The 112,778-nt window shown below is 61.8% G+C and carries 106 protein-coding genes (2 of these 106 only partly in view); 49 read left to right on the top strand and 57 right to left on the bottom strand.

Going from position 1 to position 112,778, the window contains the following annotated elements; genetic code table 11:
- The 4 genes from QRN46_RS24935 to QRN46_RS24920 form a co-directional block, all read right to left on the bottom strand.
- Positions 1-73 carry the beginning of a DUF2491 family protein gene (locus QRN46_RS24935; RefSeq protein ID WP_039771970.1) on the bottom strand. The gene continues 578 nt to the left of window position 1, outside the view, so only the first 73 of its 651 coding nucleotides appear in the window; its start codon is at positions 71-73; its stop codon lies off the left edge, out of view.
- A gap of 125 nt (positions 74-198) precedes the next feature.
- On the bottom strand, positions 199-897 hold the full coding sequence (locus tag QRN46_RS24930) for a PspA/IM30 family protein (protein WP_011336161.1): 699 nt from the start codon (positions 895-897) through the stop codon (positions 199-201).
- Positions 898-914: 17 nt separating this feature from the next.
- Positions 915-1,583 (bottom strand): YjfI family protein, encoded by a 669-nt coding sequence (locus QRN46_RS24925; RefSeq protein WP_064382238.1) that lies wholly within the window; start codon positions 1,581-1,583, stop codon positions 915-917.
- A gap of 152 nt (positions 1,584-1,735) precedes the next feature.
- Positions 1,736-2,290, bottom strand: coding sequence for a cysteine hydrolase family protein (locus tag QRN46_RS24920; protein ID WP_007955623.1), 555 nt, complete (start codon positions 2,288-2,290; stop codon positions 1,736-1,738).
- 101 nt (positions 2,291-2,391) lie between these two features.
- On the opposite strand from QRN46_RS24920, the gene QRN46_RS24915 reads away from it, so the two are divergent.
- From QRN46_RS24915 to QRN46_RS24905, 3 genes are all read left to right on the top strand, one after another.
- The gene (locus tag QRN46_RS24915; RefSeq protein ID WP_221615933.1) at positions 2,392-3,387 is read left to right on the top strand and encodes a GlxA family transcriptional regulator; all 996 of its coding nucleotides are present in this window, start codon (positions 2,392-2,394) and stop codon (positions 3,385-3,387) included.
- Positions 3,388-3,564: 177 nt separating this feature from the next.
- Positions 3,565-4,671: a DUF3182 family protein gene (locus QRN46_RS24910; RefSeq protein ID WP_285357937.1), complete on the top strand. Its 1,107-nt coding sequence runs from the start codon at positions 3,565-3,567 to the stop codon at positions 4,669-4,671.
- Complete coding sequence (locus QRN46_RS24905; protein ID WP_007955615.1) at positions 4,661-5,419, top strand: alpha/beta hydrolase family protein; 759 nt, start codon at positions 4,661-4,663, stop codon at positions 5,417-5,419. Before QRN46_RS24910 ends, QRN46_RS24905 begins: the two co-directional genes overlap by 11 nt.
- Here QRN46_RS24905 and QRN46_RS24900 read toward each other — a convergent pair.
- From QRN46_RS24900 to QRN46_RS24880, 5 genes are all read right to left on the bottom strand, one after another.
- Positions 5,407-6,408 (bottom strand): lysylphosphatidylglycerol synthase domain-containing protein, encoded by a 1,002-nt coding sequence (locus tag QRN46_RS24900; protein ID WP_285357936.1) that lies wholly within the window; start codon positions 6,406-6,408, stop codon positions 5,407-5,409. The two genes, QRN46_RS24905 and QRN46_RS24900, sit on opposite strands and share 13 nt — an antisense overlap.
- Positions 6,405-7,691, bottom strand: a complete 1,287-nt coding sequence (gene clsB / locus QRN46_RS24895; protein WP_285357933.1) for a cardiolipin synthase ClsB — start codon at positions 7,689-7,691, stop codon at positions 6,405-6,407. Before clsB ends, QRN46_RS24900 begins: the two co-directional genes overlap by 4 nt.
- Positions 7,688-8,485, bottom strand: a complete 798-nt coding sequence (locus QRN46_RS24890; protein ID WP_285357930.1) for an endonuclease/exonuclease/phosphatase family protein — start codon at positions 8,483-8,485, stop codon at positions 7,688-7,690. Before QRN46_RS24890 ends, clsB begins: the two co-directional genes overlap by 4 nt.
- Complete coding sequence (locus QRN46_RS24885) at positions 8,482-9,408, bottom strand: DUF72 domain-containing protein (protein WP_011336153.1); 927 nt, start codon at positions 9,406-9,408, stop codon at positions 8,482-8,484. The genes QRN46_RS24890 and QRN46_RS24885 overlap by 4 nt, the downstream gene beginning before the upstream one ends.
- 101 nt (positions 9,409-9,509) lie before the next feature.
- Positions 9,510-10,721 (bottom strand): MFS transporter, encoded by a 1,212-nt coding sequence (locus QRN46_RS24880; RefSeq protein WP_011336152.1) that lies wholly within the window; start codon positions 10,719-10,721, stop codon positions 9,510-9,512.
- A gap of 190 nt (positions 10,722-10,911) precedes the next feature.
- Here QRN46_RS24880 and QRN46_RS24875 point away from each other — a divergent pair, with 190 nt between their 5' ends.
- Positions 10,912-13,017, top strand: a complete 2,106-nt coding sequence (locus QRN46_RS24875) for a mechanosensitive ion channel family protein (RefSeq protein ID WP_285357926.1) — start codon at positions 10,912-10,914, stop codon at positions 13,015-13,017.
- Here QRN46_RS24875 and QRN46_RS24870 read toward each other — a convergent pair.
- Positions 13,011-17,306 (bottom strand): DEAD/DEAH box helicase, encoded by a 4,296-nt coding sequence (locus QRN46_RS24870; RefSeq protein WP_285357923.1) that lies wholly within the window; start codon positions 17,304-17,306, stop codon positions 13,011-13,013. The genes QRN46_RS24875 and QRN46_RS24870 overlap by 7 nt on opposite strands.
- Positions 17,307-17,484: 178 nt before the next feature.
- On the opposite strand from QRN46_RS24870, the gene QRN46_RS24865 reads away from it, so the two are divergent.
- Positions 17,485-18,369, top strand: coding sequence for a sugar nucleotide-binding protein (locus QRN46_RS24865; RefSeq protein ID WP_011336149.1), 885 nt, complete (start codon positions 17,485-17,487; stop codon positions 18,367-18,369).
- Positions 18,362-19,291 (top strand): UDP-N-acetylglucosamine epimerase PgnE, encoded by a 930-nt coding sequence (gene pgnE / locus QRN46_RS24860; protein ID WP_011336148.1) that lies wholly within the window; start codon positions 18,362-18,364, stop codon positions 19,289-19,291. Before QRN46_RS24865 ends, pgnE begins: the two co-directional genes overlap by 8 nt.
- Before the next feature lie 178 nt (positions 19,292-19,469).
- On the opposite strand, the gene QRN46_RS24855 is transcribed toward pgnE, so the two are convergent.
- The 5 genes from QRN46_RS24855 to QRN46_RS24835 all read right to left on the bottom strand — a co-directional run bounded on the left by QRN46_RS24855 (position 19,470) and on the right by QRN46_RS24835 (position 23,442).
- On the bottom strand, positions 19,470-20,168 hold the full coding sequence (locus QRN46_RS24855; RefSeq protein ID WP_201819873.1) for an OmpW/AlkL family protein: 699 nt from the start codon (positions 20,166-20,168) through the stop codon (positions 19,470-19,472).
- A 155-nt stretch (positions 20,169-20,323) separates the two neighbouring features.
- Entirely contained in the window at positions 20,324-20,842 is a 519-nt protein-coding gene (locus QRN46_RS24850; RefSeq protein ID WP_011336146.1) for a DUF3299 domain-containing protein, read from the bottom strand.
- Positions 20,843-20,853: 11 nt separating this feature from the next.
- Positions 20,854-22,119 (bottom strand): ABC transporter permease, encoded by a 1,266-nt coding sequence (locus QRN46_RS24845; protein ID WP_285357919.1) that lies wholly within the window; start codon positions 22,117-22,119, stop codon positions 20,854-20,856.
- A gap of 1 nt (position 22,120) precedes the next feature.
- On the bottom strand, positions 22,121-22,831 hold the full coding sequence (locus tag QRN46_RS24840) for an ABC transporter ATP-binding protein (protein ID WP_285357917.1): 711 nt from the start codon (positions 22,829-22,831) through the stop codon (positions 22,121-22,123).
- Between the two features lie 14 nt (positions 22,832-22,845).
- Positions 22,846-23,442: a DUF2796 domain-containing protein gene (locus QRN46_RS24835; protein WP_201819877.1), complete on the bottom strand. Its 597-nt coding sequence runs from the start codon at positions 23,440-23,442 to the stop codon at positions 22,846-22,848.
- Between the two features lie 134 nt (positions 23,443-23,576).
- Between QRN46_RS24835 and QRN46_RS24830 the strand changes: the two genes are divergently transcribed.
- Complete coding sequence (locus QRN46_RS24830) at positions 23,577-23,936, top strand: hypothetical protein (protein WP_011336142.1); 360 nt, start codon at positions 23,577-23,579, stop codon at positions 23,934-23,936.
- Between the two features lie 4 nt (positions 23,937-23,940).
- Here the strand turns inward: QRN46_RS24830 and trxA are convergent, their stop codons facing one another.
- From trxA to QRN46_RS24815, 3 genes are read right to left on the bottom strand one after another with little or no spacing between them, the layout of a single operon-like run.
- The gene (trxA, locus tag QRN46_RS24825) at positions 23,941-24,813 is read right to left on the bottom strand and encodes a thioredoxin (protein WP_011336141.1); all 873 of its coding nucleotides are present in this window, start codon (positions 24,811-24,813) and stop codon (positions 23,941-23,943) included.
- A gap of 39 nt (positions 24,814-24,852) precedes the next feature.
- Positions 24,853-25,509: a class I SAM-dependent methyltransferase gene (locus QRN46_RS24820; protein WP_011336140.1), complete on the bottom strand. Its 657-nt coding sequence runs from the start codon at positions 25,507-25,509 to the stop codon at positions 24,853-24,855.
- Entirely contained in the window at positions 25,506-25,970 is a 465-nt protein-coding gene (locus tag QRN46_RS24815) for a YbaY family lipoprotein (RefSeq protein WP_011336139.1), read from the bottom strand. The genes QRN46_RS24820 and QRN46_RS24815 overlap by 4 nt, the downstream gene beginning before the upstream one ends.
- Before the next feature lie 128 nt (positions 25,971-26,098).
- On the opposite strand from QRN46_RS24815, the gene nrdR reads away from it, so the two are divergent.
- The 12 genes from nrdR (at position 26,099) to QRN46_RS24755 (ending at position 34,785) form a co-directional block, all read left to right on the top strand.
- On the top strand, positions 26,099-26,563 hold the full coding sequence (gene nrdR, locus QRN46_RS24810) for a transcriptional regulator NrdR (RefSeq protein ID WP_003228656.1): 465 nt from the start codon (positions 26,099-26,101) through the stop codon (positions 26,561-26,563).
- Positions 26,560-27,690: a bifunctional diaminohydroxyphosphoribosylaminopyrimidine deaminase/5-amino-6-(5-phosphoribosylamino)uracil reductase RibD gene (gene ribD / locus QRN46_RS24805; protein ID WP_285357908.1), complete on the top strand. Its 1,131-nt coding sequence runs from the start codon at positions 26,560-26,562 to the stop codon at positions 27,688-27,690. The genes nrdR and ribD overlap by 4 nt, the downstream gene beginning before the upstream one ends.
- A gap of 47 nt (positions 27,691-27,737) precedes the next feature.
- Positions 27,738-28,400: a riboflavin synthase gene (locus tag QRN46_RS24800; RefSeq protein WP_285357906.1), complete on the top strand. Its 663-nt coding sequence runs from the start codon at positions 27,738-27,740 to the stop codon at positions 28,398-28,400.
- Between the two features lie 16 nt (positions 28,401-28,416).
- The gene (gene ribBA / locus QRN46_RS24795; protein ID WP_011336136.1) at positions 28,417-29,508 is read left to right on the top strand and encodes a bifunctional 3,4-dihydroxy-2-butanone-4-phosphate synthase/GTP cyclohydrolase II; all 1,092 of its coding nucleotides are present in this window, start codon (positions 28,417-28,419) and stop codon (positions 29,506-29,508) included.
- Between the two features lie 91 nt (positions 29,509-29,599).
- Entirely contained in the window at positions 29,600-30,076 is a 477-nt protein-coding gene (gene ribH, locus QRN46_RS24790; protein WP_003228649.1) for a 6,7-dimethyl-8-ribityllumazine synthase, read from the top strand.
- On the top strand, positions 30,073-30,573 hold the full coding sequence (gene nusB / locus QRN46_RS24785; RefSeq protein WP_007955566.1) for a transcription antitermination factor NusB: 501 nt from the start codon (positions 30,073-30,075) through the stop codon (positions 30,571-30,573). Before ribH ends, nusB begins: the two co-directional genes overlap by 4 nt.
- A 26-nt stretch (positions 30,574-30,599) precedes the next feature.
- Positions 30,600-31,565 (top strand): thiamine-phosphate kinase, encoded by a 966-nt coding sequence (thiL, locus tag QRN46_RS24780; RefSeq protein ID WP_201819881.1) that lies wholly within the window; start codon positions 30,600-30,602, stop codon positions 31,563-31,565.
- Positions 31,562-32,065: a phosphatidylglycerophosphatase A family protein gene (locus QRN46_RS24775; protein WP_011336134.1), complete on the top strand. Its 504-nt coding sequence runs from the start codon at positions 31,562-31,564 to the stop codon at positions 32,063-32,065. Before thiL ends, QRN46_RS24775 begins: the two co-directional genes overlap by 4 nt.
- Before the next feature lie 28 nt (positions 32,066-32,093).
- Positions 32,094-32,819 (top strand): substrate-binding periplasmic protein, encoded by a 726-nt coding sequence (locus tag QRN46_RS24770; RefSeq protein ID WP_285357892.1) that lies wholly within the window; start codon positions 32,094-32,096, stop codon positions 32,817-32,819.
- A 132-nt stretch (positions 32,820-32,951) separates the two neighbouring features.
- Positions 32,952-33,569: a GTP cyclohydrolase II gene (gene ribA, locus QRN46_RS24765; RefSeq protein WP_007955551.1), complete on the top strand. Its 618-nt coding sequence runs from the start codon at positions 32,952-32,954 to the stop codon at positions 33,567-33,569.
- Positions 33,566-33,985 (top strand): hypothetical protein, encoded by a 420-nt coding sequence (locus tag QRN46_RS24760; RefSeq protein WP_011336131.1) that lies wholly within the window; start codon positions 33,566-33,568, stop codon positions 33,983-33,985. The genes ribA and QRN46_RS24760 overlap by 4 nt, the downstream gene beginning before the upstream one ends.
- Positions 33,985-34,785: a cobalamin-binding protein gene (locus QRN46_RS24755; RefSeq protein WP_221615927.1), complete on the top strand. Its 801-nt coding sequence runs from the start codon at positions 33,985-33,987 to the stop codon at positions 34,783-34,785. Before QRN46_RS24760 ends, QRN46_RS24755 begins: the two co-directional genes overlap by 1 nt.
- On the opposite strand, the gene QRN46_RS24750 is transcribed toward QRN46_RS24755, so the two are convergent.
- From QRN46_RS24750 to QRN46_RS24720, 7 genes are all read right to left on the bottom strand, one after another.
- The gene (locus QRN46_RS24750) at positions 34,782-36,665 is read right to left on the bottom strand and encodes a TonB-dependent receptor domain-containing protein (RefSeq protein WP_285357887.1); all 1,884 of its coding nucleotides are present in this window, start codon (positions 36,663-36,665) and stop codon (positions 34,782-34,784) included. The genes QRN46_RS24755 and QRN46_RS24750 overlap by 4 nt on opposite strands.
- 153 nt (positions 36,666-36,818) lie before the next feature.
- A complete protein-coding gene (dxs, locus tag QRN46_RS24745; protein ID WP_064382210.1) occupies positions 36,819-38,717 on the bottom strand; it encodes a 1-deoxy-D-xylulose-5-phosphate synthase in 1,899 nt (632 codons plus the stop codon).
- 91 nt (positions 38,718-38,808) lie between these two features.
- Positions 38,809-39,696, bottom strand: coding sequence for a (2E,6E)-farnesyl diphosphate synthase (ispA, locus tag QRN46_RS24740; protein WP_201818776.1), 888 nt, complete (start codon positions 39,694-39,696; stop codon positions 38,809-38,811).
- Positions 39,693-39,935: an exodeoxyribonuclease VII small subunit gene (locus QRN46_RS24735; protein WP_007894317.1), complete on the bottom strand. Its 243-nt coding sequence runs from the start codon at positions 39,933-39,935 to the stop codon at positions 39,693-39,695. Before QRN46_RS24735 ends, ispA begins: the two co-directional genes overlap by 4 nt.
- A gap of 102 nt (positions 39,936-40,037) precedes the next feature.
- Positions 40,038-40,628 (bottom strand): retron system putative HNH endonuclease, encoded by a 591-nt coding sequence (locus QRN46_RS24730; RefSeq protein WP_084777013.1) that lies wholly within the window; start codon positions 40,626-40,628, stop codon positions 40,038-40,040.
- A complete protein-coding gene (locus QRN46_RS24725) occupies positions 40,621-41,928 on the bottom strand; it encodes an AAA family ATPase (RefSeq protein ID WP_064382206.1) in 1,308 nt (435 codons plus the stop codon). Before QRN46_RS24725 ends, QRN46_RS24730 begins: the two co-directional genes overlap by 8 nt.
- A 120-nt stretch (positions 41,929-42,048) precedes the next feature.
- Positions 42,049-43,182, bottom strand: coding sequence for a Fic family protein (locus QRN46_RS24720; protein WP_201818774.1), 1,134 nt, complete (start codon positions 43,180-43,182; stop codon positions 42,049-42,051).
- A 277-nt stretch (positions 43,183-43,459) separates the two neighbouring features.
- Between QRN46_RS24720 and QRN46_RS24715 the strand changes: the two genes are divergently transcribed.
- Genes QRN46_RS24715 through QRN46_RS24690 form a run of 6 tightly spaced genes read left to right on the top strand, consistent with a single transcriptional unit; the run spans position 43,460 to position 53,649 of the window.
- Positions 43,460-44,251, top strand: a complete 792-nt coding sequence (locus QRN46_RS24715; protein WP_064599718.1) for a YfaP family protein — start codon at positions 43,460-43,462, stop codon at positions 44,249-44,251.
- Positions 44,252-44,302: 51 nt separating this feature from the next.
- The gene (locus QRN46_RS24710) at positions 44,303-46,015 is read left to right on the top strand and encodes a DUF2138 domain-containing protein (protein WP_201818771.1); all 1,713 of its coding nucleotides are present in this window, start codon (positions 44,303-44,305) and stop codon (positions 46,013-46,015) included.
- Positions 45,985-46,650, top strand: coding sequence for a DUF1175 domain-containing protein (locus QRN46_RS24705; protein WP_285357871.1), 666 nt, complete (start codon positions 45,985-45,987; stop codon positions 46,648-46,650). Before QRN46_RS24710 ends, QRN46_RS24705 begins: the two co-directional genes overlap by 31 nt.
- Positions 46,647-51,212 (top strand): alpha-2-macroglobulin family protein, encoded by a 4,566-nt coding sequence (locus QRN46_RS24700; RefSeq protein ID WP_285357869.1) that lies wholly within the window; start codon positions 46,647-46,649, stop codon positions 51,210-51,212. Before QRN46_RS24705 ends, QRN46_RS24700 begins: the two co-directional genes overlap by 4 nt.
- 1 nt (position 51,213) lies before the next feature.
- The gene (locus QRN46_RS24695; protein WP_201818767.1) at positions 51,214-52,833 is read left to right on the top strand and encodes a DUF2300 domain-containing protein; all 1,620 of its coding nucleotides are present in this window, start codon (positions 51,214-51,216) and stop codon (positions 52,831-52,833) included.
- A gap of 3 nt (positions 52,834-52,836) precedes the next feature.
- Positions 52,837-53,649 carry a YfaP family protein gene (locus QRN46_RS24690; protein WP_201818764.1) on the top strand — a complete coding sequence of 271 codons (813 nt, stop codon included), beginning with the start codon at positions 52,837-52,839 and terminating at the stop codon, positions 53,647-53,649.
- Positions 53,650-53,708: 59 nt separating this feature from the next.
- On the opposite strand, the gene QRN46_RS24685 is transcribed toward QRN46_RS24690, so the two are convergent.
- The 11 genes from QRN46_RS24685 to exaC form a co-directional block, all read right to left on the bottom strand.
- Complete coding sequence (locus QRN46_RS24685; protein ID WP_169432089.1) at positions 53,709-54,005, bottom strand: type II toxin-antitoxin system RelE family toxin; 297 nt, start codon at positions 54,003-54,005, stop codon at positions 53,709-53,711.
- Positions 53,995-54,234, bottom strand: coding sequence for a type II toxin-antitoxin system RelB/DinJ family antitoxin (locus QRN46_RS24680; protein ID WP_285357863.1), 240 nt, complete (start codon positions 54,232-54,234; stop codon positions 53,995-53,997). The genes QRN46_RS24685 and QRN46_RS24680 overlap by 11 nt, the downstream gene beginning before the upstream one ends.
- Positions 54,235-54,676: 442 nt before the next feature.
- On the bottom strand, positions 54,677-55,417 hold the full coding sequence (locus QRN46_RS24675) for a S24 family peptidase (protein ID WP_011336120.1): 741 nt from the start codon (positions 55,415-55,417) through the stop codon (positions 54,677-54,679).
- 221 nt (positions 55,418-55,638) lie between these two features.
- Positions 55,639-56,166, bottom strand: coding sequence for an inorganic diphosphatase (gene ppa, locus QRN46_RS24670; RefSeq protein WP_007933577.1), 528 nt, complete (start codon positions 56,164-56,166; stop codon positions 55,639-55,641).
- A 114-nt stretch (positions 56,167-56,280) separates the two neighbouring features.
- Positions 56,281-57,093, bottom strand: a complete 813-nt coding sequence (locus QRN46_RS24665; RefSeq protein WP_285357853.1) for a M90 family metallopeptidase — start codon at positions 57,091-57,093, stop codon at positions 56,281-56,283.
- A gap of 4 nt (positions 57,094-57,097) precedes the next feature.
- Complete coding sequence (locus QRN46_RS24660; RefSeq protein WP_011336118.1) at positions 57,098-57,748, bottom strand: DedA family protein; 651 nt, start codon at positions 57,746-57,748, stop codon at positions 57,098-57,100.
- 227 nt (positions 57,749-57,975) lie between these two features.
- The gene (locus QRN46_RS24655) at positions 57,976-58,437 is read right to left on the bottom strand and encodes a GNAT family N-acetyltransferase (protein ID WP_042610602.1); all 462 of its coding nucleotides are present in this window, start codon (positions 58,435-58,437) and stop codon (positions 57,976-57,978) included.
- Between the two features lie 116 nt (positions 58,438-58,553).
- Positions 58,554-59,387, bottom strand: coding sequence for an ethanolamine ammonia-lyase subunit EutC (gene eutC, locus QRN46_RS24650; RefSeq protein ID WP_373423147.1), 834 nt, complete (start codon positions 59,385-59,387; stop codon positions 58,554-58,556).
- Positions 59,384-60,778 (bottom strand): ethanolamine ammonia-lyase subunit EutB, encoded by a 1,395-nt coding sequence (locus QRN46_RS24645; RefSeq protein WP_285357845.1) that lies wholly within the window; start codon positions 60,776-60,778, stop codon positions 59,384-59,386. The genes eutC and QRN46_RS24645 overlap by 4 nt, the downstream gene beginning before the upstream one ends.
- A gap of 79 nt (positions 60,779-60,857) precedes the next feature.
- Positions 60,858-62,228: an ethanolamine permease gene (eat, locus tag QRN46_RS24640; protein ID WP_085608773.1), complete on the bottom strand. Its 1,371-nt coding sequence runs from the start codon at positions 62,226-62,228 to the stop codon at positions 60,858-60,860.
- Positions 62,229-62,429: 201 nt separating this feature from the next.
- Positions 62,430-63,950 (bottom strand): acetaldehyde dehydrogenase ExaC, encoded by a 1,521-nt coding sequence (gene exaC, locus QRN46_RS24635; protein WP_201818758.1) that lies wholly within the window; start codon positions 63,948-63,950, stop codon positions 62,430-62,432.
- A gap of 299 nt (positions 63,951-64,249) precedes the next feature.
- Here exaC and QRN46_RS24630 point away from each other — a divergent pair, with 299 nt between their 5' ends.
- The 4 genes from QRN46_RS24630 (at position 64,250) to QRN46_RS24615 (ending at position 68,507) form a co-directional block, all read left to right on the top strand.
- Entirely contained in the window at positions 64,250-66,166 is a 1,917-nt protein-coding gene (locus QRN46_RS24630; RefSeq protein ID WP_011336113.1) for a sigma-54-dependent Fis family transcriptional regulator, read from the top strand.
- A gap of 70 nt (positions 66,167-66,236) precedes the next feature.
- Positions 66,237-67,586 carry a UDP-N-acetylmuramate:L-alanyl-gamma-D-glutamyl-meso-diaminopimelate ligase gene (gene mpl / locus QRN46_RS24625; RefSeq protein WP_285357839.1) on the top strand — a complete coding sequence of 450 codons (1,350 nt, stop codon included), beginning with the start codon at positions 66,237-66,239 and terminating at the stop codon, positions 67,584-67,586.
- Positions 67,583-68,218, top strand: a complete 636-nt coding sequence (gene ubiX, locus QRN46_RS24620; protein WP_285357837.1) for a flavin prenyltransferase UbiX — start codon at positions 67,583-67,585, stop codon at positions 68,216-68,218. Before mpl ends, ubiX begins: the two co-directional genes overlap by 4 nt.
- Positions 68,211-68,507, top strand: a complete 297-nt coding sequence (locus tag QRN46_RS24615; protein WP_011336111.1) for a YceK/YidQ family lipoprotein — start codon at positions 68,211-68,213, stop codon at positions 68,505-68,507. Before ubiX ends, QRN46_RS24615 begins: the two co-directional genes overlap by 8 nt.
- A gap of 34 nt (positions 68,508-68,541) precedes the next feature.
- On the opposite strand, the gene QRN46_RS24610 is transcribed toward QRN46_RS24615, so the two are convergent.
- From QRN46_RS24610 to QRN46_RS24600, 3 genes are all read right to left on the bottom strand, one after another.
- A complete protein-coding gene (locus tag QRN46_RS24610) occupies positions 68,542-69,183 on the bottom strand; it encodes an oxidoreductase (protein WP_011336110.1) in 642 nt (213 codons plus the stop codon).
- 27 nt (positions 69,184-69,210) lie between these two features.
- Positions 69,211-70,938, bottom strand: a complete 1,728-nt coding sequence (locus QRN46_RS24605; RefSeq protein ID WP_221615914.1) for a C13 family peptidase — start codon at positions 70,936-70,938, stop codon at positions 69,211-69,213.
- Positions 70,939-71,048: 110 nt separating this feature from the next.
- Positions 71,049-71,504, bottom strand: coding sequence for a MaoC family dehydratase (locus QRN46_RS24600; protein ID WP_007909575.1), 456 nt, complete (start codon positions 71,502-71,504; stop codon positions 71,049-71,051).
- A gap of 193 nt (positions 71,505-71,697) precedes the next feature.
- Here QRN46_RS24600 and QRN46_RS24595 point away from each other — a divergent pair, with 193 nt between their 5' ends.
- From QRN46_RS24595 to QRN46_RS24585, 3 genes are read left to right on the top strand one after another with little or no spacing between them, the layout of a single operon-like run.
- On the top strand, positions 71,698-72,060 hold the full coding sequence (locus QRN46_RS24595) for a CidA/LrgA family protein (RefSeq protein ID WP_085654991.1): 363 nt from the start codon (positions 71,698-71,700) through the stop codon (positions 72,058-72,060).
- Positions 72,060-72,776: an LrgB family protein gene (locus QRN46_RS24590; protein WP_007958637.1), complete on the top strand. Its 717-nt coding sequence runs from the start codon at positions 72,060-72,062 to the stop codon at positions 72,774-72,776. Before QRN46_RS24595 ends, QRN46_RS24590 begins: the two co-directional genes overlap by 1 nt.
- Positions 72,777-72,786: 10 nt before the next feature.
- Positions 72,787-73,377, top strand: coding sequence for an LON peptidase substrate-binding domain-containing protein (locus QRN46_RS24585; protein WP_007958639.1), 591 nt, complete (start codon positions 72,787-72,789; stop codon positions 73,375-73,377).
- Between the two features lie 11 nt (positions 73,378-73,388).
- Here the strand turns inward: QRN46_RS24585 and QRN46_RS24580 are convergent, their stop codons facing one another.
- The 4 genes from QRN46_RS24580 to QRN46_RS24565 all read right to left on the bottom strand — a co-directional run bounded on the left by QRN46_RS24580 (position 73,389) and on the right by QRN46_RS24565 (position 80,761).
- Positions 73,389-74,855 (bottom strand): hypothetical protein, encoded by a 1,467-nt coding sequence (locus tag QRN46_RS24580; RefSeq protein WP_238383043.1) that lies wholly within the window; start codon positions 74,853-74,855, stop codon positions 73,389-73,391.
- Positions 74,856-75,099: 244 nt separating this feature from the next.
- The gene (locus QRN46_RS24575) at positions 75,100-78,546 is read right to left on the bottom strand and encodes a calcium-binding protein (protein ID WP_285357828.1); all 3,447 of its coding nucleotides are present in this window, start codon (positions 78,544-78,546) and stop codon (positions 75,100-75,102) included.
- A 148-nt stretch (positions 78,547-78,694) separates the two neighbouring features.
- Positions 78,695-80,011, bottom strand: a complete 1,317-nt coding sequence (locus tag QRN46_RS24570) for a bifunctional DedA family/phosphatase PAP2 family protein (protein ID WP_285357826.1) — start codon at positions 80,009-80,011, stop codon at positions 78,695-78,697.
- Positions 80,012-80,065: 54 nt separating this feature from the next.
- A complete protein-coding gene (locus QRN46_RS24565; RefSeq protein WP_201818744.1) occupies positions 80,066-80,761 on the bottom strand; it encodes a DNA-3-methyladenine glycosylase in 696 nt (231 codons plus the stop codon).
- Positions 80,762-80,938: 177 nt separating this feature from the next.
- On the opposite strand from QRN46_RS24565, the gene QRN46_RS24560 reads away from it, so the two are divergent.
- The 13 genes from QRN46_RS24560 to QRN46_RS24500 all read left to right on the top strand — a co-directional run bounded on the left by QRN46_RS24560 (position 80,939) and on the right by QRN46_RS24500 (position 93,513).
- The gene (locus tag QRN46_RS24560) at positions 80,939-82,210 is read left to right on the top strand and encodes a glutamate-5-semialdehyde dehydrogenase (protein ID WP_011336103.1); all 1,272 of its coding nucleotides are present in this window, start codon (positions 80,939-80,941) and stop codon (positions 82,208-82,210) included.
- On the top strand, positions 82,179-82,901 hold the full coding sequence (gene nadD, locus QRN46_RS24555; protein ID WP_041475436.1) for a nicotinate-nucleotide adenylyltransferase: 723 nt from the start codon (positions 82,179-82,181) through the stop codon (positions 82,899-82,901). Before QRN46_RS24560 ends, nadD begins: the two co-directional genes overlap by 32 nt.
- A 72-nt stretch (positions 82,902-82,973) precedes the next feature.
- Positions 82,974-83,468 carry a ribosome silencing factor gene (gene rsfS / locus QRN46_RS24550; protein WP_011336101.1) on the top strand — a complete coding sequence of 165 codons (495 nt, stop codon included), beginning with the start codon at positions 82,974-82,976 and terminating at the stop codon, positions 83,466-83,468.
- A 9-nt stretch (positions 83,469-83,477) separates the two neighbouring features.
- A complete protein-coding gene (gene rlmH, locus QRN46_RS24545) occupies positions 83,478-83,945 on the top strand; it encodes a 23S rRNA (pseudouridine(1915)-N(3))-methyltransferase RlmH (protein ID WP_011336100.1) in 468 nt (155 codons plus the stop codon).
- A 9-nt stretch (positions 83,946-83,954) separates the two neighbouring features.
- The gene (mrdA, locus tag QRN46_RS24540) at positions 83,955-85,850 is read left to right on the top strand and encodes a penicillin-binding protein 2 (RefSeq protein WP_011336099.1); all 1,896 of its coding nucleotides are present in this window, start codon (positions 83,955-83,957) and stop codon (positions 85,848-85,850) included.
- Positions 85,851-85,881: 31 nt separating this feature from the next.
- The gene (rodA, locus tag QRN46_RS24535; RefSeq protein WP_050761190.1) at positions 85,882-86,985 is read left to right on the top strand and encodes a rod shape-determining protein RodA; all 1,104 of its coding nucleotides are present in this window, start codon (positions 85,882-85,884) and stop codon (positions 86,983-86,985) included.
- A 17-nt stretch (positions 86,986-87,002) separates the two neighbouring features.
- The gene (gene mltB, locus QRN46_RS24530; protein ID WP_285357790.1) at positions 87,003-88,013 is read left to right on the top strand and encodes a lytic murein transglycosylase B; all 1,011 of its coding nucleotides are present in this window, start codon (positions 87,003-87,005) and stop codon (positions 88,011-88,013) included.
- A complete protein-coding gene (locus QRN46_RS24525) occupies positions 88,013-89,020 on the top strand; it encodes a septal ring lytic transglycosylase RlpA family protein (protein ID WP_011336096.1) in 1,008 nt (335 codons plus the stop codon). The genes mltB and QRN46_RS24525 overlap by 1 nt, the downstream gene beginning before the upstream one ends.
- Before the next feature lie 183 nt (positions 89,021-89,203).
- A complete protein-coding gene (locus tag QRN46_RS24520; RefSeq protein WP_011336095.1) occupies positions 89,204-90,361 on the top strand; it encodes a D-alanyl-D-alanine carboxypeptidase family protein in 1,158 nt (385 codons plus the stop codon).
- Positions 90,362-90,445: 84 nt separating this feature from the next.
- A complete protein-coding gene (locus tag QRN46_RS24515) occupies positions 90,446-90,721 on the top strand; it encodes a DUF493 domain-containing protein (protein ID WP_011336094.1) in 276 nt (91 codons plus the stop codon).
- A complete protein-coding gene (lipB, locus tag QRN46_RS24510) occupies positions 90,721-91,368 on the top strand; it encodes a lipoyl(octanoyl) transferase LipB (RefSeq protein ID WP_039771855.1) in 648 nt (215 codons plus the stop codon). The genes QRN46_RS24515 and lipB overlap by 1 nt, the downstream gene beginning before the upstream one ends.
- A 25-nt stretch (positions 91,369-91,393) precedes the next feature.
- On the top strand, positions 91,394-92,392 hold the full coding sequence (gene lipA / locus QRN46_RS24505; protein WP_162130488.1) for a lipoyl synthase: 999 nt from the start codon (positions 91,394-91,396) through the stop codon (positions 92,390-92,392).
- A gap of 173 nt (positions 92,393-92,565) precedes the next feature.
- Positions 92,566-93,513 carry a S66 peptidase family protein gene (locus QRN46_RS24500; RefSeq protein ID WP_285357786.1) on the top strand — a complete coding sequence of 316 codons (948 nt, stop codon included), beginning with the start codon at positions 92,566-92,568 and terminating at the stop codon, positions 93,511-93,513.
- Between the two features lie 50 nt (positions 93,514-93,563).
- On the opposite strand, the gene QRN46_RS24495 is transcribed toward QRN46_RS24500, so the two are convergent.
- From QRN46_RS24495 to leuS, 5 genes are all read right to left on the bottom strand, one after another.
- Positions 93,564-94,886, bottom strand: coding sequence for a lytic murein transglycosylase (locus tag QRN46_RS24495; protein WP_011336091.1), 1,323 nt, complete (start codon positions 94,884-94,886; stop codon positions 93,564-93,566).
- Between the two features lie 61 nt (positions 94,887-94,947).
- A complete protein-coding gene (gene arfA / locus QRN46_RS24490; RefSeq protein ID WP_007958672.1) occupies positions 94,948-95,112 on the bottom strand; it encodes an alternative ribosome rescue factor ArfA in 165 nt (54 codons plus the stop codon).
- A gap of 140 nt (positions 95,113-95,252) precedes the next feature.
- The gene (gene holA / locus QRN46_RS24485) at positions 95,253-96,290 is read right to left on the bottom strand and encodes a DNA polymerase III subunit delta (protein WP_007958673.1); all 1,038 of its coding nucleotides are present in this window, start codon (positions 96,288-96,290) and stop codon (positions 95,253-95,255) included.
- Positions 96,291-96,329: 39 nt separating this feature from the next.
- Positions 96,330-96,935 (bottom strand): LPS-assembly lipoprotein LptE, encoded by a 606-nt coding sequence (locus tag QRN46_RS24480; protein WP_011336090.1) that lies wholly within the window; start codon positions 96,933-96,935, stop codon positions 96,330-96,332.
- Positions 96,936-97,022: 87 nt separating this feature from the next.
- On the bottom strand, positions 97,023-99,629 hold the full coding sequence (leuS, locus tag QRN46_RS24475; RefSeq protein WP_011336089.1) for a leucine--tRNA ligase: 2,607 nt from the start codon (positions 99,627-99,629) through the stop codon (positions 97,023-97,025).
- A 254-nt stretch (positions 99,630-99,883) separates the two neighbouring features.
- Here leuS and QRN46_RS24470 point away from each other — a divergent pair, with 254 nt between their 5' ends.
- Together QRN46_RS24470 and QRN46_RS24465 are read left to right on the top strand one after the other, a co-directional pair.
- A complete protein-coding gene (locus QRN46_RS24470; RefSeq protein WP_011336088.1) occupies positions 99,884-100,207 on the top strand; it encodes a hypothetical protein in 324 nt (107 codons plus the stop codon).
- 105 nt (positions 100,208-100,312) lie between these two features.
- Positions 100,313-101,092: a YdcF family protein gene (locus QRN46_RS24465; protein WP_011336087.1), complete on the top strand. Its 780-nt coding sequence runs from the start codon at positions 100,313-100,315 to the stop codon at positions 101,090-101,092.
- 35 nt (positions 101,093-101,127) lie between these two features.
- Here the strand turns inward: QRN46_RS24465 and lnt are convergent, their stop codons facing one another.
- From lnt to miaB, 5 genes are all read right to left on the bottom strand, one after another.
- Complete coding sequence (gene lnt / locus QRN46_RS24460; RefSeq protein WP_011336086.1) at positions 101,128-102,651, bottom strand: apolipoprotein N-acyltransferase; 1,524 nt, start codon at positions 102,649-102,651, stop codon at positions 101,128-101,130.
- A 17-nt stretch (positions 102,652-102,668) separates the two neighbouring features.
- Entirely contained in the window at positions 102,669-103,508 is an 840-nt protein-coding gene (locus QRN46_RS24455) for a CorC family transporter (RefSeq protein ID WP_007909641.1), read from the bottom strand.
- 5 nt (positions 103,509-103,513) lie between these two features.
- Positions 103,514-104,008, bottom strand: coding sequence for an rRNA maturation RNase YbeY (gene ybeY, locus QRN46_RS24450; RefSeq protein WP_011336085.1), 495 nt, complete (start codon positions 104,006-104,008; stop codon positions 103,514-103,516).
- A complete protein-coding gene (locus QRN46_RS24445; RefSeq protein WP_011336084.1) occupies positions 104,001-105,005 on the bottom strand; it encodes a PhoH family protein in 1,005 nt (334 codons plus the stop codon). Before QRN46_RS24445 ends, ybeY begins: the two co-directional genes overlap by 8 nt.
- A 123-nt stretch (positions 105,006-105,128) precedes the next feature.
- The gene (miaB, locus tag QRN46_RS24440; RefSeq protein WP_011336083.1) at positions 105,129-106,457 is read right to left on the bottom strand and encodes a tRNA (N6-isopentenyl adenosine(37)-C2)-methylthiotransferase MiaB; all 1,329 of its coding nucleotides are present in this window, start codon (positions 106,455-106,457) and stop codon (positions 105,129-105,131) included.
- 132 nt (positions 106,458-106,589) lie between these two features.
- Here miaB and QRN46_RS24435 point away from each other — a divergent pair, with 132 nt between their 5' ends.
- On the top strand, positions 106,590-106,919 hold the full coding sequence (locus QRN46_RS24435; RefSeq protein ID WP_007958692.1) for a DUF1820 family protein: 330 nt from the start codon (positions 106,590-106,592) through the stop codon (positions 106,917-106,919).
- A gap of 98 nt (positions 106,920-107,017) precedes the next feature.
- On the opposite strand, the gene QRN46_RS24430 is transcribed toward QRN46_RS24435, so the two are convergent.
- The 4 genes from QRN46_RS24430 to QRN46_RS24415 all read right to left on the bottom strand — a co-directional run bounded on the left by QRN46_RS24430 (position 107,018) and on the right by QRN46_RS24415 (position 110,538).
- Entirely contained in the window at positions 107,018-107,572 is a 555-nt protein-coding gene (locus QRN46_RS24430) for a tetratricopeptide repeat protein (protein WP_011336082.1), read from the bottom strand.
- Positions 107,573-107,798: 226 nt separating this feature from the next.
- Positions 107,799-109,082 (bottom strand): glutamate-1-semialdehyde 2,1-aminomutase, encoded by a 1,284-nt coding sequence (hemL, locus tag QRN46_RS24425; protein ID WP_201818739.1) that lies wholly within the window; start codon positions 109,080-109,082, stop codon positions 107,799-107,801.
- Positions 109,083-109,092: 10 nt separating this feature from the next.
- Positions 109,093-109,716, bottom strand: coding sequence for a thiamine phosphate synthase (thiE, locus tag QRN46_RS24420; protein ID WP_011336080.1), 624 nt, complete (start codon positions 109,714-109,716; stop codon positions 109,093-109,095).
- 24 nt (positions 109,717-109,740) lie between these two features.
- Positions 109,741-110,538 (bottom strand): hydroxymethylpyrimidine/phosphomethylpyrimidine kinase, encoded by a 798-nt coding sequence (locus tag QRN46_RS24415; protein ID WP_011336079.1) that lies wholly within the window; start codon positions 110,536-110,538, stop codon positions 109,741-109,743.
- Between the two features lie 304 nt (positions 110,539-110,842).
- On the opposite strand from QRN46_RS24415, the gene QRN46_RS24410 reads away from it, so the two are divergent.
- Positions 110,843-112,778: the 5' portion of a hybrid sensor histidine kinase/response regulator gene (locus tag QRN46_RS24410; protein WP_285357768.1), read on the top strand. 413 nt of this gene lie beyond the right edge of the window; only the first 1,936 of its 2,349 coding nucleotides appear in the window; the start codon lies at positions 110,843-110,845; the stop codon falls past the right edge of the window.

The following is a 112,778-nucleotide window of genomic DNA, read 5'->3' as shown; positions in this document are numbered from 1 at the left end:
CGCCGGCAGACTCGGACGCCGGCGCGGCCGACTGCCAGTTGCTGGTGCCGAGCAAATCTTTGAACCATCCCATGGGTACATTCCTTGAAGCGGGTATCGATATTCGTTGGCAAAACGCCGCTAGTGTACCGGGCCGCGCGGCGAACGAGCAGGCAAAAAAGAAGGGCACCCGGTGCCCTTCTGTTTTTCTCGCCGCCGTTACTGGGCGGACTTCTGCTTCAGACGCTCGAGGATGGCGTTGGCGCTGCCTTCGTTCGGCGTGATGCCGGCTTCGCGCAGCTTGCGATCCAGGTCGTTGCCGGTCGAAGCATCGGCCAGTTCGTCGGCAGCGCTCAGCTCGGCAGCGCGTTGCTGCTGCTTGGCTTGCAGACGGTTCAGAGTACCGACAGCGGTTTCCAGCTTGCCGTTGGCGCCGCCGCTGGCGATCGAGGCGCTGACCTGCGCTTTCTGCACGCTCTCACGGGCCTTGGCCATGTCCACTTGCTGGCGCAGGCTCTTGATCCGCGCTTCGGCCTTGTTGATGTCCTTGCGCATGTTGTCGGCGTAGGTGCCGAACTCGTCGGTCTGCTTTTTCTCGACGCCCAGGTCGTTGGTCAGGGTCGAAATCGCTTCGGCCACTTCCAGCGCCAGGTCTTCACGGCCGGCGTTCAGGGCGGAAACGGCCTTGGCTTCCAGGTCCCCGATCTTGGCTTCGTACTCGCTCACGCGGTCGGCGGAGAGTTTGTGCTTGGCCATGATGGTGACCAGTTCGCGACGGGCATTGGACAGCGCGCTGTCGGCGTCACGGATTTCCTGATCGAGTATGCGCAGGGCCTGTTGGTCGGCGATCGCTTCGCCGACTTCGTTGGCGCCGCCGCGCAGCGCGGTGAACAACTTGCTCCAGATGGACTGAGTCATTGGATATTCCCTGTTGATTACTTGAAGAAGTGTTCGAAGGCTTCGCTGGCGCGCTGCACGTTGTCGACCAGGGTTTTCACCTCGGTGACCACGTTGGTCAGGCTCGAATCGGCACTCAGTGCGCCGAACATGTTGTAGACGGTCTGGCCGTTGGGCATGGTCTCGATGCCGATCGACGACAGCGGGAACATTTCCCGGCTGCGCAGTACGGCGTCGTTGAAGGCGCGCACATCGGTGATCGAATCGATGTCCACCAGCACGGTGTCGACGATGATCTGCTGACCGGCGAGGGCGATGTGAATCGGCAGACCGCCGAATTCGTTCATTTCCAGCTTGAGGCTGGGTTCGGAGCTCTGGATCAGAGACAGCGTGATCTCTTGCGAAGCCACCTCGTCCAGCGCCTTGAAAGCGTTGTAGAGGCTATCGATGTTCCAGTTGTTGCCTGCGCTCATGTAATTCTCCGACATGAAAGAGCCAGCCAGAATCGGTTGGCGTAGCTGTTGCTCCATTTGCTTGAGCAAGCTTCGGTTTTCCGGAAGCACCCAAGTTTCGTGTTTCACATAACCGGCGGCAGCCAGGCCCGCGCGCATCTGCTTCATGTAGAAGCTCGACGGTTTTTTCGCGGACGGTGTCGAGCGCACTCCCTTCGGGCTCTCCGATTTTGTTGCTGGGGAGTTGCTTTTCATGGCGATGACTCCGTTATGAACATCTCACGCGTGAGCCACACTACAACCAAATCAAGATGCCATCAATGGCTCACGCGTGAGATTTTAATGACACGCGAAAAAACGCCCGCAACGAGGCGGGCGCAGATTTTCTGGTTGTATCAGAGCAGGGCTTAGCGGCTGGCAGCGAGGAACTCGTCGGTGGATACCACGCTGGCATAGGCAAACCCCAGCGCCGACATGAACGCCGCATGCACGTGGGCGGCGGGCACGGTCAGACCGTTGAATTCCAGGTCGCGGCTGGCGCAGGCATCATGGATCACTGTGACGGTGTAGCCAAGATCTGCCGCCGCACGGGTAATGCCGTCGACGCACATGTGGCTCATGCTGCCGACCACCACCAGCTCCTTGATGCCCTGTTCGTCGAGGATCGATTGCAGCTCGGTTTCGCGGAACGAGTTGACGAAGTGCTTGAGCACCACCGGCTCATCGGCGCGGTTGAGCACTTTCGGATGCAGTTTCGCGCCTTCGGAGCCCGGGGTGAAAAACGGTGCCTCGGGCGAAGTGAATTCGTGGCGGATGTGCACCACCGAATCGCCGGCCTCGCGGAATGCCGCGATCAACCGGGCAGCGTTATCCGCGGCGGCGTCGGCACCGGCCAGCGGCCACTTGCCTTGGGGGAAGTAGTCGTTCTGGATATCGACTACGATGAGCGCTTGCTTGGCCATGGGTGTGTCCTCGAAGTGAACGTTGGGTGTGGGTTCAGTATTGGCGCTGGCCACGGTTTCGAGGATTGGCCGCACCGACAATACACAGGGGAAAACTGACAATGGGTGCAGAAAGGACCGTCGCGGAACTGGGCGTGCTGATGTATCCCGGCGCGCAAATGGCGGCGGTGCATGGCCTGACCGACCTGTTCGGGGTCGCCAACCGGATCGCCGCCGAACACCAGGCCACGCAATTGCCGCTGCTACGGATCAGCCACTGGCAGGTCGATGACGACCACCCGCCCGTGCGGGTTTACGACAGTCATCCCGGAGCCGACAACGGTTTGCTGGCGGTGTTGATCCCGCCGTCCATTGCCGGTTTTTCCGCGGCACAGATGCCGGCCGGACTGCTGCCCTGGCTGCGTGAACAACATGCGCGTGGCGCGACGCTTGGCGGGGTGTGTGTCGGCTCGTGGCTGCTGGCGGAGAGCGGGTTGCTCGACGGTCGCAGCGCTACCACGCACTGGACCTCGGCCAAGGCTTTCGCCGAGTATTACCCGAAGATCAGGCTCAAGGCCGACACGCCGATTGTCGACGACGGTGACCTGATTACCACGGCGGGGCTGATGGCCTGGTCAGAGCTTGGTTTGCGACTGGTGGACCGATTGCTCGGACCGAGCATCGCCAGCAGCACCGCGCGGTTTCTGGTGGTGGAACACAGCGACAGCGCGAGTGCCTGCGGCAGCAATTTCGCCCCGATCCTCAATCACGGCGACACGGCGATTCTCAAGGTTCAGCACTGGCTGCAAGGCAACGGCGCGACCGATGTCTCGCTGACGGCGATGGCCGAACGTGCGGGCCTCGAAGAACGCACATTCCTGCGCCGTTTCCGCGCGGCGACCGGCCTCAAACCCACCGAATACTGCCAGCACCTGCGGGTCGGCAAGGCACGGGAGATGCTGGAGTTCACCAATGGCACCATCGACCACATCGCGTGGACGGTGGGTTATCAGGATCCGGGAGCCTTTCGCGCAACGTTCAAGAAAATCACCGGGCTGGCGCCGAGTGAATACCGCACGCGATTCGGCGTGAGTCCGCCGGCGGCCGTGGCGAAGTAAAACCCATCCGTCGTGCAGAATACCGGAGTCATCGAGCCGGTCGTGCAGATTGAAACAGGCGCGGTGCCAGCACGGTTTTTCAAGTGGCTGATTTTCAGCGTGTTTCACGCCAGCGCCGGTTGGCCTGATCTCTGCACCCTCTGACCTACATTCACCCAGCCATTGGAAGGGGGACGCATGACCCCGACATCCCGTAGGAAAGTGGTCGTCGCCCATTCGGTTCGGCCCGGCGCACCACGACATGAAGTGCAGACCAACAAGGCCCTCGCGCGATGGCTGGCGCAGATCCTCGGCCTCAAGTTCGGCGGCAGTTACGACGCCGAAAAGCATCGCGGCCGGGATATTTATCTGCTGCCGACCCAGACCCTCGTCGGCGCGGCGGCCCGCGAACTGGGGGTGAGCGGCCCGGACGATTTGTGGGGCGGTTTCGTCGAGCACGATTTCATCTGCACCAAAGCCATCAGCCACGGTTTGCGCAGCCATCAGGCCCATGCGCCGCAAGGCTGGTCGCCATTGTTCTCCGAGCGGGTGCGCACCGTGGTGCTGGACGGGCTGAGTGTTTTTGCGCTGGAGGATGCACGGCCCGCCGCCGAACATCTGTTGTACAGCGGGCCGATCCGGATCAAGCCGATTCACGCCTGTGCCGGGCGGGGGCAGGAAGTGATCAAGAGCCTCGATTCGTTCGACGAAATCCTCGCCCGACCCGAGGCTAGAGAATTGTTCAGCGATGGCGTGGTGCTGGAGCAGGATTTGAGTCAGGTAGTTACCCACAGCGTCGGCCAGTCGTTCATCGGCGGCAGGGTGCTGAGTTACTGCGGTGATCAATACTTGACCAAGGACGCCCACGGCGAAGAGGTGTACGGCGGCTCGAACCTGCTGGTGGTGCAGGGCGGTTACGAGGATCTGCTGGCGCTGGATCTGCCCGACGACGTGCGTCTGGCGATCCAGCAGGCGCAGGTGTTCGACCGGGCGGCGGACGAGGCCTATCCGCGTTTCTACGCCTCGCGGCGCAATTACGACATCGCCCAGGGCCTGGACAGCGAAGGCCGGCCGCGCAGTGGCGTGCTCGAACAGTCCTGGCGCATGGGCGGCGCCAGCAGCGCGGAAGTGGCGGCGCTGCAAAGTTTCGTCAACGATCCTTCGATGCGCGCGATCCGCGTGTCGTCGGTGGAAACCTATACCGATCAGGCCCTGCCGGCGGATGCCATCGAGGTGTATCGCGGGCCGGCCGAGAACAGCGACTTTCTCCTCAAATACGTAACGGTCAAATCCTATGACGGCTAGAAGCGAAAGCATTCAAATCGACATTGATGATGAACAGATGAGCGGGACGTTTCTCAGTCCCAAATCGAAAGTCCCCGGCGTGTTGTTCGTGCACGGCTGGGGCGGCAGTCAGGAGCGCGATCTGGAACGGGCCAAAGGCATCGCCGGCCTGGGTTGTGTGTGCCTGACGTTCGACCTGCGCGGGCACACCGGCGGCACCGGCATTCCGCTGAGCCGGGTCACCCGCGAAGACAACCTGCGTGACTTGCTGGCGGCCTACGATCGGCTGCTCGCCCATCCGGCACTGGACACTTCGGCCATTGCGGTGGTGGGCACCAGCTATGGCGGTTACCTCGCTTCGATTCTGACCTCGCTGCGCCCGGTGCGCTGGCTGGCGCTGCGGGTGCCGGCGCTGTACCGCGACGAGCAATGGCACACGCCCAAGCGCGATCTGGACAAGGCCGACCTGCGCGATTATCGCGGCACCCTGGTGCGCGCCGACAGCAACCGCGCCTTGCACGCCTGCTCGCAATTCACTGGCGACGTGCTGCTGGTGCAGTCGGAAACCGATGACTACGTGCCCCATGCGACGATCATGAGTTACCGCGCCGCATGCCAGCAGACCCATTCGCTGACCCACCGCATCATCGACGGCGCCGACCATGCCCTGAGCGATCCGACCTCGCAGCAGGCCTACACCTCGATCCTGGTCGACTGGATCACCGAGATGGTGGTGGGTGAGCGGTTGAGCATCATTCAGTCGCGCTGATCAGATTTGGGTTTCTTCTCGATCCGCAACGCCTTGGCCTTGGCTTCAACCACCAGGTACATCAGCACTGTGATCAGCAGCGGCAGCAGGAAATAGATTGCCCGATAGGCCAGCAATCCTGCCACCAGACTGCCGCGCGAAGCCTCGTGTTGCAGCAGCGCCACGAACACCGCTTCCAGCACGCCGAGCCCGGCGGGAATGTGGGTGATGACCCCGGCAATCGCGCTGATCAACAGCACTCCGAGCACCAGCGGATAGTCGAGTTTGCTCGGCAGCAAGGTGAAAATCACGGCTGCCATGAGCGACCAGTTCAATGCCCCGAGCAGCAATTGCAGGACCGCCATGCGCAGCGACGGCAGGTTGATTTCCACCCCGCGAATCGACCACTCGCGCCGCCGGGAAAACTGGCAGGCGACCAGATAGCCGACAGTGACCAACAGCAGCAACACGCCAATGCCCTGTAACGCACCGCTGCTGATTTTCCAGCCCGGTGGCATCCGCACCAGCCCGCTGGCGAACACCACGCCGGCGATGGTCATGTAGCCGAACCAGTTGGTCGCCAGGCTCAGGCCGAGGATCTTGGCGATGTTGCTTTTGCTCACCCCGAGCCGCGAATACAGGCGATAACGCATGGCGATCCCGCCGACCCATGCGCTGAGGTTAAGATTGAACGCATAGCTGATGACGCCCACTGGCAGGATCTGTTTCCAGGTCAGGTCCTGACGAATATAGGTGCGGCCGATCAGGTCGAAACTGGCGTACACCAGAAAGCTCAGCAAGGTCAGGCTGGAAGCGATGATCAGCGTGCGCACCTTGAAGTCGGCAAGGGTCTGCAGCACTTCGGCCCATTCGATGCGGCTGGCGAACATCGTCAGCAATACGATCAGCGCAAGAAAAAACAGCAGGGTCAGCGGACGTTTCCAGCGGCTCCAGCGGGACTTGCCCGCCGGTGTCGGATGCACCGCCGCGTGGGCTTCGGAATGGCTCATGACGGATCGCTCCCGGCGGCATGGGTAAAGGGTTTGAGCCGTGGCTTGTGCGCCGGCAGCCAGCCGGCCATCGCCGGGAAATGCCGCAGGAAGTGAAACACCAGAAAGCCCACGGTCATGTGCCAGATCCGCCCGCGCGGCGACTTCGCGGCGTCCATCGCCTTGCAGTGGTTGTGGCTGAGGTCTTCGAGGCGTTCGAACAGGTGGCGATTGAAGGCGCGGTCGCGGATCAGCACGTTGGCTTCCAGGTTCAGCGACAGGCTCAGCGGATCAAGATTGCTTGAGCCGACGGTGCTCCATTCCTCGTCCACCAGCGCCACTTTACCGTGCAACGGCCGCTCGCAATATTCGTGAATCTGCACCCCGGCCTTGAGCAGGTAGTCGTAGGTCATGCGCGCGGCGAGCTTGGCCACCAGCATGTCCGGCTGCCCCTGCAGAATCAGCCGCACCTCGACCCCGCGCCGGGCAGCGTTACGGATTTCGCGCAGCAGGCGATAGCCGGGAAAGAAGTAGGCGTTGGCGATCACCACCCGCCGTTGGGCGCGGCGCAGTACCTGCAAATAGACATCTTCGATATCGGTGGGGTGGCGATCGTTGTCGCGGAACACCAGACGTACCTGACCGTCGTGATCGTCAAACGCCATCTCGGCGCGACGCTGCCGGCGCCGTTGCCACCAGAACCTTGCGCGTCCCGGACGGCCGCTTTGCAGCAGGGCGAAATGATGAATGTCGGTCACCGCCGGGCCCTGAATCTCCACCGAGTAATCCTGCTTCGCTTCAGGACCGAAATCGGCCAGGTGATCGCCGGAAAAATTGATCCCGCCGATGAACGCAACCAGCCCGTCGACCACCACAATCTTGCGATGCAAACGGCGGAACCAGTTGGTGCGAATCCCCAGATGCTTGGGGGCCGGATCGAAGATTTGTAAATGCACGCCGGCTTCACTCAGCGCGGCGAGATAGCCGGTGCTCAACTCGCCGCAACCGAAGCCGTCGAGGCTGACGGTGGTGCGCACGCCACGCCGGGCGGCATCAATCAGAATCTCCTGCAATTCCTTGCCGACCTTGTCTTCGAACACGATGAAGGTCTCCAGCAGGATTTCGCTTTTCGCCGCGCGCATCGCTTCGAACACCCGGGGGAAATACTCTTCGCCGTTTTCCAGCAGCTCGATCCGGTTGTTGCCCTGCCATCGATACTCGACATCGACGGTGCCGGGCTCGCGCACGGGTGGGGTGATGCTGACCGGTTCTACGGCGGACTTCTCCAGCGGTGCACTGCTCATAGTTCAATCTCCACCGATAGCGGTGCATGGTCGGAAAGGTGTGACCAGGGACGGTTCGCCAGCACTTTGGGCTGACTGGCCTTGAGGTTGCGTACGTAGATCCGGTCCAGGCGCAGCAATGGCAGACGTGCGGGAAAACTGCGTGCCGACCGGCCGTGATGCGCCGCAAACACTTCACGCAGGCCACAGGGTTCAAGCAAGGCATCGGCGCGCTGGCGCCAGTCGTTGAAATCGCCGGCGACGATCACCGGCGCATCCTCGGGCAGTTCGGCCAGGCGCTTTTTCAGCAGAGCCAACTGAGCGTTGCGATGGCTTTCGCGCAGGCCCAGGTGGACGCAGATCGCATGCACTTCACGGTCGTCTCCCGGCAGGCGCAGCACACAGTGCAGCAGCCCCCGGTTTTCATGGCCGCTGATCGAAACGTCGAGGTTGTCATGGCGCACGATCTGGAATTTCGACAGCACTGCATTGCCATGATCGCCCTCCGGGTACACGGCGTTGCGCCCGTAGGCGAACTGCGGCCAGAGACTGTCGGCGAGAAATTCGTACTGCGGCATCGTCGGCCAATTGTTGTAGCGCTTGGGATGATGTTCGTGGGTGCCGTGGACTTCCTGAAGAAACACCACATCGGCGGACACGCTGCGCACCGCTTCGCGCAGTTCCGGCAGGATGAAACGCCGGTTCAGTGCGGTGAAACCCTTGTGGGTGTTGACCGTCAGCACGGTGAAACGGCGCACCGTGGTGATGACCGTGGACTGCTCGTCGGTGAAGCCGAGCGGCTCGGGAATGCTCATGCGAGTACTCCATCGGCGGGCAGTTCACCGGGCACGGTTTCGAGGTGTTTATCCAGATCGAAGCGCTGCAAAAGGCTGCGGGCATCGAAAGGCGCGCGAACCTTGATGTCGTTGTCGAAGTAGCAGAAAACCTCGCGGGATTTGCGGGCCCGAGGTTTCAGGCGCGGCGCGATCAAATGGGCATCGCGCGGTTGCCGGCCATGGTGCCAGGCATCGATCCGTTCGGCCCAGCGTTGCAGCGCTGCACGGGTGTAACCGCTGGCGTAGAGCTCTTCGGCACCGTGCAGGCGCAGGTAGACGAAATCGCTGGTCAGGTCTTCGCGGTACGGCCATTTCCCGGCGGTGTCGGCAATCACCAGCGCGGTGTTGTAGCGTTTGAGCAGGCGCACGAAGTCGGGGTCGATGAAACTGTCGTTGCGGATTTCCACGGCATGGCGCAGCGGTTTTTTGCCGTAGGCCTTCATGCTCGCATGGCCGTGCAGGTGTGAATCGTGCTGGCGGGCGAGGTCGGCGGCAGCCTGGGTGTCGTGGGGCAACTGGTCGAGAAAGGCTTCGAAACGTTCGGGGTCGAATGTGAAGTTGGGCGGGAACTGCCAGAGGATCGGGCCGAATTTTTCCTTCAATTCCAGCACCCCGGAGGCAAAGAAATTGGCCAGGGGTTTCTCGATATCGCGCAGGCGGCGGATGTGGGTGATGAAGCGGGGCGCCTTGATGCTGAACACGAAGTCATCCGGCGTTTCGGCGTACCACTGGGCGTAGCGTTCGGGCCGTTGCAGGGCGTAGAACGATCCGTTGATTTCGATGCTGTTGACCGCCCGTGAGGCGAACTGCAATTCGCGTTTCTGCGCCAGCCCCTTGGGGTAAAAGTCCCCGCGCCACGGGGCGTAACGCCAGCCTGAAATACCGATGTGAATCGTAGCCATGCCGCCTCCCGTCGAAAGTCCCCATACGGCCTCTGTCAGTGGATGACTGCGGGCGGTCGGGGAAAGTTTCGACGGGATTACGGACGGTCGGGCTGGCTTGATCAGTGCCCGGTGACGATCCGGGCCGAGCCTTCGGCGGGTTCGGCGTACACCGGGCCCAGGCGATCGAGGCGACCGCTCCAGGCGGTCAGGGCCAATGCCACCAGCACCACCAGACCGCCGATCCATGCGGTATGGATCAGGCCGATGTGCTCGACGATCAAACCGCCACCCCACGCGCCACCGGCAATACCGAGGTTGAACGCGGCAATGTTCAGCCCCGATGCGACGTCCACGGCGTGCGGTGTGTGGTGTTCAGCCTGACGCACCACATACACCTGCAAGCCCGGCACGTTGCCGAAGGCGACAGCGCCCCAGACCAGCACGGTGGCCAGTGCCAGCCACGGGTTGCCGGCGGTGAAAGTGAGTACGAACAGCACGGCGGCGAGCAGGGCGAAGATGATTTTCAGCGCACTGATCGGCCCGCGCTTGTCCGCCAGTTTGCCGCCCCAGAGGTTGCCGACTGCGACCGAAACGCCATACACCAGCAACACCAGGCTGACGGTGCCGGCGCTGAAACCGGAGATGTCCTGAAGGATCGGTGCCAGAAACGTGAAGGCGATGAACGAGCCGCCGTAACCGATGGCCGTCATGGCATAGACCAGCAACAGACGCGGTTGCTTGAGCACCTGCAATTGCTGCAACAGCGACGCCGGTTTGCTGTGGGCAATGTTGTTCGGCACATACAGCAGGCTGCCGATAAACGCGATCACGCCCAGTGCTGAAACGGCAAGGAAGGTTTCACGCCAGCCGAAATGCTGACCGATGAACGTGCCCAGCGGTACGCCGGTGACCAGCGCCACGGTCAGACCGGTGAACATGATCGCAATCGCACTGGCGGCTTTTTCCTTGGGCACCAGGCTGGTGGCGATGGTCGAGCCGATGGAGAAGAACACGCCATGGGCCAGACCCGTGACGATCCGCGCCACTACCAGCGATTCATAACTTGGCGCCAGCCAGGCCAGCAGGTTACCGAGGGTGAACAGCACCATCAGCGACAGCAGCAACAGTTTGCGCGGGACTTTACCGGTGAGGGCGGTCAGCACCGGCGCACCGATGGCTACGCCGAGGGCATACAGACTGACCAGCAGACCGGCGGACGGCAGGCTGACGCCGAGATCGGCGCCGATGGTGGGAAGCAGGCCAACGATGACGAACTCGGTCGTCCCGATGGCGAAGGCGCTGAGGGTCAGCGCGAGCAGGGCAATGGGCATCACGGCACTCCGGTGGGGGATTGAATGGAGCGCAGTGTCGGGGTTTGGTGGGGGTGGAAAAATACAGGGGTGGGCATTTGATATTTGATCTGGGCGCAAAGATCAAAGAGCGGCTCTCAAGGCGTTCTTGAACTTTGCCAAGCCAAAACCGATCAGTTCCTTACAGGTTCAACCAAGGGAGCTCTGCGTTTTGACCAGGTTCAGGATCGCGATTCTATTGGGGGCATTGCTGTTGTTCGGTGGCAATGCAGTGCAAGCCGCCAGCCTGCCGGGTGTTCCGGCGGCCAGTGAAGAGCCGGCCAAACCGGAACCGATCGTGCAGGGCGGACTGCTCGGCGCCATCAGTTCCGGCATCGACGACGTGCAGGACAAACTCGATCTCAACGAGCATCTGGTCGACGCCTGGCGCCTGCGCGCCGACCGGGCGGCGGATGAGGTCGACAGGCTGGTCAATCAACCTTCGAACCGCTCGGGCTGGAGCGTGGCGGGGGATTTCCTGATGCTTTCAGGCGTGTGGCTGGGCACGTTTGCCGTGTTGACGGTGCTCGGCAGTGTGCTGGGCAAGCGTCTGCGGGAAGGGCGCTGGTTGCGCACACGTCAGCGCAGCCAGGATTTGCTCGGTTACCTGTTGCCCTACACGCTGCCCGCACTCATCTGTCTGCCGCTGACCCTGTACGTCAGCCATTTTCTGTCGGCCTCGGTCGGTCGGGCGCTGGCGCTGTGTTTTGCCTACGCCACCAGCAGCGGGATATTTTCCACGTCGATGCTGTTGTGCGTGGTGGTGATGTTCAACGTCGGCCACAAGCGCCGCGCCGTGCAGATCATCCGCGACTACTGCCCGAAACCGCTGTTCCTGATCGGCTTTCTCGCCGCGTTGAGTGACGCCCTGACCAGCCCGCAGATCGCCCGGCAACTGGGCGGCAACATCACCAGCAGCATTGCGGTGTTCACCGGTCTGCTGGCGTCGATCATCTTCGGCCTGCTGGTGATTCGCCTGCGTCGTCCGGTGGCGCACCTCATCCGTAATCGCCCGCTGGCCCAGCGCCTGAAGCAACCGTCGCTGCAGGAATCGCTGCGGATTTTTTCCGGGCTCTGGTATTGGCCGATCGTGCTGATGGTGCTGGTCTCGGCGGTGAATCTGATAGGCATCGGCGAGGACAACCAGAAAGCCCTGCGCTGCGCGTTGCTCACCACGGTGCTATTGATCGGCGCGGTTTTTCTCAGCACCGTGCTGCAGCACCTGTTCAAGTCGCGCAGGGCCGAGGCGATTCAGCGCAGCAGTGCCTACAAGGAACGTTTCCTCAGCCTGTTGCACGCCTTGCTGCGGATCGTCATTGCAATTGCATTCATCGATATTCTCGGGCGGATCTGGGGCGTGTCGCTGCTCGACTTTGCCCAGAGCAGCACGGTCGGGCGGGCGATCAGCAATGCGCTGAGTAGCATCGGCCTGATCATTCTCGTGACGTGGCTGCTGTGGGTGGTGCTCGACACGGCGATTCAGGAGGCGCTGAAACCGCCAGTCAGCAAACGCTCGGCGCGCCAGCCCAGCACTCGGGTGAAAACCATCCTGCCGCTGCTGCGCAACGCGATCAAAATCATCCTGGTGGTGATCTGTGCGATCACCACCATGGCCAATCTCGGGATCAACGTCGCACCGCTGCTGGCCGGTGCCGGGGTGGTCGGCCTGGCCATCGGTTTCGGCTCGCAGCAATTGGTGCAGGACGTGATTACCGGGTTGTTCATCATCATCGAAGACACCCTGTCGATCGGCGACTGGGTGGTGCTCGATTCCGGGCACGCCGGCACGGTCGAAGGCCTGACCATTCGCACCCTGCGCCTGCGCGACGGCAAGGGCTTCGTGCACTCGGTGCCGTTCGGCCAGATCAAGGCCGTGACCAATCAATCGCGGCAGTTTGCGTTCGCGTTTTTCTCGGTGCAGTTCTCCTACGACACCGATGTCGACAAGGCCATCGAACTGATCCGCGAGGCGGGGGATTCGATTCGCGAAGACCCGTTCCTCAAGTACAACCTGCAAGGGCCGCTGGATGTGTTCGGTGTGGACAAGATGGACCTGAACGGTGTGGTGCTGACCGCGCAGTTCCGCACGGTCTCGGGCGGGCAATACGCGGTGAGCCGCGCGTTCAACCAGCGTTTGAAAAAGCTTGTGGATAACAGCCCGTGGGTGCATTTCGCCCAGACTTATCCACAGCAGGTTTTGTTGCCCAAGCGCCAGGAAGAAGAGGCGCCGCCGGCGCATTCGTCGGTGGTGTTGCCGGAGCAGGTGCGCACTCAGTGACGGGTCAGCCTGTTGCGGATTTCGATCATGGCGGCGGAGTCCAGCTCCACCCAGAATTGCGGCTTGCCCGCGACCTCGGCAGCGACCGGCAACCCGTCGCGATACACCAGCCGATTGCTCGCCAGCGCCGGCACTTTCGCCCCCGGCAGCAAGGTCCCGGCGAGGTTCAGCGGATCGACGCCGCACACCGCAATCAGGCTGCCGTCATGGGGGCGCCGGCGGACTTCGCGCAGCAGCGGAATTGCCTCGGGCAGGGCGAATTGCTCGCCGGCCAGACCGCTGACAAACCGCCCGCCACGAATCTCGCCGCGCGCCTCCAGTCGATGGAACGTGCGCAGCAGTTCGCGCCAGCTCGGCAGCCAGTCGGCCTCACGTTCCAGCAGGCGCCAGAACACCACGCCATAGCGGCGCAACAAGGTCATGGCGATGTGTTCTAGGGTTTCGGGCGACGCCGTTTGACGGCTTTCCACCACCGGCCCGCGACGCAAAAGCGCCCAGCGCCCGGCGTCGTCCATCCCACCGACAAACGCCCCGCGCCCGCGTCGACTGCTGCGCTGCTGGCGCTTGCTCGCCGGGGTGATCAGCGCCCGCAATCCGGCAAAGCTGTCGGCATTCACCAGCCCGGCGCCGACCAGTTCCTGCAAGGCGATTTCCAGCTCGGTGCGCAGCAGGTGCGCTTCATGTATCAGCTCATCGAAAAACAGCGCGCCGTGCTGGTTCAGCGCGTCGAAAACCTTGCGGGTCTTGGGCGACAGTTCGCTGACCGGCGTCTGCTCGGCCAGTGCACTCCACAAGCCGACCTGACTGCGTGGCAGCAACACGATCGGTGTACTGCGCAACGCCGTGCCGCTGATGTTTTGCCGGGCGCTGAGGCGCGTCCACACCAGTTTGCCGCTGCGGCACAGATCGTCCAGCCAGCTCGGTGAATAGTCCTTGAGCCGCGCGGGAAGGAGGTCGCTGTCCCAGGCTGAAGCAGCGGCCGGGTAGCCCTCGAACTGAGCGACAATCGCCGGCAATACGGCGTTGCCCTGACCACGGGTGGACGGGGACACGTGCTGCCAGTCGAACAGAAACCGCATGAAATCCTGCAACGCCACCGGCTCGATTTCCCGGCGCAGACGCTTGACCGTGTAGCGGTGAATGCGCGCCAGCAGATGGCGTTCGCACCATTCCTCAACGGTCGATCCAGGCGTGAACTGGCCGCGTAGTACGTAACCTTCGCGCTCCAGATGAGCGAGGGCTTGATGAACAGAGGCCGGCATCAACGCCAGCGGAACGGCAATCGCCGCCAGCGGTAGCGGTCCGAATGCGCCGAGCCGCGCGCGGATCACTTCGATCAGTGCGTCATCGGCCGTCCATGCTTCGTCGAAACCGGGCAGCGCGGGCAGTGCCGACTGCGCCTGTGGATAAAGCGCTTGCAGACAGGTCAGGCGTTCTCTTGCCAGCCACAGTGAATGCTCGGGACCGATCTGCAATCGGCAGGCTCGCCCGGTATCGGCCAGGTCATTCAGCCAGTCGTGCCACTGCGGATTTGCCTCGACTTCGCGGTCGCTGATGCAGGCCAGGCTCATCAATGCTTCGTGCATTTCATCGGCGCTGTTCGGCGTCGGCCAGGCTTCTTCGCGCACGGCGTTGATCGCGTCGGCGTCCAGCGCGCCGAGGTCATCGGCGGATTGCGGATCACTCCAGCGGCGGTTGAGCACTGCCTGGGTGCGACGCTCTTCCAGCGGCGCATCGTCGAGAAAGGTGTAAGGGCGGGCACTGAGGATTTCCGCCGCCAACGGCGAGGGCGCCGGCAGGTCACGGGCGATCAGGCGCACTTCGCCGCGCTCCATGCGCCGCAGCAGTTCGAGCCAGCCTTCGCTGTCCATCGCTTCGTGCAGGCAATCGTCGAGGGTCTGTTCCACCAGCGGATGCTGGGGAATTTCCCGTTCACCGGCGAGGTTTTCCAGGCAGGCGATCTGATCGGGAAACACGCTGGCGATCAGGTCTTCGCTTTTCATCCGCTGCAATTGCGGCGCGACCTTGCGCCCGCCGGTAAACCGCGGCAGGGCCAGCGCCACCCCGGCATTCCAGCGCCAGCGCACGCCGAACAGCGGCGCATCCAGCACCGCTTGAATCAGAATGTGCTCGGCGCTGTTGCTGTGCAGGTAACGCCAGACTTCATCGAGTTCGAAACTGTGGCTGGTGGACAGCGACAGCACGATCGCGTCTTCGCTGGCGGCTGCCTGCAATTCGAAGTTGAAAGTGCGGCAGAAACGCTTGCGCAGGGCCAGGCCCCAGGCGCGGTTGATGCGGCTGCCGAACGGCGAATGGATGATCAGTTGGGTGCCGCCGGACTCGTCGAAAAAACGCTCCATCAGCAGCGTGTCCTTCGACGGCAGGGCGCCGAGGGCGAGGCGGGCGCGGGCCAGGTAATCCACCAGTTGTTCGGCGCTGGCCAGGTTCAGGCCGAGGGTGTCGGTCAGCCAGTCGAGGGCCGGTTGCAGGTTGCCGGGGCTGGCGCTGAGCAATTGATCGAGCTGCGCGTGCAGGCGCGCCACGGCCGCCGACAATTCGTCGCTGCGCCCCGGCGCCTCGCCGAGCCAGAACGGAATGGTCGGTGGCTGGCCTTGAGCGTCCTCGACCCGCACCTTGCCGGCCTCCACCCGCAGGATCCGATAAGAAGCGTTGCCGAGCTGGAACACATCGCCGGCGATGCTTTCCACGGCGAAGTCTTCGTTGACGCTGCCGATGTTCAGGCCCTGAGGTTCGAGCAAAACGCTGTAGTCGGCGTTGTCGGGGATAGTGCCGCCGCTGGTGACTGCCGTCAGCCTTGCACCGCGTCGTCCGCGCAGGGTTCGGCTGACGGCGTCGCGGTGCAGGTAGGCGCTGCGGATGCCCTGACGGCCGTTGTAGCCCTCGGCGAGCATGCCCAGCAGTGCCTGAAAGTGTTTTTCGTCGAGGCGGGCGTAGGGCTCGGCTCGGCGCAGCAGCGCGAGCAAATCGTCCTCGGCCCACTCCTGGCAACTGACCTCGGCGATGATCTGCTGCGCCAGCACATCCAGCGGCGCTTCGGGGATGTGCAGCGTATCGAGTTCACCCCGGCGCACGCAGTCGAGCAGCGCGGCGCATTCGATCAGGTCGTCGCGGGTGGTGGCGAACAGGCGCCCCTTGGGTGTGCCGCCGACCTGGTGCCCGGAGCGGCCGACCCGTTGCAGAAAACCGGCAATCGAGCGCGGTGAAGCGATCTGGCAGACGAGGTCGACTTCGCCGATGTCGATCCCCAGTTCCAGCGACGCGGTGGCGATCAGCACTTGCAACTCGCCGCGCTTGAGCCGCTGTTCCGCATCGAGTCGAAACTCTTTGGCCAGACTGCCGTGGTGCGCCGCCACCGCCTGTTTGCCGAGGCGTTCGCTCAGGTGTCGGCTCAAGCGTTCGGCCAGACGTCGGGTGTTGACGAAAATCAGCGTGGTGCGGTGTTCACGAGCCAGTGTGGCGAGGCGGTCATAAACCAGTTCCCAGACGTCATTGGCCATCACGGCCGACAATGGCACCGGCGGCACTTCGATGCCCAGATCCCGTGGGCGCGCGTGGCCGATATCGATGATTTCGCACGGGCGGTCATGGCCGACCAGAAACCGCGCGACCGCATCGATCGGTTTTTGCGTGGCCGACAGGCCGACGCGGGTCAGTGGTTCGGCGCACAGCGCCTGCAAGCGTTCGAGACTCAAGGCCAGGTGACTGCCGCGTTTGCCGGCGGCGATGGCGTGGATTTCATCGACGATCACCGTGCGCGTGGTACCGAGCATTTTGCGGCCGGACTCGGAGCCGAGCAGCACGTAGAGCGATTCCGGGGTGGTCACCAATATGTGCGGCGCGCTCTTGCGCATGGCGGCGCGGTCTTTCTGCGGGGTGTCGCCGGTGCGCACGGCGGTGGTGATTTCCAGCGCTGGCAGGTCCATTTGGCGTAACTGGTCGGTAATCCCGGCCAGAGGGTTCTGCAGATTGATGCGGATGTCGTTGGACAGCGCTTTGAGCGGAGAAATGTAGACCACCAGCGTCTCGTCCGGCAGACCGTCCGGGGTTTCCAGGCCACGGTGGACCAGATCGTCGAGCACCGCGAGGAACGCGGTGAGGGTCTTGCCGGAACCGGTGGGCGCGGCGATCAGCGTCGAGCGGCGCTGGCGGATCAATGGCCATGCGCGGGCCTGGGCGGCCGTCACCGTCGGGAAGGTGCTGCTGAACCAGGCGCTGACGGCGGGGTGGAAGCCTGCCAGGGCCGCGTCCTTGGGGAGGGGCAGATTCATGGCTTCAGTTATGCGGGCGGGCGGACGAAGTTGCAAGTACCGCTCGGGATCTACACTTTACGGGTGACGGTTGCGCACTAAACCCGCAAAATGCAACGATTCCGGCAATTATCGACGACGCTGCAACGAGCATCGTCGCCAAAGCCATCGTTCCAATCAGACTGGGCCTGCTGACTCTATGCGAATGCGCCTTATGTTACTGGGCGGCGGAAATGCCCTTGGGCAGGCGCTGATTCGCCTCGGTGCAGAGGAAGACATCGGTTTCCTCGCCCCCCGCCCGCCCGAAGACGGCTGGGATGCCGCGAGCCTGACCCAATTGCTCGACGACACCCGTCCCGATGCATTGATCAACCTTGCCTACTATTTCGACTGGTTCCAGGCCGAGGCCGTCAGCGAAAGCCGTCTGGCCGGACAGGAACGCGCGATCGAGCGTCTGGCCGAACTGTGCCAGCACCACAACATCGTGCTGGTGCAGCCGTCCAGTTATCGGGTGTTCGACGGTTCCCGCGCCACTGCCTACAGCGAAAAGGACGAGCCAGTGCCGCTGGGCCTGCGCGGCCAGGCGCTGTGGCGGATCGAGCAGAGCGTACGCGCCACCTGTCCGCAACATGTGCTGCTGCGTTTCGGCTGGCTGCTCGACGACAGCCCGGAAGGAATACTCGGACGCTTCCTGGCCCGTGCCGAACAACCGGAAGAATTGCTGCTGGCCGATGACCGCCGTGGCAATCCAACCCCGGTCGACGATGCGGCACGGGTGATCATTTCGGTGCTCAAGCAACTCGATTGCGCCGCGCCGCTGTGGGGCACATACCACTACGCCGGCCACGAGGCGACCACGCCGCTGGCGCTGGGCCAGGCGATTCTCTCCGAAGCGCGCAGCCTGCACCCGCTGGCCATCGAAGCCCCGACCGCCCAGGCCCACGCCGCGCGCCCGGATGCCGCCGAAGAACCGCAACACGCGGTGCTCGCCTGCAAGAAAATTCTGCACACCTTCGGGATCAAACCGCGCGCCTGGCGTGCCGCGCTCCCGGGCTTACTGGATAGGTTTTATCGTCATGGCTGAAGGCCCTGTTCTCATCACCGGCGGCGCCGGTTTCATCGGCTCGCACCTGACTGACGCACTGCTTGCAAAGGGCCATTCGGTGCGGATTCTCGATGATCTGTCGACCGGCAAGCGCAGCAACCTGCCGCTGGATAATCCCAAGGTCGAACTGATCGTCGGCGATGTGGCCGATGCTGCTCTGGTCGCACAAGCGATGCAGGGTTGCAGCGCGGTCGCCCATCTGGCCGCCGTCGCTTCGGTGCAGGCGTCGGTGGACGATCCGGTGAAAACCCACCAGAGCAATTTCATCGGCACGCTGAACGTCTGCGAAGCCATGCGCGAGGCCGGCGTGAAGCGTGTGTTGTACGCCTCCAGCGCAGCGGTCTACGGCAACAATGGCGAAGGCGAGTCGATTGACGAAGACACGCCCAAGGCACCGCTGACGCCTTACGCGTCGGACAAACTGGCCGGCGAGCAGTACTTCGATTTCTACCGCCGCCAGCACGGTCTGGAACCGGCGATCTTCCGTTTCTTCAACATCTTCGGACCGCGCCAGGATCCGTCCTCGCCGTACTCCGGGGTGATCAGCATTTTCAGCGAACGCGCGCAGAAAGGCCTGCCGATCACCGTGTTCGGCGATGGCGAGCAGACCCGGGATTTCATGTACGTCGAAGACCTGGTCGATGTCCTGGTGCAGGCGCTCGAAAAGCCGCAAGTGGATGTCGGTGCGGTGAACGTCGGCTGGAATCAGGCGACCAACCTCAAGCAGATGCTGGCCGCGCTCGAAGCGGTGGTCGGCGAGTTGCCGCCCGTCAGCTACGGCCCGGCGCGCTCCGGTGACATCCGTCATTCGCGGGCGAACAACCGCCGGTTGCTTGAGCGATTCAAGTGCCCCACGCCAACGCCGATGAACGTCGGCCTGGCCCGTCTGCTCGGCCGCTGAGCTTCTTGCGGACATGAAAAAGGCGCCTTTTGACAGGCGCCTTTTTCACGGCCGGAATTCGGCTTTCAAACCGGTTTCCTGTAGCGAGGGAGCTTGCTCCCCGGTCGATGGCGTAACATCGCCGCCAGTTCTGAGCCTGCTCGTCACCAAGCCTCATTCACCACCACGTGAACGTTCTTTAGAACTTGTAGCCTAGACCAACCATGTAGATGAAGGGATCAACGTCCACATTCACCCGTGCACGGGTGCCCGGGGCTACGGCGTTGTTCTCGACGGTGGCGCGGGTGTCGATATCGATGTAGCGCACCTGGGCGTTGAGCATGATGTTGTCGGTCAGCATGTAGTCGGCGCCAACCTGCCAGGCCAGGCCCCAGGAGTTTTTCGCCTTGAAGTTGCTGAAGCCGTTGGACTGGGCTTCGCTGCCGACGTGCTCGTCGTAGATCCAGGTGTAGTTGATGCCGCCGCCGATGTACGGCTGGAACGGCGACTTCGCGTCCAGCGGGTAGTAGACGACGCTCAGGGTCGGCGGCAGGTGTTTGAGGGTGCCGAGTTTGCCGTTGGCGGCGGGCAGGGCGGTGCCCTTGATCTTCACGTCATGCTCGAAGGGCGAGGCGGCCAACAGCTCGATACCGATGTTGTTGGTCAGCATGTAGGCGAAGTTCAGACCCAGTTGGGTGTCGCTGCTCATGGTCGCCTTGCCGCCCAGGTTGGTGCCGCTCAACGGACCCTGATCGACCTTGACGCTGGAGCTGTCGGCCTTCGGGTTGACGGTGATCGCACCGGCACGAACGATGATGTCGCCGGCTTCGTGGGCGTGGGCGAGCGGGGCTGCGAGCGCGAGGGCAAACAGCGAGGCGCTGAGCAAGGACTTGTTCATGGAAGCTCCCAAAGGACGTTAAAAATGTTTGATGTCCTATGGTACGAATCCGTCTGATACGGTCTTTTGACTCAGCTCAATGAAACAGTGATGCCCCGGTTTTTTGTGGAACTTTCATGGCCTCATCGCTGGCAAGCAATAAAGAACCCGCAGGTTTACTCCGGTAGCTCGTACACATAAATCTTGTCCGCTTCCATCTGATACCCGGCATCGGCCAGTTCGCTGGTGGACTGCTTGACCTGCAACGGCCCCTCGACCCAGTACGGCTGATACAGCTCGTCGAGCTTCACGCCGAGTTCGCTTTTCACGTGCACGATCTGGTTCGAGGGTGGCGGCGGCACGTGGATGCAGGCGCCGAAATACGGCACCAGCAGGAAGTCCGTGGTGCGACCTTCTTCGCTGACTTCCAGCGGTACGATGTAGCCCGGCAGGCGGATGTTCTGGCCGTCGAGGCTTTGCACCACGGGGGCGTTGGGCATGTCCTGCTTGGCCGCTGGCGCAGACTCGGCGGACAGCGCATCGCTCATCTTCGACAGGTCATGCAGCGGCGTCATGTTCGGCACTTCGGGCGCTGCGTCCGGCGGGATCATCTCCGACCAGGTCAGGTCTTTCGGCGCCGCCGCCCACACGGGCAGGGCGACCAGCAACAGCAGCGCAAGGGCAGCGCGGGGCATGGTGAACATCCTCATAAACGGATCGACAGGCCATCGGCCAGGGATTGGCGATACGCGCGCCAGGCCGGCACGCTGCCCATCAGCAGCGCGGCAGCCAGAATGCCACCGAGCAGCGTCCATTCATACTCGCTTGGCCACGCCAGCGGCAGATACAGCCCGTAATTGGCCTGCACATAACCTTGTGCCGCAGCGATGCCGAGGTACAGCAACGCCAGCCCGGCGATCACCCCGGTCAGTGCCAGAGCAAACGCCTCCAGCACCAGCAGGCTTGCGATGTGCCACGGTCGCGCGCCCACCGAACGCAGGATCGCCATTTCGCGGCGACGCTCGTTGAGGCTGGTGAGAATCGCGGTGAGCATGCCGATCAGCCCGGTCAGCACCACGAACAGCGAGACCACGAACAGTGCTTTTTCGGCGGTACTCATCAGGCTCCACAACTCCTGCAAGGCCACGCCCGGCAGGATCGCCAGCATCGGCTCGCCACGGAATTCGTTGATTTCCCGTTGCAGGGCAAAGGTCGAGATCTTGCTGTTGAGGCCGAGCATGAACGCGGTGATCGCTTGCGGCGTCAGGTCCATGTTGCGTGCCTGATCGGCACTGATCCGCCCGTTGCCACGGGCCGGTACGCCGTTGTGCCAGTCGATGTGGATCGCCTCCATGCCGCCGAGGCTGATGTGCAACGTACGATCCACCGGGGTGCCGGTGCGCTTGAGAATCCCGACCACGGTGAACGGCTTGTCATCGTGCTTGACCAGACTGATCGCCGCCACGCCGTGGGCCAGTACCAGTTTGTCGCCGAGCTTGTAATGCAGCGCCTCGGCCACTTCGGCACCGAGCACCACTTCGAACGGATCGGTGGCGAAGGCGCGGCCGTCCGCCAGTTGCAGATGCTGCTGGCGACCGTACTGGTAATGCTCGAAATACGCTTCGGTGGTGCCCATCACCCGGTAGCCGCGATGGGAATCGCCGAGGGACATCGGAATTGCCCACTTCACCTTCGGATTGCTGGCGAAGTGTTCGAAGCTGTCCCAGCGGATGTTGTTGGTGGCGTTGCCGATGCGAAACACCGAATACAGCAGCAGGTTCACCGAACCGGAACGGGCGCCGACGATCAGGTCAGTGCCGCTGATGGTGCTGGCGAAACTGGCCTTGGCTTCGGTGCGCACCCGCTCCACCGCCAGCAGCAGGCAGACGGAGAGGGCGATGGCGAATGCGGTAAGCAGGGCAGTGAAACGCCGGTTGGCGAGGCTGGCGATGGCCAGACGGAACAGATACATCTCAGACCTCGGCAGACGTGGCGGCGCGATTGAGTTCGGCCAGGGACAGGTGACGGTCGAACAGCGGCGCCAGGCTCTGGTCGTGGCTGACGAACAACAGGCTCGAGCCGGCCTCGCGGCACTCGGCGAACAGCAGGCGAATGAAGTTTTCCCGGGCGTCGTAATCCAGTGCCGAGGTCGGTTCGTCGGCGATCACCAGTTCTGGCTGACCGATCAACGCACGGGCAGCGGCGACCCGCTGTTGCTGACCGATCGACAGCGAATCGGCGCGGCGACTCAGGATGCTTTCGTCCTTCAAGCCCAAGTGGGCGAGCAGGGTGGCGGCGGCCTGATCGACGCTGCCGTGGCGCTGTTTCGCACGCTCGGCCCGCAGCTTCGAAAAGTGGCACGGCAGCTCGACGTTCTCGCGTACCGAGAGAAACGGCAGCAGGTTGAACTGCTGGAAAATGTAGCCGGTGTGATCGACCCGAAAGCGATCACGGGCGCCGGCACCCAGTTCGGTCAGCTCCTGGCCGAGCAGGCGAATGCTGCCGCGACCGGGTTTCTGCACCCCGCCCAGCAGGCCGAGCAGGGTGGTCTTGCCGCTGCCGCTGGGGCCCTTGAGGAACAGGGTTTCGCCGGCTTCCAGACGAAACGTCGGGATGTCCAGCAGCGGCGGGTGACCGGGCCAGTTGAAGCCCAGGTCGGACAGTTCGATGAGTGCTTGGGTCATGGCGCCGTTTCGTGTCAGAACTTCAGGGCGGCGGCCTTGGCCGTTACTTCCGTGCCTTGCTGGCCGCTCGGGCCGATCAGTTGTACCTGAATTTTCTGGGTGGCCGGGAAGGTATTGAACAGGTTCGCCAGATCCAGGGTTTTCAACGCACCCGGCGCCGCACAGCTGAACTGGTAGTGGGCGTGGATTTCGCTGTGGTCGTGATGATGCTCATGACCATCCTTGCCGGCTTCTTCTTCTTCGTCGTGGTCGTCGGCATCCGGCTTGTCGCCGAACAGCGGGCTTTCCAGTTCCTGACGGGTGACTTTGCAACCGGCGGCGGCCGGCAGACTGAACAGCGCCAGCGGTTTTTCCAGCTGAGCACGCGCGGCTGCGACCTTGGCCTTATCGGCATCGCTGGTGGCGACGTGCTCAAAACCCACGAGGTTCATCGCCGGGCTTTCCAGCTCCAGTTCCAGAGTCTGCCCGTCGAGGGCAGCGTTCAGGCGACCGACGCCATGTTCGTGGGCACCGAGGCTGCCGTGCTCATGGTCGTGATCATGTTCATCGGCAGCCTGGGCGATGGCCAGCGGCAACAGGGCAAACGGCAAAGCGAGGAGCAGACGACGCATGGCGGTCTCCGGAAAGTAAAGTGAAGAGTTTGTTATGTAATCTTATAACGAAAGTGCGCAGAGTTTGCCCGCCCGCTTGGCGTTACACAAGTCCCATGGGAGCATGCAGGTCAGAAAAGTGCGGGAGCAAAGTTATGTTGCGGATACGCGGAACCGTCGGCGAGTTGCCGGTGGATTTGACCCTGGAACTGGATGAAAGCGACTGGGCGCGGCTCGGTGCGCAGTTTGGCGTGCAGGTGCAGACGGCCCAGCCGCAAGCAGCAGCGGCGGCGCCGGTGGCGAAACCGGTGAATCAGGATGACGCGTTGTGGCAGGTCGCCAGGGATTTGCTGCGCAAGGCCGGGCAGCTCAGCGGCCCGGATCTGCTGGATCAGCTCGAAGGACTGACCGGCAGCGCGGCGGCGGGCAAGCGATTGCTGGTGCGCCTGCGCCATTCATCCGATGTGAAAGTGCTGAGCGGCGGGGATACGCCGCTCTACAGCTGGATCGAGTAAGCAATTAGTACAGCGCCGCAAACACCTTGCGCCGGTAAGCGGTCACCAGCGGGTGATCGTTGCCCAGCAGTTCGAACACTTGCAGCAAGGTCTTGTGCGGCAGGCCTTCGCCGTAGCTGCGGTTGCGGATGAACAGCTTGAGCAATGCGTCCAGCGCCGCTTCGTATTGCTGACGGGCCAGTTGCTGGATCGCCAGTTGATACACCGCTTCATCGTCCTGCGGGTTTTGCGCCAGACGGCTCTTCAGGTCGGCGGCGTCCGGCAGGTCACGGGCCAGGCCGAGGAACTTGATCTGCGCCTTGGCACCGGCGAGTGCAGCCTTGTGTTCGTCGCTCTTGACCGCGTCGAGCACGGTTTGCGCTTCGCCCAGCTCACCGCGTTCGGTCAGGCAACGAGCGTAAAGAATCAGCGCCTTGGCGTTGGTATTGTCCTCGCCCAACAGCACGACCAGCTTTGCTTCCGCGTCGGCGTAACGGCCCTCGTCGAACAGTGCCTGAGCCTGTTCGAACGGATCGGCGGCGGACGGCGCCGGCATCTGCACATGGGGTTCGAGCAGGGCGCGTACGGCGGACTCCGGTTGTGCACCGGCAAAGCCATCCACCGGTTGACCGTCCTTGAACAGCACCACGGTCGGCAGACTACGGATGCCGAAGCGGGCGACGATGTCCTGCTCGATATCGCAATTGACCTTGGCCAGCAGCAACTCACCCTGATAGCTTTCGGCGATGCCTTGCAGCATCGGCATCAGCGCCTTGCACGGCGCACACCATTCGGCCCAGAAATCCACCAGCACCGGTTTTTGAAAGGAAGCCTCGATCACCGACTGGTCGAAGTCGGCCGTCGTGGCGTCGAAGATGTACGGCGTTTGCTGACTCATGGGGTCTCTCGTAAAAGCGTGAATGGGGCAACTATACGGTCAGGCGCGGGCCGCATGGTAGAGGCTGACATGGCGAAACTCTTCGGGCTCGGCCAGATCCGGCAGGGTCATGGCCTCGAGCATTTCGATGCGCCGGTACAGCGGATGACGGAAGTCCCGAACCCGCGAATCCGCCACCAGCGCCTCGCGGCCACGGCTCAGGAAGGCGTCGAGCAGCGGCAGGTTTTCCCGGTCGTAGAGAACGTCGGCTACCAGGATCAGATCGAAGCGATCGGCCTCGGCGAAGAAGTCCGTGGAATAGCTCATTTGCACATCATTGAGTTCGGCATTCGCCCGACAGGCGGCAATCGCCAGCGGGTCAAGGTCGCAGGCCACCACCTCCAGCGCTCCGGCTTTCACCGCTGCGATGCCGGCGATTCCGGAACCGGCGCCGAAATCCAGCACCCGTTTGCCCCGCACCCACTCGGGAAACTCTGCCAGATAGCGCGCCACCGCCAGACCGCTGGCCCAGCAGAAACTCCAGTAGGGCGGTTCATGCAGGATGCGTTGGGTTTCTTCCTGGCTGAATTCGCGGGCCATGTTGTCGCCATCGATCAGCCATAGCTGCAAATCGGTGTTCGGCAACGCACAGGCTTTCAGTCGCGCGTCGCCGAGTAATTCGCCCAGCGACTGTTGCAGGTCTGACGGTGCATTCATGGTGCTTTGACAAATTGCAGCTGGCCCAGCGCCTGGGTGGTCGGCTGAGTGATGGTCTGCGACGGCAGGTGCAGGATCAACTGGCCGGACTGGCTGGCGCGGCCGCGCAATTCAACCCGGGCGCCAACCGGGAAGGATTCGGGGTTGAAGCGCAGGTGAAACGGCAGAATCTGGTTGTTGCCGATCAGGCTGGAACTGGCGAGCAATTGTTGCGGGCGATCCTTTTCGTCGATCACCAGCAGCGCCAGTTCGACTTCGGCGCCGGCCGGCACGCCTTGCAGGGTGCCGCTCAGTTCGCGCTGATACGCGGGCAGCGGGCCGAGATCAGCGGCTTCCCGGGCTTTTTTCTGCGCCTGTTGCGGCGCCGGGCCCGGCGTGGGCGGCTGAGGCTTGGGCGCATCGCTGCCACAGGCCACCAGCAGGCTGAAAACACTGAGCAAAACGAGCGGTCGTAGGGACATTGGCGGCTCCAGCAAAATGAAATCCATGGATCAAACGATCATGGCAGTCTGTATACCGCAAAGCCTATGGCTTGTCTTGCCACCGGGATGCGCTACCATGGCCCTCCCTTTTTTTGTTGCCAGCCACCATGCACTGTCCCTTCTGCGGTGCCAACGACACCAAGGTCATCGACTCGCGTCTGGTCGCCGAGGGCGAACAGGTGCGCCGCCGGCGTGAATGCCTGGCCTGCGGCGAACGTTTCACGACGTTCGAGACGGCCGAACTGGTGTTGCCGCGCCTGATCAAAACCGACGGCAGCCGCCAACCGTTCGACGAAGAAAAACTCCGCGCCGGCATGCAACGCGCCCTGGAGAAACGTCCGGTGAGCGTCGAGCGCCTCGAATCCTCGCTGGTCCATATCAAGCACAAGCTGCGCGCCACCGGCGAGCGCGAGGTCAAATCCCTCGTGGTCGGCGAACTGGTGATGGCCGAGCTGCAAAAGCTCGATGAAGTCGCCTACATCCGTTTCGCTTCCGTGTACCGCCGCTTCCAGGACCTCAACGAATTCCGCGAAGAGATCGACCGCCTCGCCCGTGAACCGGTGAAAGAATGACCGCCGCCGAGCAGGCCATCCTCGACGCTCACTTCATGGCCCGGGCCCTGGAGCTGGCGCGCAAGGGGCATTACACGACTCACCCCAATCCACGGGTCGGCTGCGTGATTGTGCGCGACGGGCAGATTGTCGGCGAAGGCTGGCATGAGCGCGCCGGCGAACCCCACGCCGAAGTCCACGCCCTGCGCGCCGCCGGTGAACGGGCCCGTGGCGCCACGGCTTACGTCACCCTCGAACCTTGCAGCCACCACGGCCGTACGCCGCCGTGCGCCGATGCGCTGGTGAATGCCGGTATTGGCCGGGTGGTTGCGGCGATGCGTGATCCGAATCCTCGAGTCGCCGGACGCGGCCTGCAGCGCTTGACCGATGCCGGCATCGCCACCGAAAGCGGCGTGCTGGAAGCTGAGGCGCGCAAGCTCAATCAAGGTTTTCTGAAGCGCATGGAACACGGCTTGCCGTTCGTGCGGGTCAAGTTGGCCATGAGCCTCGATGGCCGTACAGCGATGGAAAGCGGTGAGAGCCAATGGATCACCGGCCCTGCCGCGCGTTCGGCGGTGCAGCGTCTGCGCGCCCAGGCCAGCGTGGTGCTGACCGGCGCCGACACGGTGCTGGCCGATGGCGCACGCCTGACCGTTCGCGCCGAAGAGCTGGGGCTGGATGCCGAACAGACCGCGCTGGCCCTGAGCCGTCCGCCGCTGCGGGTACTGATCGACGGACGTCTGCGGGTGCCGCTGGATGCGCCGTTCTTCAAGGCCGGCCCGGCGCTGGTCGCCACCTGCGTGGCCATCGAAGAACAGTACGCCCACGGCCCGGAATGCCTGATCGTGCCGGGCGATGACGGTCAGGTCGATCTGCACCAATTGCTGATCGAACTGGCGAACCGTGGCGTCAACGAAGTGCTGGTCGAGGCTGGCCCACGACTGGCCGGCGCCTTTGCCCAGCTCGGTCTGGTCGACGAGTTCGTGATCTTCATTGCCGGCAAGTTCCTCGGCTCCACGGCGCGTCCGCTTCTGGACTGGCCGCTGGCCTGTATGAAGGATGCGCCGGAGCTGAAAATCACTGAAATTCGCGCGGTTGGCGATGACTGGCGAGTCACTGCCATCCCTGTCCCATCGGCGAGCGTATAATTCCCGGCCATCGCGTTAGCGCTGGCTTCGTTCTCAAGGAGAACCCCATGTTTACCGGCATCATCGAATCCATCGGCAGTATCCGCGCACTGACCCCAAAGGGTGGTGATGTGCGGGTGCATGTCGAAACCGGCAAGCTCGACCTGAGCGACGTCAAACTCGGCGACAGCATCGCGGTCAACGGCGTGTGCCTGACCGCCGTGGAACTGCCGGGCAACGGCTTCGCCGCCGACGTCAGTCGTGAAACCCTCGACTGTACCGCCATGAATGACCTGAAAAGCGGCAGCCCGGTCAACCTGGAAAAAGCCCTGACCCCGACCACCCGTCTCGGCGGCCATCTGGTCAGCGGTCACGTCGACGGTGTCGGCGAAGTGGTTTCGCGCAGCGACAATGCCCGCGCCGTGGAATTTCGCATCCGCGCGCCCAAAGAGCTGGCCAAGTACATCGCCCACAAAGGCTCGATCACCGTCGATGGCACCAGCCTGACCGTGAACGCGGTCGATGGCGCCGAATTCCTGCTGACGATCATCCCGCACACCCTGAGCGAAACCATCATGGCGTCCTACAAGCCAGGTCGCCGGGTGAACCTGGAAGTCGATCTGCTGGCGCGTTATCTGGAGCGTCTGCTGTTGGGCGACAAGGCTGCAGAGCCGGCGTCCGGTGGCATCACTGAAAGCTTTCTGGCCGCCAACGGCTACCTCAAATCCTGACTGAAGGGGGTGCCTTGTGGCGCTCAATAGCATCGAAGAACTGGTTGAAGACATCCGCCAAGGCAAGATGGTCATTCTCATGGATGACGAAGACCGCGAGAACGAAGGCGACCTGATCATGGCCGCCGAATGCTGCAAGGCCGAGCACATCAACTTCATGGCCAAGTACGCCCGTGGCCTGATCTGCATGCCGATGAGCCGCGAGCGTTGCGAAACCCTGAAGCTGCCGCTGATGGCGCCACGCAACGGTTCCGGTTTCGGCACCAAGTTCACCGTCTCGATCGAAGCCGCCGAAGGCGTGACCACCGGCATCTCCGCCGCTGACCGCGCACGCACCGTGCAAGCGGCCGCTGCGAAAGACGCCAAGGCGGAAGACATCGTCAGCCCGGGCCACATTTTCCCGCTGATGGCCCAGGCTGGTGGCACCCTGGCCCGCGCCGGTCACACCGAAGCCGCCTGCGACCTGGCGCGCATGGCCGGTTTCGAGCCAAGCGGCGTGATCTGCGAAGTGATGAACGACGACGGCACCATGTCCCGTCGCGCCGAACTGGAAGCTTTCGCCGCCGAACACGACATCAAGATTGGCACCATCGCCGACCTGATTCACTACCGGATGATCCACGAACGTACCGTTCAGCGGATTGCCGAGCAGCCGCTGGACAGCGAACTGGGCCAATTCAACCTGGTGACCTATCGTGATTCCGTGGAAGGCGATGTGCACATGGCACTGACCCTCGGCACCGTTTGCGCCGAAGAACCGACCCTGGTTCGCGTGCACAACATGGATCCGCTGCGCGACCTGCTGATGGTCAAGCAGCCGGGCCGCTGGAGCCTGCGCGCCGCCATGGCTGCGGTCGCCGAGGCCGGCAGCGGTGTGGTGTTGCTGCTCGGTCACCCGCTGGATGGCGACGTGTTGCTGGCGCACATCCGCGAAACCGGCGATCAGGCGGCGGTGAAAAAACCGACCACCTACAGCATCGTCGGTGCCGGTTCGCAGATCCTGCGTGACCTCGGCGTGCGCAAAATGCGTTTGATGAGCGCGCCGATGAAGTTCAATGCGATATCCGGTTTCGATCTGGAAGTTGTAGAATACGTGCCCTCCGAATAATGACCGGTTGTTTCCGGCTCCGAATTCGCGGCAAATAAATCACTGAGGGACGCGAAACAGACGCGTCCCGGCTCTTTAAGAGATCTGACGAATGACCCTGAAGACCATCGAAGGTACCTTCATCGCCCCTAAAGGCCGCTACGCTTTGGTAGTGGGCCGCTTCAACAGCTTCGTGGTTGAAAGCCTGGTCAGCGGTGCAGTTGATGCCCTGGTTCGCCACGGCGTGAGCGAAAGCGACATCACCATCATCCGCGCACCTGGCGCCTTCGAAATCCCGCTGGTTGCGCAGAAAGTCGCCCAGAAAGGCGAGTTCGCAGCAATCATCGCCCTGGGCGCGGTCATTCGTGGCGGCACTCCGCACTTCGAATACGTGGCTGGCGAGTGCACCAAGGGCCTGGCCCAGGTGTCCATGGAGTTCGGCGTACCGGTCGCTTTCGGCGTCCTGACCGTTGATTCCATCGAGCAAGCCATCGAACGTTCCGGCACCAAGGCCGGCAACAAAGGTGCTGAAGCTGCCCTGTCCGCTCTGGAAATGGTCAGCCTGCTGGCGCAGTTGGAGGCCAAGTGATTAGCGACGAAAGCGATCGTTTCAACCCGCGCGATCCGAAACCTGCGGATGCCGGCAAGCCATCGAAAAGCGCCAAGCGTCGCGAAGCCCGTCAGCTCGCGACCCAGGCCCTGTATCAGTGGCACATGGCTCGGCAGTCGTTGAACGAGATCGAAGCGCAGTTCCGGGTCGATAACGATTTCACCGATGTCGACGGTGCTTACTTCCGCGAAATCCTCCACGGGGTTCCGCAGTTCAAGACCGAAATCGACAACGCGCTCACGCCTTGCCTGGACCTGGCGATCGAAGAGCTGGATCCGGTTGAACTGGCGGTTCTGCGCCTGTCCACCTGGGAACTGCTCAAGCGCGTCGACGTGCCGTATCGCGTTGTGATCAACGAAGGTATCGAACTGGCCAAGGTGTTCGGTTCGACCGACGGCCACAAGTTCGTCAACGGCGTGCTCGACAAGCTGGCTCCGCGCCTGCGTGAAGCTGAAGTGAAGGCGTTCAAGCGCTGATCCGCGCTTGAATACTTTTTCTCGGCATGGGCGAGTTTGAGCTGATCCGCAATTTCTTTGCCGCCGCGCCTTGTGCGCAGGGCGGCGAAGGCGTTGCACTGGGGATCGGCGATGACTGCGCCTTGCTGGCGGTTCCTTCCGGGGAACAGCTGGCGGTTTCCACCGATACGCTGGTGGCCGGCGTACATTTCGCCGATCCCTGCGATCCGTTTCTGCTCGGTCAGCGCTCGCTGGCCGTGGCGGTCAGCGACCTCGCTGCCATGGGCGCCACGCCCGTCGCCTTTACCCTTGCCCTGACTCTGCCGACGGTGACTGCCGATTGGCTGCAAGCCTATGCCCGCGGTTTGAACCGCATGGCGCAGGGCTGCGGCGTGGCACTGGTCGGCGGCGACACGACTCGCGGGCCGTTGAGCCTGACCGTCACCGTTTTCGGTCGCGTCCCGGCCGGCAAAGCGCTGACCCGCAGCGGCGCGCAGCCGGGCGATCTGCTGTGTGTCGGCGGCGAACTGGGCAATGCAGCCGGGGCCTTGCCGCTGGTGCTGGGTCAGCGTGACGCCGAACCACACATCGCTCAGCCGCTGCTCGATCATTACTGGTCGCCGCAACCGCAACTCGCCCTCGGTCAGGCCCTGCGTGGCAAGGCCACCTCGGCGCTGGACATCTCCGATGGGCTGCTCGCCGATTGCGGTCACATCGCACTGGCCTCGAAGGTCCGCCTCGAAGTCGAGCGCGAGCGCGTTCCGTTGTCGGAGGCGCTGGTGGCGTTTCTCGGTCAGCGCGGCGCCGAACGTGCGGCGTTGAGCGGTGGCGATGACTACGTGCTGGCCTTCACCTTGCCATCCGTCGAGTTGCCGGCGCTGCTCGCCGATGGCTGGACGATCCATGTGATCGGCCGCGTGACGCAAGGGCAGGGCGTAGTGCTGCTGGATCGCGACGGGCAGGACATCACCCCGCAAATCCGGGGTTATCAACATTTTCAGGAGTCACCGTGACAGATCACCCGAAACAGGTTCCGGCCGAATTCGTTCCGCCGTCGGTCTGGCGCAATCCCTGGCATTTCCTCGCGTTCGGTTTCGGCTCGGGCACCTTGCCCAAGGCGCCGGGCACTTGGGGCTCGTTAGTTGCACTACCCTTTATTCCGTTGTGGCAGATGCTGCCGGACTGGGGGTACTGGCTGATGCTCGGGATCACCATGCTGTTCGGCTTCTGGCTGTGCGGCAAAGTGGCCGACGATCTGCGGGTGCACGACCACGAAGGCATCGTCTGGGACGAAATGGTCGGGATGTGGATCACCCTGTGGCTGGTGCCGGAAGGCTGGTACTGGTTGCTGGCCGGGTTCCTCGTGTTCCGCTTCTTCGACATTCTCAAGCCGTGGCCGATCCGCTGGATCGACCGGCATGTTCACGGCGGCGTCGGCATCATGCTCGACGACGTGCTGGCCGGCGTGTTCGCCTGGCTGGCGATGCAGGGACTGGTGTGGGTTTTCGCCTGATTTCCAGGCGTGGATGAGGGGCACAGGGATGACTCGACGCTTGTTGGCGATAGTGGTTTTGACCTTGCTTGGCGCCGTGGCCCAGGCACAGGACGCACCGCCGTCGGTCATTCACCTGGCCAGTGAAGATTGGGAAGACTACACCGCCGCCGATGGCCATGGCCTGGGCTGGGACGTGTTGCGCAAAGTGTTCGAGCCGGCCGGCGTGACCCTGGATATTCGCACCGTGCCCTACACCCGCTCGGTGGGTCTGGTGCAACTGAAGGAAGCTGACGCACTGGTCGGCTCCTATCGCGGTGAAGCCGAGCAGGTGCTGTACCCGAAATGGAATTTCGATTCCGACCACATCTACGCGCTGGGTCTTGCCAGCAACCCATCGCCGACCCAGGCGACGCTGGGCAAGTATCGATTGGCCTGGGTGCGCGGCTATCGCTACGAAACCTACCTGCCGAACGTCAAACGCTTCAACCAGATCGAGCGCCGCACCGGCATCCTGTCGATGCTCAAGCAGGGGCGGGCGGATTACTACATCGATGCGCTGACGGAAATCGAAGCAGTGGTGAGAAACGCCGCCGATCCGTCGCAATATCGTTATTCGCATCTGGCGGAATTGCCGCTGTACCTCGGCTTCGCCGACACCCCGCAAGGCCGGGCGCTGATGTCGATCTATGACCAGCGCATGGAGCAACTGGTGAAGAGCGGCGAGTTGAAGCCGATCTTCGAGCGCTGGAAGCAGCCGTATCCGTTCGAGTAAAGGCGATAGCGACGAGCCTGTCATCAAACTTTTTGATAGTTATCCCCGATAATTCAGCCTAAGCGCCTCTGGGAACCTGCTGTTACAATGCCGCCCAGCGAATCTCGGACTTTTCAGATCAGGAGCACACCGGTGCCTGTCGTTTTTGTCGCCGCTTCCAAGCTGCCAACGCCTTTTGCGCAATTCACCATGCACGGTTTTCTCGACGAAGCCACCGGCCGCGAGCACGTCGTGCTGAGCCTGGGCGAGATTGCCGACGGTGCCCCGGTACTCGGCCGTCTGCACTCCGAATGCCTGACCGGCGATGCCTTGTTCAGCCAGCGTTGCGACTGCGGTTCGCAACTCGAAGGCGCCCTCAAGGCCATCGCTCGCGAAGGCCGTGGCGTGTTGCTGTACCTGCGTCAGGAAGGGCGCGGCATCGGTCTTTTGAACAAGATCCGTGCCTACGAATTGCAGGACGGCGGCGCCGACACCGTTGAAGCCAACGAGCGTCTGGGCTTTGCCGCCGACCAGCGTGACTACGCCATGTGCCTGCCGATGCTCGAGCATCTGGGCGTCAAATCCCTGCGTCTGATGACCAACAACCCGCGCAAGGTCAAAGCCTTGACCGACATGGGCATCGTCGTCGCCGAGCGCGTGCCGCTGCACACCGGCCACAATCCGCACAACAAACTCTATCTGGCGACCAAGGCCAGCAAGCTCGACCACATGATGGGCAACGAGCATCAGGGCGAGGTAGACCGGGCGTGACCCGCGGGCAAGTGCGGCGCCGTCTGTCGATCGCCTGGTGGAAATACCTGGCGCTGGCGCTGTTGCCGCTGTTCGTGATCAACGGAGTGTTCGGCCAGGGCGAGGCGATTCTGCCGGTCTTGGCGATGCCTTTGTTTATCGCTGGCGTGGCGTCGATGTTTGTCAGCCTGAAGTTTTTCGGGCGCTACAAACATGCGCTGATCGCCACGCAAAAAGCCCTCGATACCCCTGAAGAACCCGCTGCCTGGATCGCCCTGGCGGCCTGCCTTCGCAGTGCATTCGTGGTCGCGGCGCTGCCGGCATGGATCGGCGCGCTGGCGGTGTTCGTCGGCCTTGAAGCGGTGCCGCTGATGTTGCTGGCGCTGTCCACGGCGGTGCTGTTCTACCTCTACCGTATCCCGCGTCAACTCGCCTGATGCGGCGTCTCTGGCTGGCGGTTCTGCTGCTGGCCGTCAGCGGTGAAACGCTGGCCGCCCTGCGGGTGGTCAGCCTCGCGCCATCCCTGTCTGAAATCGTTGTCGAACTGGATTCGGCCGACCTGTTGGTCGGGGTGCTGGATGGCGGTGAGCGGCCATCCGCGATCAAGGACGTGCCTTCGGTAGGCCGTTATGGCCAGCTTGACATGGAGCGGCTGCTCAGCCTCAAACCTGACTTGTTGCTGTTGTGGCCCGGCAGTGTCGGCCCGGCTCAACGTGATCAGCTCAAGCGCCTGAACATCCCGACGTTCGTTGCCGAGCCTCACAGTCTCGAACAGCTGACTGCGCAGATTGAAGCCATCGCGATACAGCTCGGTCGTCCTGAGCGTGGGATCGAACGAGCTAGTGAGTTGCGACAAAACCTCGATGAGCTGCGCCAGCGCTACCGACGGGAAACGCCGCTGCGGGTGTTCTATCAGGTCTGGGACGCGCCGCTGTACACCGTCGGCGGCGGGCAGATCATCAGCGATGCGCTTGAAGTGTGCGGCGCGCGCAATGTGTTTGCCGATTTGAGCCTGCCCGCGCCGCAGGTGAGCATCGAGGCGGTTTTACAGCGTGATCCCGAAGTGATTCTCGCCGGCGATCAGCCGCAACTCGATGCGTGGAACGCCTGGCCGCAGGTCACAGCGGTGAAGCATCGGCAATTACTGCTGGTCACCGACAAAGGTCTGGAGCGCCCGAGCGGGCAGATGATCGAGGCGACCGCCAAACTCTGCCACCTGATCGCGCCAGATCGTTAGAGCTGCGGTGTCCAGGTCACGCCGAACATGAACGCCCGACCTTCCTCGCGATAGTCATACTGACTGCCGTCATGGCTGTACAGCGCCCGGCTGTAACCCTTGTCCAGCAGGTTGTCGATCTTGAAATCCAGCTTGATCTCGCGGTTCAACGCCCAGCTGCTGCGCAGTCCGAGCAGTGCATAACCGCCAAGCGGCTGCTGATTGTTCAGGTCGTCATAGCTGCTGCTCACGGCCTGCCAACTGGCGCCGAGGCCAAGGCGATCGAACTGTCGATCCAGATCCCAGCTCAATGTCCGCCGTGCACGCCGTGCCAACGTGTGGCCGGTGTCGCGGTCACGGGGATCGATGATCGCCACGCCGAGGTTGCTCTGCCAGCCGAACAGCTCCTGTTTCAGCGCTGCTTCGAAGCCGTTGATCCGCGCCGAGGCGACGTTTTCCGGGCGTGAGTTGCTGCCGAAGATGATCGCGTCTTCCAGATCGGTCCGGTACAGCGAGGCTTCGAGGCGAGTGCTGTCGCTCAACTGGCTGCGCCATTGCAGCTCGTAGCTTTTCGAGGTTTCCGGTTTCAGGTCGGGGTTGCTGAAGTCCGGGTAATACAGATCGTTGAAGGTCGGCGCGCGGAAGCCTTCGCTGTAGCTGAGCAGCAGATCGTTGTCCGGGTTGACCGGCAAGGTCAGCGTGCCGCTCCAGCTGTTCTGGCCGCCGAACTGCTGGTTGTCATCACGACGCAGGCCCAGTTCGGTGGAGAAACTGTCGGCCTGGAAGCGATGCTGGATGAACGCGGCGCGGTTCCAGCGGCTGTCTTCGTCGAACGCGGTGCTGCTGTTGATGCGGTCTTCGTACCAGTCGCCGCCAAGGATCAGGCTGTTGCGCGCATCGAGGGTCAGATCGTTCTGCCAGGTCACCGAATCACGGTAGGTGTTGAACACCGAGCGTTCGTCGCTGAGCTTGTCGAAGGACTTCTCGCGGTTTTCGCTATGGCCGAGTTCCAGGCGCGACTTCCAGCGCTCGTTGATTCGCGCGTCGATGTAGCTGCTGAAACTGCTGACGGTGAAATCGCTGTAGGGCTGCTGCTGGAGGGAGTCGAAAGTCACCGGGTCGAAGCGGCCGAACGGGTTGTCGAACTCGCTTTTGCCACGGTTATCGAGCAGGTTGGCGCCGACTTCGATGTCATCGGTCAGCGCGTGGCTGAGACTCAGGCTGATGGACTTATTGCGATAGGCGTCGTGGTCACTGTCGCTGGGATAGGATTCGTGGGTGCGGTCGAGGCCGGCGGTTTCATCGAGGCTGGCGCCGAGGTTGAAACGTGTTTCCTCATCACCTCCGGACAGGCCGACACTGCGCTCCCAGGTCTGATTGCTGCCGAATCCGACATGCACCCGGGGCTGCAAGCCTTGTTCGCCGCCGCGCCGGGTGAAGATCTGAATCACCCCGCCAATCGCATCGCTGCCGTAGATCACCGAACGCGAACCGCGCAAAACTTCGACCCGCTCGATCTGCTCGATGTTGAGGTGTTGCAGATTGCTGTCGCCGGAAGTGGAGTTGCCGATGCGCTGGCCATCGACCAGCACCAGGCTTTGCGCCGATTGCGTGCCGCGGATGTAAATACCCGGAAGACTCCCGCGTCCGCCGGTTTGCGTCACTTGCACGCCCGGTACCCGTTGCAGCAGATCGGTGACGCTGCGCGGTTGCAGACGCTCGATGTCTTCGCGGGTGAACACGGTGTTGGCGGCGCTGCTGTCGTTGCGCGCTTCGACCTGACGGTTGGCGCTGATCAGCACGTCCGGCAGCTTCAGGGCCTGGTCGCGTTCGAAATTGTCAGCGAGGGCGTTGGCGGAGGGCAGCAGCAGGAGGGGCAGGGCGAGGCGCGAGAGGTTCATCGGTATTCCGTTGGTATTTCTGGTGGCACTAGATTTCCAGCGGCACAAAACACTGTGGGAGCGGGCTTGCCCGCGATGGCGTCGGTACATCCAACATCAATGTTGACTGTGCCGACCTCATCGCGGGCAAGCCCGCTCCCACAGGGATGGTGATTACTTGTTGAGCAGTTCCAGGCGCTCCCGCACCGCCGCTTCGATCCCCACTTCATCCAGTCCGCACTCGGCCAGCATCTGCGCCGGTTTGGCGTGCTCGACGTAAACGTCCGGCAAGCCCAGGTGCAGCACCGACTTGAGGATGTTCTCGCGGGCGAGGAATTCGCTGACCGCGCCACCGGCGCCGCCCATGATCGCGTTCTCTTCGATGGTCACCAGCAGGTCGTGGCTGTTGGCGATCTCGCGTACCAGCGCTTCGTCCATCGGTTTGACGAAACGCATGTCGACCACGGTCGCGTCCAGCGTCTCGGCGACTTTCAGGGCTTCGGCCATTTGCACGCCGAACACCAGCAGGGCGACCTTGCTGCCCTGACGACGCACCACGCCCTTACCGATCTCGATCGGTTCGAGGTCTTTCTCGATGGTCGCGTTCGGGCCGGTGCCGCGCGGGTAACGCACCGCCGCCGGGCCGTTGTACAGGTGGCCGGTGGTGAGCATCTTGCGGAGTTCATTTTCATCGCTCGGGGTCATGATCACCATGCCCGGGATGCAGCGCAGGAACGACAGGTCGAAACTGCCGGCGTGGGTCGGGCCGTCTTCGCCCACCAGACCGGCGCGGTCGATGGCGAACAGCACGTCGAGGTTCTGCACCGCGACGTCATGCACCAACTGGTCATAACCGCGTTGCAGGAATGTCGAGTAGATCGCCACCACCGGTTTCGCGCCTTCGCAGGCCATGCCGGCGGCGAGGGTCACGGCGTGTTGCTCGGCAATCGCCACGTCGAAGTAGCGCAGCGGGAAGCGTTCGCTGAACGCCACCAGATCCGAGCCTTCCTTCATCGCCGGGGTGATGCCCACCAGACGCGGGTCGGCAGCGGCCATGTCGCACAGCCACTCACCGAACACGCCGGAATACTTCGGCCCGCCGGCCTTTTTCGGCGCAGCGGCAGGGGCGTCCAGCGGTTCGAGTTTGGTGATGGCGTGGTAACCGATCGGGTCGACTTCCGCCGGTGCGAAGCCTTTGCCTTTCTTGGTGACGATATGCAGGAACTGCGGGCCTTTCAGATCGCGCATGTTGCGCAGGGTGGCGATCAGGGTCGGCAGGTCGTGGCCGTCGATCGGGCCGATGTAGTTCCAGCCCAATTCTTCGAACAGGGTGCCGGGGACCAGCATGCCTTTTGCGTACTCTTCGGTACGACGGGCGATTTCCCAGGCACCGGGCAGGCGCGACAGCACTTTCTTGCTGCCCTCACGCATGCTCGCGTAAGTGCGGCTGGAAAGGATCTTCGCCAGATAGTTCGACAGACCGCCGACGTTGCGCGAGATCGACATGTCGTTGTCGTTGAGGATCACCAGCATGTTGGCGTCGACTTCCGGCGCGTGGTTCAGCGCCTCGAAGGCCATGCCGGCGGTCAGGGCGCCGTCGCCGATCACCGCAATCGCCTTGCGATCGCTGTTCTGCAGGCGGGCGGCGATGGCCATGCCCAGCGCGGCACTGATCGAGGTGCTGGAGTGGCCGACGCCGAAGGTGTCGTACTCGCTCTCGGAACGGCGCGGGAAGGCGGCGATGCCGTCCTTCTGGCGCAGCGTTTCCATGCGCTCGCGACGACCGGTGAGGATCTTGTGCGGATAGGCCTGATGACCGACGTCCCACACCAACCGGTCGTCCGGGGTGTCGAAGACGTAATGCAACGCGATGGTCAGCTCGATGACGCCCAGGCCGGCACCGAAGTGCCCACCGGTCTGGCCGACCGTGTAGAGCAATTCCAGGCGCAACTCATCAGCCAGGGTTTCCAGCTCGGCTTCGCCTAACCGGCGCAGGCCGTCCGGCGTGTTAGCGCGGTCGAGCAGGGGCGTGGTCGGGCGCTTGCGGGGAATCTCATGAAACGTCGTGGGCATCAGGCGAATCGTTATAGGTATAAAAGATGCGGCAGTTTACCTGATGCATCGCCCCCTGCCCACGCGTTGGTCTTTTTTGGCAGATAAGCCTTCAGTTGCGCCGGTCGACGATATACCGGGCCAGATCGCGCAACGGCTCGGCAGCCGCGTCAAACGGTCGCAGCGCGTGCAGGGCCTGATCGCGCAGTTCCAGCGCATAGGCCTTGGCGGCGTCCAGACCGAGCAGTGCCGGGTAGGTCGGCTTGTCGCGGGCGATGTCGGCGCCCTGGCGTTTGCCGAGGGTTTCGGTATCGCTTTCGACGTCGAGAATGTCGTCCTGGACCTGGAATGCCAGGCCGATGGCCTGTGCATAAGTCTGCAGGGACTTGAGTTCATCCTTCTCGGCAGAGCCGCTGGCCAGGGCGCCGAGCCTGACGCTGACTTCGATCAGCGCGCCGGTCTTGTGTCGGTGCATCTGTTCCAGCGCTTTCTGATCAAGCTTGAGGCCGACCGAACCGAGGTCGATGGCCTGACCGCCGACCATGCCAGCCGGGCCCGCCGCGTGCGCCAGTGCTGTGACCTGCTGCAGGCGGATGTCCGCGCTCAGGTCGCTCAGGCGCGGGTCGAGCAGGGCACTGAACGCCAGGCTCTGCAAGCCGTCGCCGGCGAGGATTGCGCAGGCTTCGTCGAATTTCTTGTGAGTCGTCGGCTGGCCGCGACGCAGATCGTCGTCGTCCATCGCCGGCAAATCGTCGTGCACCAGCGAATACGCGTGGATCAGCTCAACCGCACACGCTGCGCCGTTGGCCTGTTCGGCCTTGCCGCCAAGGGCTTCGCATGCGGCGTAGGCCAGCAGCGGGCGCACGCGTTTGCCGCCGTTCATCACGCTGTAGCGCATGGCTTCGTAAAGCCGCGCCAGTTCTGGCAGCGGAGCGTTGAACAGGGTTTCCAGTGCCGCATTGACCCGTGCCTGGCTGGTGGCCGAATACGCTGCAATCATTCTGGCTGATCCGCGTCGAAGGGTTCCTCGGCGAGTTCGCCATCGCGCTCCAGCAACACCTGGACCTTCTGCTCGGCCTGGGCCAGCGCCGCCTGGCAGTCACGGGTCAGGCCGATGCCCTGCTCGAAAGCGGTCAACGAGTCTTCCAGCGACAATTCACCGTTCTCCAGACGCTCCACCAGCGTTTGCAGGTCGGCGAGGGACTGTTCGAAATCCAGTGCAGCTTTTTTGCGGGCCATGGCGGCTAATTCCGGTTGACGTTAAACCGGCGCGACACTAGCAGATAGGGGGGGTATGGGCAAATGAGCGGGGCGGGTCAAAGCCTTGAAATGGCGAAGGCGCTAGCTGATTAACCTGAGCAAAATATGACGGAAAGGGGCTTGTTTCAGAAAGTCTCTCGCCAATTGCGGGTGTTCTTTGAGCAAGCTGACGAACGCTTTTATCCACTTTTCCCGTTCTCGAATGAGTGCTGCACTATGGAGCCCAAGCATATCTCGCGTTTGACGAACCAAATGCCTATTTCTCCTGTTGAGATCGGGCATGGGTTCCAGTGAACCATCTGACGATAAAGAGAACTGCTCATTGCAACCGGGAGCAGGCTCAATCGGGAGAAGCCGATCTCCTTTTCGCTGGCCACATCCGTCTGACCGGATACACCCGTGTGCATAGTTGGTGTAAGAGAAGGTCAAGTGAGGGTGGCCATCACTACCGCGCTTGGGCTTGATGTGGTCAATTTGACCTGTGTCGGGTTGCAGCGGCATTTCACAGTAAACGCAAAGTCCACCTTGATCATTATGGAGGCTCGCCTTCACGATTTTTTTCACCGGGCGGAAAGCCTCTCCATCAAAATCATCTGGTCCCGCGCCGGGATAAGTTTCGTTGAAATCCAGCAGTGCTTTTGGGGGAGCGGGGTTGTGAGTCAACTCAATCATTACGCGTCTTCCTGACCTGCGCCGCGAGGAACGTCCAGAGCGTCATGTCAGCCTCGGAGATTTCGTAACCAGCGTTATCCAGTTCCTGTTTCAACTGGGTAGCTTTTGGGCTGTTACCGGCACCATCCCGGAACAATTGTTCGTACGCGTGGGCAGTTTCAACGATCGCCATCGGAGGGCGGGTGTTGACATTCATGACGCCCGCCAACGCATCTCCGGATTCCTGTGCCAAGGGACTCATAGCCGGTTGTTCTGAAACCCAGCCTTGCTCGTCCTTGTGAATGACACGGATCTGCTCACGATTCGCCGTCGTCAAGACCTGAGGACTATGTGTGCTAACGATGAACTGAATTTTCGGGAACGCTTTGCGAAGTGCTGCCAGGACCTGTTGTTGCCAGGCAGGATGTAGATGCAAATCGACCTCGTCGATCAGAACAATACCTTCTGTGAGCAATGGGGCTTGATCCTCAAACTGACCATTCAGGCGCGCGCAGCGAAATGCCATGTCGGCAGTCAATGAAATCATCGCTCGAACGCCATCACTCAGCAGGCTGATTGGCAGAAGCCCATGATCAGGATGAGACATTGCGAGATCTTCATAGCCAAGGCTGTAGTGAAAGTTACTCCAGCCTTCATTCTCCAGAACCAGATTTACTGCATTTTGAATGCCGGTGATTCTTGGCTTCAGATCCGATTGCTCGTAACCCGGCAACTCTTGTTGTTGAAGCAAGGCCATTGTCGCCTTCCGCATCCATTGCTGCATTTGCACAAAATTTGATGCAGAAGACAGGCAGTCTTCATACCCCATGGTTCTACTGGCACTAACCACCGCTTTTCGTGAGCTGTTGTTGTGTGTGATCCAAAGGCGTCCAGCTGGGTAATAGCTGATTAGCGGCAAAGCAGTTGCAGCCTTGGTTCGTGCTAACTCTTGAAGGTTTTTGCCCCAGTTGGCCAGTGAGGTGGCTTCTTTTGTAGTCGTACGGCTTTTGGGGCCATGCAGTGCTCGTTGCCATTGGATGGCGGGATCATCGAGGACAGCATCAATGATGACTGGAAATCTCTGTTCGTTTTCGAAGCTGTTGCCGAGACGAACGTAACGAGCATCGGTTCGCTCAATGTGCTTGGATTTGCCCATATCGAATGCGCCGACAAATGGCCCCAGCGCGGTGGCAATGGCTTCAAGTATTGTGGTTTTACCCTGCCCGTTACGTGCGGCAATGACCGTCAGCTCAGGATGGAAGTCGATTTCAATGTCTTCAAATCGACGGAAATCCTTTAGTTTCAGTTTGCGCAGCTTCACAGGAGTACCTCTATTTTTCCCGTCCTTGCCGACGGATTTTCTGGCCGTAGTTGACCATGAGATGACATTGAGCTCCAGTCGAAATCTTGAATTGAAACTGGATAATGCTTGGCAGCGCACTCAGTCTGGAGAGTTGATTTGGTAGCGACTGCTCCGCCCTCCTGCGGCTGTCCGTTTCAAACATTTTTTCTTGACCAATTCAGCCAAATGCCTGGTTGCTGTGGCCTTGGACAGTTTTGTTTCCGACTGATACTGCGCTGCGCTGATACCGTGCTCGAAACCGCGCTCACCACCGTCGAGCAAACGATTGAGCACTTTGATCTGCTCCGCCGACAGCCCGGATTCCCGGTGCGCCTGCCAGAAGCGTGATTTTCCCAACACACTTTCAATCCGCGCGATGGCCTGTTGCAGACTGCGCAGCAGGGTTTGCAGGAACCATGCGAGCCAGTCTGTGATGTCCAGCGTGGCTTTCTGGCTCGATTCGAGAATCCGGTAATAGCCCGCGCGGTCGTCGAGAATGCTGGCGGACATCGCATAAAAACGAATGGCCTGCGCTTCGCCTTGAGCCAATGCCAGATCGGTGAGGGTGCGAGTCAGGCGCCCATTGCCGTCGTCGAATGGGTGCAAGGTGACGAACCAGAAGTGTGCGATACCGGCTCGCAGTAAAGGATCGAGGCCTGCCTGATGCTGACTGGCGTCGAACCATTTGAGAAAACTGTCGAGTTGTCGCTCAAGCCCTTGTCGCGGTGGCGCCTCGAAGTGCACGGTCGGGCGGTCGATTCGCCCGGAAACCACCTGCATCGGCTCATCGCCGCGTAATGCGCCTACATTGATTGCTCGCGAAAGGAAACCACTCTCCTGTTCTGGAAACAGCCATGAGTGCCATTCCAGCAATCGTTCCAGCGTCAGCGGTTCGGCAAAACGTTGAGTGGCATCGAGCATCAGTTGCGCCAGCCCCTCGCTGCGCTTGCTGACGTTGTCGCCATCCGGTGATTCCAGCCCCAGACGTCGTGCCAATGAAGAACGCACGGATTCAATATTCAACTGCTCCCCCTCGATGGCCGAGGAGGTCACGATGTTCTGCAGCAACGCGTCCAGCTCAGTTTGAGCGCTCAGTGAATTGCCCACTGATCCCGCCATGCCCATCAATTGTCCCTGCGCCTGAACGCATTCGCGCAACAGCGCAGTGAGATGCTCTGCCTGCCAGTTGAAGTCGGGCCAATCGGGTTGCTGCCAGATCCAGTGAGTTGCCATGAAATGCCATTCCTGAGTGCGTGAGCCGAATAGAAGTGCTATTCGGCTCATTTCGTGAGCCGAATATGACGCCTATTCGGCTCATCGTCCACTAGTCGCCGTGATTACTACCGCATTTCAAGATGTATCCGATTGTTAAAAAACTGCCGAATCGCTAACCTTCGCGCCTTCTACGACCCGACAGTCACGGGTCTTTCAGACGAAACGCAGTATCGCCCACTGTGAAGCGCCGAGGATCGGGTGCAAGGTTTCGTTCAGGCATGGCAGGAGGCATCACATGCGTTCACTTCTTTTGCTGCTGATCGGCCTGGCCTGCGCGCCCGCGCTGCTGGCGGCGCCGAGCGCGGAGCTGTCGGAGCCGGTGGGCGGCTGGCGCTATCACGGGCTGCTCGATCGCACGGAAAACCCGCAGGTCGCCTATCCCACGCCGCCCATCGATCGCGGCATCCAGCGCAATCGCACGATGATTCAGGGCCAGCTCAAGGCGATCGGGCATCTGCGCCCGCCCCACAGCCTGGCGGTGAATGGCAATCCACTGAATCTGTACACCGACGACGATGGGCGTTTCGCCCGGCCGTATGCGTTCGGCGCCGGCTCCAACAGCGTCGAAGTGATCAGCGCCGACGGCCAGTCGCTCAAGCGCGTTCAATTCTACGAAGCCAACAATTTGCGCACGCCGGCGCGGATCCGCGTGGTGCTCGGTTGGGACGACCCTAAAGCCGAACTCGACCTGCACGTCATTACGCCTGACGGCCAGCACGCCTTCTGGGCGCGGCCGGCGATGAGCAACGGCGGCGGCCTCGATCCGGACGGTGTCGACGGCCCCGGCCCGGAAATGTTCACCATGACCGCGCCGCTGCACGGCACCTATCTGGTTTACGTCAACTATTGGGGCAACTTCGGTAACGGCGGCTATAACTTCGAGGAGACCAGCAACCAGAACGAGGTCATCACCTCGCAGATCACGCTGGTGCTCAACGAAAACACCGTCGACGAAAAACGCGAAACGTTCATCGTGCCCCTGCGGGCCATCGGTGATCTGCTGCTGGTCAAGACTTTCAACTATTAAGCATCCCGCACCACGGATGAACTGCCGAGCTTTGGGAACATGAGCGAGAAGATGAGCGATAACACTGCGAACCCGGCTACCGACGCGCCCGTCGCCAAACCTTCCCGGCGCTGGCCGTTGCTGGCGGTCGGGCTGTGCCTGGTGGCCGGCGTGGCGGGCGGGCTCGGCTGGCTGATGCACAAACCCAAGGCACCACCAGCGGAGTTGGCCAGTGACAAGCTCGGCCTGAGCCGCCCGGACGCGCTGCTGGAAACCCGCTCCCTGAGCCAGTTGCCCAAGGACCTGCTGACGGTGCCGTTCCTCAAGGCCACGCTGACCGAGGATTTCGTCTTCTATTACGAAACCCACGCCGACCGCCTCGGGCTGATCGGCAGTCTGCGGCGGATCATCTACGAGCATGACCTGAAGCTGCAGGACAGCCTGATCGAGCAGCTCTTCGATCAACCGGCAGACGTAGCGTTGTGGCGCGGTGCCGATGGTCGGCTGAAAGATTTCCTGCTGGTGATGGATCGCGGCGGTCTGGCCAAGGTGCTGGAGCCGCTGGCGAAAGTCGCCCTGGATGATTCGCAACTGAGCGTGCTCAGCACCCTGAAAGTCGGCGGCGACGAAGTGCCGCTGTATCAACTGACCTACAACGCCGGCAAATCCCTGCTGTTCGCCTCCCGTGGCGACAAACTGGTGGTGCTGTCCAATCCGGCCAAATTCTACGACCCGGAAAGTGGTGCTTCCGAGGAGTCCGGCCATGTTTCGCCGCAGGCGCTGGCGGCGTTGCTCAATGGCGAAAAACTGTTCCCCGAAGCGTTCGGGTTGCCGGCCAAGACGCCGGAAACCAAGCAGCGCCTGTCGGTCAATTCCAGCGTCCTGGCCATGGGTTATCAACGCTTCATCCCGAATTTCGCCGGCCTGCGTTTCGACATGGACGACAAGGGCTGGCACAGCTATCTCGCCATGGATGAGCTGGAGAACCAGCCGGACTTCGATTTCAAACCGGTCTGGCAAGCCATGCCGCTGGGCGCCAGTGCCTGCGTGACGCTGCCGGTCGCAGCCGAGCCGCAAAAACCGTTGCTGGTGAAACTCGGCGCCGAAGAAGCGGTAGCGCAGAAACTCACCGAGCACGTGGCCGGCGCGGCGGGCCTGTGCTGGTACGCCGATTCGCGGCTGTACACGCCCTTGCTGGTGGCCAGTCTGAACGACGAAGACAACGGCAAGCTCGACGCTGATATCGGCACTCTGTTCGATTCGATGGTCGGCGCTTACGAAGGCAAGGTCGACGAGCACGCGTTCCCCGTGGTGGAAAAACAGGAAGGCCAGAGCCACCTCTGGCAACGTCAGGTCAGCTCCAACTTCGGCCCGTACGCGGCCAAGGATGCCGAGAACCCGGACGCGATCACCGGCCGTGCGTTCATGAAAGTCAGCCTGGCGCGCCACGGTTCGACGCTGCTGTTTTCCCTCGACGACAAACTGGTCGACAAGGCCCTCGGCACCCTCGACAAACGCTTCCCGCCGATGGCCGACGTGCTGCCCAAAGACGTGCTGATGCCGATCTACTTCGGCCCGGACTCAATGGCGCAACTGATCCAGCAGGAAACCCTCGACAGCCTGCCGCAGGACATGGAGCCGGTGTTCTACAACGCCGCACAAACCTACCTGATCCCGAAACTGCGCACCCTCGGCGGCATGGGCAAATACGCCCTGACCTTGCCGGAAGGCAGCGAGCCTGACGGTCACTGGCAATGGCTGCCGCTGGAGTGGAAAGCGCTGTGACTGGTTTGATTCGCAGCCTTGGCCTTCTGGTGCTGTTGCTCAGCGCCGGTGCCCGAGCCGCTGAGGCGCCGGCCCTCGATCCTGCGCAATCCCAGGTCTTTCGCGCCTGGTTCGTGCGCATCGCTCAGGAACAGTTGAGCAAAGGCCCGAGCCCGCGCTGGTATCAGCAGGATTGCGCGGGGCTGGTGCGTTTCGCCGCCAACGAAGCGCTGAAAGTCCACGACGACAAATGGCTGCGCAGCAATGGCGTGTCCAACCGCTACCTGCCGCCGGAGCTGGACCTGAGCGCCGATCAGCGCAAGCTCGCCCAGCAATGGCAGCAGGGTGGCGGCAAGGTCGGGCCCTACGTCAACGCGATCAAACTGATTCAGTTCAACAGCCATCTGATCGGCCGCGACGTGTCCCAGGCACGCCCCGGCGATCTGATGTTTTTCGATCAGGGCGACGACCAGCACCTGATGATCTGGATGGGCCGCTACATCGCCTATCACACCGGCACGACCACCCCAACCGACAACGGCATGCGTTCGGCAAGCCTGCAGCAACTCATGACATGGAAGGACACCCGATGGATACCCGACGCAGCCAACCCCAACTTCATCGGCGTCTATCGACTGAACTTTCTCTCCCAATGACCGGTGCCCGCATGCTGCGTTTACTGCCTTTTCTGTTGCTGTCAGTCCTGCCGTTTTCGGCTGTGAATGCTGAAGATACCGTGGAGCCGAGCGGCTATACGCCGGTCTCCGGTGAGAGCTTTTTCCTGCTGGCCGACAGCAGTTTCGCCGCCGACGAACAGGCAGTGGTGCGCCTCGAAGCGCCGGGTCGCGACTACCGTCGATTCCGCATGGAACCCTACGGCGGCGCCGACATCCGCGTGTACAAGATCGACAAGCCGCTGGACTTCCTCAAGCGCCAGAAAAACCTGCACCGTGTGGTCAGTGACGGCCAGTTCAAGGGCGAAGGCCTGTCTAACACTCTCGCGTACCTGTGGGACAACTGGTACCGCAAGTCCCGTCGGGTGATGCAGCGTGCGTTCTCCTACGAGTCGCGTCAGCAAGTCACCGAGGAAGTGCCGGAGCTGAAGATGGGCAATGCCATCGCCGCGCCTACGCCTTATGACGCGCAACCGCAATTCGCCCTGATTCCGGGCCTGCCGGTGGTCAGCCAGTTCCGCTATCCGCTGTGGCAGGCCAAACCGATCCAGCCGCCGACCGGCGTCAATCTGGCCGGGTCTTCCAGCGAGTTCGTCAGCGTCGCGCCGGGCAACGTCTACATCCCGTTGGGCAATCTGAAACCGGGCCTGTATCTGGTCGAAGCGCTGATCGGCAAGTACCGCGCGACCACCATGGTTTTCGTTTCCAACACCGTGGCGGTGAGCAAGATTGCCGGTGATGAATTGCTGGTGTGGGCCGCGCGCAAATACGAAGGCAGCTCGGTGCCGAAGGTCAATGTGCTGTGGACCGACGGCCTCGGCGTGATGAGCAGCGGCGCCACCGACACCGATGGTCTGCTGCGCCTGAAACACGTCAGTCCCGAGCGTTCGTTCGTGATCGGCGAGGACGAAGAGGGCGGCGTATTCGTCTCGGAAAACTTCTATTACGACAGCGAAATCTACGACACCAAACTTTACGCGTTCACCGACCGGCCGTTGTATCGCCCGGGCGATTGGGTGTCGCTGAAAATCGTCGGCCGCGAATTCAAGAATGCGCGGGACTCGGTATTGCCGGGGGCGGCGGACGTCAATGTCAGCGTGCTCGATGCCACTGGCACCGAATTGCAGCGGCTCGATCTGAAACTCGACTCCAAGGCCGGTACCCAGGGCCGTTTCCAGTTGCCGGACAACGCCGTGGCCGGTGGTTACGAGCTGCGTTTCAACTACAAGGATCAGGTCTACAGCAGCGCGTTCCGTGTAGCCGAGTACATCAAGCCGCATTTCGAAATCTCGCTGAACCTGGCCAAGCAGGATTACCGCACCGGCGAACCGGTGAAAGGCAGCCTGGTGCTGCTCTATCCGGACGGCAAACCGGTGGCCAACGCCAAACTGACCCTGAGCCTGCGCGCTCAGCAACTGTCGATGGTCGACAACGAGCTGCAATACCTCGGTCAATTCCCGGTGGAGCTGACCAGCACCGAACTGACCACCGACAGCAAGGGCAATGCAACCCTTGACCTGCCGGCCGCCGACAAACCGAGCCGCTACATGCTCACCGTGTTCGCCAGCGATGGCGCGGCGTACCGGGTCAAGACCACCAAAGAAATCCTCATCGACCGCGGTGCTGCCAGCTTCCGTCTGACTGCGCCGCAGCGCTTCAGCGCGGTGGGTGACAAGGTCGCGTTCAGCTACGCCAACGAGGGCGGCAGCCAACAGGCGCAGGCCGTGGTGCCGAGCAGCTACAGCTGGGTGCGTCTGGAAGACCAGACCACCGGCGAAGGCAAACTGGCAGCGAAAGCCAAAGGCTTCAGCGTGGCCTTCGAGCGTCCGGGCACCTACAACCTGTCGCTGAAAGATCAGCACGGCCGAGTGCTGGGTGCGACCGGTCATTCGGTCACCGGCGATGGCGTCAAGGCTGTGCCGGGCACTGTGGAAATCGTCCTCGACAAACCCGAATACAAGGCCGGCGACGAAGCGCTGGCGCTGATCACATTCCCGGAGCCAGTCAGCGATGCACTGCTGTCGCTGGAGCGCGACAAGGTCGAAGCCACCGCGCTGCTGGCCAAGGGCGGCGACTGGCTGAAACTGGAAAAACTCAGCGACACCCAATACCGCGCACGCATCCCGGTGAAGGAAAACTTCGCGCCGAACCTGACGTTCTCGGTGCTCTACACCAAGGGCGGTCAGTACAGCTTCCAGAATGCCGGGATCAAGGTTGTTGCGCCGCAGATCGACGTGGCGATCAAGACCGACAAAGACACCTATCAGCCGGGCGATACCGTGACGGTCGATCTGAACACGCAATTCGCTGGCAAGGCAGTGCCGGCGCACCTGACGGTCAGCGTGGTTGATGAAATGGTCTATGCGTTGCAACCGGAAGTCGCGCCGACCATCGACCAGTTCTTCTACCACCCGCGCCGCAACAACGTGCGCACCAGTGCGAGCCTGTCGTTCATCAGCTACGACGTGGCGTTGCCGGGCAGCCCTGGCGCACCGGGCAAAGCCAACCGCAGCGAGCGTGGGGTGAAAGTGCTGGAGCGGCCGCGTCGCGAAGATATCGACACCGCTGCATGGCAACCGGAATTGCTGACCGATGCCGACGGCAAGACTCGCTTCACCTTCAAGATGCCGGACTCGCTGACCCGCTGGCGCATCACTGCGCGGGCGATTGCCGATGACGGTCAGGTCGGGCAAAAGAAGCAGTTCGTCCGTTCGGAAAAACCGCTGTACCTGAAGTGGAGCGGGCCGAGCAAATTCCGCAAGGGCGATCAGCCGCAACTCGGTGTGTTCGCCTTTAGCCAGGCCGAGAAACCGGTCAAGGCTGAATTGGTGACGCACTACGCCGGCGCCGAACAGCGTCTGCCGGTGACCCTCAATAACGGCATCAACTACTTGCCGCTACCGGCCTTCGCATTGGTCTCCGGCGAATGGACCGCCGAACTGGTGCAGGACGGCAAGACCGCCGACGCCCTCGCGGTACGCCTGACCGCCACCGGCGAAGGCTGGCAAGTGACGCAGACCCAGAGTCTCGACGTGGCCAGCGGCGATACGCCGTTGAGCCTGCCGGCGGACGCCACCGACATTCGCCTGCGTCTGGATGACAGCCCGCAAGCGCTGTTCCGTTCGGCCCTCGATGATCTGCTCAGCTATCCGTACGGCGGCGTAGAACAGACCGCCAGCCGCTTGCTGCCGCTGAGCATCGCTTATCCGTCGCTGGCGTCGAGCCCGCAGATCCGCGAACGCTTGCGCCTGATCATGCAGAACAGCCGTCTGCGCCTGGTGCAAATGGCCGGCCCGTCGGCGAGCTTCACCTGGTGGGGCTTCGATGGCGAGCCGGATGCGTTCCTCACCGCTTACGCCTATTACGCCGACTGGAACGCCAGCCAGGTGCTGGAGCTGACCCTGCCGCCGGAGCACTGGCAGCGGGTGCTGGAGGTTTATGCCAAGAAGGCGCCGAACACGCCGTTGCTGCAACGGGCGCTGATTCTGTCGTTCGCCAAGCAGATGCATCTGCCGGTCAACACGCTGCTCAGCGGTTTGCTGGAGGATCTGGCCAAGGCCGGGGAAGGCAATGCCGAAACCCTGATGGACGACGGCGAAGACAGTCTGGTGATGGGCGATCCGGATTCGACGCTCGGTCTGGCGGCGGCGCGGGTCTTGGCCGCATCGTTGGCGACCCAGTCGAAAGTTGCTTTGCCGGATGCATTCAATCGTCAGCTGGGCGCTGCGCAACAGCGCTTGTCCGTCAGCTCGCAGCCGTTTGCCGAGGCGCTGAACCTTTCGCTGCAACCGTTCGATCAGGCTCGTGCGAACGCGCTGCTGCAACGCCTGTTGCCGCAGCAATCGACCCTCGAACGTGCGCTGGCGCTGACCTGGCTGCAACGCAGCATCGCCCAGGCATCGCCGACCATCGCGCTGGCACCGGGCGAAGGCTGGAAGAAAAACTATGGCGCGACCGGCGAGATGTTCTGGACGTGGCAGGGTGCTGCGCCGGTGCCGAGCGTGTTGTCGGTATCGGGCACTCAGGAGCGTCCATTGCGTGCCGCGCTGAGCTTCCAGACTCAACAACCGGCGGTCGATCCGATGGCGGTGACCATCACTCGTCGCCTGTCGCGTCTGGTACCGGGTGACGAAGCCTTCACTTTCAAACTGGAGCCGGTCGGCAGCAAGCCGTTGTCGAGCGACAGTCTGTATCTGGACGAGGTGATCCTCACCAGCAAGGCACCAAAACCGTTGCGCTACGGCATGCTCGAAGTGCCGTTGCCGCCGGGCGCCGATGTCGAGCGCACCACGTGGGGCATCAAGTTGCAGGGCAAGGACGGCACCGAGCCGACCGCGCTGGAGAAGGCGCGGTTCGAACCGGGCCAACTGGCCTACGCGGTTCCGGTGGATGCACTGAGCGGTGAATTGCGTCTGCGCCATCTGGTTCGGTTCTCGCAGAAGGGCCAGTTCAACCTGCCGCCGGTGCGTTTCACTCAGGTTTACGCGCCGCAGCATCAGGCCCGCGAAGCGAAAGCGGCCCTTGGTCAGGTCACGGTCAACTGACATGATCCGGCCGCTGGTCTGGCTGCTGATGTGTGTGATTCCTGCGCTGGCGATGGCGCAGGATGAGCCGTTGCGCGTGGCTTACAAGGGCGAACTGCTGTCGCTGAATACCTCGCAATTGACGGCGCGCGAGCCAATGTCTTCGTCGCTGGATACGCCGCTGGGCAGTCTGTGGAAGCTGTTCGTTTATGCGTGGTTGGTGGATACCGGTGCGCGGGAGCCTGCTTATGAATGTCGCGGGCAGTCGAAGGAAGAAGTCTATTGCTGCACCGCTGGCGGCAAGATCGAGCGTGATCAGGCGCTGGTGAAATCCTGCGGGCTGTATTTCGAGCCGGCGCGGTTGGGCATCACCGCTGGCGATTGGAGAACCTATTGGCAGGCGCGACAGGCGCCGTCGTGGTTGCTGGACCTGCCATCGGTGCAGCCGGCTACTCGGGTGTCCGTGGCTGACTTGCTGAAGGTTCTGTCTTGGCTGCCGGCTCAGGATCAGATGCGTCGTGTGCTGCTCGACGTGGTGCTGAACGCGGCGGACGGCAATGTCGTCGGTGAGCTCGGCGGACGCTTGCGGGTGAAGACCTGGAGCTGGCTCGGCGATCAGGACCCTCAATCACGCCAGGGTGGATTCGCTGGATGGACGGCGGACGGCTCGCCGATCTGGGCCGGTGGCCGGGGCACCAGTCAGATGGTTTTGCGGCGTTACGGTTCGGCGTTGGCGACGGTGTTGCCCACATCGTGGCCGGCGGAAGCAGGGCGTTGTGTCGAAGTCGGACTGTTCTCGCGATATCCGGTTTCGCGGGTTCTGGCCGGTAATCGAGCGGTGACCTCCGGCCCGTTGCAGGGTGATTACCGCGTCGAATTCGCCAACGGCAATGCGCTGGATATCCACAGCGACGGCGAGCTGTTTCTGCTCAACGACATGCTTGTGGCGCGGCTGGATCGTGAAGAGTACGTCGCCCGGGTGCTGGAGCGTGAAGCCAAACCAGAACCGCACGAAGCGGCCAAAGCATTGGCCGTGGCAATCCGCACGTATCTGCTGCAGAACGCCACGCGTAACGGCGAATGTTTGAGCATCGACGACAGCAGTACACGCCAACGCGTCGCCCCGCGTCCTGCTTCCGCCGAATCCCGCAACATCGCCGCATGGACGGCGGATCTGGTGTTGGCCGGCAGCACCGTCACCTATCACTCCGATCAGCCCGGCCCGGACAAACTGGCCTGGCAACAAGCGGTCGAACAAGCCAATGCCGGCCAGCGTTACGACGCGATTCTGCTGCACGCCTACCCGCGCGCCAGCCTGAGCCGTTGGGACAACCCGGTGGCGTCCTGCGAAGCGCTACCTGCTGCCCAAGACTGGCTGCAAAAACAGCGGCGCGGCTGGCGTCCCAGGCTGGAAAGCGAAACCGGCTACAACGAAGTCAGCACCTTCGCCGTCTGCAAACTCGCCTTCGGCCGCCCCTTCGTCGACCGCGAACGCCAGCGCATCTATGTGCGCGGCGTGGTGTCCTTGCAGGACCGCCTCGACCTGACTCACGAATACCTGCACCTGGCCTTTGAAGCACACCCCAACGGCCAGGATGAAACCTATATCGAAGGGCTCGCCCGTCACCTTTTGCTGGAATAGACCATGACACTCCGTTATCCACAGGTCTTGCTGTTGCTCTGCGTATTTACCGCGGTTTCGCCGGTGATCGCCGCTGACGGCGTCAAACTCGACACCCCGGTCGGCGGCTGGCGCAGCGGCGCGCCTGAAGGCGAGGGCGAGAGCTTTCGCCAGACCGTCAACTACCCGGCCTCCTCGGTGAACACCCCGCTCAGCCAGGCCAACACCGCCCGCATCAGCGGGGAAATCAAAGCCACACCGAAAAACAGAGAGCCCGGCCGCCTGATCGTCAACGGCGTCAGCATGCCGCTGAAAATCGACGACAGCGGCCGCTTCGACCGCCCGTTCTCCTTTCCCAACGGCAGCAACAGCGTCGAAGTCCGCAGCCCGGACGGCCAGCAACGGCACCGCACGCAGTTCCTCAACACCAGTGGCGGCGCTACTCCGGCAAAACTGCGGGTGTTGCTGGCGTGGGACAGCGATGGCACTGACCTCGACCTGCACTTGGTCACGCCTGATGGCGCGCACATCTGGTATGGCGATCGCGTTGCCCCCAATGGCGCTGCTCTGGATGTCGACGTGACCACCGGATACGGCCCGGAAATCTTCGCCATGCCGGCGCCGATCAAGGGGCAGTATCTGGTGTATGTGAATTATTTTGGCGGTGGGTATCGCGGTGATGATGAGGGTGGGGAAGAGGCGGTGCAGCCGTTGACCACCGCGCAGGTGACGGTGATTACGGAGGAGGGGACGCCTAGCGAGAAAATGGAGACTTTCATCGTGCCGATGCGGGCGGTGGGGGAATTGACGTTGGTGAAGTCGTTCAGTTATCCGTGAGGGTAATTGGGCAGCAGGTTGCTGCCCAATTTCAGAATTGATCCTGATGATTAACTGGCTCAGGGTTGGGACGACAGTCGATCCTGTGCAGTGTCATAAGCCGCCTCTCGCTCCCTCTTTCCGATAGCGACTACGAACACCACAATTTCGTGATCAATCACCTGATAAATCAGGCGATATCCAGCACTTTTCAGCTTCACCTTGTAGCAATCTGGCAGCTCGCGAAGCCTGTTGGCTTCTATGCGAGGATTCTTGAGAACCTCGGCGAGTTTCTTTTTGAACTGCTCGCGAATCGTATCGCCCAGCTTGTTCCATTCCTTCAATGCACGACGATCAAACTCGAGGTCATAGGTCATCCAGACTTACCTTGACTCGCTGAGGAGCGGCAAGACGTTCAGTGACCACGGCGATAAGCGCTTCATCTTCTTCGCTAATCAATGCCGCTTTGAATGGTAGTTTGCCCCGGTCCGCGACGTATTGAAGCGTTTGGCGCAGAAGCTCTGAGGGCGTCAGCCCGAGCTTTTCCAGCTCTGCGAAGGCGCGCTGTTTCAGTTCGTTGTCGATACGAATGTTGATGGATGCCATGATGAGTTACCTGTAATGACGTTTGTCTTTACGGTACTAGCGCGTTTGGTATCCGGCAAGCGGCGATTCAGATTTCGGACGGTAGGTTTGGCTTTTCAGCAGGCATTAAAAAGCCGGCTTGTGGCCGGCTTCTCGGGGACTGGCTTGGTTTATTTTTGGTAAACCGCGCCAGCCTTCAAAACGTACATCCGGATCTTGCGTCCGGCTGTGGGACTTGGTCAGACAGTGGTCTGCCGCGTCAGGCGTCATCTGGGCCGCTTGGCGGGTCGATGCGCGAATGTGGGGCGCAGGATACTGAGTTTTGTTGGGGATTCCCAGTCTCAAGTGCGGAATAGAGCGATTTCTGCGGCAGAAAACAGAGGTTTGTACCGGGTATCCGGTCCTCTTCTCGGGCAAGCCCGCTCCTACAACGTTCTGTGCTGGGGCCGGGAGTGATGGAGGATCAGAGAAACGGCACCACCGGCCGCCGCTTGCCCAGCGTCGACCACCAGAACACCCACCCCAACACATGAATCCTCTGCTCTTCGATCTGTGAGGCCCGGAAGATCTCGTCCGGGTATTCGGCGCTGTTGTGGCTGCGCAGGCGCAGGGCGTTGCCGGGCATGCGGTGCAGGTATTTGATACGCAACATGCCGTCGTGCTCAATGGCGTAGATTTCGCCGTCAACCACCTGGGTGAGGCCGCGGTCGATGGCGAGGGTGGAGCCGTCTTCGATTTTCTCGGCCATGCTGTTGCCGATCATGTGGGTGCAAATGGCGTCGGTGTAGCGGATTTCCAGTGTTTCGAGGTGACTGCGGGGCAGGCGGATGGTTTGCTCCGGGTCTTTTATGACATGGGTTTTGTCGGAGCCGGGGGCGACCGGGGTTTCTTTGTAGAGCGGCAATTCGATGTCGTTGGTTTCTAGCACCGTGTAGACGCCGCGAATGGCATGGGCATCGAGGATGTCGCCCGACTCCGTATGCAGGTGCGGGGCGTCTTTCGGGCCTTCGCCGGTCTTCAGCCATTGGCTGTTGACGGACAGCAGGCGCGCGACTTCTTCCATGCGGTACGCGGGTACGCCCCGGGTGTACCAGTTATGAACGTTTTGGGCTTCCGTGCCCCAGAACTTTGCGAATCCCGTGGTGGTGATGTTCGCAGCTTCCAGGAGTGCCTTGAATCTTGGACCGCTAGTGTTCTTTCTCATAAACACGAGTCTACGACCGGCCTAGAGCGGTTTGAATAAACCTTGCGTTCAAAATAAGGGCAAATTTTGCGACGGGATGTAAGGCGTGCTTGTGGGAAATTACACAGACTAAAACCTTTCTGTAGGCCGCCATAAACAGGCTGTTTAAGCCTCTGCCGGGCAGGCACAAAAAACCCCGGATCAACCGGGGTTTTCTTCAAGCGTGTCGCAGGTCGCGAGGCTTAGCCTTTGTAGGCAGCAACCGACTTGGTGATCGCGGCGCGGGCGGCGTCTGCACCGTCCCAGCCTTCGATTTTCACCCATTTGCCTTTTTCGAGATCTTTGTAGTTCGCGAAGAAGTGCTCGATCTGCTGGATCAGCAGGGCTGGCAGGTCGGTGTATTCCTTCACGTCCACGTACAGCTGGGACAGCTTGTCGTGTGGAACTGCGATGACTTTGGCATCGCCGCCGCCGTCGTCGGTCATGTTCAGGATGCCGACTGGACGCGCGCGGATCACCGAACCTGGAGCAACCGGGTAAGGGGTTACGACCAGCACGTCCAGCGGATCACCGTCGTCAGCCAGGGTGTTCGGGATGTAACCGTAGTTGGCCGGGTAGAACATCGGGGTGGCCATGAAACGGTCAACGAACAGGCAATCGCTGTCTTTGTCGATTTCGTATTTGATCGGCGCGTGGTTGGCCGGGATCTCGATCGCGACGTAGATGTCGTTCGGCAGGTCTTTGCCAGCCGGAATCTTGCTGTAGCTCATTGGGCGTTGCCCCCGTTAGTTGACCAAAAACACTTGGCCGGATTGACCAAAAAGTGGCGGCGATTATAGGCATATTCTGCCGTGGACGCCACGTAGCGGAAGTCGTGCAGACCTTTACTCGTGAGCCTGATAGACCGGGTCGGTGGCCTGAAGTTGCTTCAGGCGGGCCAACGGATCCTGGCGATAGAAAAGCTGCAGCTGCGCATACACCTGTGGATAAGCCTCGTGCAGCAGATCCGGAGCGCTGAAGAAGTACTCGCTGGTAACGGCGAAGAATTCGGCCGGGTTCTCGGCGGCATACGGGTCGATGGCAGTTTCGGCGTCGGGATGGCGGTCGAGCTGGCGGTTGAGGTCGTCGTAGGCCGCCTGCATCACCTCCGCCCAGTCGCTGACCCGCATGCCGGCGTGCAGCGGTGGCAGGCCGTTGGCGTCGCCGTTGAGCATGTCGAGTTTGTGCGCCAGTTCGTGGATCACCAGGTTGTAGCCTCCCCAGCCACCACTGGCCATCACGCCCGGCCAGGCGAGAATGATCGGCCCTTGCTGCCAGGCTTCGCCGCTGTGTTCGCCGTCCCACTCATGTTCGACACCACTGGCATCGCGATGGCGCTGGGGGCTGAGGAAATCGTCGGGGTAGAGGACGATTTCGTGGAAACCCTGATACCAGTTCAGATCGCCGAGATGCAAAAGCGGCAATTGGGCTTGGGCGGCGAGCAGCAGGCGTTGTTCCTGGTGCAGTTCGACGCCGGGCAGTGCGGTCAGGTGTTTGTCTTCGAGGAACAGCACGCTGGCTTCGCGCAGCCACTGGTCTTCTGCGGCAGTGATGCCATCGAGAAAACTCAGGTGATGGCGCACCCGCTGCCACAGTTCGTCGGCAATCGGGTGTCTGGCCAGAATGCGCCGGCGGCGCCAGGCGCTCAGCGACCACATCGGCTTAGTGCGATTGGGCTTTGGTGCCGCCGAAACGGCTGCGAACCACGCCGATGATCATCGGAATCAGCGACAGCAGAATGATGCCGACCACCAGCAGCGACAGGTTCTTCTTGATGAACGGCACGTTGCCGAAGAAGTAGCCCAGCGTCACCAGACCGCCGACCCACAGAACCGTACCGAACACGCTGAACCCGAAGAAGCGCGGGTAAGGCATCTTCGCGACACCGGCGACGAACGGGGCAAAGGTGCGGATGATCGGCAGGAAGCGCGCCAGGGTTACAGTCTTGCCACCGTGTTTGTCGTAAAAGTCGTGGGTCTGTTGCAGGTAGTCGCGGCGGAAGATCTTCGAATTCGGATTGCTGAACAGTTTTTCACCGGCCGTTCGCCCGATCACGTAGTTGGTGCTGTCGCCCAGGATTGCCGCGAGCATCAGCAGGCCCGCCAGCAATACCGGGTCCATGCCACCGCCTGCAGCCACTGCACCGGCAATGAACAGCAGGGAATCACCCGGCAGGAATGGCATTACCACCAGACCGGTCTCGCAGAAGATCACCAGAAACAGGATGGCGTAGATCCATGGCCCGTAATTGTTCACCAGCAGGTCGAGATAAACGTCGAGATGCAGGATAAGGTCGAGCGGGTTGAAATCCATGGAGGCACCTGTGGTGACGGCCTGACTCGGCAGACCTGTGCGGATGACTTCGTGTAAGCCTACAAGCGGGTGTAGTTTTTCTTACAAGCCGGAAAGCTCGGGATTATACGGTTTGAGAGGTGAAAAGCGCGTTGGTTTTGTAGCGGGGGATGTCGGTGTGAATAAATGTCGGGTTGGGATTCATTTTGGGGAGGGCGTCTGCTCCCTCCCCGCAGGACAGCCCGGGATCAGAGCTCGTCGCTGATCGGCAGCACGTAGTTCTTGAACTCGGTGTCTTCCTTGAATCCGATGGATTCGTAGGTTTTCTGCGCCACTTCGTTGTCGGCACTGGTGGAGACGCGCATGCGCACGGCCTGGGTTTCCTTGGCCATTTTCTTGGCGGTGCGGATCAGGTTGTCGGCTACCAGCTGGCGGCGGGCGTCTTCGGCGACGTAGATGTCGTTGAGGATCCACACGCGCTTGAGCGACAGGGAGGAAAAGCTCGGGTAGAGCTGGCAGAAGCCCATGAGTTTCCTGTCGTCGTCATCGGCCAGGGCCAGGTAGATCACCGATTCCTTGCGTCGCAGGCGCTTTTCGAGAAAGGCCCGGGACGAGTCCGGATAGGGCAGGGAGCCATAAAACTCGCGGTACTTAACGAACAACGGGGTCAGCAAATCCAGGTGTTCGAGGGTCGCTTGGATAATCCGCATGGTAGGTCTCGTCCTTCAAGTGGCTGTCTTCACGTGCTCTGACGGCGATGGGAAACCCGGGCGGCCGTGCATCGATCCTGCCTGAAACCGGCGCAGAAAGGCAATGCGGAAACGGTTCAGGCTGGGGGCGGATCGAGTAGGAAATTACTCTTCATGTCTGTACCGGCTTCCGATTCCAGCGTCTGAACCTGCGCTTCGTCCTTCAGATTGACGCCCGACAGCTGGCGCCGACAGGCTTCGCGCATCAGATACAGCAAGCGATGCGCCGCCATGCCATAGCTGAGCCCTTCCAGCCGCACATTGGAGATGCAGTTGCGGTAAGCATCCGTGAGGCCGACCTTTGGATTGTAGGTGAAATATAAACCCAGGCTGTCCGGTGAACTGAGGCCCGGACGCTCTCCAATCAGCATCACGACCATTTTCGCGCCCAGCAACTGGCCGATTTCATCGCCAATCGCCACTCGACCCTGTTCCACCAGCACTACCGGTGCAGTCGACCATTCATCGGCGCTCATCTGTTCCTCCAGACGGGTGAGAAACGGCAGGGTGTGCCGATGCACCGCCAGCGCCGAGAGACCGTCCGCCACCACAATTACCAGATCCACACCGCCCGGATGCGCCTGGGCGTATTCGCGCAGAGTTTGCGCCGATTGATCGCTCAACTTGCGCCCCAGATCCGGGCGTTGCAGGTAGCTGTTGCGATCCACCGCCGCGCTGTGCAGCAGCAGACTTTCACGCTGGCGTTCATTCAGTTGAGCACTCAGCGCGGCGTGATCGAACGGCAAATGCACGGCGTCCCGCGCCTGGGCGTGGGCGTACTGGAAATCCAGCTGTGCACGGGTCGGCAGACTGGTGCCGGTACGACCGAGGGCAATGCGCGCCGGGGTCAGACGACGCAGCTCCAGCCATGGGTTTTGCGGATCGACGGGCGGTTTTTCCATCTGACTCATCCCAGTTGCGCCAAGGCCTGGCGGAAGGCCGGCGGCAGGTTGTTGCCAAAGCGGACCTTGCCGTCCGCCTGGGTGAAGATGCCCATCTTCGCCAGCCACTGTTCGAATTCCGGCGCCGGTTTCAGGCCCAGGGTCTGGCGCGCGTAGAGCGCGTCGTGGAACGAGGTGGTCTGGTAGTTGAGCATGATGTCGTCGGATCCGGGGATGCCCATGATGAAGTTGATCCCGGCCACGCCCAGCAAGGTGAGCAGGGTGTCCATGTCATCCTGGTCGGCTTCGGCGTGGTTGGTGTAGCAGATGTCGCAGCCCATCGGCACGCCGAGCAGCTTGCCGCAGAAGTGGTCTTCGAGGCCCGCGCGGATGATCTGTTTGCCGTTGTACAGGTATTCCGGGCCGATGAATCCTACGACGGTGTTCACCAGAAATGGCTTGAAATGGCGCGCCACGGCGTAGGCCCGGGTCTCGCAGGTCTGTTGATCGACGCCGTGGTGAGCGTTGGCTGACAGCGCACTGCCCTGACCGGTTTCGAAATACATCAGGTTCTGCCCGAGCGTACCGCGATTGAGGCTCAGGCCCGCTTCATAACCTTCCTGCAAAATGTTCAGGTTGATGCCGAAACTGGCGTTGGCCGCTTCGGTGCCGGCAATCGACTGGAACACCAGATCCAGCGGCACGCCACGGTTGATCGCTTCTATGGACGTGGTGACGTGGGTCAGCACGCAGGCCTGGGTCGGAATGTCGTAGCGCTGGATAATCGCGTCGAGCATTTCCAGCATCGCGCAGATCGAGGCGATGCTGTCGGTGGCCGGGTTAATGCCGATCATCGCGTCGCCGTTGCCGTACAGCAGGCCGTCGAGAATGCTTGCGGCGATGCCGGACGGCTCGTCGGTCGGGTGATTGGGTTGCAGCCTTGTGGATAAGCGCCCGCGCAGACCGAGGGTGCCGCGAAACTTCGTGACGACGCGGATCTTCTGCGCCACCAGCACCAGATCCTGCACGCGCATGATCTTCGACACGGCAGCGACCATTTCCGGCGTCAGGCCGGGGGCAAGGGCACGCAGGCTGGATTCATCGGCCGCTTCGCTCAACAACCAGTCGCGAAAGCCGCCAACCGTGAGATGGCTGACGACCGCAAAGGCCTGCTGGTCATGGCTGTCGATGATCAGGCGCGTGACCTCATCGGATTCGTAGGGAATCAGCGCTTCCTGCAAGAAATGCGTAAGCGGGATGTCGGCCAGCGCCATTTGCGCAGCCACCCGCTCGCCATCGTTAAGTGCAGCGACGCCGGCCAGGAAATCTCCGGAGCGCGCCGGGCTGGCCTTGGCCATCACGTCCTTGAGGCTGTCGAAACGGTAGGTCTGGGCGCCGACGGTATGGGCAAATGCAGCCATTGGGCGGTGTCCTCCTGAATGAATGCTTTTAGTGCAGGCACCGAGCCAGAGGCCCGGTGCCGGTGCAACCGGATAACTTTTAGATACCTTCGAGCATAGCGTCTGCCGGTGCTTCGGAGCGTTGCTTGGCGGTCAACTGGAAGTACAGGTAGCCGGCGGCCATGAAACCCAGGAACACACAGCCGATCAGCGTGTTGAACCAGGCCATCGCCACCAGGCACACCACCGCCAGGAACAGCGCGATGGCCGGCACCACCGGATAGCCCGGTGCGCGGAAGGTGCGCTCCAGATTCGGCTCGGTTTTGCGCAGTTTGAACAGGCTGAGCATGCTGATGATGTACATCACGATGGCGCCGAACACCGACATGGTGATCATCGCCGCTGTCAGGGTCATGCCTTGCAGGTTGACCAGACCGTCGCTGTAGATCGCCGCGATGCCGATCACGCCGCCGGCCAGAATCGCCCGGTGCGGGGTCTGGAAGCGCGAGAGCTTGGCCAGGCCTTTGGGCAGATAACCGGCCCGGGCCAGGGCGAAGAACTGTCGCGAGTAGCCGAGGATGATCCCGTGGAAACTCGCCACCAGCCCGAACAGGCCGATCCACACCAGCATGTGCATCCAGGTCGAATTGTTGCCGACCACCGCTTTCATCGCCTGCGGCAGCGGGTCGTTGATGTTCGACAGTTGGCGCCAGTCGCCGACGCCGCCGGCCATCACCATCACGCCGATGGCCAGGAACACCAGGGTCAGGATGCCGCTGACGTAGGCCCGTGGAATCGTGCGTTTCGGGTCCTTGGCTTCCTCGGCCGCCATGGCTGCGCCTTCGATGGCGAGGAAGAACCAGATCGCGAAGGGAATCGCCGCGAAAATGCCCGGAATCGAACCCATCGTGAATTCATTGGCGCCTGACCAGCCGTTCAAAACGAAGTTGCTGAAGCTGAAGCCCGGCGCGACCACGCCCATGAACACCAGCAGTTCGGCGACGGCGAGCACGGTCACCACCAGCTCAAAGGTCGCGGCGATGCTGACGCCAAGAATGTTCAGTGTCATGAACACGAAATACGCGCCGACTGCCGCGAGTTTCGGATCGAGCCCCGGATATTGCACATTCAGATAGGCGCCGATGGCCATAGCGATGGCCGGCGGGGCGAACACGAATTCGATCAGGGTGGCGATGCCGGCGATCAATCCGCCTTTCTCGCCGAACGCCCGACGGCTGTAGGCAAACGGCCCGCCCGCGTGGGGGATCGCGGTGGTCAGTTCGGTGAAACTGAAGATGAAGCAGGTGTACATGGTCGCGACCATCAGGGCCGTGACCAGGAAACCCAAGGTTCCTGCGGTGCCCCAGCCATAACTCCAGCCGAAGTATTCGCCGGAAATCACCAGGCCGACGGCAATGCCCCAAAGGTGCAGGGTGCCGAGTGTGGGTTTGAGCTGTGTGGTGGAAGTCATAAGTCCTCTCTGTCTTTTTTATTGTTCGATCTGTTGGACTTTCGGGTGCAGCGGTTGAGTGAGTGGATGCTGTTCACGCAGCGGCAGTGTTCACGCAAATCCTGAATGACGGGTACGCAAGGCCCGTGCCAGAGCGGCCAGGCCAAGGATTGTCATCGGGATTAAAAGGGCGACATCGATAGTTCGGTGTCGCCCGGTTTTTTAGAAGAAGCCCAGCGGGTTGATGTCGTAGCTCACCAGCAGGTTTTTGGTCTGCTGGTAGTGGTCGAGCATCATCTTGTGGGTTTCACGGCCGACGCCGGACTTCTTGTAACCGCCGAACGCGGCGTGCGCCGGGTACAGGTGGTAGCAGTTGGTCCATACACGGCCGGCCTTGATGGCCCGGCCCATGCGATAGGCGCGGTTGATGTCGCGGGTCCAGAGGCCGGCGCCCAGGCCGAACTCGGTATCGTTGGCGATCGCCAGGGCTTCGGCTTCGTCCTTGAACGTGGTGATGCTCACCACCGGGCCGAAGATTTCTTCCTGGAACACACGCATTTTGTTGGTGCCCTTGAGCAGGGTCGGCTGGATGTAGTAACCGGAAGCCAGGTTGCCTTCGAGTTTTTCCACCTTGCCGCCGGTCAGCAGCTCGGCACCTTCGCCCTTGGCGATTTCCAGGTACGAAAGGATCTTGTCGAATTGCTGCTCGGACGCCTGGGCGCCGACCATGGTGTCGGTGTCGAGCGGGTCGCCACGTTTGATCTGGCTGACCTTCATCATCACCGCTTCCATGAACTGCGGATAGATCGACTCCTGAACCAGTGCGCGGGAAGGGCAGGTGCAGACTTCGCCCTGGTTGAAGAACGCCAGCACGAGGCCTTCGGCGGCTTTTTCAATGAAGCTTGGCTCGGCCTGCATGATGTCTTCGAAGAAGATGTTCGGCGACTTGCCGCCCAGCTCAACGGTGGACGGAATGATGTTTTCGGCGGCGCACTTCATGATGTGCGAGCCGACCGGAGTCGAGCCGGTGAAGGCGATCTTGGCGATGCGTTTGCTGGTGGCCAGGGCTTCGCCGGCTTCTTTGCCGAACCCTTGCACCACGTTGAGCACGCCCGGCGGCAGCAGGTCGCCGATCAGTTCCAGCAGCACGCTGATGCCCAGCGGGGTTTGCTCGGCAGGTTTGAGCACCACGCAGTTGCCGGCGGCCAGGGCCGGGGCGAGTTTCCACGCGGCCATCAGGATCGGGAAGTTCCACGGGATGATCTGGCCGACCACACCTAGCGGTTCATGAATGTGATAGGCGACGGTATTGCCGTCGATCTCGGCAGCACTGCCTTCCTGGGCGCGCAGACACCCGGCGAAGTAACGGAAGTGGTCGGCGGCCAGCGGGATGTCGGCGTTGAGGGTTTCGCGGATGGCTTTGCCGTTGTCCCAGGTTTCGGTGATCGCCAGGGTTTCGAGGTTCTGTTCGATGCGGTCGGCGATTTTCAGCAGGATCAGCGAACGGGCCTGGGCGGAAGTCGAGCCCCAGGCATCGGCAGCGGCATGGGCGGCGTCCAGAGCTTTTTCGATGTCTTCGGCCGTGGAACGCGGGAATTCGGCAATTGGCTGGCCATTTACTGGCGAGGTGTTGGTGAAGTACTGACCTTTGACAGGCGCGACGAACTCGCCGCCGATGTAGTTACCGTACTTGCTCTTGAACGAGACTTTGGCGCCTTCAGTACCGGGGTGAGCGTAACGCATGATGTTCTCCTTGGCTGTTGTACTTATCAGAGAGACGCGCATGAGCGCTTGCTATAAGCGTAGAGCAAAGGTCGGGCCACTGCCGTGCAGGTCAGGCAAATCAAGGCTTTGCGAGATTTGTGTCGGACAAGTGGCAAGCGTCTGTGGCGGTATTGGTACAGCCTGGGTGACAGTTTGTACCGCTTCTGGCACAACCCGTGACCGGGCGGTCTTGCCAGCATTGCAAAGACCGGTTGGCTGGAGGATGCTGGGCACCACTTCACGCATGGGCCGATGAGCCTCGGGGAGAATAATAAGAAATGCACGACAACCATTTGAGTCGCCATGCCCAACAGGTTCTCACCGTCACCCAGGGCAAGCCGCACCTGCATGGCCCCGGTGCCGACCCGTCGATTGCCCGCTCGTGGCTGCGTTGTCTTGAGGACTATCACCTCGACCCGGCCCTGACCATGGCGCCGACCGTGCTAGAACACGGTCGTGTCCTCGAAAGCCGCGAACGGCTGCAACAGGTGTTGCAGATCGCCGGCAATGAAATGAGCAGCCTGCATCAACAACTCTCCGGCGCCGGCCATGCGGTACTGCTGACCGACGCACGCGGGGTGATCCTCAACTGCGTCACCGCCCCCGCCGAACGCAAGATTTTCGAACGCGCCGGCCTGTGGCTGGGCTCCGACTGGAGCGAGGCCTGCGAGGGCACCAACGGGATCGGCACTTGCCTCGTTGAACGTCAGGCCCTGACGATTCATCAGGATGAACACTTTCGCGGCCGCCATACCGGCCTGACCTGCTCGGCGAGCCCGGTGTTCGACCCGCACGGCGAACTGCTGGCGGTGCTTGATGTTTCCTCGGCCCGGCCTGACGTCTCGCGGCAGAGCCAGTTCCACACCATGGCGCTGGTCAATTTGTCGGCGAAGATGATCGAGAGCTGCTATTTCCTGCGCTGTTTCGATAACCAATGGTTGCTGCGTTTCCATCTCCAGGCCGAGTCCGTCGGGCTGTTCAGCGAAGGGTTGCTGGCGTTTGACGGGGAAGGGCGGATCAGTGCGGTCAATCAGAGTGCCTTGAACCTGCTCGGCCATATTCGCGGTGGTTTGCTGGGCAAACCGGTGGAGGCGTTTTTCGATTGTTCGCTGGATGAGTTGCTCGGGCGCGCCAGTGCCAATGCCAGTGCCAGTTGGCCGTTGCGTACTCGTGACGGACGGCATCTGTTTGCGGTGCTGCGTGGCGAAACTCGCCGGCCGCTGCCGGTCGCGCCGGCTCACGCGCCTGTGGAAGCGCCGCGTCTTGCAGGCATTTGCCTCGGTGATGCGACGTTGCAGGCGGATTTCCGCAAGTCGCTGCGGGTATTCGAGCGCGACGTGCCGCTGCTGATCAACGGTGAAACAGGCTCCGGCAAAGAAGCATTCGCCAAGGCTGTGCACAACGCCAGTCAGCGCGCCGGCAAAGCCTTCGTTGCCCTCAACTGCGCGGCGATTCCCGAAAGCCTGATCGAGAGCGAACTGTTCGGCTATCGCGGCGGCAGCTTCACCGGCGCGCGCAAGGACGGTATGCGCGGCAAGTTGCAGCAGGCCGATGGCGGCACGCTGTTCCTCGATGAAATCGGCGACATGCCGCTGGCTCTGCAAACCCGTCTGCTGCGGGTGCTGGAAGACCGGCAAGTGGTGCCGATTGGCGGCGAGCCGGAAGCGGTCAACGTGCGGATCATCAGCGCCACCCACCGCAATCTGCTGGAACGGGTCGGCGATGGCAGTTTCCGTGAAGACCTTTACTACCGGCTCAACGGGCTGGAAGTGGCGCTGCCACCATTGCGCGAGCGCAGTGACAAATCGCAGCTGCTCGATTTTCTGCTGGCCGAAGAGGCGGGCGGGGAAACGATTCTGATCGAAGAACCGGCGCGCCAGGCGTTGCTGCGGTTCAACTGGCCGGGCAATGTGCGGCAGTTGCGCAATGTGCTGCGCACGCTGGCGGCGTTGTGCGATGAAGGGCGGATCGGGCTGGATGATCTGCCCGCGATGTTTCGGCAGGTTCAGCCACTGTTGGTAAAAGCCGATGAAGCGTCATCCGCACAACCGCTGGAAGATGCCGAGCGACTGGCGTTGCTCAATGCGCTGGAACACTCGCGCTGGCACATGACCCTCACGGCGCAGCAACTGGGCGTCAGCCGCAATACGCTATATAGAAAGCTGCGCAAGCACGGGATTGCCCGAACCGCTTGAGCCACCGAAAACGAGGATGCGGTTTTCCCCTGCCTGGGCTACCCTGCGGCCATGTTTTACGAGGTCGACTATGCACATTCATATTCTGGGTATCTGCGGGACTTTCATGGGCTCGATGGCGGTTCTGGCCAAAGAGCTGGGCCATCACGTGACGGGCTCCGATGCCAACGTCTATCCGCCGATGAGCACCCAGCTCGAAGCTCAGGGCATTCAGTTGACCCAGGGCTACGACCCGGCGCAGCTTGATCCGGCACCGGATCTGGTGGTGATCGGCAACGCCATGTCCCGCGGCAATCCGGCAGTGGAATATGTGCTGAACAAAGGCCTGCCGTACGTTTCCGGCCCGCAATGGCTGGCCGACCATGTGCTGCAAGGTCGCTGGGTGCTGGCGGTTGCCGGTACGCACGGCAAGACCACCACCAGCAGCATGCTCGCCTGGGTACTGGAACACGCCGGCATGAGCCCGGGCTTCCTGATCGGCGGCGTGCCGCAGAACTTCTCGGTGTCGGCACGTCTGGGTAGTACGCCGTTCTTCGTGATCGAGGCTGACGAATACGACAGCGCGTTCTTCGACAAGCGATCGAAGTTTGTCCACTACCGTCCGCGCACGGCGATCCTCAACAACCTTGAGTTCGATCACGCTGACATCTTCCCCGATCTGCCAGCCATCGAGCGGCAGTTCCACCACTTGGTGCGCACCATCCCGAGCGAAGGCCTGGTGATTCACCCGACCACCGAACCGGCCTTGCAGCGTGTGATCGAGATGGGCTGCTGGACCCCGGTGCAAACCACCGGTGCCGGCGGTCAGTGGCAGGTCAAGTTGCTGAAGGACGACGGCTCGGCGTTTGAAGTGATGTTCGAAGGCGTGTCCCAAGGCGTGGTCGAGTGGGAGTTGACCGGTCAGCACAACGTTGCCAACGCCTTGGCCACTCTGGCCGCGGCGCGTCATGTCGGCGTTGTACCGTCGATGGGCATCGCCGGGTTGAGCGCGTTCAAGAGCGTGAAACGCCGGATGGAGAAAGTCGCGGAAGTTCGGGGAATCACCATCTACGATGACTTCGCCCACCACCCGACCGCGATTGCCACCACTCTTGATGGCCTGCGCAAACGTATCGGCGATGCGCCGCTGATCGCGATCATCGAGCCGCGCTCCAACTCGATGAAGCTCGGCGCCCACCGTGACGGTCTGCCGGACAGCGTGGTCGATGCCGATCAAGTGATCTGGTACGCCCCGGCCAACCTCGGTTGGGATCTGGCAGGCACCGCCGCGTTGTGCACCGTGCCGTCGATCGTCAGTGATTCGCTGGAAGGCATCATTGAGCGCGTGAAGAGCCAGGCTCAGCCCGGCACTCACGTGGTGATCATGAGCAACGGCGGCTTCGGCGGCCTGCACGGCAAACTCGCCGAGGCGTTGAAATGAACAACAACGGCCCAGAACGCATCACACTGGCGATGACCGGCGCGTCCGGCGCCCAGTACGGCTTGCGCCTGCTGGATTGCCTGGTGCGCGAGGATCGCGAGGTGCACTTCCTGATCTCCAAGGCTGCGCAATTGGTGATGGCCACCGAGACCGACGTGGCGTTGCCGGCCAAGCCGCAAATGATGCAGGCGTTCCTCACCGAATACACCGGCGCGGCTGCCGGGCAGATCCGCGTGTACGGCAAGGAAGACTGGATGTCACCGGTGGCCTCGGGTTCCGGCGCCCCGGCCGCCATGGTGGTGGTGCCATGCTCGACCGGCACCTTGTCGGCCATTGCCACCGGCGCCTGCAACAACCTGATCGAACGGGCGGCGGACGTGACGTTGAAGGAACGTCGCCAGTTGATTCTGGTGCCGCGCGAAGCGCCGTATTCGAGCATTCATCTGGAACACATGCTCAAGTTGTCGAACATGGGCGTGACCATCCTGCCGGCCTCACCGGGTTTCTATCACCAACCACAGACGATTGATGACCTGATCGATTTCGTGGTGGCGCGGATTCTCAATCTGCTGGGCATTCCCCAGGACATGCTGCCGCGCTGGGGCGAACACCATCTGAGCAGCGATGAATAAGCTGCTGGCTGCTGTGTTGCTGATGGCGCTGGCCCTGCAACTGACCGGCTGCGCCACCGCGCGCACGCTGGATGCCGCCAAGCCCGGCGCGCCGGTGGTGTATTCCGGCACACGGCTGGATCTGTATGCGATGAATGGCGGGTGTTGTGCGATGGACCGGTTTGGCGCCGAGGCACCGAGCTATCCCGGTGTGGATCTGCCGGCCAGCGCGTTGCTCGATACGCTGCTGTTGCCGTTGTCGTTGCTGACAGTGATCGGCGTAGGCTTTCAGGCGACAGGCGGGCTCTAAAAAGATCGCAGCCGATGGCTGCGATTTTTTGTTTTTACTTGCCGAGCTTTCTCAATTCATCTGACTCGACGATCCGCACTCCGTCCTGTTCCTCAAGCGCCAACCGCCACATGGCGCGGGCCAGTTGGCAGGCTTCGATACCGCGGTATTTGCCGGGAATCAATTTGGAGAATGGCGCGGCAAGCTGTTCGCCCAGACGGGGCTCGCTGCGTTCGCCAAGCAACAGCGATGGCCGGCAGATGGTCAGTTGCGGCCAGTCCTGCGCGCGCAACGCGTATTCCATCTCGCCTTTGACCCGGTTGTAGAAAATCGAGGACCGACGATCGGCCCCCAGGGCGCTGATCACGATCAGGTGCCTTGCGCCCATTTCCCGGGCGCGCTTGGCGAACGCCACCACCATGTCCAGATCCACGGCGCGAAACGCCTCTTCAGAGCCAGCCTGTTTGATGGTGGTGCCGAGGCAGCAATACGCGATGTCGACCCGGCCGGCCAGTTGTGGAAGGAACGTCTGTGGATCGCCGACCGGGTTTTCCAGATGCGGATGTTCGGCCAGCGGCCGGCGTGAGGGGGCAAGGACGCGGCTGATCGTCGGCTCGTTGAGCAGACGGTCGAGCAGATGTTCACCGGTCAATCCGGTGGCTCCGGCAAGCAAGACATGCTGAGGCGTCAAGTACATAGTGTCTCTCCCTTGATACTGTTCAGCTTAGTTGCTCTTTATCGCTCCGTCGTTCAACGCAGCACTTTGCAATGCTTTTCTCGCTTGCTGTTTACGCAGCAGTTGCCAGTGCGCCAGCACGGTTTTCGGCGCCCAGATCTGCGGTTCAGAGGCTTCGAAATTGTCCGCCAGTTCGCGCTCGGCGACGGTGGCCTTGGCCAGTTTGAAGGCTTGCTCCAGGTCGTCGGTCTGGTTCAGCGCCTGGGCAAACAGGGCATCGCCGAAGTAGGTGAAGTTAGCCTCCTCGGAGCAGCCGAACGACACGCGATCGGCGCGCGAGGCGGTCATGATCAGCGTGCGATCGTCCTTCAGCGCCGGAATGAAACCACCGGAATAGCACGAGGAGATGACGATGATCTTGTCGCGGTTCTTCAGCGGCGCGAGCACGGCGGCGAGTTCGTCGGCGGGCAGGTCGGCCAGCTCCATGCGCGGCTGGTCGAGCACCAGTTCGTGCTCGGCGGTGCCGTGGCTGGTCAGGTAAATGAAGACCAGATCTTCCGGGCCACTGCGTTCGGCCAGGGTCAGGGCTGCGCGGCGCAGGTTCTCGCGAGTGGCCATCGGCCGGTCGCCGAGGTGGTCGCGATGGTTGACCAGGCGAATCTGGCCAAACGCGCCAAAGCGGCTGGTGAGCATGTTGGCCACGTAGTCGGATTCACGCAGGAACACGCTCTGCTTGCCGTCGCCGCCGAGGGTCAGGGTGTACAGCTCCACTGCCGGGGTCGAGGCCGGTACATTGGCCAGCGCTTCATCGAGCAGGCGACCCTGGGCCAGCAGACCGAGTTCGAGGGTGTCCGGCAGCAACTTGCCGTCGGCATCGCGTACCCGCTGGCCGTTGATCCAGGTGCCGCTGAGCACGCTGCCGTCGGTGAGCACCAGGGTGCCGCGTCCGGAATAGCTGTCGCTGTCGAATCCGCCGACGTAGAAACTGCCATCGGACAGGTTCAGGCGACCCTGACCGCTGAAGCGCCAGTCGTTGAAGTAGCCGATGTAGTGGCTGCCGTCGGCGCCGATCAGTTCGCCCTTGCCGGTCAGCGCGCCTTCCTTGAACTGCCCGAGCCACACATCGCCGTCGGCGTTTTCGTAGCGGCCTTTGCCGTGCAGTTGATTGTTCTTGAAGCCGCCGACGTAGATGTCGCCGTCGGCACTGTTGAAGGTGCCGTTGCCTTCGAGCTGGCCATTGACGAAGTGGCCGGTGAACTGATTGCCGCTGGCATCGCCGCGCTGGCCTTCGCCGTTGGGTTTGCCGTGGGCGAACTGGCCCTGGTAAGAGCTGCCGTCATCCAGCTCGAGGCGACCGAGACCGGAATACTGGTCGGCCTTGAACTCGCCGCGATAGGTCATCGCGTTTTCTTTGAGGGTGCCTTCGCCTTCGCGCCGGCCCTGCTTGAAACCGCCGGTGTAGCTGCCTGCCGTGGTGGTCAATGTGCCCTGGCCGTCGAACAGCCCTTGCTGGAAGTTGCCGCGATAGACCTCGCCATTGCTGCCATGCCATTCGCCCTGGCCATGCCATTGCCCCTTGTCGAACGCCCCGGCGTACCAGCTGCCATTGGGGTAGTCGACCCGGCCCTGACCTTGCAGCAAGCCATTGACCAGTTCACCGCGATAGCGGCCGCCGTCGGGCAGGCGCGCATCCGGCGGCAACAGCGATTCGCCGTCGCCACACGCGGCCAGCAACAGGGTCAAGGCAAGGGGAGCAAGAGGGGCGAATGAGCGCATAGCGGGATCCGGGCAATTAGGCGACCGAGTATGCCGCAGCTATGTGACCTTATACAGCCGGCAGGGAGGAGCGGATGCGAAACAGCGTGAGCCGTTTCGCATCCAGGCGCTTAAACGAAGCAGAGCGACAGCGGTTCGGCGATGTAGGCCGGTTTGTCCGAGCCCTCGATCTCCAGGGTGGCGGTGGCCTTGAGCAGCCACTGGCCAGGTTTCTTCTCGGTCACTTCACCGAGGTCGACCTTGAGCCGGACCTTGGAATTGACCTTGACCGGCTGGATGAAGCGCACGCTGTCCAGACCGTAGTTGACCACCATCTTCACGCCTTGCGGCAGGATCAGGATGTCTTCCATCAGTTTCGGGATCAGCGACAACGACAGGAAACCGTGTGCAATGGTGCTGCCAAATGGCGTTTGCGCGGCTTTGACCGGGTCGACATGGATGAACTGGTAATCCCCGGTGGCTTCGGCGAACAGGTTGATGCGCTCCTGATCGATGGTGAGCCATTCGGAACGTCCGAGTTCCTTGCCGACATAATCTTTGAGCTCTGCAACTGGAACATAGGGCATTGAGACTCTCCTTGGGTTCATCGGTTTTATAGTTTTTCAGGTGGGGGATTTGACCGCCCTGCGAACCACTGTAGATCATCATGGCGATTTGCTCAGGTCAACCGACCATGCTTTTGGCGAATGCCGATCCATAGCGCAGGCGTGCTTATAATGCCGACGACTTGCGGGTTGGAAAGTAAGACGGAGATGTCGGATGTTGCTACGTGGCCTGACGTGGCTGGTGCTGTTTCAATTGCTCGGCACGGCCCTCAATCATTTGCTGTTGCCGGTGCTGCCGGGGCCGATCATCGGCCTTTTGCTGTTGCTGGTATTCCTGATCGTGCGCGGTGAAGTCGGCGAGCCGTTGAACCTTGCGGCCGGCAGTCTGTTGCGTTACCTGCCGTTGCTGCTGGTGCCGCCAGCGGTGGGTGTGATGGTGTATGCCACGGCGATTGCCGCGGATTTCTGGGCCATCGTCGGTGCGCTGGTGGTCTCGCTGATTCTGTCGATGGCCTTCGCCGGCGTGCTGATGCAACGGCTGGTCAAGCGTCACGCGCCGCCTTCGGAGGAATCCTGATGCTGTTCGACTGGCAAGGTGCCTGGGCTTCGGTGATTCACCACCCACTGTTTGGCATCGGGATCACCCTGGGGGCTTATCAACTGGTGCTGGCGGCGTTCGAGAAAACCCGCTGGATCTTTCTGCAACCGGTGCTGGTCTCGATGCTGTTGGTGATCGGCGTGCTGGTCGGCTGCGGCCTGACCTACGCCGAGTACCGCAAGAGCACCGAGATCCTCAGTATCTTGCTCGGGCCGGCAACCGTGGCGCTGGCCGTGCCGCTGTACCTGAACCTGCGACGCATCCGCCAATTGTTCTGGCCGATTTTTACTACGCTGGTGATAGGCGGCGTGGTCGCCACGGGCATGGGCGTGGCGCTGGGCTGGTGGTTCGGGGCCGATCACATGATCCTGATGACCATGGCGCCCAAGTCGGTCACCTCGCCGATCGCCATGCTGGTGGCCGAGCAGATCGGTGGCGTCGCGGCACTGGCGGCGGTGTTCGTGTTGATCACCGGGGTGATCGGCGCGATCTTCGGCCCGGCGCTGCTGACCCGCCTCGGCGTGCACAGCCCGGAGGCGCGCGGCATGGCGCTGGGCATGACGGCGCATGCGGTCGGCACCTCGGTGGCGCTGCAGGAAAGCGATGAGTGCGGCGCCTTTGCGGCGCTGGCGATGAGTTTGATGGGCGTGGCCACGGCGGTGTTCCTGCCGTTGGCGGTGTCGATGGTGGTGTAAGGAAATGTCTATGAGTCTGCCGCTTTTTCCGCTGAACACGGTGCTGTTTCCCGGATGCAATCTGGATTTGCAGATCTTCGAGGCGCGCTACCTGGACATGATCGGCCGCTGCATGAAACAGGGCGGCGGGTTCGGCGTGGTGTGCATCCTGGAAGGCAGCGAAGTCGGTGTCGCGCCGGAAGGTTTCGCCATGGTCGGCTGCGAAGCGCGCATCACCGATTTCCAGCAGCAGGACAACGGACTGCTGGGCATCCGGGTGCAGGGCGGGCGGCGCTTCATCGTGCAGCGCACTGAAGTGCAACGCGACCAATTGATCGTGGCCGAGGTCGAGTGGCTGGACGAAGAGCCCGAACAACCGTTGCAGGATGAAGACGCCGATCTGGTGGCGTTGCTCAAGGCCCTGGCCGAGCACCCGATGGTCGAGGCGCTGAACATGGGTATCGAGGCTGCCGGGCAGCAGTCATTGGCCAATCAGCTGGCTTATCTGCTGCCGTTTGCCGAGGAAGACAAGATCGACCTGCTGCAACTCGATGATCCGCAGCAGCGGCTGGATGCGATCCAGGCGCTGCTCGATGAGTTGCAGGGCGAGCTGTTTGCCTAGAGCCAAAAACGCTATTCGGGCCAGATGATGTCGTTGGCGAACCACTCCTTGTCCTTGCCCAGTGTCAGTACCGGCTTGCCGGCCTGGGCGACCTTGTCGATCAGGGCATCGTATTCGTATCGGTTGTCGACGCCTTGATGGGTCCGCGCTTCTATTTCATTGCGCTGTCGATAACCTGCCTCATAAGCGATGTCATCGACTTTCGCAGCGCGAGTGAGGGTGGAGTCGAGCAGCCAGAGGCGTTCCGATTCGATGCCCCGTTTCGACGTTGAAATCAGCGCTTCAAGTTCATCCTCCGGGAACCACGCACCCTTGTTCCTGGCGGCGTTGTTGAGCAGATGATTCTCTTCTCTCAGGACGACTTCCATTTTTCGCGTGTCGATGACGTACGCAAATATGATCGTCTGATCGTGCCGGACGGTTTCGTAATTGCGTTCGGAGTCGAGTTCCACATCCGAAGCCTCGGACCAGTCATTGTCGGATTCCCCTGATTCATTGTCGGGGTCACCGGGCTTGCGTCCGGGGTATTTGTTTTTCTGGTTGTTGTAGAGCAGATACTCCGGATCGGGGTAGCCCGTGCCTCTGCCTGCATATCGCTCAACCCGCTTCAGACTGACGGTTGCGCTGATCGGTTTCTCGGTGGTTGCTCCACGAGGATGCTTGAGCCGCGGCAACATCCGGTCATCGTTGTAGAACTCGAAGGGCGTCCGTTCATCGGCCCGGAACAGGGCCGGGATGTCTGTGCGGTACAGGACGTCGCTGCCGTTGCGCAGGTAGCCCAGCCTTGCAAGGAATCCGTCGAGGAATTCGCGACTGACGCTTTCGCTGAAATCGCCATAGTCCCCCAGATGACTGAGCAACAGCCTGCCGTTTCTCAGTGGCAGGAGCAGGGGCTCTATTTCCTGATGCAATGCGTCGTAGCGTGCAGGGTCGTCCGCGTTCAGTGACCGGCTCTTGTGCTGTGCGACCCATTCCGGAAGCGCTGACGGATGGGCAATCAGGTCGTCGCGCAGTCGGACGTGCTGGAGAGGAGACAGGTTGTACGAGCGCAATTCCATGACCCGTTCGCCTTGAGTCATCTGCGGATGCAGCCGTGCGAAATGTGTATCCAGCAATTCGGACGTGGCTGCGTTCAATTGTGCGGGCATCGACGTGATTCGCGGCTGTTTGGCCAGTGTGGCTTCCGCCCTGTGTCCATCTTCGGGAATGGGGCGTTTCAGCGGGCTCGCCGAATCTGCCGCTTGAGCCGGACTCCATGTCGTTTCACCGACATTTCTGTAGAGCGCAGGTCCGGGCGCAAGCTTTTTGTACAGATCCATTGCCCGATAAGTGCCCAGGTGCGGGTCGAACTCCACGTATACGGTACCGTTGTCTTTCACATCGACAAACTTGCGTCCGACGATATGGCGCAAGCCTTCTTCATTGGCTGGTTGCATGTTACGCAGCAGGCCGGGGTTCAACAGATAGTCGCTCAACACGACTGCCGATTCTCGGGGCAGGCCCGGCAAGTCCGAGACCTGGATTCTTGAAAGGCCGGGTATCGCTGCGGATGGCTGTTGATGACCCGGGTTCCGGTTGCCTGATATCACCGACTCGGACAGTGAATGTTGTGACTGTGGGGGCTGATCCGGTGGCCGCAGTCGGGGAGGTAAAGCCGAAGTATCGACGGATGTGTTGATCCTGGAAGGGGTTGATAGTGAGGGGGCTTTGGGCCGCATGGTGTCATTCCTTGACGATGGACAGGTGTTCGATCGATATCACACGGGACGGCTCGCTTTCGAGTCTCCAGATGTCGGTGGCTACGTTGTAAAAAATCCTGCCGGGAGCAGCATCGTGCAAGCGCAGGTTCAGGATCTGCAAGTCACTGCTTTCAAGCTCGTCGCGACGCTGGTGATCCTGTGCGTCCTGAACCAGCGCATCAATTGTCGAGTAGGCCCGGGCATCGGCAGTGCAGAGGCCGATCACCTCGAACAGGGCATTGATCCGGTAACGGTTCCCCGATGAGATCGCCACCTCGACGGTTTCCAGTGGCAGTAGTGGATCATTGCTGTCTGGCAGGTGGACGTGAACGCTGCCGATCCTGATCAGGTCATTCTTGATGCTGAGGTCGCGCAGAGTGATTTTTTCAGGCAGAAGATGGGTATGAATGAGCCACGTGGAGGAGCCGGAAAGTCTGGCCTCGGCGTCGGCGGTGGACAAGCGTATGGAGAGATTGCTGGCAGGAAAAAGTTCATAACTTGCCGATCTTCCTTCCAGCCAGTAGGTCGCGTTGTGTTCGGTGGCCAGAAAATCAACCCGTTGCGGCGTGTTCTTCAAGGAGCGCTTGCTGACAGACGGTCTGACGAACAGGTATCGACCTGCCCGCTCGCGTAATGAGGCACGACTTTCAATGACCCGGTAGCCCGGGTTCCTTGCATCCTCCAGATAGGTGTTCCGAGGATAGTCCAGACGATAGGAAACGCCATCTCGCATCACCAGGGTCAAGGGATGATTCATTGCCCACCCGGCGGCGATGTTGCCGGCGCCCATGTCGCTTTTCCGGTCCCGGCTTCCGATCACGTTTCCATGCAGCGAGAGCCGGGCTCCCCGAGCGAAGGTCAGGGTGAAATGGACATTGTCGTAATCGAGGAATGTGAACGCCTCCGTCTCCGTGATGCTCACGACATAAGTGGCACTGACGCTGACAATTTCCTCGCTGTCGAAATCGATATACACGGTGCTGTGCGAAGGAAGGCCGTCTTTCGGGGTGATCAGGGCTGCGCGACGGATCTGGCGGGAAACGAAATACTGGGAGTGTGCTTGAGCCGAAACTACGTGCGGATGATCGTTGATCTGCACCGGAGACGCCTTGGGTACGCCTGATGTGAGGATTGTGACGCTGACGGGCAGATCGCCGGACTCCGGAATCTCGGTGGGCCAATCCGGCTGCAAGTGAAAACCGTCCTGGGTAATGAACGCCCATTTGTCGTGATGCAGGATGCGTTTGCCATCGATGGTCTGGTAAGCGTTCTCCAGTATCAGTTCGCGCCTGGGCGACCGGAGATCATCGTCTCGAAGTGACTCGATCACCAGCGCGTTCTGCCGGACGAACCAGCGCTGGACGGCTTCAAGCGATACGCCCAGATAGATCTTGCTCGGCTCCAGACCGTCCTCGGTGATGGAGATCCTGTGGCACATCGGGTCGAGATAATAGGTATCACTGCCGCGACCGCCATCGACTGTGGCATTCAGACCACGTACGGATATCTGATCGTCCCCGGCACCGGCATCGACGTGATCGTTGCCATTGGCCGCAATGATGTCCGCCTGATCGGAGCCGGTGACCCGATTGGTTGCGCCGGCAAGTGTTTCGACCTTTTCGATGGACTTGAGCGTCGAATGCAGTACCGGTTCAAGTCCCGGGCTCGCGGGGCGCAACGCCAGCCTTCCACGTTTCAGATCGATGTCATAACCGAGGTGGCGGGGTGGGTCGGGAATATGGTCGAGGTGTTTGTGCGTGCCTTGAAGCCACAACAGATCGATTCCGTCGCCCCCCGACAGCTCGCTGGCCCTGATCGGATCGTAGGAGAGTGCTTCTGACGCTGTCTGAAACACAAAGGAGTCGTTTCTGTCGCCACCGCTCAGGGATTTGCGGCCTGTGGTGTAGCTGAAGAAGTTTGGCTTGTCCTTGGCACCCTGCACCGTGTCATGGCCACCGCCCAGATTCCAGAAAACCCCTTTGGCAGGGTCACTTTTCGTTATGGAGACGACGGAATCCGAATCCGGTAAACCGTCTCGCGTGTCATACGAGTCGTCCGTGTCTTTGATGAGGGGCAGGTTTTCGATGGTGTAGGGTGTTTCGCCCTTGTCTTCGTCCCATTGGTAACGATAGATACGGGTGGGTTGCAGTGTCACCTCGAATCGACCGTTGACAATGACGTCGACGGTTTCCCTGAATTCATTGGCCAGCCAGTGAAGGCTGCGGGTTTTCAGGGCTTTGGCGTAGTCGGCGGTGGTCTTGGCGATCAGGTAGCGATCCATGAGCGCCTTGTCCTGATCCTGTCCGGTGAACGCAAACCAGCCGGCCCGCCAGCGCTCGTTCACCGTCAGCTCGATGTAATCGTCGATGTCGTCGACGGCTCGCACGGCACCATAGATTCTTGCCCCGACAATCATTATCGCGGCGGCGGCAATGCCCAGCGGACCCGCTGCCTGGAACCCTGTCAATGCCGCGCAGCCAAGTGCCAGGGACAATGCGCCGCTGAACACGCTCAGTCCACCCGTCACGTACAGATCCTGAGCTTCCTTGCCCTGAGCCTTGGCGGCATCGTTGAAGGACTTGATCGCGATATAGATATCGAAAGGTAGCGTCAGCACGCTGGCGATCAGCCCGGCCCCGCGGCATAGCCACTTGCCCATGGAAGTCCTGCCGAATTGTTCGAAGGCCATGGATCCCTGGCGGATCATTTGCTCCCCGCTCTTGCTCAGGGCGTACTCCACGCCCAGAGAGGTGATTTCCGCGACGCCTCCACCAACATTGATCAGCGCTTCACCTGTGTCGCCCTTCTTGAGGGCATCGATAGCACCGATGTAAGCGCTGTAGAGTCCATACGCCTGCATGCCGACACCCATGCTGGTCATTCCGCGGCTTTTGGCTTTGTCGACCCAGTCCGGCAGGTGCTCGGGCAGCGGGTCTCGACGAATGTCGAGGCGTTGGGTGGCGTTCAGTAAATGGTTGATCTTGTTCATGGCGTCAGCAAACTCGCCGGTGGGCATCTCGCGCATGAGCGGTGCCGCATCGGGGGAGCGTTGGGTGACGATTTCGTACAGCAGGGGCGGGATCTGCAGGTTTTCGGGCGAGGGTACGGCTCTCATCCGTTGTTCCATTTGAACGGTGTCGAATTCCAGCGAATCGATGAATGCCTGGTCAGGGTCGGCAAAGTAGGTATTGGCCGCCGATAGGGTTTGCCCATCGATTCGGACGCCCAAGGCCTGGAGTGTCTGGCGACTGACACTGAATTCACCGATACGCAACGGGCCGAACAGCTCGTCCAGGTCTGCGAGCCCCGGCTTTTGGCCCGAGGGCGGGGGGCTGTACTGGATGGCTTGATCCAGTCGGGTGGTCAGGTCGGATATTTTGATTGGCGCTGACGGTCGGTCAGCCCGGGGAGGGTGGATCGGTTGATTCATCAAAGTCATTGCTCTTTTCACAAGTCCGTTTGTGGTGCAGCTGCCGGAATGTGGCATGAGGCACGGACTTGTTCATGAGCTTTTGCTTTGCCAAATGTTTGCCGGCGCTCACCGCCCGGGCATGCGCCGGTAGGCGTTGAGCGCGGGCCTAGTAGGCATATCGCAACAAGGTGTGTGGCAAGTGTCGCAATACGAAGAAGCCAAACAGAGCGAGCAGAGCCGGCAATACCAGCCACCAGACTTTCTGTGGCATGGCACCAAGAGGTGCATCGCGTTGGCTGAGCCACAGGCCCGCTGCGCAGACACAGGCAGCGAGCATGGCCCCGGCCAGGACGTCCGTTGGCCAGTGCGCTCCCAGGTATACCCGTGACAGGGCAATTGCCAGCGCCGGTATACAGCCAAGCAACAACCAGGTCAGGCGCAGGCGCGGCGGCTGCCCGCGTCCGGCCAGCACGGCGAGCGCCAGGAACAGCGCGAACGACCCCGAAGCGTGACCACTGGGCATGCTGTAGCTGGTAAGCGGATCAGTCAGTACTTCCGGGCGCACCCGGGCGAAGAACATTTTGGTGCCGGTGTTGGCCAGGGCCGTGACGAGCAGGGTGCCGCCCACGAAGATCGCGTGGCGCCACTGTCGGCACAGCAACAGCAACGCAGTCAGCAGGGCGCTGAACAGCAGCATGTTGCGGAATTCACCGATCAGGGTGAAAACCACCGCGACTTCATCCAGCGCCGGGCGGCGGTGTTCCTGCACCAGGGTCATGACGCCCTGATCGAGGGCGGTCAGATACGGGTAGCCGATGAACAGGCCGATCAGGATCAACAGGCTCATGCTGCTGATCCAGAGCGTCGCCCGGCGATGACGACGCAAGCTGCTGTTGGCACTCAGGCCGACCATCACCGCGATGCTGCCGGCAACGATTCCGGCCTGCAGCCAGAAGCCTTCCGGCAGTGGCAGGCGAATCGCCGCTCCGGTGGCCCAGCCCGGCAGCAGGTACGCGAGGCTCCAGCCGGCGGCGGCCAACAGACTTACGGCCGCAAAGCGCGGGAAGGGCATGTCGCACATCCCGGCGACCATCGGCAACATCGGCCGCAACGGCCCGATGAAGCGTCCGACCAGCAGGCTGGCAATGCCATAGCGCTGGAAATAGGTTTCCGCGCCGGCCATCCATTCCGGATGATGGCGCAACCCCGGCAAGCGCCGGATATTCTGGTGGAAGTGGCGACCGAGGAAATACGAAACCACATCGCCGAGAATCCCGCCGAGGAAACCCAACAACAGGGTTTCGCTCAACGACAGTGCACCGCTGCCGGCCAGCACTGCTACGGCAAACAGCAATACTGTGCCGGGCACGATCAACCCGGCAATCGCCAGGCATTCCACGCAGGCCACGACAAACACAGCAGCGGCCAGCCACTGCGGATTGGCGGCCAGCCACCCGGTCACGCTATCGAGCCATGGGCCCATACAAACCACTCCATTTCATTGATGTCCCTGATCGGCGGGCCGATGGGTGTGCATTCACAGCAGAAAATAATCGCGACCTTCGACCTGGCCCCGGCGCAGCGGGTTCCGCGTACACCACTGGGCATAGGCGGCATCGACGAAGCGATACATCAGGTGTTCGTCACGGCCATGGGGAATGCCCAGGCGCGTGGTCTGAATCACATGAGTTGGCGCAGGGCCGGTGTCTTCCACCAGCAGAATGTCGTGGTCGAAGCGCTTGGCATCCCACACCGGCACTTTCAGTCCCAGCGCCTTGCACAACAGCGTCTGCCCGGCACAGAGTTTCTGCGACGGACGCGGGCGTCCCTGAGCATCGGGGTTGTTCAGCAGCATCTGCGCCAAGCTGGCCGGGCCGCTGATCTCGTCGACCCACGGATAGGCCGATTTGATCAGCACCGCATTGCCCGGGCCTTGGGCGCTGAAGTTCAACGAATCGCCGCCACGGGCGTAGTACATATAGATGTGGCCGCCGTCCAGAAACAAAGCCTTACGCTTTTCTGTGTAGCCGAGGGACGCGTGGCTGCCTTTTTCCTCGCAGTAATAGGCCTCGGTTTCGATGATTCGGGCGCTGAGCCACAAATCGCCGACGCGGTGGCGAATGACTTTGCCGAGCAGATCGCGGGCCAGTGTCTGGGCGTCACGGTCAAAAAAAGCGTCCGCAAGGCCGACAGGCTGGCGCGTGGAGGTGGCGCGAACGGTCAGGTTGGACATGGCAAACAGGGTTTATCCAGGCGGAAGAGGTCGTGATGATAACAATTCAAGGCTTAATCCCGGCTGAACGTCGGCAAATCGTGGTCCATTTCGACCATCCGCCCGTCACCGCTGTTAGTCCCGGGACGCGACAGCTATAATCTGCCGCTTTCCTCTTTGCCAAGACCCCAGCAGACCATGACTGAGTCCGTTCTTGACTACATGACCCGATTGGGTCGCGCCGCCCGCGAAGCCTCCCGCGTCATCGGCCGTGCCAGCACCGCGCAGAAAAACCGCGCCCTGCTGGCTGCCGCCAATGCCCTGGACGCCGCCCGCGCCGAGCTTGCGGCAGCCAATGAACAGGATCTGGCCACCGGTCGCGCCAACGGCCTGGAGCCGGCCCTGCTGGAACGTCTGGAACTGACCCCGGCGCGCATCGACGGCATGATCGTCGGCCTGCGTCAGGTCGCAGCGCTGCCGGATCCGGTCGGCGCTATCCGTGATATGAGCTTCCGTCCGTCGGGCATTCAGGTCGGCAAGATGCGCGTGCCGCTGGGCGTGATCGGGATCATCTACGAATCCCGTCCCAACGTGACCATCGATGCCGCCAGCCTGTGCCTGAAGTCCGGTAACGCGACCATCCTGCGCGGCGGTTCCGAGGCGATTCATTCCAACCGTGCGATCGCTGCCTGCATCCAGCGCGGTCTGGCCGCAGCCGAACTGCCGGCTGCCGTTGTGCAAGTGGTGGAAACCACCGACCGCGCCGCCGTTGGCGCGCTGATCACCATGCCCGAGTACGTCGATGTGATCGTCCCGCGCGGTGGGCGTGGCCTGATCGAGCGCATCAGTCGTGACGCCCGGGTGCCGGTGATCAAGCACCTGGACGGCATCTGCCACGTCTATGTCAGCGAACACGCCGACCTGCCGAAAGCCCAGCGCATTGCCTTCAATGCCAAGACCTATCGCTATGGCATCTGCGGTGCGATGGAGACCTTGCTGGTCGATCAACGTGTGGCGAAGGATTTCCTGCCGTCGATGGCCAAACAGTTCCGCGAAAAGGGCGTCGAGCTGCGGGGGTGTGAACGCACCCGGGCGATCATCGAGGCCGTAGCCGCGACCGAAGAAGACTGGAGCACCGAGTACCTGGCGCCGATTCTGTCGATCCGCGTGGTGGATGGCCTGGATCAGGCCATCGAGCACATCAACCATTTCGGCTCCCATCACACCGACTCGATCGTCAGCGAAAACCTCGCCGACACCCGCCAGTTCGTGGCTCAGGTCGACTCGGCGTCGGTGATGATCAACACCCCGACCTGCTTCGCCGACGGATTCGAATACGGATTGGGTGCCGAGATCGGCATTTCTACTGATAAGCTGCACGCCCGTGGCCCGGTGGGCCTCGAAGGGCTGACCTGCGAGAAGTACATCGTGGTCGGTGATGGTCAGTTGCGCGGCCAGGCGACGGTCTGACTTGTCCGACCTCGACCTGAAAACGCCGAAAACCGGCAAGAAACCTCGTCCCCGGCGCATTGGCGTACTGGGCGGGACGTTCGATCCGGTGCATGTCGGCCATCTACGTGGTGCGCTTGAAGTTGCCGAAGCGCTTGGGCTCGATGAGCTGCGCATGATGCCCAGCGCCCGGCCGCCGCACCGCGATACGCCGCAAGTGTCGGCGCAGGATCGGCTGGCAATGGTTGAATGTGCGGTGGCCGGTGTGCCGCCGCTGGTGGTGGACGCCCGCGAATTGCAGCGGGACAAACCGTCCTGGACCATCGATACCCTGGAGTCGCTGCGTGCCGAAATGGCCGCCGAGACCCAGGTTTTTCTGCTTCTGGGCTGGGACGCGTTTTGCGGCCTGCCCACTTGGCACCGCTGGGAAGAGTTGCTCCAGCATTGCCACATCCTGGTGCTACAGCGCCCGGACGCCGACAGCGAACCGCCGGATGCCTTGCGCAACCTGCTGGCAGCGCGTTCGGTGAGCGACCCGCTGGCCCTGAAGGGGCCGAGCGGACAGATTGCATTCGTCTGGCAGACACCGCTCGCGGTTTCCGCCACCCAGATCCGTCAACTGCTGGCCAGCGGTAAGTCGGTACGTTTCCTGGTGCCCGACGCGGTCCTGGCCTACATCGATGCGCACGGTCTGTACCGTGCGTCGAACTGAACAAGGCGTGCTTCACTGATACGAATCCACGTGTCGCCAAGCCGCCGAATATATGAGCAAAACGAGTTTTATATGACTGACAAAGACCAAACCAAAGTAAAGCGCAAAGGCACATTCAAGAGCGCCCCGCTGCCAGAGCCGGTCAACGCCAACGAACCGCTGAAGGGCGACGAACTGGTCAAGGTGGCCGTTGCAGCCCTGGAAGACGTCAAGGCCCAGGACATCCAGATCATTGATGTGCGCGACAAGCAGAGCATCACCGACTACATGATCATCGCCACCGGTACTTCCAACCGCCAGATCAACGCGATGCTGGACAAGGTTCGCGAAGAGGTCAAAAAGAACGGCGCCAAGCCGTTGGGCGAAGAAGGCAAGGGCGACAGCGACTGGGTGCTGCTGGATCTGGACCTGGTGATCGTGCACATGATGACTGCCTCTGCACGTCAGTTCTACGACCTGGAACGCCTGTGGGCCGGTGCCGAGCAGAGCCGTGCGGCGGATGCCAAGCACCACAGCCCGGAAAACACCCACGAGCATTTCACCAAGCTCAACAAAGACCAGCTGTAAGGGATTGCTGTGCGACTGCGACTGATCGCCGTCGGTTCACGCATGCCCAAGTGGGTGGAAGAAGGCTGGCATGAATATGCCAAGCGTCTTCCGTCCGAGCTGGCGATGGAACTGGTGGAAATTCCGCTCAATACCCGTGGCAAGAACGCCGACGTGGCCCGCTTCATCCGTCAGGAAGGCGAAGCCATGCTGGCCAAGGTCGGGCAGAACGAGCGGATCGTCACCCTCGAAGTTCATGGCAAGCCGTGGAGCACCGAGCAACTGGCAGTCGAACTCGATCGCTGGCGCCTGGACTCGCGCACGGTCAACTTCATGGTCGGTGGCCCGGAAGGGTTGGCGCCGGAAGTCTGTGCCCGCGCGGATCAGCGCTGGTCGTTGTCGCCGCTGACGCTGCCGCACCCGCTGGTGCGCATCCTCATCGGCGAGCAGTTGTATCGTGCCTGGACCGTGCTGTCCGGCCACCCTTACCACAAGTAACCCGCCCTCATGTCTCAGCCGATCCGCATCAAGGACCACGAAAAAGACGCCCGTCTGGTGCGTGGTCGCGTCGTGTTCGGCGCAATTGCGGTGGTGGCACTGATCTGCGTGCTGATTGCGCGGCTGTATTACCTGCAGGTGATTCAGTACGAATATCACTCGACTCTGTCGGAAAACAATCGGGTGCATGTCCAGCCGATCCCGCCGACCCGTGGCCTGATTTTCGATCGCAACGGCGTGGTGGTGGCGGACAACCGTCCGAGCTTCAGCCTGAGCATGACCCGCGAGCGCTCCGGCGACTGGCAGCAGGTGCTCGACGTGATCGTCGAGGTGCTGGAGCTGACGCCGGAAGACCGGGTGATCTTCGAGAAACGCATGCGCCAGGGCCGCCGGCCGTTCGAGCCGGTGCCGATCCTGTTCGAGCTGACCGAAGAGCAGATCGCCCGGATCGCGGTGAACCAGTTCCGTCTGCCGGGCGTCGAGGTGGTCGCGCAACTGGTGCGTCATTACCCGCAGGGCGCGCATTTCGCGCACTCGGTGGGTTACATGGGGCGGATCAACGAGAAAGAGCTGAAGACCCTCGATCCGGTCAATTACAGCGGTACCCACCACATCGGCAAGACCGGCATCGAGCGCTTCTATGAAGCCGAGCTGCACGGTCAGGTGGGTTACGAAGAGGTCGAGACCAACGCCCGTGGCCGCGTCCTGCGCGTGCTCAAGCGTACCGATCCGGTGCCAGGCAAGGACATTGTCCTGAGCCTCGACATCAAGTTGCAGGAAGCTGCCGAGGCTGCGCTGGGCGGTCGGCGTGGCGCGGTGGTGGCGCTCGATCCGAAAACCGGCGAAGTGCTGGCGATGGTCAGCCAGCCGAGCTTCGACCCGAACCTGTTCGTCACCGGCATCAGCTTCAAGGCCTACGCCGAGCTGCGCGATTCGATCGACCGGCCGCTGTTCAACCGCGTGCTGCGCGGTCTGTACCCGCCGGGTTCGACGATCAAGCCGGCGGTGGCGATTGCCGGTCTCGATGCGGGCGTGGTGACGGCGTCGAGCCGGGTGTTCGACCCCGGTTACTACATGCTGCCCAACTACGATCACAAGTACCGCAACTGGAACCGCACCGGGGACGGCTTCGTCGACCTCGACACGGCGATCATGCGGTCCAACGACACCTACTTCTATGACCTGGCGCACAAACTGGGCATCGACCGGTTGTCGGCCTACATGAACAAGTTCGGCATCGGCCAGAAGGTCTCGCTGGACATGTTCGAAGAATCCCCCGGCCTGATGCCGTCCCGCGAGTGGAAACGCGCGACCCGGCGTCAGGCGTGGTTCCCCGGCGAAACCCTGATTCTCGGGATCGGCCAGGGCTACATGCAATCGACCCCGCTGCAACTGGCCCAGGCCACGGCGCTGGTGGCCAACAAGGGCGTGTGGAACCGCCCGCACCTGGCCAAGACCATCGAAGGCGAGAAACCGAAGGATGAAAACCCGATGCCGGACATCATCCTGCGCGACCCGTCCGACTGGAACAAGGTCAACCACGGCATGCAGCAGGTGATGCACGGTGCCCGCGGCACCGCGCGCAAGGCTTCGATCGGCGCGCAATACCGGATCGCCGGCAAGTCAGGTACGGCGCAGGTTGTGGCGATCAAACAGGGCGAGAAGTACGATCGTTCCAAGGTTCAGGAGCGCCACCGCGACCACGCCCTGTTTGTCGGTTTCGCGCCGGCGGATGACCCGAAGATCGTGGTGTCGGTGATGGTCGAGAACGGTGAGTCCGGTTCCGGCGTCGCGGCACCGGTGGTGCGGCAGGTCATGGATGCCTGGCTGCTGGATCAGGACGGACGGTTGAAGGCCGAATACGCCAGCCCTATCAGTGCGGAGGCTACGGCCCGTGATGAATAATTTCGATCGCATGCTCTCCAGCGAGGATGTGATGCGTCGCCGGGCGACGCTGTTGCAACGTCTGCATATCGACGGCCCGTTGCTGGTGCTGTTGTTGATTCTCGCGGCCGGCAGCCTGTTCGTGCTGTATTCGGCCAGCGGCAAGAGCTGGGACTTGCTGGCCAAACAGGCCACATCGTTTGGCATCGGTCTGGTGTCGATGATCGTCATCGCCCAGTTCGAACCAAGGTTCATGGCGCGCTGGGTGCCGCTTGGCTACGTGATCGGCGTGGTGTTGCTGATGGTGGTGGACATCATGGGCCACAACGCAATGGGTGCGACCCGCTGGATCAACATCCCCGGGGTGATTCGCTTCCAGCCCTCGGAATTCATGAAGATCCTGATGCCGGCGACCATCGCCTGGTACCTGTCCAAACGTACGCTGCCGCCGCAACTCAAGCACGTCGGTATCAGTCTGCTGCTGATCGGTGTGCCGTTCGCCCTGATCGTGCGTCAGCCGGATCTCGGCACTTCGCTGCTGATTCTGGCCGGCGGCGCCTTCGTGCTGTTCATGGGTGGATTGCGCTGGCGCTGGATTCTCAGCGTGCTGGCGGCGGCGATTCCGGTGTCGGTTGCGATGTGGTTCTTCATCATGCACGACTACCAGAAACAGCGGATCCTGACGTTCCTCGACCCGGAAAGTGATCCGTTGGGCACCGGCTGGAACATCATCCAGTCGAAAGCCGCCATCGGTTCCGGCGGCGTGTTCGGCAAGGGCTGGCTGCTGGGCACTCAGTCGCACCTGGACTTCCTGCCGGAAAGCCACACCGACTTCATCATTGCCGTACTCGGCGAAGAGTTCGGCCTGGTGGGCATTTGCGCATTGCTGTTGATCTATCTGTTGCTGATCGGTCGTGGCCTGGTGATTACCGCCCAGGCGCAAACGCTGTTCGGCAAACTGTTGGCTGGCGCACTGACCATGACGTTTTTTGTTTATGTTTTCGTCAACATCGGTATGGTCAGTGGCCTGTTGCCGGTGGTGGGGGTGCCGTTGCCGTTCATTAGCTACGGCGGAACTTCGCTGGTGACGCTGCTGTCAGCGTTTGGGGTTTTGATGTCGATCCATACCCATCGCAAGTGGATCGCACAGGTTTGAATAAGGTGAAGAGTTCAATGCAAGTAATGCGTGACTGGGCGACACGATACGCACCGTGGCTCGGCCTGGTAGGCATCCTTGGCAGCGTGCAGGAAGCGTTGGCCGGCGATTACGAAGGTTCACCCCAGGTGGCCGAATTCGTCGGTGAAATGACCCGCGACTACGGTTTCGCCGGCGAACAGCTGATGGCCGTGTTCCGCGAGGCCCAGCGCAAACAGGCGATTCTCGACGCCATTTCCAAACCCGCCGAACGGGTCAAGCTGTGGAAAGAATACCGGCCGATGTTCATCACCGACGCGCGCATCGCCCGCGGTGTGGATTTCTGGCGTCAGCACGAGGCCACACTGGCCCGCGCCGAGCAGGAATACGGCGTTCCGGCCCAGGTGATCGTGTCGATCATCGGCGTTGAGACCTTTTTCGGACGTAATACCGGTAATTACCGGGTGATCGATGCCTTGTCCACGCTGGGTTTCGACTATCCTCCTCGTGCCGAATTTTTCCGCAAGGAGCTGCGTGAGTTCCTGCTGCTGGCGCGCGAGGAGCAGGTCGACCCGCTGACCCTCAAGGGTTCCTACGCCGGGGCAATGGGTTTGCCACAGTTCATGCCGAGCAGTTTCCGCGCCTACGCGGTGGATTTCGACGGTGATGGCCACATCAACATCTGGAACAACCCGGATGATGCGATCGGCAGCGTTGCCAGCTATTTCAAACGTCACGGCTGGGTCGCCGGCGAGCCGGTGGTCAGTCGCGCGGATGTATGCGGTGAGCAGGTGGATGAAGGCCTGACCACCGGCATCGAGCCGACGAAAACCGTCGGGGAGTTGCGAGCGCTGGGCTGGTCGAGTCATGATGCGCTGCGCGATGACATGCCGGTCACCGCATTCCGCCTCGAAGGCGACAATGGCCCGGAATACTGGATGGGCCTGAAGAATTTCTACGCGATCACGCGTTATAACCGCAGCGTGATGTACGCCATGGCCGTACATCAACTGTCTGAACAGCTGGTACAAGCACGGGGCGTCAAGTAATGCGGGCATTGCCTATCAATAAACCCCTGAAGCTGGTGGCTTTCGCTGCGTTGGCGGTGCTGGTCGCCAGTTGTTCGACCAGCCGTTCGCCGAGCCAGAAGCCGACCACCGCCGTGCGTTCGCAGCCGGGCCTGGACATCAACCGGGCCCACAAGGACGGCGCGCCGTGGTGGGACGTCGATGTATCGCGCATCCCGGACGCCACGCCGACCCTGCACACCGGCCCGTACAAGGCCAACCCGTACACCGTGCTGGGCAAGACCTATTTCCCGTTGCAGGAATCCAAGACGTACGTGGCCTCTGGCACCGCGTCCTGGTACGGCACCAAGTTCCACGGTCAGAACACCGCCAACGGCGAGGTCTACGACCTGTACGGCATGAGTGCCGCCCACAAGACATTACCGCTGCCGAGTTACGTTCGGGTGACCAACCTGGACAACAACAAGAGCGTGATCCTGAGGGTCAATGACCGCGGACCGTTCTACTCGGACCGGATCATTGACCTGTCCTACGCCGCCGCCAAGAAACTCGGTTATGCCGAAATCGGCACCGCGCGGGTCAAGGTCGAAGGCATCGACCCGCAGCAATGGTGGGCCGCCAAGGGCCGTCCGGCACCATTGATGCTCAACGAGCCGCAAGTCGCGCAGAATAGCGCCCCGGTGATCACGGCCTCGGCCGGCACCGTCGAGCAATGGACCCCGCCGCCGCAGCAGCACGCCGCGGCCGTCGTGCCGGTTCAGCTCGATGCAAAAAAAAACGCTTCTGCACCAGCGTCTGGCCAGTATCTGCAGGTGGGCGCGTTCGCCAACCCGGACGCTGCAGAACTCCTGAGGTCGAAGCTCAGCGGGATGGTGAGCGCTCCGGTGTTCATCAGCTCGATCGTGCGCAATCAGCAGACCCTGCACCGGGTTCGCCTGGGACCGATCGGTTCGCCGGGTGAAATTGCCCAGGTACAGAACAGCGTGCGCCTGGCCAACCTGGGTTCGCCAAGTGTGGTCACCGAGTAAACGTAGGACTTGATTGACGGTTCACCAGCGATTGGGGGGTGAACCAGGTTGTTGGCTCGTCGAAGAACAAAAGCCCGGCAAGGGTGACTGGAGTGAGCAACTGAACACGCGATGGCCCGTTAGAAAGCCATCTGATTAATTTTGTCCGCAAGGGCAGTTTCCATTAGCGATTTCGAGAGACGGATGAACATCACCACCTTTGCCAAACGCCTGTGTCTGCTAGTCCCGCTGCTCCTCTCGCCAGCCGCCTTCGCGGCCGAGATGATGCCGTCGCCACCACAACTGGCCGCCAAATCCTACGTGCTCATGGATGCCAACAGCGGCAACGTGCTGGTGGAGAACAACGGTGACCAGCGTCTGCCGCCGGCCAGCCTGACCAAACTGATGACCGCGTACATCGCCACGCTGGAAATCCGTCGCGGCCAGATCGGTGAAAACGACCCGGTGACCGTCAGCGAGAACGCCTGGCGCACCGGCGGTTCGCGGATGTTCATCAAGGTCGGCTCGCAGGTCACTGTCAGCGACCTGCTGCACGGCATCATCATCCAGTCCGGCAACGACGCCAGCGTCGCGGTGGCTGAACACATCGCCGGCAGCGAAGACGCCTTCGCCGACCTGATGAACAAGACCGTCGCCGATCTGGGCATGACCAATACCCACTTCATGAACCCGACCGGTCTGCCGAACCCCGAGCACTACTCGTCGGCTCACGACATGGCGATTCTGGCGCGCGCGATCATCCACGAAGACCCGGCTCACTATGCGATCTACTCGCAGAAAGAGTTCTTCTGGAACGGCATCAAACAGCCTAACCGCAACCTGCTGCTGTGGCGCGACAAGACCGTCGACGGTCTGAAAACCGGCCACACCGACGAAGCCGGCTACTGCATGGTGTCCTCGGCCGTACGTGACGGCATGCGCCTGATTGCCGTGGTGTTCGGTACCAACAGCGAAGTGGCCCGCGCCGCCGAGACCCAGAAGTTGCTGACCTACGGTTTCCGCTTCTTCGAAACCCAGACCTTTTACCAGAAGGGCACCGAACTGGCTCAGGCTCCGGTGTGGAAAGGCACTACCAGTCAAGTCAAGGCCGGCCTGGCACAAGACCTGACCATGACCCTGCCGAAAGGCCAGCTGAAGAAGCTCGCCGCCAGCATGACCATGAACCCGCAACTGACCGCGCCAATCGCCAAGGGCGACGTGATCGGTAAAGTCGAAGTGAAACTGGACGACAAGGTGGTGCACAGCGCCGACCTGATCGCCCTGGACGCTGTCGAGGAGGGTGGTATCTTCCGCCGCATGTGGGATAGCATCCGTCTATTCTTCTACGGCTTGTTCAACTGATTCGAGTTGACCTGCATGGCCCCGTTCCGATCCGGAGCGGGGCCTTGTTCGTTACCGGGCTTACGCTTACGAGGCCGTTACGCCATGACCGATACCGAAGTAAAGGCGCCAAAGATCGAATTTCCCCAGGTTGATTATCCGGTTAAGGTGATCAGCGATACGGGCGTCGGCAACAAAGACAAGATCATCGACATCGTCAAGAAACACGCCAGGATCAACGATGAGCGTGTCGACGAGCGTCAAAGCAGCAACGGCAAGTACACCACCATCCAGTTGCACATCGTCGCGACCGATCAGGATCAGCTGTACAACATCAACAGCGAACTGCGGGCTACCGGTTTCGTGCACATGGTGCTGTGATGCCGGGCACGCTGGGCTTTCGCGAGCTTGGCCAGATGGCTTACGAGCCGGTCTGGCAGGCCATGCAACGTTTTACCAACGAGCGTGGCACCACGGCCCCGGACGAAATCTGGCTGGTCGAACATCCGCCGGTGTTTACCCAGGGCCAGGCCGGCAAGGCCGAGCACCTGTTGCTGCCGGGAGACATTCCGGTGGTGCAGGTCGACCGCGGCGGTCAGGTGACCTACCATGGCCCAGGCCAGTTGGTAGCCTATCTGCTGCTGGATGTGCGCCGACTCGGTTTCGGCGTGCGCGATCTGGTCAGCCGCATGGAGCGCTGCCTGATCGAACTGCTGGCCAGCTACGGCGTGACCGCCGTGGCCAAGCCGGATGCTCCCGGCGTCTACGTCGACGGAGCGAAGATCGCTTCTCTGGGTTTGCGGATTCGCCACGGTTGTTCCTTTCATGGCCTGGCCCTGAACGTGGACATGAACCTGGAACCGTTTCGACGGATTAATCCCTGCGGCTATGCCGGGCTGGCGATGACCCAGCTGAGCGAGCACGCAGGATCGATTGAATTTGCCGAGGTAAGTGCCCGGCTGCGCGCGCAGCTCGTCAAACACCTCGACTATGCTGAGCAGACGACCCTGACGGGCGGAATCGACTGATATGACTACTGATGCAGTGCAAACCATGATCCCGACGCTCGACGTGACCGAGCGCCCGGCCCCGCGTCCCAAGGTTGAAGCCGGCGTCAAGCTGCGCGGCGCCGAGAAGGTTGCACGCATCCCGGTGAAGATCATTCCGACCACCGAACTGCCGAAGAAACCCGACTGGATCCGCGTGCGCATCCCGGTTTCGCCGGAAGTCGACCGCATCAAGAGCCTGCTGCGCAAACACAAGCTGCACAGCGTCTGCGAAGAGGCGTCCTGCCCGAACCTTGGCGAGTGCTTCTCCGGCGGCACCGCGACCTTCATGATCATGGGTGACATCTGCACCCGTCGTTGCCCGTTCTGCGACGTTGGCCATGGTCGTCCGAAACCACTGGACGTCAATGAGCCGGAAAGCCTGGCCATCGCCATCGCCGACCTGAAACTCAAGTACGTGGTGATCACCTCGGTTGACCGCGACGACCTGCGTGACGGCGGTGCCCAGCACTTTGCCGACTGCATCCGCGAAATCCGCAAACTGTCGCCGAACGTGCAGCTCGAGACCCTGGTCCCGGACTATCGTGGCCGCATGGACATCGCCCTGGAAATCACCGCGGCCGAGCCGCCGGACGTGTTCAACCACAACCTGGAAACCGTACCGCGCCTGTACAAGGCTGCGCGTCCGGGTTCGGACTACCAGTGGTCGCTGACTCTGTTGCAACGCTTCAAGCAGATGATGCCGCACATCCCGACCAAATCCGGCCTGATGCTGGGTCTGGGCGAGACCGACGACGAAGTCATCGAAGTCATGAAGCGCATGCGCGAACACGATATCGACATGCTGACCCTGGGCCAGTACCTGCAACCGTCCCGCAGCCACTTGCCGGTGCAGCGTTTCGTGCACCCGGACACCTTCGCCTGGTTCGCCGAGGAAGGTTACAAGATGGGCTTCAAGAACGTCGCGTCCGGCCCGTTGGTGCGTTCTTCGTACCACGCCGACGAGCAGGCGAAACTGGTCAAGGCCGAGCTGCTCGGTTCCTGATTCGGCGCTGAATGTAAAATGCCCGCCGTGGTTTATCGCCCGGCGGGCATTTTTTTGCCCGGCCTACACGCGTTACTGACTTTTCCTGCAATCTGCGGCGCGGCCGAGCCTCTTCTGTTTGTCGCCGTTCCTGACTACTGTGTGAGCATGACTTTACACAGGGAGATCCATGGATGACCGTTCGACCAACCCACACCCTTTTTCCGCACAAGCCTGTGCCCGCGCTGCCGTCGGAAGGGCTGATAGGCGTCATTGCGCCTGCCGGCCCCGGCACGCTGGACACTGAAAAGGCCGTTCAGTGGATGCGCGCCCGGGGCTACGGTTTGCGGGTGTTCCCTGGCGTCTACGAGAAGGATGGCTATCTGGCCGGCAGCGACGAGGTGCGGCTCAACGATCTGCACGCGGCGTTCGCTGACGAGGAGGTGGATGCGATCATTTGCCTGCGCGGTGGTTACGGCACGCCAAGGTTGCTGGACCGGATCGACTACGACCTGCTGAGCCGTCATGCCAAGCCTTTCGTCGGTTACAGCGACATCACCGCACTGCATCTGGCCATCAGTCGTTATGCCGGTTTCGTGACCTTTCACGGGCCGCTGCTGAATGCCGATCTGCTGGGGGACAAGGAACCGCCGACGGCGACGTCATTCTTCGCCATGCTGCGGGGTCAGTTGAAGGCCGGCAGTGTGCTGAGTCATCCGGCGGCTTATCCATTGACCACCGTGGAACCCGGCATTGCCCACGGGCGTTTGCAGGGAGGCAATCTGGCGATGATCGCCGCGACCCTGGGCACGCCCTACGAAATCGACGTCGAAGGGGTGATTCTGCTCATCGAGGACATCAACGAGCCGCTGTACCGGATCGACCGCTTGCTGACCCAGATGCGTCTGGCGGGCAAGCTGGCCAGATTGCGCGGCGTGCTGGTTGGGGATGTGGCGGGCGTGGATGTCGAGGCCATGAACCGCTTGCTCAAGCAGACTTTTGACCCACTGCGGATTCCGGTGCTGTCCGGCTGGCGCAGCGGGCACTGCGATCCGAACCTGACGCTGCCGCTGGGGGCGCTGGTTCGACTGGATGCAGGGAAGAAAGAATTGATGCTGGAACAGGATGTAGTGATTCGCTGATCGAGCCACAAAAAAAGACCGCCGCCTGAAGAGGCGGCGGTCTTTTGTCTTTACTGGTTACGCAGGCTTTCCAGCAGTTTGTGCGTCGGATAACCGTCCGCCGGCCAGCCGAATGACTGCTGCGCACTGCGGATCGCCTTGCGCGTATTGGCGCCGATGATCCCGTCTGCAGCACCGGCGTCGTAGTTGCGCGCAGTGAGCAGGTTTTGCAGTTCGATCCGCTCGGTGCGGCTCAACGGCAGGTCATCCTTTGGCCAGGTGCCATTGATCAGGCCGGCGCCGTTGAAGCGCTCGGATAACAGGCTGACGGCCAGTGCGTAGGACGACGAGTTGTTGTACTTGAGGATCGCCCGGAAGTTGTCGAGGATCAGGAACGCCGGTCCGCGATAGCCGGCCGGCAGCAGCAGGGCAGCGGACAGTTGCTCGGAACCGGCTGGAACCTGGCCTCCGTTCGGCAGGATCACGCCCAGTTGCCGCCATTCAGCAACGCTTTTACGAATCGCGCCGTCGGCCAGGGTGTAGTTGAAACCGCTTGGTAGCTGGACTTCGAAGCCCCACGGCTGGCCACGCTGCCAGCCGGAGCTTTGCAGGTAATGCGCGGTGGATGCCAGAGCGTCAGCCGGGCTGCCCCAGATGTCGCGGCGACCGTCACCGTCGAAGTCCACGGCGTGGGTGTTGTAGGTGGTCGGGATGAACTGGGTCTGGCCCATGGCGCCAGCCCAGGAACCGAGCATTTTTTCCGGCGTGATGTCGCCCTGTTGCAGGATCTGCAACGCCGCAATCAACTGCGCATGGGCAAAGCCCGGGCGGCGGCCTTCATAGGCCAGAGTGGCCAGCGAATTGATCACCGACTTGCTGCCCTGGAACTGGCCGAAGTTGCTTTCCATCCCCCACACCGACACCAGCGCCTGGCGATCGACACCATAGCGCTGCTCGATGCTTTGCAGGATATCGGCGTACTGGCTGATCAGGGCCTGGCCTTTGCGCACGCGCAAGGGCGAAAGGGCACCGTCCAGGTATTCCCAGACGGGCCGGGCGAATTCCGGCTGGCTGCGGTCGGCGCGAATCACGCTGGCATCGAAGCTGACATTGGCAAATGCGCGGTCAAACAGGTCGGCACGGATGCCGGCGGCCAGAGCTTCCTTGCGGAAACCGGCCTGCCATTCGGCAAAGGTCTGGGTCGGTTGCAGGTCGAGGTTGTCACCGGACGGCACTACCGGCGGGAGGATCGCTGGGGCTGTGGCAACGGGGGCGGTCTGAAGCGGTTGAGCGTCGGCGGCGGTGGGTTTTTCCGCGCAGGCGACGAGCAGTACGAAGCTGGAGGCAGCGATCAGTTGGCGGAAGGGCCAACGACGGGAAAGACTGAGGGGCATGCACAGGTCCAGGGAATACGAATCAGGTGCAGACCTTAACATGAGGAAGGGGTGCTGTGCTTCAAGCGGCCAGAAAGTAAGAAGCCTCCCAGCTGTCAGACTGGAAGGCTTCGCGGCGGTAGCTGCCTTTGCCCTTGGTGGGGCGTTCCTGGCGGCTGCGGAACAGGGGTTGGGCGACGATGGATTTGGCCTTGTTGTGGCCATGTTTCGATGGCTTTTTGCTCATGAGGGTTCTCTCGATTGAGTGAGGTCTTGCGCGGCAGATAATCTGCCGATCTCGGGCGTCTGTCTATAGGACCGAGGGCGGGATGTTCTGTAGGAAATGGACTCGGTAAACAACGGGACCGCCGCGCGCGATCCCGGATTTCATTCGGCAGGTAATGTCAGACGCTGACCGGCCATCAGCAGCGCCAACCGGCTGAGGCTCATCCACGGCGAACCGGCTGCCTGGCCCTTGATCTGCGCATCGATACGCTGGGCTTCGAGCAGCAACTGCGCCCAGCGTTGCGCCGAGTAACGTTGCAGGGCCTTGCTCATCAGCGGTTTGCGCTTGTCCCAGACCGGCGGCTTGGCCTGACTGAAGCACTTGTCCAGCGGTGTGCCCTGGCTGTACTGCAACGAGATGTTGGCCAGCAAGCGCAACTCCCGGGCCAGAGCCCAGAGGATCACCGGTGGTTCGACCCCTTCACCGCGCAGCCCTTCGAGCATGCGCAGGGCGTGAGCCGGTTCGCCGTTGAGCACTGCGTCGGTCAGGCCGAATACGTCGAAGCGCGCACTGTCGGCCACGGCTGCCTGCACGGTTTCGACGGTGATCTGCCCGCCCTCGGCCATCAGCTTGAGTTTTTCGATCTCTTGCGCGGCAGCCAGCAGATTGCCTTCGACCCGCGCGGCGATCAATTCGACCGCGTCCTGGCTGGCCGACAAGCCGGCCTGGGACAGTCGCTGACGAATCCAGCTCGGCAGCTGGTTGGCATCTACCGGCCAGATCTGCACGAACTGGGTCTGCTGACCCTCGACCAGCGCCTTGCCCCACTTGGTCTTCTGCGCGCTACCGTCCAGCTTCGGCAGGCTGATCAACAGTACCGTGTCTTCAGCCGGGCGCGAGCAGTACTCGATCAGCGCGGCGGCGCCCTTGTCACCGGGCTTGCCCGAAGGCAGGCGCAGTTCCAGCAAGCGCTTTTCGGCGAACAGCGACATGCTGGCGCCAGCCTGCAGCAGCGTACCCCAATCGAAATTGGCGTCGGCGGCAAAGACCTGGCGTTCGTCGAACCCTTGCTGACGGGCAGCGGAGCGAATGGCGTCGGCAGCTTCCTGACACAGCAGCGGGTCATCGCCGCTGATGATGTAGACCGGCGCGAGGGCGCCTTGCAGGTGTTTGCCGAGTTGGGCGGGAGCGAGCTTCATAAGAGAGGGCGAACGGGGCGCCTGAGCGCCCCGTACGTCTTACTGCTGCGGCAGTTCGAGCGGCGACTGACGCGGGGTTTCCGCTTCAGCCTTCTGCGCCGCTTCGAGTGCATCGGCTTCAGCCTTGGCCCGGGCATTGGCTGTCTGCTGCAGGGCATCCAGTTGAGCCGGCGTCAGTTGCTGCAGGCGCAGCATCATGCGTTGTACCAGTTCGCGCTGGGTTTCACGGCGGGCATCGTTGGCTTCCTGGTCGGAACCCACCAGGTTGTTGCCGTCGTGAATGAACACTTTCTGCACTTCAAGCTTGTCGCTTTTCAGCAGCAGACCTTTCTCGCCACGGATGTCATAGCTGAGCACGGTGCTCACCTGGTACTCGCCAGTGCGACCCGCACCGGCGTAGCTGAGGATGCGCTGGGATTCCTGTTCATCGGAAAGGTAAAGCTTGTATGGCGCGCCGGAGACAACCTTGACGCCACTGGATTCAAGCACCTGACGCAGTTGCGTCACGATTTCGCCATAGGCGTTGCGGGCGCTCAGATCAAGTTCCTTGATCGTCAGTTCGGTGGTGCCGGTGCCGCGCAGCTGGAAACCGCAGGCGCTCAACAGGACGGCGAGGCCCATCACCAGCAGATTGCGTTTGATCATTGTGTTGCTCCCCTTGAAACCATGTGGGCCGACTCTGTGGCCCGAAAGGTTTTACTGGGCGTCAGGCTCACCTGACGCCCGATCCAATTAGCTGGCGACGATATTGACCAGTTTCCCGGGCACTACGATCACTTTGCGAATCGTCAGACCGTCAACAAAACGCAGCACGTTTTCGTTGGCACGGGCTGCCGCTTCGACTTCTTCACGGGTGGCGGCGGCCGGCATTTCGATCTGGCCACGCAGCTTGCCGTTGACCTGGATCACCAGGGTCAGGCTGTCCTGCACCAGCGCACTTTCGTCCAGCACCGGCCAGCTGGCGTCGATCACCGGATCGGCGTGGCCCAGGCGGTTCCACAGCTCGTGGCTGATGTGCGGTGTGATCGGAGCCAGCAGCAGCGTCACGGTTTCCAGACCTTCCTGAACCAGTGCGCGATCCTGTTCGGTCGCTTGCGCGGCTTTTTCCAGCACGTTCATCAACGTCATCACCTGGGCGATGGCGGTGTTGAATTTGTGGTTCTGGCCGACGTCATGGCTGGCCTGCTTGATCGCCTGGTGAATCGCGCGACGAATGACTTTCTGCTCGTCATTCAGACTGGCGATGTCCAGTTTGCCTGGCAGGCCCTGAGTGATGTGGGCCTGAGCCAGACGCCAGACGCGCTTGAGGAAGCGGTGCGAGCCTTCCACGCCGGAGTCGGACCATTCCGCGCTCATGTCAGGTGGCGAGGCGAACATCATGAACAGACGGCAGGTGTCGGCGCCGAACTGGTCAATCATCGACTGAGGGTCGACGCCGTTGTTCTTCGACTTGGCCATCTTCTCGGTGCCGCCGATTTCCACCGGCAGGCCATCGGCGATCAGCTTGGCGCTGATGACCTTGGCCTTGCTGTCGCGCTCAAGTTCCACGTCCGCCGGGTTGAACCAGGTGTAGGCACCATTGGCTTCGCGACGATAGTAAGTCTCGGCGACCACCATGCCCTGGGTCAGCAGGTTCTTGAACGGCTCGTTGGAGCTCACCAGGCCTTCGTCGCGCATCAGCTTGTGGAAGAAACGCGCGTACAGCAGGTGAAGAATGGCGTGTTCGATACCGCCGATGTACTGATCCACCGGCAACCAGTGGTCGGCCGCGGATTTTTCCACCAGACCGCCTTCGAAGTGCGGCGAGGCGTAACGGGCGTAGTACCAGGACGACTCGACGAAGGTGTCCATGGTGTCGGTTTCACGCTTGGCAGGCTGACCGCATTTCGGGCAGGTGCACTCGTAGAACTCAGGCATGCGCGCCAGCGGCGAACCGGCGCCGTCCGGCACTACGTCTTCCGGCAGGACGACCGGCAGTTGGTCTTCCGGCACCGGCACGTCACCGCAGGCGTCGCAGTGAATGATCGGGATCGGGCAGCCCCAGTAGCGCTGACGGCTGATGCCCCAGTCGCGCAGGCGGAACTGGGTGCGCGAGGCACCGAGGTTTTTCTTGATCAGGGCGACTTCCATGGCGTCGAACGCGCCGGCGAAGTCCAGGCCGTCGAACTCGCCGGAGTTGATCAGCGTGCCGTGCTCGCCGTAGGCGTCTTGCCATGGCGCCGGGTTGGTGTCACCGGAGCTGGTGCGCACCACGGATTTGACCGGCAGGTTGTACTTGTGGGCGAATTCGAAATCGCGCTCGTCGTGCGCCGGCACAGCCATGACTGCGCCGTCGCCGTAGTGCATCAGCACGTAGTTGGCGACCCACACCGGCAGTTTTTCGCCGGTCAGCGGGTGCTCGACGAACAGGCCGGTCGGCAGGCCTTTCTTCTCTTGAGTGGCGACGTCGGCTTCGGCGACGCTGCCGCCCTTGCATTCGGCGATGAACGCTTGCAGCTCAGGGTTGTTCTTCGCGGCGAGAGCGGCCAGGTGGTGCTCGGCAGCCACAGCAACGTAAGTTGCGCCCATCAGGGTGTCCGGACGGGTGGTGAAGACTTTCAGGGTGCCGCTTTCGCCGATCGAGTCGACGTTGTACGGGAACTGCACTTCCATCCCGCGCGACTTGCCGATCCAGTTGCGCTGCATGGTCTTGACCTGTTCAGGCCAGCCAGTCAGTTCGTCGAGGCTCTCCAGCAGCTCATCCGCGTACGCGGTGATCTTGAAGTAGTACATCGGGATTTCGCGCTTTTCGATCAGCGCGCCGGAACGCCAGCCGCGACCGTCGATCACCTGTTCGTTGGCCAGGACGGTCTGGTCGATCGGGTCCCAGTTCACGGTGCCGTTCTTGCGGTAGATCACGCCTTTTTCGAACAGGCGAGTGAACAGCCATTGTTCCCAGCGGTAGTAATCCGGTTTGCAGGTGGTGACTTCGCGCGACCAGTCCACCGCCAGGCCCAGGCTGCGCAGCTGGGATTTCATGTAGGCGATGTTTTCGTAGGTCCACTTGGCCGGGGCCACGTTGTTCTTCATCGCGGCGTTTTCCGCCGGCATGCCGAAGGCATCCCAACCCATCGGTTGCAGAACGTTCTTGCCGAGCATGCGCTGGTAGCGGGAGATCACGTCGCCGATGGTGTAGTTGCGCACGTGCCCCATGTGTAGCTTGCCGCTGGGGTAAGGGAACATCGACAGGCAGTAGTAAGTCTCCTTGCCTGGCTGTTCACTGACTTCAAAGGACTTTTGCTCGTCCCAGAACGACTGGGCGGCGGCTTCGATTTCACGGGGCTGATATTGTTCGTGCATGGCTACTTTTGTACTGGATAGGGGTGGCCTAATCCTCTTCAATGCGACGTTCGGGGCGTGCCGGACGAGCTGGAAGTGGAGTTACAGGAAGCGCCGTAGCATACATGACCGCGCTCGGCCTAGGGAAACCCTGATTGCAGCCGTTTGACCGGTCAAAATTGCGGCGAGGGCCGTTGGTCGCGGCGTGCAGCCGGTTTGTGCAGCGAAGCTAAGCTCTAACTGGGGAGTGAGTCTTATCTTCAATGAGGTGAGGGATGGTGGAGTCACAGCAAAAAAACGTTACCAAACCCGAGTTGTACGAGCGGTTGATCGATCGTCTGGGGATGGCCCTGGACGCGGCAAAAACCGCTGGCCGGCTGCGCGACGAGCGCCCCCTGGAGCTGGAATTGCGTGGCTTGAGTCCCGCCGAGTTCAAACTGGTCAAGGCCTATCTGGATCGCAGTGAGCGTGAAACCCACGGATACCTGTCACAAGCAGTGAAACAACTCGATGCAGCCCATACGGCCAAAGTCATCTGGCTCAAGGACAAGGCACCCGGCAGAGATGCCGTCAAAGTGCGGACTCTGCAGGCCAAGTAAACGCATGGCAGGTCAAAAAGCGGATCTTTTTCAACGGGATCCGACCCTACTGGTTGTCGCGCTGTATCAACCCACTTAGGCTTCGGGCATCTCTGGAGATGCTCGATGCCTTTTCGTTATTTCATTAAACAACTTCTATTGCCGCCAGGCGTTCTCTTGTTGCTGCTGCTCGTTGCCTGGTGGCTGCGACGTTCGCGGCCGCGACTGGCCGGGCTGTGCTTTGCCCTGGGTTTTGGCGGCTTCTGGCTGATGAGTCTGCCGGTGGTCGTGCAATGGGGTGCCAAGGCCCTGGAGCGCGAGCCGCCGCTGGCGCGGGATTCATGGGCAAGTCTGGCGCAGCGCGCCGATGCGATTGTGGTGCTGGGCTCCGGTCGCGAGCGCGGCGATCTGGCCTGGGGCGAGGATCAACCGACCGGTGTCGGGCTGGAGCGCCAGCGTTATGCGGCGCGACTGGCCAAGGCATCGGGGTTGCCGATTCTGACCAGTGGTGGCCTGCATTACGGTACGCCGCCGACCGAAGCCAAACTGATGGCCGATTCGTTGCGCGATGACTTCGGTGTGACGGTGCGCTGGCAGGAAGGGGAGAGCCGCACCACGTGGGAGAACGCCGAATTCAGCGCCAAAGTGCTATTGCCGGAAGGTGTGAAGCGGATCGTGCTGGTGACCCAGGCCTGGCACATGCCGCGAGCGGTGTGGAGCTATCAACAGGCCGGATTCGAAGTGGTGCCGGCACCGGTCGGGTTCCTCGGCACGGACAATGCGCGACCGTTTGGCGGCTGGCTGCCGGAGTTCAAGTCGATCTGGCAAAGCGGGCAGTTGATGAACGAGGCGGTGGGGCAGATCGGCTATTCACTGTTCTACCGAGGGGGTGACAGCGCCGATTGATCACTCCCGCGCAGAACGCGGGAGTGAGCGGGTTTTCAGAGCGTCTTGGACATCCGGTTGGTCATCAGCGCCCAGCCGAACAGCACCACACACAGGATGATCAGCGGCCACGAGCGCCATTGCAGATACGGCGTCAGGTTGTGCATCGGCACCACTTCGCCGTAGAGCACGCCCTGCTCGAACTGCGGAATTCGCTCGGTGATCTGGCCAAACGGGTTGATCAGCCCGGTCACGCCGTTGTTGGTCGCGCGAATCATCCAGCGTCCGGCTTCAAGCGCGCGCATCTGCGCCATTTGCAGGTGTTGCAGCGGGCCGATCGACGTACCGAACCAGGTGTCGTTGCTGATCGTCAGCAGCAGATCGCTGCGTGCCGCCAGGCCTGCGGCGAATTCCGGATACACCACTTCGTAGCAGATGAACGGCGCGATCTGATATCCCTTGGCCTGCAACAGGGCCTGATCGGCAGGGCCGCGGGCGAAGTCGGACATTGGCAGGTCGAAGAACGCGATCAGCCCGCGCAGGATGTCCTGCAAGGGTACGTACTCGCCGAATGGCACCAGCTTCTGTTTCAGATAAGTGCCATCGCCTTCGCCGACCACGGTGATGCCGTTGAAGAAGCGTTTTTCGTGACGGACCATTTCGCGGATCGGCACGCCGGTAATCAGCGCCGATTTACGCTCGGCGGCGAAGTTGCCCATCATGGTCAGGTAGCCCTCGGCGGACTCCTTGAGCACCGGGACTGCGGTTTCCGGCCAGATCAGCAGGTCCACCGGTTTGGAGCGGAAACTCAGGTCGCGGTACAGCGCCAGTTGCGCGTTGAGCTCGGCCGGGTCCCATTTCATGCTTTGCGCGACGTTGCCCTGGATGGCGGCAACGGTGAGAGGCGCGCCGGCCGGGCTGGTCCAGGCATGGCCCTTGAGCGCAATGCCTGCCGCCCATGGACCGATCAGCAATACCAGGCCGGCAGCGATGAAGGCTTTGCGGCGGGTTTGCAGCAGGCGCGGTGCGTTGTAGATCAGTGCAGCGGTCAGCGCGAGAACGAACGACACCAGCCACATCCCGCCCACTGGCGCGAGTCCGGCCAGTGGGCCGTCAAGCTGGCTGTACCCGGAATACAGCCACGGGAAACCGGTGAGGAACCAGCCACGGAAAGCTTCCTGGCCGACCCACAGCGCCGCAAACGCCAGTGCGTCAGCCACCGGCGCGTCGTTACGCCGCAACCAGCGTGCCCACAGCCAGGCGGGCAGGGCGAAGAACCAGGCAATCGCCGCCGTGAAGATCAGCATCAGGAAACCGGCCAGCAGCACCGAAGCGCCGCCGAAATGGTGGATGCTGTAATAGATCCAGCTGGTGCCGGCGCCGAACAGGCCGAAGCCGAAGCACCAGCCACGACCCAAGGCCTGACGCGGGCTCAGCTCGCGCAGGCCTGCATAGAACAGGCCGACTGCCAGCAAGGCCAGCGGCCAGAGATCGAACGGTGCCAGCGCGAAGGTGGTGATTGCACCGGCCGCCACGGCCAGCAGGTTACCGGGCCAGCCGGGACGGGTTGTCCAGCGCATTTCAATCCTTAGATTTTTTACCGGGCGATTGGGGTCAGTCGCAGCAAATGAATCCGACGGCTGTCGGCGTTCAGGATGCGGAAACGATAGGCGCCGATTTCAGTGATTTCGTTGCGTTTTGGCAAGTGCCCGAACGCGCTCATCACCAGCCCGCCGACGGTGTCGAACTCGTCGTCGGAGAATTCGCTGTCGAAGAACTCGTTGAAGTTCTCGATCGGCGTCAGGGCCTTGATCAGGAAATCACCGCTGGGCAGCGGCTTGATGTAGCTGTCTTCTTCGACGTCGTGCTCGTCTTCGATGTCGCCGACGATCTGCTCGAGCACGTCTTCGATGGTCACCAGACCGGCCACACCACCGTATTCGTCGATCACGATGGCCATGTGGTTGTGGTTGGCGCGGAATTCACGCAGCAACACGTTCAGACGCTTGGACTCCGGCACGAACGTGGCCGGGCGCAGCAGGTCCTTGATGTTGAAGCTGTCGCCGTTCTCCTTGAGGATCAGCGGCAGCAGATCCTTGGCCAGCAGCACGCCCATCACGTCGTCATGGCTTTCGCCGATGACCGGGTAGCGCGAGTGGGCCGAGTCGACCACGGCGGGGAGGAATTCGCGGGGTGTCTGGGTCGCCTTGATGCTGATCATCTGCGAGCGCGGCACCATGATGTCGCGAACCTGCAGGTCAGCCACCTGGATGGCGCCTTCGACGATGGCCAGCGCTTCGCTGTCCAGCAGTTTGTTCTGATGTGCATCGCGCAGCAGCTCAAGCAGCTCCTGGCGGTTCTTCGGCTCGTGGGCAAAAGCCTGGGTCAGTTTACCCAGCCATGACTTTTGCCCGTTGCTCGATCGATCTTCGCTCATAGCGATTACTCTGAATCCTTTGTTGTAACAGTAGGGGATGTTTCGGTTTCGTCGTCCGCGTACGGATCGGGATAACCCAATTCGGCAAGCAACTCGCGTTCCAGTGCTTCCATTTCCTCGGCTTCCTCGTCATCTATATGGTCGTAACCAAGCAGATGCAAGCAGCCGTGAATGACCAGATGTGCCCAGTGGGCCTTTAGTTCCTTGCCCTGTTCGGTGGCCTCACGCTCAACCACGGCCACGCAGATCACCAGATCTCCCAGCAGCGGGATGTCTAGGAACTCGTCGGGCACTTCGGCGGGAAAGGACAGGACGTTGGTCGCGTAATCCTTGTGCCGCCAGGTGTGATTCAGCTCGCGGCCTTCGTCCTCATCGACCAGACGAATGGTCATTTCCGAGTCGGCTGTGCGCTGGCGCAGGGCCAGTTCGCACCATTGGCGGAACTCGGCTTCGGTCGGCGCAGGCGCTTCGGTCGCGATTTGCAGGTCAAGCTCAAGCATCGTGGCGGGTGTCCTTTGGCGCTTCATCGGCCAAACGCGTCTCGAAGCGCTCGTAGGCTTCGACGATGCGTTGCACCAACGGATGGCGCACCACGTCTTTGGGCTGGAAGTGGGTGAAGCTGATGCCCGGCACATCTTTCAGGACTTCGATGACGTGATGAAGTCCGGATTTGGTGCCGCGCGGCAGGTCGACCTGGGTGATGTCGCCGGTGATCACGGCCGTGGAGCCGAAACCGATCCGGGTCAGGAACATCTTCATCTGTTCGACGGTGGTGTTCTGGCTCTCATCGAGAATGATGAAGCTGTTGTTCAGCGTGCGACCGCGCATGTAGGCCAGCGGCGCGACTTCGATCACCTGACGCTCGATCAGCTTGGCCACGTATTCGAAGCCGAGCATTTCATAGAGCGCGTCGTAGAGCGGGCGCAGGTAAGGGTCGATCTTCTGCGACAGGTCGCCGGGCAGGAAGCCGAGTTTTTCACCCGCTTCGACCGCCGGACGCACCAGCAGGATGCGGCGGATCTGCTCGCGCTCCAGGGCATCGACGGCGCAGGCCACGGCCAGATAGGTCTTGCCGGTACCGGCCGGGCCGATGCCGAAGTTGATGTCGTTGCCAAGGATTTCTTTCACATAGCGCAGCTGATTCAGGCCGCGTGGGCGAATCATGCCTTTCTTGGTGCGCAGGGCGACGGAGGCTTCGGCGGGGGCGTGGTTGTCCAGTTGCTCGACAGCCGATTCCTGGAGGAACAGGTGAACCGTATCCGGCGACAGCTCTGAACCCTTGGTTTCCCGGTACAGGCGGCGAATCAGGTTTTCCGCGGAAGTGGTGTGCTTGGGTTCGCCGATCAGCTCGAACTGATTGCCGCGGTTGCGGATCTCGATGGCCAGGCGCTGTTCGATCAGCCGCAAGTGCTCGTCGAACTGCCCGCACAGATTGGCGAAGCGGCGAGCCTCAAAGGGCTCGAGGATGAAACGATGTGGTTCGATGGGTGCGTTCAAGGTCGTATTTAGCCGCCCTGGGGCAATTAGGATGAAATCAAGGATAACGCCAGCGGCGTGGGTGCGAAAGCTCTTAAAAAGCCTTGCATCGATTCAGCCGTCTGGCGCGGTCTCCTTGCGGTGTTACTGGATCAGCGAGCCGCGCAGCGAGTGCGGTTGCGCCGCGTCGATGTGGACGTCGGCGAACTGGCCGATCAGGGTCGGATTATCGCAGCGGAAGTTGACGATACGGTTATTCTCGGTCCGCCCTTGCAGCTCGCCGGGGTCTTTCTTCGAATAATCGGTCACCAGAATCCGCTGGACCGAACCGACCATTTGTCGGCTGATCTCGAACCCTTGCTGGTTCAAACGGTGCTGCAAGGCGTTCAGGCGCTCTTTCTTCAGCTCTTCCGGGGTGTCGTCGGCCAGGTCGGCAGCCGGGGTGCCCGGGCGTTGGCTGTAAACGAACGAGTAGGAAAAGTCGAAACCGACGTCGGCAATCAGCTTCATGGTCTGTTCGAAATCTTTCTCGGTTTCCCCCGGGAAGCCGACGATGAAGTCCGAACTGATGCAGATGCCCGGTACGGCGGCACGCAGTTTGCGCAGCTTGGATTTGTATTCCAGCGCCGTGTGGTTGCGCTTCATCGCGGCCAGGATCCGGTCCGAACCCGACTGCACCGGCAAGTGCAGATGCTTGACCAGTTCCGGCACTTCGGCGTGGGCCTGGATCAGGCTGTCGGAGAACTCCAGCGGGTGCGAAGTGGTGTAGCGGATGCGGTCGATGCCGTCGACCGCCGCGACCACGCGGATCAGTTCGGCCAGGTCCGCCAGGCGACCGTCGTGGGTCAGCCCGCGATAGCCGTTGACGTTCTGCCCCAGCAGGGTCACTTCACGCACACCGTTTTCGGCCAGGTGGATGATCTCGGCGATCACGTCGTCGAACGGTCGGCTGACTTCTTCGCCGCGGGTGTAAGGCACCACGCAGAACGTGCAGTACTTGCTGCAGCCCTCCATCACCGACACATAGGCGCTCGGGCCGTCGATACGCGGCTCGGGCAGGTGGTCGAATTTTTCGATTTCCGGGAACGACACGTCGACTTGCGGCAGCTTGCTGATGCGCGCGGCGTCGATCATTTCCGGCAGACGGTGCAGGGTCTGCGGGCCGAACACCACGTCGACGTACGGCGCGCGATCGCGGATCGCCGCGCCTTCCTGGCTGGCCACGCAACCGCCGACGGCGATCACCATGTCCGGGTTGGCCAGTTTCAGTTCGCGCCAGCGGCCGAGCTGGGAATACACCCGGTCCTGGGCGCGTTCGCGGATCGAGCAGGTGTTGAGCAGGATCACGTCGGCATCTTCGGCGCGCGCCGTGACTTCCAGGGCCTGGTGTTCGCCCAGCAGATCGACCATGCGCGAGCTGTCGTACTCGTTCATCTGGCAACCGTGGGTTTCGATGTAAAGCTTCTTGGCCATGGAATAGGGTCGTCACGTGGTTCAAAGAACCGCGCATTATAGGGAACATGTCCCCAGGTTCCTACCGCTGCGCGTCCGGTGGCTATGCTATAGTTCGCGCCCTCATTTTTACCCCGATGTCGTCCGCCCGCCATGACCAAACGCGAAGCTCCAATCTACAAGGTGATTTTCCTCAACCAGGGCCAGGTGTTCGAAATGTACGCCAAGCAGATCTATCAAAGTGATCTTTGGGGCTTTCTGGAAGTGGAAGAGTTCGTCTTTGGCGAGCGCACGCAAGTGGTCGTCGACCCGAGCGAAGAAAAGCTCAAGGCGCAGTTCGAAGGCGTGGTGCGCAGCTTTGTGCCGATGCACTCGATCGTGCGCATCGATGAAGTGGAGCGACTGGGGACACCGAAGATCAGCGAAGCCCGTGGCGGCGTTGGCAACGTGATGCCGTTTCCGGTGCCGATGCCCGAGAAGTAAAACCGGGTTTTATGGAAGTGATCGTTCCCATGCTCTGCGTGGGAATGCCGCCTTCGACGCTCCGCGTCGGTGACGAAAAGCGCGGGAACTATCGTTAGTCAGGGCAGGGGCGAGAACGGCGTACGCCCGTCGGCGCTCTGCAGTTCCATCAGGTATTTACGGAAAATTTGCCCGAGCACCTGGGTCGCGGTTTCCAGGTCTTCGCGGGACATCTTTTCGGACACTTCGTCGGCGGTGTCGAGCGCGTCTTCGGCGCCGTTGACCGCCGCCATCTTCAGCACGATGTACGCCTGAATGTTGTTGGCTTGCACGCCTTCGCCGTGGAAGAACATGGTGCCGAGCTTGAATTGCGCCTGGGCATGGCCTTGCAGCGAGGCCTTTTCGAAATAGCTCAGGGCTTGATTGAGGTCGCGCGGCGCGTTCTTGCCGTCGTAGTAGAACTCACCCAACTCGTATTGCGCTTGCGCATCCCCTTCATCCGCTGCCTTTTGGCAGGCGGCGAGGGCCTGCGTGACATCTTGCGGCTGAGTATTGAGGGTGCAGCGACCCATCGCCGGGATCAACAACGAGTTGCCGCCTGCTTGTGCATTCGCGAGCAGCGGCTGAAGGAGCAACAGGCAGCCCAAGGCAAGGGTGCGGCCGGTGCGGTTCATGGGAATCGACTTACCTCTGAAGGGCGCGCGGACCCGTCGAGGGATCCAATAAGCGCGCATTATGAAATAAGCAGGGCCATCCTTACAAAGTCTTTACTCGATTTTCTGCTGCGCGGGAAATATATCGCCCACTTTATGGGAGATTTTTGGCAGGCGTGTCGGAAAAGGCGCGCGAATGTAGGAGAACGCTGACGCTGGCAATGGCCAACGTCAGCGGCGGGGCGTTTTACTTCAACTTGGCGAAGGCGCGTTCGGCGGCGTCGAGGGTCAGTTTCAGCTCGGCTTCGCCATGGGCGATCGAGGTGAAACCGGCTTCGAAAGCGCTCGGTGCGAGATATACGCCACCTTCCAGCATCAGGTGGAAGAAGCGACCGAACAGCGCCGCATCGCTGGCCATCACGTCTTCAAAAGTAACAATGTCGTCGGCACCACTGAAGTACAGACCGAACATGCCGCCCGCCTGGGTGGTCACGAACGGAATGCCGGCGGCATCGGCGCGCTGTTGCAGGCCGTCGAGCAGGCGCGTGGTGTAGTCGGTCAGCTCGGCGTGGAAGCCCGGACGGCTGATCAGACGCAGGGTGGTCAGGCCGGCAGCCATCGCCAGCGGGTTACCCGACAAGGTGCCCGCCTGATAGACCGGGCCCAACGGCGCGATGCGCTCCATGATCAAGCGCTTGCCGCCGAAGCAACCGACCGGCATGCCGCCGCCGATGATCTTGCCGAAGGTGGTCAGGTCCGGGGTTACGCCGTAGTAAGCCTGGGCGCCGCCGAGGGCGACGCGGAAACCAGTCATCACTTCGTCGAAAATCAGCACCACGCCGTGCTTGTCGCACAGGCTGCGCAGGCCTTCGAGAAAACCCGGCGCCGGCGGTACGCAGTTCATGTTGCCGGCCACGGGCTCGACGATGATGCACGCCACGTCCTGGCCGACTTCGGCGAGCATTTTTTCAACGGCGTCGATGTCGTTGAACGGCAGGGTCAGGGTGTGTTTGGCGAACGCTGCGGGTACGCCGGCAGAGCTTGGTACGCCTTGGGTCAGTGCACCGGAACCGGCCTTGACCAGCAGGCTGTCGGAGTGACCGTGGTAGCAGCCTTCGAACTTGATGATGCTGTCGCGGCCGGTGAAGCCACGGGCCAGACGGATTGCACTCATGGTCGCTTCGGTGCCGGAGCTGACCATGCGCACCATCTCCATCGACGGCACCAGCGAGCAGACCAGGTCGGCCATCTCGGTTTCCATCGCGGTCGGCGCGCCGTAGGACAGGCCGTGCTGCAACTGGTTGCGCACCGCGTCCAGCACGTCCGGGTGGCTGTGGCCGAGGATCATCGGGCCCCACGAGCCGACGTAATCCACATAACGCTTGTCGTCTTCGTCAGTGACGTAGGCGCCTTCGGCGTGCTTGAAGAACAGCGGCGTGCCGCCAACGCTCTTGAACGCGCGTACCGGCGAGTTCACGCCACCGGGAATGTGTTTCTGGGCGTTGGCAAACAGGGTTTCGGAACGAGACATGATCGGGCTCTCAGACTTTTAGTAATTCATTGAAGGCGCGGGCGCGGCGGGTCACTTCGGCGGTGCTGTTGGCGCCGAACAGGCCATGGACCACGGCCAGCAGATCGACACCGTGGGCCACCAGCGGCGCGGCGTTGTCGAGGGTGATGCCGCCGATCGCGCAGATCGGCAGGTGCAGGGTGCGTTTGGCCTCGTCGAGCAGATCGAGGCTGCAACTCGGTGCACCGGGTTTGGTGTTGGAGTTGAAGAAACGACCGAAGGCGACGTAACTCGCGCCTTCCCTGGCGGCCTGTTCGGCCAGTTCAAGCTGCGCGTGGCAGGTCGAACCGATGATTGCCTTGTAGCCGAGCAGGGCGCGGGTCGGCGACAGCGGGCCGTCGGTCTGGCCCAGGTGCACGCCGACGTTCAGGCGTGCGGCCAGTTCGGCGTCATCGTTGATGATCAGTTGCGTCTTGTAGCGTTCGCACAGATCGCGCAGGGCTTCGGCCTCACGCAGACGGCGGGCTTCGTCGCTGCTCTTGTCACGGTATTGCAGCAGGGTGACGCCGCCTTCCAGCGCCGCCTCCACGTAGGACAGAAACTTGCCGGCCAGCAACTGGCTGTCGGTGATGGCATACAGGCCACGTAGTTTCATCGCGCAGACCTCAGGCTCGAAACATCAGGAACAGAAATCCAGCGGCAGGCGACGCGGCACGAACTGGCCTTTGCCCAGCTGTTCGGCATCGCGCAGGGTGCGCCAGGTGTAATCCAGTGCCGTGCGTACGGCGCTGGCAAGGTTTTCGCCCAGTGCCAGGCGGCCGGCAAGCGTGCTGGCCAGGGTGCAACCGGAGCCGTGATAGCTGCCCGGCAAGCGCTGGCACTTGAAGGTTTCGCGCAGGCCGTCGCGGCTGTACAGGCGGTTATGGATTTCGCTTTCGTCGCCGTGACCGCCAGTGATCAGCAGGTTCTTGATGAACGGCAGGAGTTTTTCAGCGCACTCGTCCGCGGTGCCTTCCGGCAGTTCGGCAAGGATCCGGGCTTCGGGAAGGTTGGGGGTGGCGATGATCGACAGCGGCAGCAGGCGTTCGCGCATGGCGTAGCCGACTTCGTCCTTGCCCAGGCGTCCGCCGCCGCCGGCACGCAGCACCGGGTCGCAGACCACTGGCAAGTGCGGGTGCGCCTGAAGCAGTTCGACGACGGTGTCGACCATTTCCAGGGAACCGAGCATGCCCAGTTTCACTGCCGCGACTTCGGAGTCGTTGAGCACGGCATTGGCCTGGGCCAGTACCCACTCACGGTCGAGGACGCGAAAGTCAGTGACGTTGACGGTGTCTTGCACGGTCAGGGCGGTGACGGCCGGAGCCGCATGGCAACCCTGAGCGAGCAGGGCTTCGATATCTGCCTGCAAGCCGGCGCCACCACTGGGGTCGTGGCCGGAGAGACAGAGGACAACGGGGCGTGAGCTGTAGATATTCATGGTGCGCGAGCTTACCACCAAACCTGTTTTCCGGGTGTTGTGGCGCAGTGCGCGGCCGATAACACGGGTAGCGAGATCCACAGCGCTTGTCACAATCTGACCGAGCCAACAGCTCTAGCCCGGTATTTTGCTCTGGAACGCCCGTTCTAGAGCCTTTGTGGGAAAAATTTCCATGGTGCTCAATGGCCATCAACGGCTATGCTAGAGTGGATCCAAACCAATAACAGGTAATACCGGTTTTACGTCATCTCAAAGGGAATGGGGGGCTTCCTGACACAACCGGCCAAGCCACGCTGGGGCTTCAATGCGCTATTTGTTGATGTTGCTGTTCTGCTTGCCCCTCCTGGCAAGCGCCGTCGAGTTCGACGAGTTCACCCAGAGCCTCCCCCTGGGTCGATCCCTGCAAGTGTTCGAAGACCCGAGCGGTCAGGCGAGCATTGCCGACGTCTGCGCGCAAGCCGCCGCCGGAAACTTCAAACCCCATGACAAAGCCACGCTCAATGCCGGTTATTCGCGCTCGGCGTTCTGGCTGAAGATCGACCTGCATTACCGCCCGACCAATCCGTCGGCGCAGCGCAGCTGGTTGCTGGAGCTGGCGTATCCGCCGCTCGATCATCTCGACCTGTATCTGCCCGATGCGGCCGGCGACTACCGTCTGGTGCGGCAGACCGGGGACGCCTTGCCGTTCGCCAGTCGCGAGATCCGCCAGAACAATTACCTGTTCGACCTGGCGTTCAAGCCGGATCAGCAACGAACCGTTTATCTGCGGTTGTCCAGCGAAGGCTCGATCCAGGCGCCGGTGACGTTGTGGTCGAGCACCGCGTACCTTGAAGACCAACCGGTGCGCCTGTATGTGCTGGGGATCATTTATGGCGTGCTGCTGGGGATGCTGGTCTACAACCTGTTCATCTACCTCAGCGTGCGCGATACCAGTTACCTCTATTACATCTTCTATATCGCTTCGTTCGGCCTCTATCAGCTGTCGGTCAATGGCGCGGCGGTCGAGTATTTCTGGCCGGACAACCCATGGTGGGCCAACGCCGCCACGCCGTTCTTCATCGGTTGCGCGGGGCTGTTCGGCAGCCAGTTCGCCCGCAGTTTCCTGCAGACCAGGAACCACAGCCGCTGGCTCGATCGCCTGCTGATCGCCCTGATCGCGTTCGGCGCCATGGTGATCGGCCTCTCGTTGATGACCAGTTATGGCCTGGCCCTGCGTCTGGCGACGACCCTGGCGCTGACCTTCACCGTGGTGATCTTTGCCGCCGGGATCCTCGCCTGGTGGCGCGGCCTGCGGGTGGCGCGTTATTTCATCATTGCCTGGTCGGCGTTCCTGATCGGCGGCATCGTCAACACCATGATGGTGCTGGGCCTGCTGCCGAATGTGTTCCTGACCATGTACGCCAGCCAGATCGGTTCGGCCATTGAAGTGGCGCTGCTGTCGCTGGCGCTGGCCGACCGCATCAACGCGATGCGCGAACAACAGGCGCAGACCCTGTTCGATGCGGGCCAGAAGCTCGAAGTGCTCAACCAGCAACTGGCCCATAGCAACAAGCTCAAGGACGAATTCCTCGCGACCCTGACTCACGAACTGCGCACGCCGATGAACGGTGTGATCGGTTCGCTGGAGCTGATGCAGACCGTCGAACTCGATCCGGAACTGGAGCAATACCAGCAGACCGCCGCCGGTTCGGCGCGGGACATGATGCGCATGGTCAACGGCATCCTGACCCTGACCGAATTGCAGGCCGGCAAGCTCAAGGCCACACCGGGCAGTTTCAGCCTGCGCGGGGTGGTCGAGGCGTTGCGGATGCAGTTCGATGGCAACGCTTCGAGCAAGTCGCTGGACTTCAAGGTCGACGTGCTGCCGACCCTGCCGGATCGCCTGCATGGCGACAGCGCCAAACTCGCGCAATGCCTGGAGTGCCTGCTGGACAACGCGATCAAGTTCACCCGCGTCGGCGGTCTGGCATTGCGGGTCACCGGCAAACCGTCCACGGACAATCGGCTGGCGCTGTCCTTCGCGGTGATCGACACCGGCATCGGTTTTACCGATCTGGGCGAGGCCACGCTGTATCAGCGGTTCTTCCAGCTCGACGGTTCGATGACCCGCGAATACGGCGGGCTGGGTGTCGGTCTGGCGATCTGCCGTCAATTGGTGGAACTGCTCGGCGGCAAGCTCACGCACCGTTCCGAACCGGGGAGTGGCAGCCGCTTTCAACTGGATGTCGAGTTTGAGTTGC

Source organism: Pseudomonas sp. lyk4-R2A-10 (genome assembly GCF_030209075.1).
GTDB classification, from domain to species: domain Bacteria; phylum Pseudomonadota; class Gammaproteobacteria; order Pseudomonadales; family Pseudomonadaceae; genus Aquipseudomonas; species Aquipseudomonas glycinae.
The sequence above is the reverse complement of the archived record's forward strand: the minus strand, read 5'-3'. Positions and strand labels throughout refer to the sequence as shown.

Excerpts from the sequence above, each read along its gene's own strand:
- QRN46_RS24845 (WP_285357919.1), bottom strand. The coding sequence starts at position 22,119 with ATGTATCTGTTCCGTCTGGCCATCGCCAGCCTCGCCAACCGGCGTTTC.
- QRN46_RS24665 (WP_285357853.1), bottom strand. The coding sequence starts at position 57,093 with ATGTGGTCGCTGAGCGCCTGGCGCCGCCGGCGCATTCTGGCCAGACAC.
- QRN46_RS24655 (WP_042610602.1), bottom strand. The coding sequence starts at position 58,437 with ATGCGGATTATCCAAGCGACCCTCGAACACCTGGATTTGCTGACCCCG.
- QRN46_RS24910 (WP_285357937.1), top strand. The coding sequence starts at position 3,565 with ATGACCCCGACATCCCGTAGGAAAGTGGTCGTCGCCCATTCGGTTCGG.
- leuS (WP_011336089.1), bottom strand. The coding sequence starts at position 99,629 with ATGCACGAACAATATCAGCCCCGTGAAATCGAAGCCGCCGCCCAGTCG.
- ybeY (WP_011336085.1), bottom strand. The coding sequence starts at position 104,008 with ATGCTTGAGCTTGACCTGCAAATCGCGACCGAAGCGCCTGCGCCGACC.
- QRN46_RS24770 (WP_285357892.1), top strand. The coding sequence starts at position 32,094 with ATGACTCGACGCTTGTTGGCGATAGTGGTTTTGACCTTGCTTGGCGCC.
- QRN46_RS24855 (WP_201819873.1), bottom strand. The coding sequence starts at position 20,168 with ATGAACAAGTCCTTGCTCAGCGCCTCGCTGTTTGCCCTCGCGCTCGCA.
- QRN46_RS24695 (WP_201818767.1), top strand. The coding sequence starts at position 51,214 with ATGATCCGGCCGCTGGTCTGGCTGCTGATGTGTGTGATTCCTGCGCTG.
- QRN46_RS24830 (WP_011336142.1), top strand. The coding sequence starts at position 23,577 with ATGTTGCGGATACGCGGAACCGTCGGCGAGTTGCCGGTGGATTTGACC.
- QRN46_RS24905 (WP_007955615.1), top strand. The coding sequence starts at position 4,661 with ATGACGGCTAGAAGCGAAAGCATTCAAATCGACATTGATGATGAACAG.
- eutC (WP_373423147.1), bottom strand. The coding sequence starts at position 59,387 with ATGAGTCAGATGGAAAAACCGCCCGTCGATCCGCAAAACCCATGGCTG.
- QRN46_RS24880 (WP_011336152.1), bottom strand. The coding sequence starts at position 10,721 with ATGCCCATTGCCCTGCTCGCGCTGACCCTCAGCGCCTTCGCCATCGGG.
- QRN46_RS24435 (WP_007958692.1), top strand. The coding sequence starts at position 106,590 with ATGACCAAACGCGAAGCTCCAATCTACAAGGTGATTTTCCTCAACCAG.
- QRN46_RS24800 (WP_285357906.1), top strand. The coding sequence starts at position 27,738 with ATGTTTACCGGCATCATCGAATCCATCGGCAGTATCCGCGCACTGACC.
- mpl (WP_285357839.1), top strand. The coding sequence starts at position 66,237 with ATGCACATTCATATTCTGGGTATCTGCGGGACTTTCATGGGCTCGATG.
- QRN46_RS24890 (WP_285357930.1), bottom strand. The coding sequence starts at position 8,485 with ATGAGCATTCCCGAGCCGCTCGGCTTCACCGACGAGCAGTCCACGGTC.
- thiL (WP_201819881.1), top strand. The coding sequence starts at position 30,600 with ATGGGCGAGTTTGAGCTGATCCGCAATTTCTTTGCCGCCGCGCCTTGT.
- QRN46_RS24930 (WP_011336161.1), bottom strand. The coding sequence starts at position 897 with ATGACTCAGTCCATCTGGAGCAAGTTGTTCACCGCGCTGCGCGGCGGC.
- ubiX (WP_285357837.1), top strand. The coding sequence starts at position 67,583 with ATGAACAACAACGGCCCAGAACGCATCACACTGGCGATGACCGGCGCG.
- QRN46_RS24455 (WP_007909641.1), bottom strand. The coding sequence starts at position 103,508 with ATGAGCGAAGATCGATCGAGCAACGGGCAAAAGTCATGGCTGGGTAAA.
- QRN46_RS24690 (WP_201818764.1), top strand. The coding sequence starts at position 52,837 with ATGACACTCCGTTATCCACAGGTCTTGCTGTTGCTCTGCGTATTTACC.
- QRN46_RS24715 (WP_064599718.1), top strand. The coding sequence starts at position 43,460 with ATGCGTTCACTTCTTTTGCTGCTGATCGGCCTGGCCTGCGCGCCCGCG.
- QRN46_RS24575 (WP_285357828.1), bottom strand. The coding sequence starts at position 78,546 with ATGAATCAACCGATCCACCCTCCCCGGGCTGACCGACCGTCAGCGCCA.
- QRN46_RS24525 (WP_011336096.1), top strand. The coding sequence starts at position 88,013 with ATGCGGGCATTGCCTATCAATAAACCCCTGAAGCTGGTGGCTTTCGCT.
- QRN46_RS24840 (WP_285357917.1), bottom strand. The coding sequence starts at position 22,831 with ATGACCCAAGCACTCATCGAACTGTCCGACCTGGGCTTCAACTGGCCC.
- QRN46_RS24710 (WP_201818771.1), top strand. The coding sequence starts at position 44,303 with ATGAGCGATAACACTGCGAACCCGGCTACCGACGCGCCCGTCGCCAAA.
- holA (WP_007958673.1), bottom strand. The coding sequence starts at position 96,290 with ATGAAGCTCGCTCCCGCCCAACTCGGCAAACACCTGCAAGGCGCCCTC.
- QRN46_RS24850 (WP_011336146.1), bottom strand. The coding sequence starts at position 20,842 with ATGCCCCGCGCTGCCCTTGCGCTGCTGTTGCTGGTCGCCCTGCCCGTG.
- QRN46_RS24685 (WP_169432089.1), bottom strand. The coding sequence starts at position 54,005 with ATGACCTATGACCTCGAGTTTGATCGTCGTGCATTGAAGGAATGGAAC.
- lipB (WP_039771855.1), top strand. The coding sequence starts at position 90,721 with ATGCCGGGCACGCTGGGCTTTCGCGAGCTTGGCCAGATGGCTTACGAG.
- arfA (WP_007958672.1), bottom strand. The coding sequence starts at position 95,112 with ATGAGCAAAAAGCCATCGAAACATGGCCACAACAAGGCCAAATCCATC.
- QRN46_RS24705 (WP_285357871.1), top strand. The coding sequence starts at position 45,985 with ATGGCTGCCGCTGGAGTGGAAAGCGCTGTGACTGGTTTGATTCGCAGC.
- ribD (WP_285357908.1), top strand. The coding sequence starts at position 26,560 with ATGACCGCCGCCGAGCAGGCCATCCTCGACGCTCACTTCATGGCCCGG.
- QRN46_RS24700 (WP_285357869.1), top strand. The coding sequence starts at position 46,647 with ATGACCGGTGCCCGCATGCTGCGTTTACTGCCTTTTCTGTTGCTGTCA.
- ribH (WP_003228649.1), top strand. The coding sequence starts at position 29,600 with ATGACCCTGAAGACCATCGAAGGTACCTTCATCGCCCCTAAAGGCCGC.
- QRN46_RS24630 (WP_011336113.1), top strand. The coding sequence starts at position 64,250 with ATGCACGACAACCATTTGAGTCGCCATGCCCAACAGGTTCTCACCGTC.
- QRN46_RS24615 (WP_011336111.1), top strand. The coding sequence starts at position 68,211 with ATGAATAAGCTGCTGGCTGCTGTGTTGCTGATGGCGCTGGCCCTGCAA.
- QRN46_RS24660 (WP_011336118.1), bottom strand. The coding sequence starts at position 57,748 with ATGGATTTCAACCCGCTCGACCTTATCCTGCATCTCGACGTTTATCTC.
- QRN46_RS24565 (WP_201818744.1), bottom strand. The coding sequence starts at position 80,761 with ATGTCCAACCTGACCGTTCGCGCCACCTCCACGCGCCAGCCTGTCGGC.
- ppa (WP_007933577.1), bottom strand. The coding sequence starts at position 56,166 with ATGAGCTACAGCAAGATTCCGGCTGGCAAAGACCTGCCGAACGACATC.
- QRN46_RS24730 (WP_084777013.1), bottom strand. The coding sequence starts at position 40,628 with ATGATTGAGTTGACTCACAACCCCGCTCCCCCAAAAGCACTGCTGGAT.
- QRN46_RS24595 (WP_085654991.1), top strand. The coding sequence starts at position 71,698 with ATGTTGCTACGTGGCCTGACGTGGCTGGTGCTGTTTCAATTGCTCGGC.
- QRN46_RS24645 (WP_285357845.1), bottom strand. The coding sequence starts at position 60,778 with ATGGCTGCATTTGCCCATACCGTCGGCGCCCAGACCTACCGTTTCGAC.
- QRN46_RS24815 (WP_011336139.1), bottom strand. The coding sequence starts at position 25,970 with ATGTCCCTACGACCGCTCGTTTTGCTCAGTGTTTTCAGCCTGCTGGTG.
- QRN46_RS24920 (WP_007955623.1), bottom strand. The coding sequence starts at position 2,290 with ATGGCCAAGCAAGCGCTCATCGTAGTCGATATCCAGAACGACTACTTC.
- QRN46_RS24835 (WP_201819877.1), bottom strand. The coding sequence starts at position 23,442 with ATGCGTCGTCTGCTCCTCGCTTTGCCGTTTGCCCTGTTGCCGCTGGCC.
- miaB (WP_011336083.1), bottom strand. The coding sequence starts at position 106,457 with ATGGCCAAGAAGCTTTACATCGAAACCCACGGTTGCCAGATGAACGAG.
- eat (WP_085608773.1), bottom strand. The coding sequence starts at position 62,228 with ATGACTTCCACCACACAGCTCAAACCCACACTCGGCACCCTGCACCTT.
- lnt (WP_011336086.1), bottom strand. The coding sequence starts at position 102,651 with ATGCGCTGGACAACCCGTCCCGGCTGGCCCGGTAACCTGCTGGCCGTG.
- clsB (WP_285357933.1), bottom strand. The coding sequence starts at position 7,691 with ATGAGCAGTGCACCGCTGGAGAAGTCCGCCGTAGAACCGGTCAGCATC.
- trxA (WP_011336141.1), bottom strand. The coding sequence starts at position 24,813 with ATGAGTCAGCAAACGCCGTACATCTTCGACGCCACGACGGCCGACTTC.
- pgnE (WP_011336148.1), top strand. The coding sequence starts at position 18,362 with ATGGCTGAAGGCCCTGTTCTCATCACCGGCGGCGCCGGTTTCATCGGC.
- QRN46_RS24610 (WP_011336110.1), bottom strand. The coding sequence starts at position 69,183 with ATGTACTTGACGCCTCAGCATGTCTTGCTTGCCGGAGCCACCGGATTG.
- ispA (WP_201818776.1), bottom strand. The coding sequence starts at position 39,696 with ATGATTGCAGCGTATTCGGCCACCAGCCAGGCACGGGTCAATGCGGCA.
- QRN46_RS24675 (WP_011336120.1), bottom strand. The coding sequence starts at position 55,417 with ATGAGAAAGAACACTAGCGGTCCAAGATTCAAGGCACTCCTGGAAGCT.
- QRN46_RS24735 (WP_007894317.1), bottom strand. The coding sequence starts at position 39,935 with ATGGCCCGCAAAAAAGCTGCACTGGATTTCGAACAGTCCCTCGCCGAC.
- QRN46_RS24865 (WP_011336149.1), top strand. The coding sequence starts at position 17,485 with ATGCGAATGCGCCTTATGTTACTGGGCGGCGGAAATGCCCTTGGGCAG.
- QRN46_RS24925 (WP_064382238.1), bottom strand. The coding sequence starts at position 1,583 with ATGAAAAGCAACTCCCCAGCAACAAAATCGGAGAGCCCGAAGGGAGTG.
- dxs (WP_064382210.1), bottom strand. The coding sequence starts at position 38,717 with ATGCCCACGACGTTTCATGAGATTCCCCGCAAGCGCCCGACCACGCCC.
- QRN46_RS24820 (WP_011336140.1), bottom strand. The coding sequence starts at position 25,509 with ATGAATGCACCGTCAGACCTGCAACAGTCGCTGGGCGAATTACTCGGC.
- QRN46_RS24885 (WP_011336153.1), bottom strand. The coding sequence starts at position 9,408 with ATGGCTACGATTCACATCGGTATTTCAGGCTGGCGTTACGCCCCGTGG.
- QRN46_RS24500 (WP_285357786.1), top strand. The coding sequence starts at position 92,566 with ATGACCGTTCGACCAACCCACACCCTTTTTCCGCACAAGCCTGTGCCC.
- QRN46_RS24465 (WP_011336087.1), top strand. The coding sequence starts at position 100,313 with ATGCCTTTTCGTTATTTCATTAAACAACTTCTATTGCCGCCAGGCGTT.
- QRN46_RS24600 (WP_007909575.1), bottom strand. The coding sequence starts at position 71,504 with ATGCCCTATGTTCCAGTTGCAGAGCTCAAAGATTATGTCGGCAAGGAA.
- QRN46_RS24515 (WP_011336094.1), top strand. The coding sequence starts at position 90,446 with ATGACCGATACCGAAGTAAAGGCGCCAAAGATCGAATTTCCCCAGGTT.
- QRN46_RS24585 (WP_007958639.1), top strand. The coding sequence starts at position 72,787 with ATGAGTCTGCCGCTTTTTCCGCTGAACACGGTGCTGTTTCCCGGATGC.
- mrdA (WP_011336099.1), top strand. The coding sequence starts at position 83,955 with ATGTCTCAGCCGATCCGCATCAAGGACCACGAAAAAGACGCCCGTCTG.
- QRN46_RS24415 (WP_011336079.1), bottom strand. The coding sequence starts at position 110,538 with ATGAATATCTACAGCTCACGCCCCGTTGTCCTCTGTCTCTCCGGCCAC.
- QRN46_RS24495 (WP_011336091.1), bottom strand. The coding sequence starts at position 94,886 with ATGCCCCTCAGTCTTTCCCGTCGTTGGCCCTTCCGCCAACTGATCGCT.
- hemL (WP_201818739.1), bottom strand. The coding sequence starts at position 109,082 with ATGTCTCGTTCCGAAACCCTGTTTGCCAACGCCCAGAAACACATTCCC.
- QRN46_RS24680 (WP_285357863.1), bottom strand. The coding sequence starts at position 54,234 with ATGGCATCCATCAACATTCGTATCGACAACGAACTGAAACAGCGCGCC.
- QRN46_RS24570 (WP_285357826.1), bottom strand. The coding sequence starts at position 80,011 with ATGGGCCCATGGCTCGATAGCGTGACCGGGTGGCTGGCCGCCAATCCG.
- nrdR (WP_003228656.1), top strand. The coding sequence starts at position 26,099 with ATGCACTGTCCCTTCTGCGGTGCCAACGACACCAAGGTCATCGACTCG.
- QRN46_RS24430 (WP_011336082.1), bottom strand. The coding sequence starts at position 107,572 with ATGAACCGCACCGGCCGCACCCTTGCCTTGGGCTGCCTGTTGCTCCTT.
- QRN46_RS24560 (WP_011336103.1), top strand. The coding sequence starts at position 80,939 with ATGACTGAGTCCGTTCTTGACTACATGACCCGATTGGGTCGCGCCGCC.
- lipA (WP_162130488.1), top strand. The coding sequence starts at position 91,394 with ATGATCCCGACGCTCGACGTGACCGAGCGCCCGGCCCCGCGTCCCAAG.
- QRN46_RS24520 (WP_011336095.1), top strand. The coding sequence starts at position 89,204 with ATGAACATCACCACCTTTGCCAAACGCCTGTGTCTGCTAGTCCCGCTG.
- rsfS (WP_011336101.1), top strand. The coding sequence starts at position 82,974 with ATGACTGACAAAGACCAAACCAAAGTAAAGCGCAAAGGCACATTCAAG.
- QRN46_RS24590 (WP_007958637.1), top strand. The coding sequence starts at position 72,060 with ATGCTGTTCGACTGGCAAGGTGCCTGGGCTTCGGTGATTCACCACCCA.
- QRN46_RS24870 (WP_285357923.1), bottom strand. The coding sequence starts at position 17,306 with ATGAATCTGCCCCTCCCCAAGGACGCGGCCCTGGCAGGCTTCCACCCC.
- QRN46_RS24915 (WP_221615933.1), top strand. The coding sequence starts at position 2,392 with ATGGGTGCAGAAAGGACCGTCGCGGAACTGGGCGTGCTGATGTATCCC.
- nadD (WP_041475436.1), top strand. The coding sequence starts at position 82,179 with ATGGTCAGTTGCGCGGCCAGGCGACGGTCTGACTTGTCCGACCTCGAC.
- mltB (WP_285357790.1), top strand. The coding sequence starts at position 87,003 with ATGCAAGTAATGCGTGACTGGGCGACACGATACGCACCGTGGCTCGGC.
- QRN46_RS24720 (WP_201818774.1), bottom strand. The coding sequence starts at position 43,182 with ATGGCAACTCACTGGATCTGGCAGCAACCCGATTGGCCCGACTTCAAC.
- QRN46_RS24605 (WP_221615914.1), bottom strand. The coding sequence starts at position 70,938 with ATGCGCTCATTCGCCCCTCTTGCTCCCCTTGCCTTGACCCTGTTGCTG.
- QRN46_RS24755 (WP_221615927.1), top strand. The coding sequence starts at position 33,985 with ATGCGGCGTCTCTGGCTGGCGGTTCTGCTGCTGGCCGTCAGCGGTGAA.
- rodA (WP_050761190.1), top strand. The coding sequence starts at position 85,882 with ATGCGTCGCCGGGCGACGCTGTTGCAACGTCTGCATATCGACGGCCCG.
- QRN46_RS24480 (WP_011336090.1), bottom strand. The coding sequence starts at position 96,935 with ATGATCAAACGCAATCTGCTGGTGATGGGCCTCGCCGTCCTGTTGAGC.
- thiE (WP_011336080.1), bottom strand. The coding sequence starts at position 109,716 with ATGAAACTACGTGGCCTGTATGCCATCACCGACAGCCAGTTGCTGGCC.
- QRN46_RS24900 (WP_285357936.1), bottom strand. The coding sequence starts at position 6,408 with ATGAGCCATTCCGAAGCCCACGCGGCGGTGCATCCGACACCGGCGGGC.
- QRN46_RS24470 (WP_011336088.1), top strand. The coding sequence starts at position 99,884 with ATGGTGGAGTCACAGCAAAAAAACGTTACCAAACCCGAGTTGTACGAG.
- exaC (WP_201818758.1), bottom strand. The coding sequence starts at position 63,950 with ATGCGTTACGCTCACCCCGGTACTGAAGGCGCCAAAGTCTCGTTCAAG.
- QRN46_RS24750 (WP_285357887.1), bottom strand. The coding sequence starts at position 36,665 with ATGAACCTCTCGCGCCTCGCCCTGCCCCTCCTGCTGCTGCCCTCCGCC.